This is a genomic window from Microlunatus sp. YIM B11417 (assembly GCF_059617205.1).
Genome location: NZ_JCAMPJ010000014.1, coordinates 1 through 110,971, shown reverse-complemented (window position 1 = coordinate 110,971; position 110,971 = coordinate 1). Strand labels below are relative to the sequence as shown.

Here is a 110,971-nt window from a genome sequence, read left to right as displayed (position 1 = left end):
CACCCGCTGAACCCGCCGGGAAAACCCCGGCCGAGCACCAAACCACGAACCACCCACAACACACCCCATCTAGGCCGTGTTGCACTCACCCCGAGATTCCGCCCGCCCAAACACCTGCTTTGGTGACCGGTCGGCGAGGGTTTATTCGAAGGCGCTGGCTCGGGCTCCGGGGAGCTGGAGCAGGAGTTCGCGGGCCTTGGCGGCGACCTTGTGCTCGCAGAGCACCTCGTACTTCGTCGCCACGGTCTGCGTCACCGAGGTGAAGTCGCGCTTGCCCTGGGAGAGCGCGTACCCGATCGACTGGAAGACGATGCTGATCGCGATGCCGATCGCGAGGGCGACCAGGAACAGCACCAGGATGTTCGGGACCGGCAGGAAGATCAACATCAGCAGGCCGACCAGCAGGCCGGTCGACACGCCCGACTGCAGGCCGTTGAGCAGCACGGTGCGCCAGGTCTTCCGGCCGAGCACCCGTTCCACGGATTTCAGCTCGGTGCCGACGATCGCGAGGTTCTGCACCTCGAACTTCTGATCGGACAGGAAGTCGACCGCCTTCTGGGCGTCGGCGTAACTGTTGTAGATCCCGACCGACTGCGGGAATTCGAGCTCGAAGATCGAGCCGACACCCTGCGACTGCGAGAACGCCATGATTCCTCCTGTACCCACTCGGAGGCCCAATCTACTCCGATGGACTGTGAGTTGGCTGTGTCCGCCGCGCGGCGCGACGGGATGCCCTCCGGCTAGGTCGCAGCGTTACTCTCAGCACGTGAACGGGACCTCGAATTCGATCTTCATCTCGCGGATTCGCGGCCTGCCGGTGCTCGACGGGTCGGGGGACCAGATCGGCAAGGTGCGCGACGTCGTCGTGCAGCGACGATCCGCGGGCCGGGCGCCACGAGTCAAGGGACTCATCGTCGAACTCTTCGCCAAACACCGGATCTTCCTGCCGATGGCCGGGGTCCGCGGCATCGACGCGGCTCAGGTGGTCATCTCCGGCGCGGTGAACCCGCGGCGCTTCGAACGCCGCGAGTCGGAGATGCTGGTGATCGACGACCTGTTCGACCTGCGGGTCACCCGGACCGACAGTCCGGCGCCGGCCACCGTGTTCGACGTCGCCATGCACGCGGTGCGCACACTGGAATGGGAACTGTCCCAGGTGGCGCTGCGCGAGGGACGGCCGCGCCGGTTCGGCCGTCGCGGCCACGTCACCATCGTGGACTGGTCGATCATCCGTGATCTTGGTGTCGACCACGAACAGGGTACGGAGCGACTGCTGGCCCAGATGGAGGACATGAAGGCGGCCGACATCGCGCGTGAGCTGCACGAGCTGCAGCCGGAGCGCCGGGCCGAGGTCGCCGCGGCGCTCGATGATCAGAAACTGGCCGACGCGCTCGAGGAGCTGCCGGAGGACGAGCAGGTCCGGCTGATCCAGGCCCTCGAGGTGGACCGGGCCGCCGACGTGCTGGCCGAGATGGAGCCGGACGACGCGGCCGACCTGATCGCCGATCTGTCCCCCGAGGTGGCCGAGGTGCTGCTGCAGCGGATGGAGCCCGACGAGGCCGACGACGTCCGCCGGCTGCTCAGCTACGCGGAGTTCACCGCTGGCGGCATGATGACCACCGAGCCGGTGATCATCTCGTCCGACGCGACCGTGGCCGACGCATTGGCGTTGGTCCGGGAACCCGAACTGAGTCCGTCGCTGGCCAGCATGGTCTACGTCTGCCGCGGCCCGCTGGAGACCCCGACCGGGAAGTTCGTCGGCGGCGTGCACATCCAGCGACTGCTCCGAGAACCGCCGTCGACACTGGCCTCGGCCTTGATCGACACCGAACTGGAGCCGCTCTCCCCCGAGGCGAACCTGCACAGCGTCAGCCGGTACTTCGCCACCTACGACCTGGTCAGCGCTCCGGTGGTCGACGATGATCATCGGCTGGTCGGCGCGGTGACCGTCGACGACGTCCTCGATCATGTCCTGCCGGCCGACTGGCGGGGCACCCAATTGGACCAACTCTCCTCTCAGGCGGTGAACCGTGGCCAGCAGTGATCGACAGTCCAGCCGGAGCCGTACCGCGGGCGACCGGGACCGCCTGAACACACCCGGCCGCGGCCGCCGGGTCCGGCTGCCCCGCCCCAGCATCGACCGGGACGCGTTCGGCCAGTTCGCCGAGGGCTTCGCCCGGTTCATGGGCACGGCCGGCTTCCTGGCTTGGATGACGGTCTTGATCATCGCCTGGATCCTCTGGAACGCGCCGATCGGACCGCCGCGGCCACGGATCGACGAGTACCCGTTCATCTTCCTGACCCTGATGCTGTCCCTGCAGGCCTCGTACGCGGCGCCGTTGATCTTGCTCGCGCAGAACCGGCAGGAGGCCCGGGACCGGGTCGGGCTTGAGCAGGACCGCGCCCAGGGTGCCCAGAACCGTGCCGACATGGACTTCCTGGCCCGCGAGATCGCCTCGCTGCGGATGTCGGTCGGCGAACTGGCCACCCGCGACTACGTACGGTCCGAACTGCGCACCGAGCTGCGGGCGATCCTCGCCGAGCTCGACGAGGAACGCTCGACCACCGCGCCCTGAGCCTGTCGAAGGGCCACGGCAGATCCGGGTGACCCTTCGACAAGCTCAGGGAGCGTTGGTCAGGTGATCTTGATCGTCGCGGTACGGGTGACGCCGTTGACGGTGACCGAAAGGGTCCCCGTTCCGGCCTTCAGGGCGGTGAGTCGGCCGGTCGCCGGGTCGAAGCGCAGGTTGGCCGAGGACCGCCAGTCCGCACTCACCGGATAGCTCACCGGCACGGTCCGGGAACCCTGCCGCAGTTCGGCTTTCGCGGTGCCGGTGCCGCCGGCCGGGAGGGTGGCCGGCGCGGTGAGGGTCAGCTCGTCGACATGCGGACGGAACTGCGCCGACAGCCAGTCCGGCCCGCCGAGGTACGGGAACCGACGGGCCCGCGCCTGGTCGGTCCGGGACACCGGATCGATCCCGTACAGGGACCAGCCGGTGAAGCCGCCCTCGCCCGGCGACGTCGCGGGGGCCTTGCCGGAGTTGCCGTTGATCACGTACGGGATGTTGTCGACCAGGGCCGCGTGGAAGGTGCCGACGTGGCCGCCGATGAAGGCCGCGCCCTTGCCGGTGCTGCGCTGGAAGTCGGCCAGCCAGTTCTCCAGCAGAGCCGCCTCGTGCCGATCGGCGAGCCGGCTGTTCTCGGCCGGCGTCGGGTCCCGCGGCGGATGGTGCTCGATGATCATGATCGAGTTGATCGACCGGTCCGTCGCCGCGTCGTCGAGTGCGGCCCGCAGCATCGCCAGTTGATCGAAGCCGCCGCCGCGCAGTGTGCCGGCCGACGAGTCGAGCGTGACGAACCGGGTGCCTTCATGATCGAAAGTCCGGTGCGCGGCGCCGAAGTACTGGGTGAAGTTCGTGATCGCCGAGCCCATGATCTCGTGGTTGCCCGGCACGTAGTGGTACGGGACCGCGTCGCCGATCTCCTCGTCCAGGATCCGCTGGGCCAGTTGGAAATCCGCCTCGGTCGCCTCGTCGACGAAATCGCCGGCGATGACGAAGAAGTCGGGCTTCGCGGCCTTGATCTCGCGCAGGGTGCGGCGGGCGGCTTGGACCAGCGGCGAGTCCGGGTCCCGGGCGACGAACTGCGCATCGGACATCACCGCGAACCGCCGGCTGCGGCCGTCGACGGCGGCCTGGGTCTGCACGATCGGTGCCCGAACCGCGGCCGGCGGCGGTACGTCGACGGCCGGCGCCGCGTTGACGTAGAGGTTGTCGATCAGGACCTCGCCGGTGTACTGCGCCGACGCCTTCGTCTCCAGCGTGTAGATCCGGCCGATCGTCACCGGTTGCGGCAGCCCGGCCGGCACCGCCAACTCGACGTTCTTCCAGCCGGTCCAGTCGATGTAGGGGCCGTAGACGGCGGTGAACTTGCCGGTGGCGTCGTACAGGCCGAAGGCGGTCCACTCGCCCTTCCCGTGCCCGTACAGCGAGACGCCGAACGAGCGGGCCTGGCCCTCGACGCCGAGCCGCTGCGGCGGGATCGCGTACGCGTTGCGGGTCAGTGTGGACTGGCTGAAGTCGTACGAGAGCTTGAGCGCCGCACCGTCCTCGCCGTCCGGGACCTTGCTCACCGCGGCCGTCGCCCGGGCGGTGCCGACCGTCCACGTGTCGGCGTCGTCGAAGCCGGCCAGCAGCTGTTTCTCGACGCCGACCGAGATGCCGAGCGTCGCGGTCAGGCCGCCGATCCTGGCCGTGACCAGGCCCGCCCCGGACTCCTGCTTCGGGGTGACCCGGAGCCGGCCGTCGGCGGTCGGCGCGATCTCGTACAGGCTCTCGTCGAAGTCGAGCTCCAGGTCGGCCGGATCGATCGGCGCCGAGGTGCCGAACGCGTCGTAGCCGAGGATCCCGAAGGTCGCGGTGACGTCCGCGGTCGGCACGTTGACCGTCTCGGCGGTCGCGGCCAGCCGGGCCACCGGGCCCAGCACCTCCAGGTCGAGCGTCCCCTGCGCCGCCCCCGAGGTCGCGGTGATCGTGGCCGGACCCGGGTCGGTGGCGCGGAACCTGCCGGCGGCGACCGTGCCGCGGGTGGCGGACCAGCGGATCGGAGCGGTCGTCTTCGCCGGGCCGTACGTCTCGTCGTGCGGGGTGGCGGTCAGGGTCCGGGACAGGCCGGCGAACACCCGGTCCGGCCGGGCCTTCCCGCCCACCGGGCTGTCGCTCGCGGCGGTCCGGCGATCGGCGGCGGTGTCGAGCCAGAGGCCGGCCGGCTTCCCGCTGCCGCGTGGGCCGAGGACGGCGAGCCCGTTCGGCACCGGCCGGACGGAGCCGTCGCCCGGAGTGTTGTCGACCCGGACCCGGTCCTCGCCGGGCCGCCGGCTGACCAGGGTGGTGGAGCCGCCGCCGTCCAGCTCGACGCCGACCCAGGCGCCGCGGGCCGCCAGCAGCCGGCCCAGTTCGGCCAGGGTGGCCCCGCGGCTGTGCGTCTGCCGGTCGCTGTCGACGCTGACGATGATGATCTTGGTGCCGTCCCGGGAGAAGCCGAGCCCGGTCCGTCCCGCGTACGTCTTGTCGTCGACCGGCCGGGCCTGACCGTCGGAGACGACGAGCTCGTGGACGCCGATCGCCGTCCGCACCGGCTTCCCGTCCGAGGGCCGCGGCCGGTGATCGACCTCGACCCGGTCTCCCACGCGCAGCGCCCGCAGGGCGTCGGCGCCGGCCTCGCGCCCCAGCAGGATCGTCGTGTCGGCAGGGATCCCGCCCGTTCCGGCTTGATCATCGACGGCGGTCACGACTCCGTTCCTGATCATCACCTCGACCACGTCGGCGACGCCCTGGACGGCGCGGCTCCGCGGATAGCCGCCCCAGAGCGAGGTGAATGCCTGCACCTCGTCCTTGCCGAGCAACGGGCTGTTCAGCCGGTCCAGTTCGACCGTCCCGGTCGGCAGCGTCGCCGTACCCTCGAACAACACCTCGAGCACCCGGCCCACCCCGCCGGCGTCGAAACCGACCGCCCGGTAGGGATCCTCCGAGGCCGACTTGATCAACTCGCCGTCGGCCACCACCGGACCCAGCGGGGCGCCGGAGTTGTTGATGTCGAAGAAGTCGCCGTTCACGGCGGCCACCGCGCCGGCCGCGTCGGCCTGCTCGGGGATCGGGGCCGGCTCGGTCAGCGCGCCGGTGCCCAGATAGCCGATCCGGGCGCCCTGGCTCAGGTCGATGGTCAGCGCATTGCCCTGCTGCCAGCCGCGTGCGTCCAAAGTCTCCACCTGTTCGGCGGTCACGCCCGGAGCGACCGGCCGGGACCGCCGATAGACCTCGAACGCACCGTCCTGCGCGGCGACCGCCGGTTCCTCGGCCACCGCCCGGGGCGGCCCGGCCAGCAGCAACGGCGTCAGTACGGCGAGAACGACCAGTAACACCCGGCCCCGTAGACGCGTCGGCACGAGCCACCTCCCCGAGTCAAGAATTGACATGAGCAGTCTGCACGCTTGGAATCAATGTGCACCAGCCCCGCGAGGTGAATGCTCACCGACCGTCCGGTGTCGGCCATCCCACAGTCTCGGCACCGGCTGCGGGTCGGGCCCGGCGCGCCGGCCCGTCTAGGCTGGGCGGCATGTCCGACCGTACGACCGACCATCCGCTCGAAGCCCCCATCCGGCAGGCGCTGACCGGGGTGAACGACCCCGAGATCCGCCGCCCGATCACCGAACTGGGGATGGTCCACTCGGTCGACGTCGACGACTCCGGAGCGGTCCGGGTCGAGGTGCTGCTCACGGTCGCCGGCTGCCCGCTCAAGGACACCCTGCGGCGCGACGTCACGGCCGCCGTGTCAGCGGTCACCGGCGTCACCGCGGTCGAGGTCGTCCTCGGCGTCATGTCGGACGAACAGCGGTCGGCGCTGCGGAACCAGTTGACCGGTGGCCAGGCCGAGCGCGACATCCCGTTCGCCCGGGCGGACTCGCTGACCCAGGTGATCGCGGTCGCCTCCGGCAAGGGCGGCGTCGGCAAGTCGTCGGTCACGGTCAACCTGGCGCTGGCCCTGGCGGCGAAGGGCCGGACCGTCGGTGTGCTGGACGCCGACATCTACGGCCACTCGGTCCCGGCCATGCTCGGCGTCGGCGACGCGCGCCCCACCTCGGTCGAGGACATGATCATGCCGGTCCCGGTCCAGGGCCTGAAGGTGATCTCGATCGGCATGCTGAAGCAGCGCCGCGACCAGGTGGTCGCCTGGCGCGGGCCGATCCTGGACCGCGCGCTGACCCAGATGCTGGCCGACGTCTACTGGGGCGACCTCGACTACCTGCTGATCGACCTGCCACCCGGCACCGGCGACGTGGCGATTTCGCTCGGCCAGAAGCTGCCGAACGCCGAGGTCCTGGTCGTCACCACCCCGCAGCAGGCCGCGGCCGAGGTCGCCGAGCGGGCCGGCACGATGGCGTCGATGATGAACCAGCGCGTGATCGGCGTCGTGGAGAACATGTCGTACTTCCTGGTGCCGGGCACCGGCGAGAAGCACCTCATCTTCGGCGAGGGCGGCGGCAAGGACGTGTCCGAGACGCTCGCCCAGCGGCTCGGCTACCCGGTGCCGCTGCTGGCTCAGGTGCCGCTGGATCCGAAGCTCCGCGAGGGTGGCGACGTGGGTACGCCGATCGTCGGGGCCGACCCGGGCCAGCCGGCCGCGGTCGCGCTGACCGGCCTGGCCGATCACCTGGCCGGCCGCGGCCGCGGCCTGGCCGGCAAGCAGTTGGGGCTGGCGCCGGTCGGCCGCTGAAACGCCTTCGGTCGACCGGCACCCACCGCTAGGGTCGGAACGGACCATGATCATCGTCGACCAGGAGGGCCAGCATGCGACTCGGGATCGGACTCCCCACCGCCGGAACTGAGAACGGGGCCGAGGCGATCGCCGCCGCGGCCGAAGGCGCGGAACGGATCGGGCTCGATTCGGTCTGGAGCTTCGAACGGCTGCTGTTGCCGACCAACGAGGCGTACGCCGGGCAACTGCCGGACGCGTACGCCTCCGTCTACTCACCGCTCGAGGTGCTGGCGTACGTGGCGGGCCGGACCAGTCGGGTCAGCCTCGGCACCAGCACCATGGTCGCGCTGCTGCACAACCCGGTCGACCTGGCCCGCCGGTTCGCCACTCTCGACCAGCTGAGCAACGGGCGGGCGGTGGTGGGCATCGGCCAGGGCTGGATGCCGGAGGAGTTCGAGGCGGCCGGGGTGCCGCTGAGCCGCCGCGGCGCCGGCTTCGCCGAGTTCGTCGAGGCGATGCGGGCGGCCTGGTCCGCGGATCCGGCCTCGTACGACGGACGTTTCTATCGCTTCGCCGAGTCCAAGATCGGGCCGAAGCCGGTGCAGACCGGCGGCCCGCCCATCGTCGTGGCCGCGATGGCACCGGCGGCCCTGCAGCGGACCGCGGCGGCCGGGCTCGGTCTCAACCCGATCTGGTTCGGCTGGGAGGCGCTGACCGAGACCGTCGGGGCGTTCCGGCAGGCGGCGTCGGCCGCCGGTCACGACCCTGCCGTACTGCCGATCGTGCTCCGGGTGAACGGGTCGCTCAGCGAGACCGCTCAGGGTGACGAGGCCACGGTGGTCGGATCGCCGGAGCAGGCCGCCGAGGCGATCCCGCGGCTGGCGGAACTCGGGGTGACCGAGATCCTGTGGTCGATGGACCTGCCGCTCGAGGAGCAGCTCGGACTGCTGGGTCAGCTCGTCGGCTGAGCCCGTGCCGGGCCCGGGCGACCGCTCAGGTGGCGTCCGGGTCGAACGGGGTCAGGATCCGGACCGGCACGCCGCCGGCACCGGCCAGGGCGCCGTTGACCGCGAGGTCGTCGCCGGACTTGGCGTTGTTCACGGTGTCGGTGAGGTCCTTGGCGAGGCCCTTGCCGGCCTCGGTGCCCGCGGTGAAGTCGGCCTTCACGTCGGCGACGATCGGCTCGACGTCGTCCAGCAGGTGCTTCTTGATGAACGCCTTGGGGTTCAGGTCGCGGAAGTCGACGTCCTCGAAGCCCGGACCCAGCTCCTTCTTCAACTGGTTCTGCGCGTTCCCGGCCATGGTCCGGACGTAGCGCACCAGGTGCGCCGCCTTGCGCGCGAACTGGGGCAGCCGTTCCGGTCCGAAGATGATCACGGCGACGACGACCAGCGCCAACAGCTCCGTGGGCCCGATGTCGAAGAACACAAGCGAATCCTACCCGTGCTCGGCGAATCCCGGGGCCCGGTCCACAACCCTCTTAGCCCTCGCGGGCGCCGAGCGTGACCTTGGCCTCCGCCTTCTTGCCGCCGCGCTCGTACGCGAGCACGATCTGGTCGCCCGGCCGGTGGGTCCGGATCGCGACGATCAGTTGCTCCAGCCCGGTCACCGGCTTGCCGTCGATGCTGGTCACCACGTCGCCGTCGGCCAGCCCGGCCGTGTCGGCGGGCCCGCCGCTCTCGACGCCGGACAGCTCGACGCCGGTGCCGTCCGGGGCGTCGCTGACGTTGGCGCCGATCACCGGGTAGGTGGCCTTGCCGTCCTTGATCAACATCGCGCCGATGTCCATTGCCTGGTTGATCGGGATGGCGAAGCCGAGGCCGATGCTGCCGGCCTGGCCCTGGGCCGAGCCGATGGTCAGGATCGCCGAGTTGACGCCGATCACCCGGCCGCCGGCATCGACCAGCGGGCCGCCGGAGTTGCCCGGGTTGATCGGGGCGTCGGTCTGCAGCGCGTTGATGTAGGCCGTGTTGGCGCCCGGGTCGGAGTCGTCGCCGACCACCACCGGGCGGTCCTTGGAGCTGATGATGCCCTGGGTCACCGTGTTGGCCAGGCCGAGCGGTGAACCGATCGCGATCGCGGCCTCGCCGACCTTCACGGCGTCGGAGTCGCCGATCTCCATCGGCACCAGCTTCTCCGAGGTCGGCACCTGGATCACGGCGAGGTCGTAGGTCGGGCTGCGGCCGAGGATGCGTGCGGTGGCCCGGGAGCCGTCGTTGTAGACCACGGTGATCCGGCCGCCGCTGGCGGCCTTCTCGACGACGTGGTTGTTGGTCATGATCCGGCCCTCGTCGTCCAGGATGAACCCGGACCCGCCGGTGCTGCCGACCCTGATCATCACGGTGCTGGGCAGCACCCGCTTCGCGACCTCGACCGTGTTCGCCTCGGGCGGCGCCGGCGGCAGCGGCTCCCGCGTCGTCGGCGGCGGCCCGCCGACGGGCGTCGCCTGGGTTCCGGTGCGGGGCACCAGCAGCCCGCCGCCGAAGCCGGCCAGGCCGCCGACCACGGCCGCGAGGATCACCGCCAGCAGCACGATCCCGACGCCACCGCCGCGCCGACGCTGCCGGCCGGGCTGAGCCTGCGGCTGGGGTGGCGGGTAGACCGGACCCGGCTGCAGCGGCGGTACGTTGCCGGGAGCCGGGAAGAGTTGGGTGGGTTCGGCGGACCGATAGCCGGGACCGACGCCCGGGATCGGCTGGGTCGGCTGATGGTCCTGGGACCGGCGCGGCTCGGGCGGCGGGCCGGCCGGGACACCGGCCGGACCGGGAGCGGCGAACGGGTGCGGTGCGGCCGCGGAGCCCGGCGACGACGTGCCGTGCGGGGGCTGACCTCCGTGGCCCTGATTCGGGCCCGGCGGCGGGACGGCAGCCGAGCCGGGACTCGGCCGCCCGGCGTCCTGGCCGCCGAAGCCATGACCCTGCGAGCCGCCGGGATTCTGCGCTCCACCGGGACGCTGCGCCCCACCGAAGTTCTGCGAGCTGCCGAAGTTCTGCGGATCAACTGAGCGCTGTGGATCACCCGGGTACTGCTGACCGCTCGGGTTCCGCGGCCCGGCGAAGTCCGGAGAGCCGCCCGGGTTACGCCCGCCGCCGAAGTCGGGTGAGCCACCGCTCCGCGGTCCGCCGAAGTCGCGTCCGGCACCGAAGTCCTGCGCCCCGCCGGGGCCGGGCGTCCCGCCGAGGTCCTGCGCTCCGCCGAAGTCCTGCGCGCCGCGCCGGCCCGGCGGGTTCGGCCCGCTGCCGGGTGCGGGCGTACCCCCGAAGGTCTGGGCGCTGCCCGGGCTCTGGCCGAGCGGCTGCTCGCTGCCGGTACCCTGACCGGCTGGGGCTTGACCGCCGCTCCCGCCCTGGCCGCCGGGACCACTGCTGCCGGGCCCGCCGGCCGAGGCCGGCGACGATCCGGGGGCGCCTTCGGGCGTGCCGAAAGGTCCGTAGTAGTGGAAGTCGTCGTCCCGACTGCCCCGCTCGGGGCGGTCGTCTCCTGCCATGTTCCGCCTACCCGACGAGGTCGTTGATGATGCGGGTCAGGCCCGCTTGGACGCGGCCCATCGTAGTTGGCTCAGGAGTCGTTTCGTGGGGCAGTTGATCGGCCACGTCGGCCAGCGCGGCCCGGTCGCCGTCCGTGATCACGGTGAAGACCTTGTCGCCGGACTGCCAGGTCGCGACCAGTGCCGTCCCGTTGCGTACGTAGGCGCCGACCTCCTCGTCCCAGGCCGATCCGGCGGGCGGGCCGGCGAGCCGGCCGTGCGCCTCGTACACCGCGACGGTGGTCAGGCCGTCGCTGTAGGTCATGTGCAGCGACTCCGGCTGCTCGCTGCCGTCGCTGCGCAGCCGGACCAGGGACAGCCCGGCCAGCTGGTCGTGGCAGGACCAGCCACGCTCCGACATGACGGGCGCGCTGGACAGGGTCAGCGTGGTGGCGTCGTCGGGCAGGTTGAGCGGTGCGGAGGCGTCCTCGGAACTGTGGCCGTTGTTCACCGCGACCGAGGTGAAGCCGGTCGAGAGCCGTACCTCACCGTCGTTGTCGAACCGCTGCTGCCAGAGCACCAGGCCGGTCTGCTCGTCGATCCACCAGCGTGCCGCCAGCCGCCCGGTCGCGTAGCTGACCGCGTCGACCATGACCGCCGAACGGCCGACCACCTTGGCCTGGGTCGCGCCGGTCAGCCGGTAGCCGGCGGTGATCATCCGGAAGATGTCGCCGTCGCCGACCGGGGTGCGCGGCGGCGCGGCCAGGAAGCCGTCGGCGAGTTCGTCGCCGTCCGGGCCGCGGACCACGACGTTGCTGCCCCGACCGGGGGTGAAGGCCACCTCCATCGACCCGGAGGTCCGGTCGGCTCCGAGCCCGGCCACCAGCTGCTGATTGCCGGTGTAGCCGACGGTGATCGCGGCCTCGAAGGCGCGGCGGAGCCAGTTGGTCGCGGCCACCAGCGAAAGTTCGGGCCCGCGCGCGGCGGCCGGGGCGTCGAGTTCGGCGTCGGGCGCCGACAGCGCGGCCTGGTCGACCAGGGCGGCGGCGCCGACCAGCGTGCTCGCGGTCGGGAGTTGGGCCAGCGCGGCCCCGAATTCGGTACGGACCTGAGGGGCGGGATCGGACAGCAGCGGGGCCTTGTCGGTCGGCGCCGCCGCGTACCCGATGCCGCCGACGGTCGCGGTCAGCAACGCCACCAGGGCCAGCACCGCAGCGGTCCGGCGCAGCGGGGCGTGCCGCTCCCGGGGCAGGTCGGCCCAGGTGCTCTGCTCGAACGGCCGGGACGACAGCGGGCGGCGGGCCCGCGGTCCGGCGATGGAGACCAGTCGGTCGGAGAGGGTGCCCGGGGCGGCCGGGCCGGCGGGCGCGCCCTGGGTCAGCAGCTGCCGCAGCCGGAACAGTCCTTCGACGTCCTCGCGGCAGTCAGCGCACCGGCTCAGGTGCTTGACCACCCGGTCTTCGTCGGCGCGCTGCAGCGCCCCGTCCACATATGCGGATCGGAGTTCGGCCAAATCGTGACAAGTGGTCCTCTTCACGCCGTCCTCGCGCCGAGCAAGCTCCGCAGCCCGCGCCGTCGCGGTTCGGCCGGCTCGGTGACTGCTACCTCATCTCCCTCAACGGGTACGCCGAGATAACGTTCCCGATCGGCGGTCGGACGGCGGTGCGCGAGGGCCTCCCGCAGTTGGGCGCGGCCACGGTGGATGCGGCTGCGGACCGTGCCGATCTTCACGTCGAGGACGCTGGCGATCTCCTCGTAGCTCATGCCTTCGATGTCGCAGAGCACCACGGCGGCGCGGAACTCGGGCGGCAGCGCGGCCAGGGCGGCGGCGACGTCGTGCTCCATGTCGGCGTCGGCCAGCTGGTCCGACGGGCTGGGCAGGCTGCTCTGCAGTCGTTCCGCGGTGCCGTCCGGCATCCCGTCGAAGCGGATCTTCTGCTTGCGCCGCGCGGCGTCGAGGAAGAGGTTGGTGGTGATCCGGTGCAGCCAGCCCTCGAAGGTGCCGGGCTGGAACCGGTGCAGCGAGCGGAACACCCGGACGAACACGTCCTGGGTCAGGTCCTCGGCGTCGTGCGGGTTCCCGGTCAGCCGGTACGCCAGCCGATAGACCCGGGCGCTGTGGTCACGGACGACCTGCTCCCAACTCGGCGGTTGCCACTCCGGCTCGGCCGGCGGCTGCCAGTCGTTGGGGTCGGGGGCCGGCCAGTTCTGCATGCCGTCCTCCCCCGTCCTCGTCCGTTGCTCCGGCTCACGCACCGTGCTCGTCATGGGCGTCATTGTTCCGGCCCAACCTGGCAATCTGCTAAGCGTTCCCTGTCAATCCGTGCCGTCGGCCTGTGATCGTGCCCATAGCGGCGCGACCCCTCCGGCTCCCTCAGAGTAGTCGATCCTGAGCGGTCACCGCATGCTCGGCCTCCAGCCGCAGCAGCACCTTCTTGCGATCCAGCCCGCCACCGTAGCCGACCAGCGTGCCGTTGGCGCCGATCACCCGGTGACAAGGGACGACCACCGGGATGGGGTTCGCCCCGTTGGCCAGGCCGACCGCCCGGCTGGCCGCCTGGGTGCGGCCGATCCGCAGCGCCAGCTCGCCGTAGCTGATCGTCTCCCCGTACCCGATCCGGCACAGTTCGGCCCAGACCTCGAGTTGGAACGGCGAGCCGGCCGGCGCCAGCGGCAGCTCGAAGTCGGTCCGCCGGCCCTCGAAGTACTCGGTCAGCTGCTCGATCGTGAGGGCCAGGATCGCGTCCGGCTCCCCGGCCGGCGTGGGGACCTCCTCCTCGCCGTCGAACCTGATCATGGTCAGGGCGCGCCCGTTCGACTCGAGGGTGAGCGGGCCGATCGGCGAGTCGATCACCGTCCGGACGGTTGTCGGGTTCATCGCTGCTCCTCCAGATTCCACAGATGCATCACCGCGTACGACCGCCAGGGCCGGCAGCGGTCCAGGTCGGCGGCCGGCGGGTCGGTCCCGAGCGCGGCCAGCCCGTACCGGACCCCGAGATCGGTGCCGAGCCAGATGTCCGGGTCGCCGAGCGCCCGCATCGCGATGTAGTCGGCGGTCCACGGCCCGATGCCGGGCAGCGCGAGCAGCGCCTGCCGCACCTCGGTCCGGTCCGTGCCGTAGTCGAGCGGCACCCGGCCGGAGGCGACCGCCTCGGCCAGGCCGATCAGGGCCCGGCCCCGGCTGCGCGGCATCGGCAGGTCCTCCGGGTCGGCGGCCGCCAACTGCTCCGGGGTCGGGAAGACGAGGTCGAGCCCGCCTTCCGGCGCCTGCAGGCGGTCCGGCAACGGGGTGCCGTACCGAGCGGCGATTCGGCCCAGCACCGTCCGGGCGCCGGCCACCGAGACCTGCTGGCCGACGATCGCCCGGACCGCGACCTCGAAGCCGTCGACGTGGCCCGGCACGCGCAGGCCGGGCCGGCGCCGGACCAGCGGTGCGAACACCGCCGTCTCGGCCAGCGTCTCGTCGATCAGCATCGGGTCGGCATCCAGGTCGAGCAGCCGGCGGGAGCGCTCGACAGCGGCGGCCAGGTCGCGCAGGTCGGTCAGGGCGAACTCGGCCCGGACCAGGTCCGCGGCCGGAGCCAGCCGGACCACGGCGGGGCCACCGGGCAGGGCGAGGGTCCGCCGGTAGCCCGCATCGTCGACCTGTTCCACCCGGTCGATCGCGCGGTCGGCCAGGAAGCGCAGCAGCCGGACGCCGTCGAACGGCCGCCGGACCGGGAGGTCGAGCACGATCCGCAGCGGCTCCGGCTGGTGCCGAACGCCCGCTGGGTCTGCCGATGTGCCAGGCCGGACCGGGGCTTGACCGTCGGCAGGCTCGGGGAACGTCCTCGCGGCCGCCCGGAGGTCACGCGGCGCGCGGTCGTACACCCCGCGGATGGTGTCGTTGAACTGCCGGACGCTCGCGAAGCCGGCGGCGAACGCGACGTCGGCGAACGGCATCGCGGTCTGCTCGATCAGCACCCGGGCCGTGTGCGCCCGCCGGGTCCGGGCCAGCGCCAGCGGGCCGGCGCCGAGCCGCTCGGACATCAGCCGGTTCAGCTGACGGGGGCTGTAGCCGGTCCGCGCGGCCAGGCCCGCAACGCCCTCCCGCTCGACCACGCCGTCGGCGATCAGCCGCATCGCCCGGCCGACCGCGTCGGCCCGGAAGTCCCACTCCGGCGAGCCGGGCGCCGCGTCGGGCCGGCACCGGCGGCAGGCCCGGTAGCCGGCCCGCTGGGCCGCCGTGGCCGACGGATAGAACGTCAGGTTGCCCCGCTTCGGCGTGGTTGCCGGGCAGGACGGGCGGCAGTAGATCCGGGTGGTCCGGACCGCGATGTAGAAGACGCCGTCGAACCGCGCGTCGCGGCTGTCCGCGGCGCGGTAACAGGTTTCATGATCAAGCTCGGCGACCGGCACAGCTGACATTCAACCCGCCGCCACTGACAGTTTCTGGCGGTTTCCGGTCACCTCGGTCGGATCAGTCGAGCAGGCCGGCGGCGCGGAGCTGCTCGCCGAACACCCGGCGCTGCTCGTCAGTGGCGGGCACCTGGGGCAGCCGCAGCCCGCCGACGCCGCGGCCCTGCAGCTCGAGGCCGGCCTTGACCATCGAGCAGCCCTGCGTGGCGAAGACGCCGGTGAAGACCGGCAGCAGTTCCCGGTGCAGCCGCAAGGCCTCGGCCGTGTCGCCCTTCGCGAACGCCTGGATGAGCTGCTTCATGCCGCGCCCGGTGAAGTGGGTCGAGGTGCCGACCACGCCGACGGCGCCGACCGCGAGCAGCGGCAGCGTCATCGCGTCGTCGCCGGAGTAGTAGGCCAGGTCGGTTCGGCTGAGCACGGTGGCCGAGGCGACCGGATCGCTCTTGGCGTCCTTGACCGCGACGATCCGCGGGTGCTCGGCGATCTTGATCATGGTCTCGGTCGCGATCGGGATCCCGGCGCGGTGCGGAATGTCGTACACGATGATCGGCAGGCCGGTGCCGTCGGCGACGGTCCGGAAGTGCTGCAGCAGGCCTTCCTGCGGCGGCTTGGAGTAGTAGGGCGTGACCACCAGGAGCCCGCTCGCGCCCGCAGCCTCGGCCTCGTGCGCGGTCTCGATCGTGTGCCGGGTGTCGAACGACCCGACGCCGGCGATCACCTTGGCCCGGTCGCCGACCGCTTCGACGACGGCGCGGAGCAGGGTGATCTTCTCCTCGGCGGTCGTGGTCGGGGACTCGCCCGTGGTCCCGCTGATCACCAGGGCGTCGTTGTCGAGGTCGTCCACCAGATGCCGGGCTAGTTCGGCGGCGCCGGCGGGGTCGAGCGAGCCGTCCTTCGCGAACGGGGTCACCATCGCGGTGATCAGATGTCCAAAGGGCGGTACGTCCGGCATGCGCGTCATTCTAGGGCCGCGACGTGACCGTGAAACCGGGTGTCGGCCCTGGTTGGCGCCCTTTCCCGGGCCTGGGCGAGAACATCGGCTTCCCTCCCCGTACGCGCGCGACGGTTTCTCCGCCGATCCGCGCCGACAACGCCACGAAAAATCAACGCAGCCGCGGTTTGGGGCGGTTCGTCGGATGGCCACCGGCGCACGCGGATAGGGTGAGCGGCATGGATGCCCTGTCGGAACAGGAAAGGACCGCTCCGTCGGCGGCCTCGTGGATGTTCGCCGAGGACTTCGCCACCGAGTCCGATGCCGCGACGAAGGCTCGGCAGGAGGCCGAGGACCTGGGTGTCAAGCCGGTCAGCCCCGGTACGGCCGGCGCCCTGACCCTGCTCGCCCGGATGGTCCGCGCCTCGCACGTCGTGGAGATCGGCACCGGGTCCGGCGTGTCCGGGCTGGCCCTCTACGCCGGCATGGTCCCGGACGGGATCCTGACCAGCGTCGACATCGAGCCGGAGCACCAGCGGATCGCGCGCCAGGCCTTCACCGAGGTCGGCATCGAGAGCCGCCGGATCCGGCTGATCGCGGGCGCCGCCCTCAGCGTGCTGCCGCGGCTCAGCGACGGCGCGTACGACCTCGTCTTCGTCGACGGCGACAAGCTCGAGTACCCCGACTACATCGAGCAGGCGCTGCGCCTGCTCCGGCCAGGCGGCGTGCTGGCGGTCGACAACGCGCTCTGGCACGACCGGGTCGCCGACCGGTCCAACGACGACGACGAGACTCTCGCCGTCCGGGAGACCCTGGACCGGATCCACGACGACGACGACCTGATCTCCTCGCTGCTGCCCTGCGGCGACGGTCTGCTGATCGCCGTCACCCCGGGTGCCTAGCCCGATCCACGGTGATGCCCTTGCCGACCACCGTGATGCCGCCCTCGGACACGGTGTAGCCGCGGGCCCGGTCGGCCTCCGGATCGACTCCGACCTCGGCGCCGGGCGGGACGATCACGTTCTTGTCCAGGATCGCGTTGCGGACCACGGCGCCCGGGGCGACCAGGGCCCCGTTCAGCAGCACCGAGCGGTCGACGACGGCGCGCTCCTCCACCCGGACGTTCGGCGACAGCACTGAACTGTCCACCGAACCGCCGGAGATGATGCAGCCCGGGCTGACGATCGAGTCCTCCGCGGTGCCCTCGAGGACGAACTTCGCGCCCGGCATCTGTACCTGGTACGTCCAGATCGGCCAGTCCAGGTTGTACAGGTTGAAGACCGGGTCCACCGAGACCAGGTCCATGTGCGCCTCGTGGTAGGCGTCGATGGTCCCGACGTCGCGCCAGTAGCTGGCGTCCCGGCTGGTCGCGCCCGGCACGGTGTTGGCCGTGAAGTCGTACACCCGGGCGTCACCGCCGGCCACGAAGGACGGGATGATGTCGCCACCCATGTCGTGCCGGGAGTCGGTGTTCTCGGCGTCGGTGGTGAGCATGTCCACCAGGGCCTCGGCGGAGAAGATGTAGTTGCCCATCGACGCGAAGCTGGACCCGGGATCGTCCGGCAGCCCCGGCGGCACGGCCGGCTTCTCCAGGAAGCTCTTGATCTTGCCGTCGACATCGGAGTCGATCACGCCGAACGAACTGGCCTGCTTGCGCGGCACCCGGATGCCGGCGATCGTGCAGCCGCTGCCGCCCTCGATGTGGGCGTCCAGCATCTGCTCGACGTCCATCCGGTAGATGTTGTCGGCACCGAACACGACGACGTGATCGGGCGCCTCGTCGATGATCAGGTTCATCGACTGGAAGATCGCGTCGGCGCTGCCCTGGTACCAGCGCGGGCCGAGCCGCTGCTGGGCCGGCACCGGCGTCACGTAGTTGCCGAGCATGGTCGACATCCGCCAGGTCAGCGAGATGTGCCGGTCCAGCGAGTGCGACTTGTACTGGGTCAGCACGGCGATCTGGCGCAGGTTCGCGTTGGCGAGGTTCGACAGCACGAAGTCGATCAAACGGTACGTCCCACCGAACGGCACCGCAGGTTTGGCACGGTCCATCGTCAACGGCATCAGGCGCTTGCCCTCGCCTCCCGCCAACACGATCGACAGCACCTTCGGACGCGTCGCCATGCCCGAAACCTAAGCTGATCAACGGGCTTCCGACAAGCCCTCCGACAAACGCGGCGGGTATGACACCATCGAGCCATGAGTGATCGTTTGGCGGTCGGGGTGCTGACACGGGAGTACCCGCCGATGATCTACGGCGGTGCCGGCGTGCACGTCGGACAGCTGGTGCCGCAGCTGCGCCGGTTGATCGACGTCGACGTGCACTGCATGGGCGAGCCGCGCGACGGGGCGACCGCACACGCCGAGGACCACCCGGCCGGGGCGAACGCCGCCTACCGCGTGTTCGGCGCCGATCTCGCCATGGCAGCCGCGATCGGGGACCTCGACCTGGTCCATTCGCACACCTGGTACGCCAACCTGGCCGGGCATCTGGCCGGCCTCTACCACGACATCCCCCACGTGGTCACCGCCCACTCGCTGGAACCGCACCGGCCCTGGAAGGCCGAGCAGCTCGGGGGCGGCTACCGGCTCTCGTCGTGGGCGGAGCGGACCGCGTTCGAGGCGGCCGACGCAGTGATCGCGGTCAGCGACGGCATGCGGGCCGACACCCTGGCCTCCTATCGTGATCTTGATCCGGCCAAGGTGCACGTGGTCCGCAACGGCATCGACACCGACGAGTTCGCGCCGGACCCCGGCACCGATCACCTGGCCGCGCTGGGCATCGACCCCGACCGGCCGACCGTGGTCTTCGTCGGCCGGATCACCCGGCAGAAGGGCCTGATCCACCTGGTCCGCGCCGCCGCCCACCTTGATCAGGAAGCCCAGCTGGTGCTGCTGGCGGGTGCCCCCGACACCCCCGAGATCGCCCGCGAGATCGGCGACGCGTTCAGCCGGTTGCGGGAGACCCGTGATCATGTGGTCTGGATCGAGCGGATGCTGCCCCGCGAGCAGGTCCGGCAGGTGCTGTCCCGGGCGACGATCTTCGCCTGCCCTTCGGTGTACGAGCCGCTCGGCATCGTCAACCTGGAGGCGATGGCCTGCGAAACGGCCGTCGTCGCCAGCGCGGTCGGCGGGATCCCGGAGGTCGTCGTCGACGGCGAGACCGGGCTGCTGGTGCCGTACTCCCCCGACCGGGCCGGCGACCCGGACTACGTCGCGGCCTTCGAGAACGACTTCGCGACCAAGATCAACTCGCTGCTGCGCGACCCTGACCTCGCCGCGCGGTTCGGCACGGCGGGGCGGCAACGCTGCATCGACGAATTCTCCTGGTCCAAGATCGCTGCCGAGACCGTCGACGTGTACCGGGCCGCCATCGCCCGGCATCAGCGTGCGTGATCAGATCACGTCGATCTCGGTGCCGCCGGTGAGCCGGAGCAGGTCCGGATAGCTCCAGGGCACCACGGCGTGCGGGATGCCGCCGCCGGTCCACAGGGTCTCGTACTGGGCCAGGTTGCGGTCCACCACGGTACGCAGCGGAGCCGGATGCCCGACCGGCGCGACACCGCCGATCGGCTGGCCGGTGTGCGCCCGGACGAAGTCGGCGTCCGCGCGCCGGAGCCGGCCGCCGACGGTCGCCGACACCTTCTCCACATCGACCCGGTACGCGCCGCTCGCCATCACCAGGATCGGCTGCCGGTCGCCGCCGTCGTCCGGCTGGACCGCGAAGATCAGCGAGTTGGCGATGGCGCCGACCGGGCAGCCCAGCTGATCGGCGGCGAGCTGCGCGGTGGTGGCGGCGTCGGGGAGCATCCGGATCCGGCCGGGCAGCCCCTCGGAGATCAGGATGGACTCCACGGCGACGCAGTTGGCATGGAGGGTGGTCAAGACGCGTCCTTCGGATCAGTCGATGGGCAGTACGGGTCGGCCCCGCAGTCCGAGCCGGACTGCGGGGCCGAAGCCGTCGGGTTCGGTCAGCCGACGACGGACTTCAGCTCGCTGGCCAGCTTGGCGGCCTCTTCCGCATTGAGCTCCACGACGAGCCGGCCACCTCCTTCGAGCGGCACCCGCATGACGATTCCGCGTCCTTCTTTGGTGACTTCCATCGGTCCATCACCGGTCCGCGGCTTCATGGCAGCCATCGCTCACCCTCAATCCCTTGTTGTCGACGATCTTCATCGGTTCGGCAGCTCTCGCTGCAATTATTCCGCATCTGGCTCGCGACCGCAGGTCGGGTCGCACGTGAGGGGCCGATTCAGCCGGTCTCGCAGGCGGCCAGATGGTCGTTGACCAAGCCGACCGCCTGCATCATCGCGTAGGCCGTCGTCGGGCCGAAGAATCGGATTCCCTCGCGCTTCAGCGCCTTCGAGAGGGCCACCGATTCGGGGGTCTGCGCCGGCACCGCGGCGTCGTCGGCGGGTCGCGGCCGGTCCGGCTGCGCATAGGACCAGATCAGCTCCGCGAACGACTCGCCCATCCGTTGCACGACGGCGGCGTTGGCGATCGCGGCGTCGATCTTGGCCCGGTTGCGGACGATGCCGGTGTCGGCCATCAGCCGTTCCACGTCGGCCGGCCCGAACTCGGCGACCCGCTCCGGGTCGAACCCGGCGAAGGCGGCGCGGAAGTTCTCCCGCTTGCGCAGGATGGTGATCCAGGCCAGGCCCGACTGGAACGCCTCCAGGGTGAGCCGCTCGTAGAGTCCGTCCACGGTCCGCACCGGGTGGCCCCACTCCTCGTCGTGGTACGCCACGTACTCCGGGGCGGACAGCGCCCAGGAACAGCGCAACCGGCCGTCCGGTCCCGGCAACGCGGTCACGGCAGGTCCCGGGAGAGCAGCCGGGCCAGCCGGCGCAGGCTGAACGACAGGCCGGCCCGCAGCAGCGGCAGGAACGGACGGACCAGCGGGGCCGCGACGGCGCCGCCGGGCGGCAGGAACGATTCGGTCACGGCGATGATGCTGCCACCGGGCACTGACAGCACCCGGATCGTGCCGACACCGGTGAAGCCGGGCCCGAGATGCAGCACCTCGACCTCGGCCGGGCCGCCGTCCGCGCCGGGTTCCCGCCAGCCGGTGACCACGAACCGGTCCAGCAGGCCGACCCGGAGCGGGCCGAGCCGCAGGCCGGAGAACGCCTCGACCCGGACCCCGAGGCCGGTGGCGTGGCCGGTCCGGACCCGTACCGTCGTGAGCGGGATCCAGCGGGCCTGGCCGGGCCAGTCGATCACCGCGCGCCAGGCGGCCGGCGCCGGCGCGTCCGTCCGCATGGAGGCGTCGACCAGCAGCACGGTCAGCGCAGTTCGTTGGCGGCGAGTTTCGCCCGGAGGTCGGCGATGGTCGCGTCCCGCTCGGCCAGCTCGCCGGCCAGCCGGTCCAGCACGTCGTCCACCTGGTCCATCGCGTACCCGCGCAGGGTGATGCCGAACTTGACGTCCGAGACGTCGGCCGAGGTCACCGGCTGGTCGTCCGGCCAGGGATTCTGGCGGTACACGTCGCGGTCGGGCTCCCGGCTCATGCCACCAAGCTTGCCCGATCCCGCAACGGCGACGACGCCGAGCGCGACGACGACCAGGGCCGCGATGAACCACTCCATGGGGTCGATCCTTTCACGGGTCCGGTCGTCAGAGCGCCGCCCGGAGCGTGGCGACCGCCTCGTCGACGTCGTCGGTGACGGTGACCAGGGACAGATCCGATTCGCTGATGAAGCCCTCGGCCAGCACCGTCTGCTCGGCCCAGTCCAGCAGGCCCTGCCAGTAGCTGCTGCCGAACAGCACGATCGGGAACCGGGTCACCTTCTTCGTCTGCACCAGGGTGAGCGCCTCGAACAGTTCGTCGAACGTGCCCAGCCCGCCGGGGAAGACGATGAAACCCTGGCTCGACTTGACGAAGCAGACCTTGCGGACGAAGAAGTAGCGGAAGTTGATCCCGAGGTTGACGTAGGAGTTGAGGCCCTGCTCGTGCGGCACCTCGATGCCCAGCCCGACCGACGTCCCGCCGGCCTCCAGGGCACCCTTGTTGGCGGCCGCCATGATGCCCGGCCCGCCGCCGGTGATCACCGTCAGCCCGGCCCGGGCCAGGTCGCCGCCGAGCCGTTCCGCCGCGACCGCCATCGGGTGGTCCGCCGCGGCCCGGGACGAGCCGAAGATCGCCACGGCCGGGCCCAGGTCGGCGAGGGCGTCGAAGCCGTCGATGAACTCCGCCTGGATCCGCAGCACCCGCCACGGATCGGTGTGCACCCAGTCGGCCGGCCCGCGGCTGTCCAGCAGGCGTTGATCATGGTTCTCGGCATGGCGTCGGACGATCTCGGTCACGCCGCCGACCCTAGTGGGTCAGCTCAGCCAGGTGAGGAAGCCGGTACGGCAGCGCTCCAGGTCGGCGGCGGGACAGAACTCGTCGTCGGTGTGCGCCTTGTTCGGGTCGCCCGGGCCGTAGTTGACCGCCGGTACGCCGAGCGTGGCGAACCGGGCCACGTCGGTCCAGCCGAACTTCGGTCCCGGGGTGCCGCCGACGGCCGCGGCGAAGTCGGCCGCGATCGGGCGGTCCAGGCCGGGCCGGGCGCCCGGCGCGGCGTCCACCACCTCGAGGTCGTACGGGGCGAGCACCTCGCGGACGTACGCCTCGGCGCCGGCGACGTCCTTGTCCGGTGCGAACCGGTAGTTGATCAGGACCCGGCAGCGGTCCGGGATCACGTTGCCGGCGATGCCGCCCTCGATCCGGACCGCGTTCAGGCCCTCCCGGTAGATCAGCCCGTCCACCTCGACCTCACGGGCCTGGTGATCGGCGAGCCGGGCCAGCAGTCCGTGCGCGTCGTGGATCGCGTTGTGGCCGCGCCAGGAGCGGGCCGAGTGCGCGGCCAGGCCGGTGAAGGTCACCGCGACCCGCATCGTGCCCTGGCAGCCGCCCTCGATCCCGGCGTTGGTCGGCTCGCCGAGCACCGCGAAGTCGGCGGCCAGCAACTCGGGCCGTTCCCGGGTGATCCGGAACAGCCCGTTGCGGTCGGCCTCGACCTCCTCGTTGTCGTAGAAGATCCAGGTCAGGTCGCGATTCGGCTCGGTCAGCGCAGCGGCCGCCGCCAGCTGCACCGCGACGCCGCCCTTCATGTCACAGGCACCGCGGCCGTGCACGAGCAGGTCGTCGCCCTCGCCGGTGATCGTGGCCGGCACGTTGTCCGCGATCGGGACCGTGTCCAGGTGCCCGCCGATCACCACCCGTTCCCGCCGGCCCAGCTCGGTCCGGGCGATCAGCACGTTGCCGTCCCTGATCACCTTCAGGTGCGGGTACGCACTCAGGGCGGTCTCCACCTCGTCGGTGATCCGTTGCTCGTTGCCGCTCACGGATTCGATGTCGATCAAGGAACGCAGCAGGCCGGGCAGGTCTCCCTCGAGGTTCAACACGCTCCAGACCCTAACCCCAGCCGTCGGGGGTCGCTGCGCACGGTCACTACAGTTGCCCCCATGACGGACAGCCCGAGTTCGCACGCGTCCGGTTGGGGCGTGGCGACGATCCACGACAGCGGCCAGGTGCTGGACACCTACTACCCCGCGCCGACCCTGGACCGCCTGCCGGCCGAACCGCCCGCCGAGCTGGCCGCCGCCGCGGCCGCGGACCCGGTGCGGCGGGTGCGGACCGAGCTGGTCGGGACCGAGATCGAGCTCGCGGCCGGCCCGGCCGACGCCGCCGACGCGTACCTGCGACTGCATCTGCTCAGCCACCGGCTGGTCCGCCCCTGGCAGGTCAACCTGGACGGGATCTTCGGCGCTCTGGCCAACGTCGTCTGGACCTCCGCCGGGCCGTGTGCGGTGGACGGCTTCGAAGAGGTACGGACTCGGTTGCGGACCGAGCGCGGCCACCTGACGGTGTTCGGCGTGGACAAGTTCCCGCGCATGATCGACTACGTGGTGCCGGCCGGGGTCCGGATCGCCGACGCGGACCGGGTCCGGCTCGGCGCGCACCTGGCCGAGGGCACCGTGGTGATGCACGAGGGCTTCGTCAACTACAACGCCGGCACCCTCGGCAAGGCGATGGTGGAGGGCCGGATCTCGGCCGGCGTGATCATCGGCAAGGACTCCGACGTCGGCGGCGGCGCGTCGATCATGGGCACCCTGTCCGGCGGCGGCAAGCAGGTGATCTCGATCGGCGAGCGTTGCCTGCTCGGCGCCAACTCCGGCCTCGGCATCCCGCTCGGCGACGACTGCGTGGTCGAGGCGGGCCTCTATGTCACGGAGGGGACCAAGATCACCCTGCCGGACGGCCGGGTGATCAAGGCGATCGAACTGGCCGGCCAGAGCGGGCTGCTGTTCATCCGCAACTCGGTCACCGGCAAGGTGGAGGTGCGCAACCGGCAGGGCAAGGCGGTCGAGTTGAACGCCGCCCTGCACGCGCATTGATCATGATCGGGAGACGTGCGGCCGGCCTGGCCGCCACGCTGGCCCTGGTCGTCGCGGCGCCGGCCTGCTCCGGCCTGACCGAAGGGGTCCGGCCGTCGATCTCGGACAGCTGCATGATCACCACCGGGGAGACGTCGGTGGTGGTCGACCTCGAGCAGTCCAAGTATGCCTCGATCATCGCCGGGCTGACCCTGAAGCGCTCACTGCCGGCGCGGGCCGCGTCGATCGCGCTGACCACGGCGTACCAGGAATCGGAGATCCGCAACATCGACTACGGCGATCGTGATTCGCTCGGGCTGTTCCAGCAGCGGCCGTCCCAGGACTGGGGCACGGCGAAGCAGATCATGGACCCGTACTACTCGACCGGCGCCTTCTACGACGCCCTGGTCAAGATCAGGAACTGGCAGAAGCGGGACATCACCGAGGTGGCCCAGGCGGTGCAGATCAGCGCCTACCCGGACGCCTATCGTGATCATGAATCGGACGGCCGGGCGTTGGCCAGCGCGCTGACCGGGCACTCCCCCGCCGCCATCGCCTGCCTGGACCGCAGCCCGGACGCCGGCGACGCGAAGGGCCTGGCTTCGGCACTGCAGAAGACGTTCGGGAAGCTCAAGCTCAGCCGCGAGGGCACGACCGTGACGATCACCGCGAAGTCGGACACCGCCGCGTGGGCGTACGGTCAATTCGCCGTCGCCAACCTCGAGGAGTACGGAGTCGCCGCGGTCACCGTCGGTGATCAACGCTGGCAGAGCGTCGTCGACGACCGGACCGGCTGGTCGACGGCCGAGGAGCCGGCCAAGACGCGTCAGGTGATCATCACGGTTCACTGACCCGGCCGGCGATCGGTCGGCGTGGCCCGCTGGCCGGCCGGTAGGCGGCGTGCAGGGCGAGGAAACTCGACGTGACGGCGGCGACGGTGCCGACGAGGAAGGGCGCTCGAGGCCCGGCCAGTCCGGCCACCGCGGCGGCGATCGGGCCGCCGGTCGCCGTACCGCCGAGCAGGACGGCCGCGAAGATCGCCATCACCCGGCCGGTCAGCGCCGGCTCGGCGGTCTGCAGGATCGCGGTCGCCGCCATGATGCAGACCGACCAGGCGAACCCGGTGGCGGTCAACGCGATCAGCAGCACCGGGACGGCCGGCGCGACGGCGGTCAGCAGCAGGGCCCCGCCGAGCGCCGCGGCGGCCGGCGCCAGTGACGGCGGCCCGGACCGGCGCCGGAGCGCGGTGGCGACCATCCCGGCCAGGCTGCCCGCGGTGCCGGCGGTGAAGGCGGCGCCGACCAGGTCGGGCCCGCCGGCGAAACCGACCCGGACCAGGATCGGCACCGACACCTGCACGGTGAACCCGAACGTGGCCAGGAGCGCGAAGGAGAGCGTGGTGGCCCGCAACACCGGGACCCGCCACAGATAGCCGAGCCCCTCACGCACCTGCCCGGCAGCCCGGGTCACCCGGGGCGACGGCCCGGTCCGGATCGTGGCCAGGGCGACCACGTCGGCGGCGAAGGAGAGCGCGTTGACGGCGAAGGCACCGGCCGCCCCGATGGTGCCGACCAGGATCCCGCCGAGAGCCGAGCCGGCGGTCATCCCGAGCAGCATCGCGGTCCCGGTCAGCGCCGAAGCGGCGGCGGCCAGCTCGGCCGGCACCAGCATCGGCACCAGGGCCCGCCGGGCCGGCGTGTCCAGCGCGTTGATCACGCCCCAGGCTGCGGCCAGCAGACAGATCACCGGCAGGGTCAGGGTGCCGGTGATCGCGGTCAGCGCATAGCCGGCGGCGACCGCGGCCAGCCCGGCTTCGGCGATCATCAGCACCCGGCGCCGGTCGTGCCGGTCGGCCAGCGCACCGAACCACGGCCCGATCACCAGTGTGGGCAGGAACTGCAGCATGATCACCAGACCGAGCGCCTGCGGGTCCTGCTGCACCACCAGCCAGGCGAGCGCGACCACCTGGGCCCAGGAACAGGTGACCGACGGCACCTGCCCGGCCAGGTAGCGGCGCAGCGCCGGCGACCGCAGAGCCGCGGCGGTGGGATGCGCGGTCACAGGCCGATCGGACATCAGAACGCGGTGATCGCCGCGGCGACGGCCAGGCCGACGCCGAACAGATAGGTGCCCATCGCGCCGATCATCCGCTTGGGATCCTCCGCGGCGAGGGTGCTCGCCGTCACCATCCCGTACGCGTGCAGCAGCCGGGCCACGGTGCCGCCGATGATCAACGGCAACGCCACCCAGACCGGGGCCAACGCCCCGACCAGCAGGAACAGCAGCATCAGCGTCGGGACGTACTCGATCGCGTTGCCGTGCGCCCGCATCGCGATCAACAGCGGGCTGGTCGGGTCGGTGGGAGCCTGCGAGCCGCCCTGCTGCGCCGTGACTCCGCGCAGCCGGGACACGTTGAAGCCGAGCAGGAAGATCAGCGCGGCCAGCACGGCGACGCAGACGATCGCCGTGATCAGGCCGAGGCCGAGGGAGTCGAGGTTGATGATCATGCTGATGTCCTTTCCAGGTTTGGTTTCAGGAGGTGGTCGAGCAGGTCGGCGCAGAGCGTCCAGCCGAGCAGAGCGTCCGCCTTGCGCAGTCCGCCGACGCTGGTCACGTTGCTCTCGATCAGGTACGGGCCGATCACGTCCAGCCCGGCCAGCCGGATGCCCATCCGGCGCAGGTCCGGGGCCAGCCGGGCGCAGATCTCCCGGTCCCGTGCGGTGATCGGCGCCTCGGCGGCAGGCTGGCCGATCCGGAAGTCGCCGGCGGCCGGGAAGCGGTGGACCGCGGCCACCGGTGCGCCGTCGATCACGAAGAGTCGCTTGTTGCCGGCGGCGACCTCCCGCAGATAGCGCTGCACCAGCACCGGCCGGGAGCCGAGGGCGGTACTGATCTCGATCAGCGACGTGAGGTTCGGGTCGTGCCGGTCCAGCCGGAGCACGCCGCGACCGGAGAACCCGTCCACCGGTTTGATCACCGCCGTGCCGTGCTCGGCCAGGAAGTCCCGGACGGTACGTTCGTCGGCGGTCACGACGGTCGGCGGGACAAGATCAGGAAAGCGGAGCGGGAACAGATGTTCGCTGCACTCCCGCAAGGACTGCGGCGCGTTCACCAGCACCGTCCGGCCCGGGTCGATCAGGTCCATGATCAACGTCGCGGCCGTGAAGACCTCGTCGACCGGTGGCTCGGTGCGCAGGAAGACGGCGGCGACGTCGTCCAGCCAGACCGGCCGAGCGTCCAGCACGGAGAACCACGGGTCCGGCACCCGCCAGCGGCAGCCACGGTCCGGGCGGGCCGGCGCCAGCTCGATCCGGCGCGCCGCCGCCCGCGCCCGGCCGTCGACCACCTCCAGCCGGGCCGCCTCGGTCACCCAGACCTCGGCACCGAGGTCCCGCGCCGCATGCATCAGGCCGACGCTCGTGTCGATGGCCGCGTCCAGCCGCTCCAGCGGGTCGGCGACGAACACGATCCTCATCGCGCACCGCCGGTGCCGACCACCGCGGTGCCGGCGATGGCCAGCAGCTCGGCCGCTTCGGGGGCGTGCCCGGCCGCCGCCTCGGCCCAGGCCCGGTCCTGCTCTCCGACCCGCGGCAGCAGCAGGTCGAGCGCTTCCCGCCGGGCGGCGGGATCGGTCAGCAGGGTGCCGACGGTCCGTACGGCGGCCTCGATCCGGTGCGCCGGCTGGGCGTCCAGGTAGCGCAGCTCGAGATAGCCGCCGCGAGGGCGTACCGGCGGGAAGAGGGTGGTCAGGTGATAGGCCGGGTCGGCGGTCTCCGGGATCGGCAACCGTGGCGCGGCCGCGGCGAAGGCCAGGTAGGCGCCGACCGGATCGGCCGGGTCGAGGTGTCGCCCGTCGTAGCCGGTCCGGACCGGGTCGAGGGCGCGCCAGATCCGGGTCCGTTCGCCGCCGGAGTTGTCGAACGCCACGGTCAGCGCCGGTCCGGCCAGGTTCGCGACCAGCCACTGCTCCCGGCCAGCGGGCCCGGGCAGCAGGTCCACGGCGAGTTGCAGGGAAGCGGTCAGCCGCATCATCCGGCGCCCGGCCGGCCCGGTCCGGTCGAAGAACGCCTGCATCGCCGTGTAGCGCGGCGTCGGCGTCCGCAGCGGCACCTCCGCGCAACCGTGGTACGGGTTCACGCCGGCCGCCACCAGCCGGACGCCGCGGGACCGCGCGATCGCTTCGGCGCGATCGATCAGCCGGCCCAGGTCGGCGACCAGTTCGGCCGGCCCGGGCCGTGGCGGAGGACTCAACTCCAGCTGCCCGCCCGGCTCGAAGCTGGGCCGGGCCGCGGCCACGAAGTCCGGGTCGAAACCGGCGGTCAGGGTGGCCGGGTCGACCGGACCCGGCCGGCTGGGGTCGCTGACCGGGATCAGCTCGACCTCGGCCCCGATCAGGCCCGGACGGTGCGCCGGGGCGAACAGCTGCCGTACCGCACGGCTCAGGTCTCTGGTCTGTCTCATGCGGTCAACGGTCGCCCCGCTACCGGTCCCGCAACATCAGTGGTGGCACGCAATCCGGTACTGCATACTGCGCCCATGGGGCCCGATCCGGGGACGGCCGACCCGCTCGTCGGGCGGCAGCAGGAGCTGGCTCTGTTGCGCCGTCGGCTGGCCGGGGCCCGGTCCGGCACCGGGCAGCTGGTCCTGGTCACCGGCCCGGCCGGCATCGGCAAGACCCGGCTGGTCGAGGAGCTGGTGGCCGAGGCTCCGGGGCCGGTCGGCTGGGGCACCGCCCTCGCCGATGCCGGGATGCCCGCCCTCTGGCCGTGGACCCGGGCACTGCGCGGTTGGCCCGGCCCGGCGGCCGCGGTCGGCGCACTGGCCGCGGGGGCCGGCGAACGCGGCCAGGCCTCCGTCGAGGACGCCGCCGCCGCGACGTTCGCCGCCGACACCGCGGTACTGGATGCGCTGGCCGAGTGCGCCGCCGGCGGGCCCGGGCTGCTGATCGTGCTGGACGACCTGCAATGGGCGGACCAGGCGACGCTGCGGCTGTTGGACCGGCTCGCCGCCGAGATCCGCCGGCTGCCCCTGCTCCTGGTCGGCACCCACCGGGAGTCGATCGGGGACTTCGCCGACTCACCTGCCCATCGGGCCAGCGAACTGATCGGGCTCGGGCCGCTGTCCCCCGCCGAGGCGGCCGCGATGCTGTCCGCGTCGGTCGCGCAGGCCGACGATGCCGCGGTACGGCACGCCACCCGGCTGTCCGGCGGCAGCCCGCTGCTGCTGCGGACGCTGGCCCGGGTCGCCGGCGGTCAGCTGCGCGGCCGGCGGGCCTGGGACGACACGGTCGGCGAACAGCCCGAACTGAGGCACCTGGTCGCCGTCGCGCTCCGTACCGCCGGGCCGGAGGCTGCGGCGCTGGTCGCCGGCCTCAGCGTGCTGGGTACGGAGGCCGAGGCAGACCTGCTGGCCGAGCTGGTCGGCGGTTCCGGTCCGGTGCTGGACCGGCTGCGGCCCGCCGTGCCAGCCGGGCTGCTGCAGCTGCCGACGTCCGGGACCCGGGTCCGGTTCGCGCACGGGCTGGTCCGGGACGCCGTCTACGCCTCGATCCCGGCCGCACGGCGAGCGCAACTGCACCGGGCCGCGGCGCTGCTGCTGGAACCGCCGGCCGTCAGCGGCGACGACCGGGCCGGCGCGGTCGCGACGCACTGGCACCGGGCGGGCGAACCGGCCCAGGCCGCAGTGTGGGCGATCCGGGCCGCCGACTCGGCCCGGGTCGCCGGCGGCTACGCGGAATCGGCCCGCTATCTGCAGTTGGCGCTGGACGCCGGCCCCGATGCCGCCGTGGACCGGGCCGAACTGCTGCTGGACCTGGCCCGGGTGCAGTACCTGAGCGGCCGGCTGGAGGACAGCATCGCCACCTGCCTGCAGGCGGCCGACGAGGGCGACCGGACCGACCGCGGCGAGGTGCTCTGCCGTGCCGCGCTGATCGTCCAGGGGCTGGCTCATCCGGCGATCAACCAGCAACTGCTCGGGCTGTGCCGCCGGGCGCTGGACCGGCTGAGCGAGGACGGGCCGCCGCGGCTGCGCGCCCGGGTGGAGGCGCAGCTGGCCTGCGTCCTGCTCGAGCTCGACCTGATCGCCGAGGCCGGCCCATGGTCACGGATCGCGTACGACCACGCGGTGGCGGCCGGCGACGCCGACGCCGAACTGGACGCGCTGCGCGCCCGGGTCTCACTGGAGTGGCGGCCCGGCCGCGACGCCGAGGCGATCGCGATCGGCCGCCGGGCGCTGGCCCTCGCGGAGCGTACCGGCCGGCCGCTGGCCGAGTTGTGGGCCCACATCTGGTGCTCGGACGGCGCGATGCACCTGGCCGATGCGGCGACGGCGCAGCGCGAGCTCGCCGCCATCGAGCTGCTGGCCGACCGGACCGGGCTGCCGTTGGTCCGCTGGCACCTGCTGCGCCGGCAGGCCACGCAGGCGGCGCTGGTCGGCGATTTCGTACGGTGTCGGCGGCGTGCCGCGGAAGCGGCCGAGATCGCGGCCGACTGGGGCGATCAGTCGGTGTACTTCACCCATTTCGGCCTGTCGATCTTCATGGCGGGGGTCCGGGGCGATCCCGCCGATCTCAGTCCGGGCTGGACCGAGCTGCTGCGGGATCTGAGCCAGTTCCCGTTGGTGGGCAAGGCGGCGCTGGCCCAGGCGCTGCTGCTGGTCGGCCGGCGGGAGGAGGCGGCGTCGCTCTACCGGGCCGCGTTGCCCGGCGTGGACGACCCGAACCGGGTGATGGCCACGGCGGTGTTGGCCTTCCTGTCGGAGCTGGCCGTCGCGCTCGGCGACACCGACACCTGCCGGTCACTGCGCCGGCTGATCGAGGAGAGCTTCGGCAGCACCGTGATCATGGGCTCGGGCACCGTCTACTACACCGGCGCGATCGCCCGGATCCTCGGCGGGCTGTCGCTCGCTCTCGGCGAGCCGGCGACGGCGATCGAGCAGTACGAGACCGGACTGCGGATCGACGAACGGATCGGCGCCCGGCCCTTCCTGGCCCACGGGCACCTCGGCCTGGCCCGCGCCCTGACCGCGAAGGATGACTACACCCGTGCCGCGGAGCACGCCCGGACGGCGGCCGAGCTGGCCCGCCGGCTGGACCTGCCGGGTCCGCTGCGGACGGCGGAGGCTCTGCTCGCCGCCCTGCTGCCGAGCGAACGGCCGGCCGACCCGCTGAGCAACCGGGAACGCGAGGTGCTCGCGCTCGTGGCCCAGGCGCTGACCAACCGGGAGATCGCGGCCCGCCTGGTCCTGTCCGAGCGCACCGTGGAGAGCCACGTCCGGCGCATCCTCGCCAAGACCGGTCTGACCACCCGGACCGAGCTGACCCGCTGGCACCTCGGTCTCTCGGAACCGGCCCGGTCCGGCCAGCCGGATCATCCCTAGCCGTGGATCCTTGATCAGCGGCGCGTCGACCACCCGAGGGTTCGTTCCTGCGCCGAGTGACAGTTCGACCTCGATCTGCCGCCGAGACGCGGTCCAGGTGTCCACTCGATGAGTGCGGTCGGGTCAGAGTTGGGCGCCTGAGGTGCGGGCGGCCGGCGGTGCCGACGGCCGGCTCGATGTCGCGACCCTCAGGCCTCGGCAGGCCGGTCAGTCGACGACGGCGGCGACCGCTTCGAGCTCGACGAGCTGGTCGGCATAACCCAGCACCGTCACCCCGAGCAGCGTGCTCGGCACGTCATGATCACCGAACGCGTCCCGGACCACCTGCCAGGCGGTCACCAGATCGGCCTGGTCGGACGAGGCCACCAGGACCCGGGTGCTGATCACGTCCTCGATCGTCGCCCCGGCGGCGGCCAGCGCACGGGTCATGGTCTCGACGCAGGCCGCTGCCTGGCCGGCGTAGTCGCCGACCGCGACGGTCGTCCCGTCCTCGTCCAGCGGGCAGGACCCGGCGAGGAAGATCAACCGAGCCTCGGCGGGGGCGGTGGCGGCGTAGGCGTACTCGGCGATGTCGGAGAGGTCGGCGGCGCGGATCAGGTGCACGGAACTCGGCATCCGCTCAGTCTGACAGGGCCGTACCGGACCAGGAGGCGAAGTCGGCCTCGCCCGGAATCGTCTTGCGCAGCTGGCGCCAGCCGACGAAGTTGCCGATCCTGGTGCCGGCCGGGTCGGGCGTGGCGACATGCTCCAGTGGCGACAGGTGCCCGCTCTCGACCAGTCGCCGGTAGAGCTTGAGATCCGCGTCGAGGTCACGCCGGCCGTCGTGGGTCAGGTAGCTGACCCGGGCGCAGCGCGCGGCGGACACCTGCCGGGCCTGCTCGGTGTGCTCGAAGCTGCCGTCGTACTCCTCCGGCTGCAGCAGCGGCAGGTGCCAGGACCCGTCCGGCACGTCGACCGGCGTCCCGGAGTCGTACACCTGACGCATCAGGGCGGCGACCCGGCCGATCTCCGGCTGCGCCTCGGGATTGGCCCGGAGCGCGAAGAAGTTGCTCCAGTCGGTCGCCGTGACGATCACCGTGTGCCAGAGGAACGGCTCCAGCAGCCGGTTCGCCAGCTGCTTGTGGATCTTCAGCTCCAGCAGCCGCTCGACCTGCTCGACCGCCCGGTCCCGGGCCGCCAGCCAGACCTCCCGGGCCTCGCCGGCGGCCGCCTCGTCGACCTCCCGTTCGGCCTGCATGCCGGCCTGGTTGCGCCCCCAGCCCTCGGGCACGAACGGCTCGTCCCGGACCCGGGCCAGCTGTGTCTTGACCGGGATCGCCCGGCTGGACGCGCTGTTCCGGGAGAACATCCGGTGCGTGTTGAACTCCGCCAGCACCAGCCGCGGAAACGTGACCTCCATCGTCACCAGCCGATGCCCGCCCGCCGAGACCGAGTCCGCAATGATCTTCGCTCCGAACACCACCCCATCCTCGCCGACCGGTCACCACAGCAGGGGTTTGGGCGGCGTGTCGCTGCGGAAGTGACCTCTCGGTAGAGGGTTGGGCGGGACGCGACCGGCTGGGCGCCACGTGCTCGGATCTGGGGTTCGACGCTGCTGGCTGCCTTGCCGTCGTGATCACTCCGTCACCCACCGCCCCGCCGACACGTCACTTCTGCAGCGACACGCCGACAGAACACCTGCTTTGGTGACCGGTCGGCGGAGTTTCTTGGGGAGGGGTCAGAGTCGGGCGGCGGCGGAGGCGATGCGTTCGTCGGTGGCGGTCAGGGCGATCCGGACGTGGCGTTCGGCGGCCTCGCCGTAGAAGTCGCCGGGGGCGGCCAGGATGCCGCGCTCGGCCAGGAAGTCGATCGTGGTGCGGCCCGGTTCGTCGCGGGTGGCCCAGAGGTAGATCGAGCCCTCGGAGTGCTCGATCCGGAACCCGGCGCGCTCCAGGGCCGGGCGGAGGGTGGCCCGCCGAGCGAGGTAGCTGTCCCGCTGCTCCCGTACGTGATCATCGTCGGCCAGCAGCGTGATCATGGCCTGCTGCACCGGCCGCGGAACGATCATGCCGGCGTGCTTGCGTACGGCCAGCAGGCGGGTCACCAGGTCCTGGTCGCCGCCGATGAAACCGGCCCGGTAGCCGGCCAGGTTGGACCGTTTGGACAGCGAGTGCACCGCCAGAAGTTGATCATGGGAGCCGCCGCTGATGTCCGGCGCCAGCACCGACACGGGCTCGGCCTCCCAGCCGAACTCGCCGTAGCACTCGTCCGAGGCCACCACGGCGCCGCGCTCGCGGGCCCAGGCGACCCGCCGGGCCAGCTCGTCACCGTCCAGGATCTGGCCGGTCGGGTTGGACGGCGAGTTCAGCCAGACCAGGCCGGGCCGAAGATCACCGAGCGTTTCAAGATCATCACAGGGCACCGGGGTGCAGCCGGCGATCAGGGCACCCACCGCATAGGTCGGGTACGCCATCGTCGGCACCACCACCGTGTCGCCGCGGCCGAGCCCGAGCAGCGTCGGCAGCCAGGCGACGAACTCCTTGGTCCCGATCACCGGCATCGTGGCCTCGGCGGCCAGGCCGGCGGCCGACCAGCGCCGGGACAGGTAGTCCGCAATCGCCGCCCGCAGCTCGGCGGTGCCCGAGGTCAGCGGATAACCGGGACTGTTCGCCGCCTCGGCCAGCGCCTGTTGCGCAATCGCCGGCACCGGGTCGACCGGCGTGCCGACGGAGAGATCGACCAGACCGTCCGGGTGCGCGGCGGCCAGCTTCCGGGCCCCGTCCAGGCTGTCCCAGGGGAAGTCGGGCAGTCCGGCGACGCCCGACGTCACGGTGTCCGTCACTCGTCGTGTTCTTGCGGCGGGAGGGCCGCGACCAGCGGGTGATCCTTGTCGATCGGACCGGTCTTGGCCGCGCCACCCGGCGAGCCCAGGTCGTCGAAGAAGTCGACGTTGGCCTGGTAGTAGTCCTTCCACTCCTCCGGGGTGTCGTCCTCGTAGAAGATCGCCTCGACCGGGCAGACCGGTTCGCAGGCGCCGCAGTCCACACATTCGTCGGGGTGGATGTAGAGCATCCGCTTGCCCTCGTAGATGCAGTCGACCGGGCACTCCTCGACACAGGCGAGGTCCTTCAGATCGACACAGGGCTGCGCAATGACGTACGTCACGGACTTCTCCTCGATATCGCTGCTGGCGGCGCGGACGGCGGGCCGGTGCGTCGCCTGGTGTCAGCTAGTATCTCGCCTTCCGACCGTAGGAGCGAAGGACCCCCACTCTGTGGACGCTGTCGCACTCATCACACCCCCGGCCGGTCCCGGTGACCGGCTGGTGATCCGGCACCGGCTGCCGGACGGCTCGGCCACCGACGTGCTCGGCGTGCTGGTCTCCGCCGACCCGACGACGGTGGTCGTACGGACCCGGGACGACCGCACCGTCGAGGTCGAGCGAGCCACCGTGATCCTGGCCAAACGGGTGCCGCTGATCTCGCGCGGCCCGGACCCGCTGCGGATCCCGGCCGAGGAGCTCGAGCAGGCCGCGGTGGCCGGCTGGGTCGCCCAGGCCGAGCCGCTGGGCGACTGGTGGCTGCGGTCCGGCGGCGGTTTCACCGGCCGGGCCAACTCCTGCCTCGCCGTCGGCGACCCGGGCCGTCCCTTCCCCGCCGCGGCCGAGCGCGTGATCGACTTCGCCCGCCGCGCCGGGATCCCGCCCATGGTCCAGGTGATCTCGGATTCCCAGCAGGAGCAGGGATTCCGGGAGTTGGGCTGGACCGAGACCTACCTGCCGACCGACGTCATGGTGCACCGGCTGTCCACCCTCGGCGAGCGGCCGGTCGATCCGCGGGTGATCATCGAGGAGACCCTCACCGAATCCTGGCTGGCCGCCTATCACGCGTACCGCCCGAACGACGCCGACCCGGAACTGCTGCGCACGCTGCTGCAGGGACGCCCACCGACCGGAATGGCCGGGATCGAGGACGGCGGACGGCTGGTCTGTGTCGGCCGCGGCCAGGTCAGCCGGGGCTGGCTCGGCATCTCCGGCCTCTGGACCCACCCCGACCACCGCCGTCAGGGTCTCGCGACCGCGGTGCTGATCGGCCTGGTCCACTGGGCCGGGGCGAAGGGCGCCCGGAACGCATACCTGCAGGTGGCGCAGGAGAACGCGTCAGCCCACGAGGCGTACCAGCGACTGGGCTTCCGGCTCCACCACAGTTACCGCTACCTGCGCCCCTGACCCGGCGATTCCACGACTTTTCCCCGGCAAAACTATGACTTTCAGCTGGCAAACCTACGAGTTTCCGACGGCAAATCTACGAGAAGTGATACGGTCCCTGCGTGGCCGAACTCAAGCGACGGGCCATCGAGCCCCTCTGCCGAGAGCTGCTCGCAGCCGTGCCGGCGATCTTCATCAACGGCGCGCGGCAGGTCGGCAAAAGTACGCTGACCAGCCAGCTTCTTGGAAACGGCGTCGGCTACACCCTTGACGACCAAGCCACCCGGGACGCCATCGCGGTGGATCCGTCGGCGTTCATCGTCGACGGCAACGAGCACCCCATCGCCATCGACGAGATTCAACGGCTGCCGGATCTGCTGCTGGCAGTCAAGGCCTCGATCGATCGCGATCGACGGCCGGGTCGATTCATCCTGACCGGATCCTCCGATGTCCTCCGGCACCGAGCCACCCGGGAGAGCCTGGCGGGTCGCTCGATCGGGGTCCGGTTGTACGGCTTCTCCGGCGCCGAAGCCGCAGGCACGCCGATCGACGCAGCAGCTCAACTGTTCGCCGCCTTCGCTGAGCCGGCCCCGCCGGCCTGTGTCGGCAGTGAGCGACGGAACTACCTCGACCGTATCGTCACGGGGAGCTACCCCCAGGCACAATCCGGCAGCGAACGGGTCCGCAACCTCTGGTTCGACAGCTACCTTGAGCAATTGCTGACGCGGGATGCGGCAGACCTCAGCCGAATCGAACCAGCTCGACTCCAATCGGTCTTGCGGCTGCTGGCCGCGAATCAGGCGGGCGAGCTGGTCAAGGCACGGCTGGCCTCCGCGGCGTCGCTGCCCGCCTCGACGATCACGCCCTACCTCGACCTGCTGCAGCAGCTCTACTTGATCGATGTGATCCGGCCGTTCACGCCGAACGCGACGACCCGCGAGATCGGCCGGCCGAAGATCGTCGTCTCCGACAGCGGTATCGCCGCCCGGTTGGCTGCCGTCACGACGACGACGCTGGGCGCCCTACCGCCGGCAGCACAGCTCGGCGGCCTCTTCGAGGGGCTGATCGCCACCGAGCTGCTCGCGCAATCGGCCTGGAGCCGGGCCGACTACAAGCTGTGGCATTTCCGCGACCGACACGGACTCGAAGTCGATCTTGTGCTCGAGCGGGCCGACGGGGCCGTGCTCGCGATCGAGGTGAAGAGTTCGAGCTCGTACCGGGGCGACCAGTTCACCAATCTGGCCAGGTTCGCCGACCGGATGGCTGGGCGTTTCGTCGGCGGACTGGTGCTCGGCATGGCGCCGAGCGCCTACCGGTACACCGACAAGCTGTGGGGTCTGCCGGCGTCGGTGCTGTGGACCGGCCTCGGCTGACCCCGCCGGTCAGCGGCCGGGGGCGGTGCAGGTGACCTTGTTGGTCGGGTTGTAGCGCCAGAAGAAGTCTTCCTTCTTGGCCACCTTCCCGTTCTTGTAGAAGAGCCGGGAATAGGTCGCGTCGAAGCCCTGGACCGGTTCGGACGGCTGGCAGTTCGGCGAGTCGTTCTCGACCTCGCGGCCCCAGGTGAAGTTGGACTTCTTCGGCTTGGTCGACGTGATCTTCTCCCAGGTCTTGGTCGACCACATCCTGACGGTGATCGAGCCCTTCTCGTCGTAGTTCTTCGACTTGTCCACGGTGGCCTGGACCAGCACGCCGTAGTCGGTGTTGTTGCGGAACCGGAGGTCGATCGAGCCCCAGGAGACGGTGGCCTCCCGGCCGGGTGGGTAGCGGCTGATGTAGAGGCCGTGCGGCTTGTGCTCGATGTCCTCGAGGCCGGCGAAGAACATGGCGTTGTACGTCGTCGTCGCGCTCTGCGAGACGCCGCCGCCCAACTCCTCCTTGAACACGCCGCCGGAGATCACGCTGCCCTCGGTGAACCCGTTCTCCCGGGTCCGCTCGCCGACGATGTCGTTCAGCGAGAACACCTCGCCGGGCTTCAGAACAGTGCCGTTGATCAATTCCGCGGCCCGGCCGATGTTGACGTTGCGGTAGTTCGCGTGCGGGTAGTAGGTGGTGAACTCGCCGGTCACCTCCTTGATCCCGAGCTTCTCGGCGTCCTTGGTGTCGAACTCGGCCTTGGCGCCGGTCAGCTCGACGTCCGCGGTCCGCTCGTCGCCCGACTTCGTGATCACCGACTCGACGGCCTTCTTGAGTTCCTCGTCGCCGACCTCGGTGCCGTTCACGGCCGGGATCACCTTCGGCTTGCCGTCGACGATCTTGACCGTGGCGTCCTTCGGCTTCTTCGCCTCGACCTTCTTGATCTCCTTGGCCGCTTCCTCGGCGAGCTTCTTGCCGTCGAGCACCGGGGTCAGCTCCCCGCCCTCGGTGGAGAACGTGATCGACTCGGCGAGCATCTCCGGCGTCACGGTGAACTCTCCGGCGGCACCGGCCTTGAGGGTGATCGGGCCGGAGACGGCCGGCTCGGCGTACTCCTCGGCGACCTGTTCGGCTTCCTCGGTGGTGATCTCCGGCGACGTCTCGCTGACCTGCAGCGCGACCGGGCCGGAGAGGTTGCCCCGCGACTCCGTGAAGGCCTGGCCGAGCTGTCCGGCCGCTTCGTCCAGGACCGCGATCCCGGACTGACCTGGCTTGAGGTCCACCTCGGCGTCGTCGTACGCCAGCTCGGCGTTCTTCGGCTCGCGGTTGTGCTCCTCGGCCAGCCCGGCCACGGCTGCCTTCAGCTTGTCCTGATCGACCAGAATGACCGGGTCGATCGCCGCGCCGCCGGTCAGCACCAGCCAGATCCGGCGCGGATCGAGGCTGCGGCCGACGCCGGCGTTGGTCACGCTCTGCTCGTAGTCGACGGTCAGTCCGGCCACGACGGGGTCGATTTCGTCCTGCACCGGCTCGTCGGAGGCCCCCAACGTCACCGGGATCGGGCGCTCGGCCACCGGAGCGAACTCCGTCCGCAGCTTCTCGGTCGCCTCGGCATGGGTCAGCCCGCCGATCGCCACCCCGGCGATCGACGCGTTGCGCGGCAGGTTGTCGCCGGCCATGAAGTAGCCGATCGCGTACAGAATGCCGGCGGCCACCACGATCGCACCGATCACGGCGCCGATCACCGCGGCCGGCCGGATCCGCTTCTTCGGTTTCTTCGTGGCGACGAGGGTGTCGTCGGGGCCGGTCGGAATGGTGCTGGTCAAGAGGTAAACCTCGCCTCGGGAGGTCGGGACTGGCCACAGCTGGCCCCCGAGAAGTCAGTACGGGCGGTCAGCATAGTACGGGACAGATCCTTTGCATCCTGGCGATTTCCGGGTCCCGGCGCCGAATCGAGACCAGCCCGCAACCGAAGCTAGGAGAGTCCGGCGAAGAGGTCGTCGGCCCAGCCCGTGCCCGGGAACGGTTTCCCCGCGGCGAGCCGGAAATGCTCGCGTGACCAGACCTCGCTGCCGAACGTGCCACCGAGCGTGAAGAACGGATCGTCCAGGTTGATCTGAGTCGCGTGCGCCTTCATGGCGGCATGCTTGCGGTCGACGTAGTCCGTGCCGTCGATCTCGACCGCGATCGCCTCGTCCGGGCTGACCATCTTGGGCGTCTCGGCGGTCTCGAACTCCTTCCAGGTCTCGGTGTCGCCGGCCGCCCGGAGCTGCGCGATCCGCTCCCGCATCCGGCGCGCGCTCATCGCCGACCAGAGCACCCGCTCCACCTGCCACGCCTCGCCGAGGTCCGGCCGGTAGCTGGGCACCCCCGCGAGAACGTACGCATACATGGCGACCCGGTGGGCCTGGACGTGGTCCGGATGCCCGTACCCGCCGAACTCGTCGTAGCAGACCAGCACCTGCGGCTTGCGGTCCCGGATGATCGGCACCAGCAGGTCCGCCGCCTCGAGCAGGTCGGCCGACCAGAAGATGCCGTCGCGCAACTCCGTCCGCGCGGTGGCGTGGCCGTTCTCGTCCCACAACATCCCCGAATCCCGGTAGTGCCCGTCGCCGCCGAGGCGCACGTAGTCGGTCACCCCGAGGGCCTCCATGGCGGCATCCAGCTCGCCGATCCGGTGCTCGCCGAGGCGGTCCTCCCGGCCGGCCGCGAGGTGCCCGAGCGAGTCGACCAGGACTTCGCCCTCCTCGCCGAGGGTGCAGGTCACCAGCGTGACCTTGGCCCCCTCAGCGGCGTACTTCGCCATGGTGACGCCGGTGCCCAGCGTCTCGTCGTCGGGATGGGCGTGAACCAGCAGCAGTCGTCGATCAGTCACGTTCACTAGTTTTGCAGAAGCGACTGACAGTCGGGCGGGGCGGCTACCGGGCGGCCCGCTTCTCCTTCGCTGCCTTCTCCTTCGCCGCCTTCTCGGTCGCCGGATCCTGCTGCGGTGGCTCGGCCGGCAGCCGGTCCAGCCAGACGGTCCAGGCGTCGGAGGTGACCAGGGCGATCGCCTCCTGGTCGGTCAGCGGCAGCGTCTCCCGGGTCACCGGCCCGTTGCCCTCGAAGGCGTTGCGCTGACCGAACCAGACCGCGGCGCCGTCGTCGCGGACGAAGGTGTACCAGGTCCCGTCGCCGACCTTCTCCTTGTCGCGACTGATCTGCACCTCGCCGCCCTCGACCTCGGTCACCGTGCAGCCCTGGGCCTCGGTGCAGGGCACCGGCCCGAACCAGTCCATCCGCTGCACGCCGGCGCCGGACCAGGCATAGCCGTCCTTGTCGCCGAGGTGGTACACGACCATGCCGTCCTCGCCGTCCGGCTTGCGCAGCGTCAGGCCCTCGGGCAGCTCGGCCTTGATCACCTTCTGTAGCTCGGCCGTGGTCGGCAGCCGGCCGGCGGCCTTGGTCGGTTCGATGCTGCGAGACGCGCTCGGGGTGCCGGCCGGGGCGACGGTGACGCCGCCGCCGGTACCACCCGGCAGGCTGAAGGCGACGACGGCGCCGGCGGCAACCAGGGTCGCACCGACCGCGCCGAGCGCGGTCAGCCGGCGGTCGCGGAGCCGGCGCCGGCCGCGCCGGACGCCCTCCTCCACCAGGCTGTCCACCGGGGCCGGCCGGTCGGTCCGGTCGGCGGCTCGCAGCAGGGTCTGCAGGTCTCGGGTTTCCATGATCGTTCTCCTCGGTCAGGCGAGCAGCGAGCTGGTCAGGGGGCTGGGGGCGGCCTGGATCCGGCGCAGTGCGCGGTGGCTGGTGGTGCGCACCCAGGACCGGGTGCGACCCAGCATCCGGGCGACCTCCTCCACACTGAGGTCGTCCAGATAGCGCGTGACCACGACGAACCGCTCCTGCGGACTGAGCGCGGCCAGGGTTCGGGCCAGGTCGAGTCGCAGGTCGTGATCGCGGTCCGGCTGCTGCTGCTCCGGTACGACATCGACGAGCGCCACCTCCGTCGGCCGGCGCCGCCGGTCCGAGACGAAGACGTGGAACAGGGTCCGCATCGCATACCCGGTCGCGTTCCGGTCCAGGTCCACCCGGGCCCAGCTGACGTACAGCTTGGCCAGGGTCTCCTGCACCAGGTCCTCGGCGCGGTGCCAGTCCCCGGTCAGCAGCAGGGCCCGCCGGAACAGCGGCGCCGTGTTCTCGGTCGCCCAGTCACCGAAGTCGCGTCTGCGTGCCATCGTTCTCCTCGCACCCGTTCCGCCCCGGCGGCCGGTCCGGCCGCCGTCACCCTCTCTACGCGGGCAGGCACGGCGGCGTTACAACCTCGCTCAGGAATCGGGCCAGCCGTGACCGCGCCGCCCGTCGACCGCCTCCCGGAGCAGGTCGACATGACCGAGATGGATCAGGTTCTCCTCGAGCAGGTCGACCAGGATCCGACGCCGGTTCCGCGACCAGGCCGGGTCCGGGTCGGCGACGATCACGTCCAGCCCGCCGTCGGCGGCCAGCTCGGCCCAGGCCGCGCGGGATCGGGCGACCGCTCCGTACCACAGCGCGTAGAGTTGGTCCGGCTCGTCGGTGATCGCCGACTGCCAGCCCCAGTCGTCGTTGGCCACCCAGTCCCGCTCGTCCCACGGCGGCGGCAGCGGACGGCCCTGCGCGGTCGCGGTGAACCCGTCCTCGACGAAGGCCAGATGCTTGATCAGCCCGGCCAGCGTCATCGTCGACGGCTGGTGCCGGTGCCGGAGCTGCGCGGCGTCCAGCCCGCCCGTCTTCCAGGCGAACTCCTTGCGGGCCCGGTCCAGCGCGAAACCCAGCATCTCGGCGTCGGTCCCCCGCAGACATTCGGTGACCGGCAGCTCCTCGTACCCCATGGTGGTCAGCCTGGCACGCCCCGCCGACAAGCGCGGCCACTAAGGTGAGCCCGGTGTTCGGAGCGACCGGCTACGGCGAACAGCAACCCCGCCGCGGCACCTGGACCGAGGCCGCCGCGGCGAGCACCCCGACCCAGCCGCTCCGGCTCTCCTTCGGCTACGGCTCGCCCCGGCCGCTGAGCGACCTGATCGACTCCGCCCGGCACGGCCTGATCGGCTGAAGGCGTGGCCGAGTCGTTGATCGCGCGCGGGTTCTGGGGCCCGCGGCCGGAGCCGCCGGAGCGGATCACCGGCCGGCTCCTCGCCTTCCTGACCGGTCTGGACGACGACCTCGAGGAACGCGTCCCGTGGTCCTCGCACGAACTCCCGGGCCGGTCGCTGGTGGAGTCGGGGACGCTCGGCTCGTTGATCGCCGACGCCTTCCGCCGCAACACCGATGCCCCGCACCTGGGGATCACCCAGGCCTACGACGCCGACAGCCGACGGTTCGGCCGGCTCTCGCTCACCATGAACGTCGGCGGTTCCTCCCCCTCGCCGAGGGTCCGGAACGGCTTCGTGCTCGGTTGGTACGGCGACGCTGCGGCCGCACCGGCCGGCCGGATCCTGCGCCGGCTCGTCTCGGCCTGGGAGCCGGACTGGGCGGCGGTGACCTCGCACCCGCTCCTGCGAGAGCTGGCCGACGTGCAGCCCGTGGGGACCCCGACGCCCAAGCTCGGCTACCTGAGCTACCTCTCCGCGGCGACGGCGGCCGGCCTGCCGGACGGGTTCGCAGCGCGCCTGCTCCCGCTCGCGGACGGCGGTGTCATGATCAACTCGGGCGAGGGCACCGGATTCCTGCCGGTACAGCGGATCCGCGAACTCGCCCGCCTTCTCAGCGGTCGCCCGGCGGCGGATCGGTAGGCTCGGCCGGCGCCGGCCCGTCCGACACGTACAGATCGATCGTGCTGAACTGTCGGGCTTGACCGCCGGTCTGGCTGAAGCCGATCACCTCACCCGCCGGTACGGTCTCGCTGTGCCGCCGGATCTGGCGGACGGTGAAGCCCGCCTCCTCGAGCCGCTCGACCGCCGCCGCGATGCTCAGCCCGGTGAGGTCGGGCAGGTCCACCAGGGCCCCGGCCTCGAGCTCCCGCGGCGGCGCCACGAAGTCCGTCTCCGGCTTGCCGTCCAGGTAGCGCTCCATCGTCGGCTTCCAGATCAGGCGGCCCGCGTCGCCGCCGCCGCTGCCCTCCAGCACCACCCCGGTGTCGGTCTCGTAGCCGAGCACGCCCTTGCTCCGGTACGGCTTCGCGCCCTTCCGGAACGGGACCTTCCGGTTGTCGATCGCGATCATGGCCACGCCGGCCGCCTCGGGCGTGTAGCCGGCGAAGGAGACCGTGTAGTTGTCGTCGGTGGTGCCGGTCTTGCCGGCCTGCGGACGACCGCCGTCCAGCCGGGCGGGCCGGCCGGTGCCGTCGCTCATCACGCCCGACAGCAGTTCGTTCATCGCGTCGGCGACCTCGGCCGGGAGCACCCGGCGGCAGTTGCCGTCCGGCACCGCCAGGTCCTTGCCGCCGGCGGTGGTCACCTGGCGGAGCACGATCGGGTCGCAGTGCACGCCCCGGGCCGCGAACGTCGCGTACGCCTCGGCGACCTTCATCGGAGCGACCTCGGCGGTGCCGAGCGTGAACGACGGCATCGTGTCGTAGGCACTGATCGGCAGGTCCTTGGTACTGCTCTCCATGCCGAGCTTCTCGGTCAGCTCGACGATGTCGCACATCCCGACCTGCAGCGCCAGTTGGACGAAGTACGTGTTCGTCGACTGCTCGGCGGCCCGCCGCATGTCCATCACGCCCTTGGCCGCGGTCGAGTTCTTCACCGGGAACCGGCCGGTCTCGACCGGCCCGGAACAGGAGTCGAAGCGGCGGCCGGTGAAGTCCATCCGCGGCTGCGCGTCGTACGTCTTGCTCAGCGGGATGCCCTGCGCCAGAGCGGCGGCCGCGGTGAACGCCTTGAAGGTGGATCCGGCCTGGAAACCTTCGGCGCCGCCCATGGCCGGGGTGGCCGAGTAGTTGTAGTAGGTCTCGCCCTGCTTGGTGTCGTCGCCCATCACCGGCCGGCTCTGCGCCATCGCCAAGATCAAACCGGTACCGGGCTGGATCATGTTCATCGTCGCGATCACCGAGTCCTTCGGCCCGACCACCTGCTCCAACTGGCGTTGGGCCAGGTCCTGGGTGCCCGGGTCGATCGCGGTCCTGATCGTCAGCCCGCCGCGGTTCAGGGTCTGCTCGCGCTCCTCGGGCGTCGCACCCAGGCTGGGCAGCTGCAGCAGCGTCCGCCGTACGTAGTCGCAGATGAACGGGTAGTCCGAGTCCTGGCAGCCGTTCCGGACCGGGCGGACGTCGCGCAGGTCGTAGCCCTGCTGCTTGGCGCGGTCGGCCGCGGCGGGCGTGATCATGCCCAGCTCGGCCATCCGGTTGATCACCACGTCGCGCCGCTGCAGGGCCGCGTCCTTGCTCTTGATCGGATTCAGCTGGTTCGGGTCGCGGACCAGCCCGGCCAGCAGCGCGGCCTGCGGCAGGGTCAGCTTCGCTGCCGTGGTGGAGAAGTAGTAGCTGGCCGCGGCCTCGACGCCGTACACGCCGTTGCCGAAGTAGGCGATGTTGAGATAGCGCTCCAGGATCTCGTCCTTGCTGAACTTCTGCTCCAGCGCGAGGGCGTACCGCAGCTCCTTGATCTTGCGCTGATAGCCCTCCGGGCCGTCCGATCTGATCACGTCGGCGATGCACTGTTGATCAAGGTCGCAGGCCTCGAGCAGCACCATCTTCACGTACTGCTGGCTGATCGAGGAGCCGCCCTGGGTGCTGCTGCCGGACGAGTTGCGCAGCAGGGCCCGCAGTGTGCCGGTCAAGTCCAGCGCGCCGTGCTCGTAGAACCGGTGGTCCTCGATCGCCAGCAGCGCGGTGATCATCTCCGGCGCCATGTCGTCCAGCTCGATGTAGATCCGGTTCTGGTCGTAGAAGTGGGTCAGCACCTCGCCGTTGCCCAGCAGCACGGTCGATCGCTGGGCCTGCGGCGGCGTCTCGAGTTCGGCCGGCAGGTCCTCCAACTGGCCGGCCGCAGCCTGGCCGGTCGCCCCGGACAACCCGGCCAGCGGGACGAACAGCCCGGCCACCAGGACTCCGGCGACCACGCTCACCACCGCGAACATCAGGAAGGACGAAACGATCTTGACGACGCGCAGAGGGCTCACCGGCATGGGCCAGAGTGTAAGCGGCCTTTCTGTCAGGCCAGGTCGGCGAGTCCGCGCAGACCGCGGCGCACCGACCGCGCGGCCCGCTCCGGGGTGTCGCCGTGCCCGGTGCAGAGCCCGATCATGCCTTCGGTCACCGTACGCCGGACCTGCTTGGGCCTGAGCATCCCCACCAGGGCGAGGCTGACGGCACCGTGCCAGAGGATCCAGAACTGGTACGCGACGCCGGTCACCGTCGGCTCGTCAAGATCATCGAGCCGCACCCCGACGCACCGCCCGACCGCCCCGACCAGCCGGTCCAGGGCCTCGTCGGCCAGCACGTCGGTGATCTCGCTCAGCCGCGGATCGGCGAACATCGCCCGGTAGAGTTCCGGCTCGGTCAGCCCGGCGCGCACGTACACCGCGCCGAACGCGGCCACGTCCGCCACCGGATCGGAGGTCACCCCAACCTCGTCGAACCCCGCGACCAGCCGCCGGCACCCCTCGGCCAGCACCTCCCGCCAGACCCCGTCCATCCCGCCGAAGTGGGTGTAGACCGCCATCGTCGACACCCCGGTCTCAGCCGCCAGCCGCCGAGCCGTCACCGCCGACTGCCCCTCCGCCGCCAGCACCGTCAGCGCCGACGCCAGCATCCGCTCGCGGATCGGCGGCGCGTCGATGGTCATCGCCCGATCATCCCACTTCCGTTGCGGGACGCGTCGGGTTGTCGACAACCCGACGCCGAGACCGACGATCTGCGTGGGCTTGTCGACAAACCCGACGGTTGGGGAGTGGGCCGCAGGGCGTCCGTCGCAATAGCCGTTGCCCCAGTGGTCGGCGTGGATCGCCGAGCCGACCTTCGCGGCCCGGACCCCCGCTGAACGCGAGCCTGACGAACGAACTCCACCAGCGGCGGACCGGACAGGGCCTCGACCGCAAGGTAGAACTCGGTCCGGGGCTCGTGCCTGGCGCGCTCGATGACGCCGGCGAGCATCGCCTCGGCCTGTTCCCGCGTCCTGCTGTCGAACGACAGGAACGTCGTCACGCGGTCGTCGCCGACGACGGCGACGACCGCGTCGAGGTCATCGGCGGCGAACTCGCACAGGCGAACACGCCGACCGGACAGGTCGAGCGGATGGGTCCCTGGCACCGTTCGGCCTAGACGACCTCGCGGACCTCGGCGAAGTGGCAGGCGGAGGCGTGTTCGCCGGCGCCGTCGGGGCGGAGCACCAGTTGCGGTTGCTCGACCGAGCAGCGGTCCTGGGCCCGCCAGCAGCGGGTGTGGAACCGGCAGCCGGCCGGCGGGTTGGCCGGGCTCGGGACGTCGCCGGTCAGCACGATCTGGTCGCGGCTGTTGCGCAGGGTCGGGTCCGGCACCGGGACCGCGGACAACAACGCCTGCGTGTACGGGTGCGTGGGCCGGGAGTAGATCTGATCCTCGTCGCCGAGCTCGGCCATGGTGCCGAGGTACATCACGCCGACCCGGTCCGAGATGTGCCGGACCACGGACAGGTCGTGGGCGATGAAGATGTAGGCCAGCCCGAGCTCGGACTGCAGCCGCTCCAGCAGGTTCACCACCTGCGCCTGCACCGAGACGTCCAGCGCCGACACCGGCTCGTCGCAGACCAGGATCTTCGGGTTCAGGGCGAGGCCGCGGGCGATCCCGATCCGCTGCCGCTGGCCGCCGGAGAACTGGTGCGGGTAGCGGTTGATGTGCTCCGGGTTGAGGCCGACCAGGTCGAGCAGCTCCTGCACCTTGGCTCGACGCTGCGAGGCCGGCACCACGTCGGGATGGATGTGGAACGGCTCGGCCACGATGTCGCCGACGGTCTTGCGCGGGTTCAGCGACGTGTACGGGTCCTGGAAGATCATCTGGATGTCGCGGCGGGCCCGTCGCCAAGCCGCGCCGGACAGCTTGGTGACGTCGACGTCGTCGTACAGCAGCCGGCCGGGGCTGGCCTTGCCGCTGCCCGGGTGGCTCCGGAACGGCTCCTCAAGACCGACCAGCAGCCGGGCCAGCGTCGACTTGCCGCAGCCGGACTCGCCGACGATGCCGAGGGTCTCGCCCTTGTGCAGCTCGAACGAGACGCCGTCCACGGCCTTCACGTAGCCGACCGTCCGGCGCAGCACGCCGGCCTTGATCGGATAGTGCTTGTAGAGCTCCTCGGCGCGCAGGATCACGTCGCTCAACGCAGTTCCCTCCCCTGCTGGGTGGTGTCGGCCAGCTCCTCGGTGGTCGGCTCGGCGACGGCCAGGTCTTCGGCGAAGTGGCAGGCGCTGAGCCGGCCCGGGACGCCCGGCCGTTGCCCGACGCCGACCAGTTCGCGCAGCGGCGGCGGCGGATCGGCACGGCAGATGTCCTGGGCGTACCGGCAGCGCGGGTTGAAGGCGCAGCCGGCCGGGATGTGCATCAGGTTGGGCGGCAGCCCGCCGATCGCGGCCAGGTCCTGGCCCTTCTGGTCCAGCCGCGGGATGGACTCCAACAGACCCTTCGTGTACGGGTGCCGCGGCGACGCGTACAGCTCGAACACCTCGGCCGACTCGACGATCTTGCCGGCGTACATCACCGCGATCCGGTCGGCCACGTCGGCCACCACACCAAGATCATGAGTGATCAGGATCAGGCCCATCTTGCGTTCTTCCTGCAGCTCGGCGAGCAGCTGCATGATCTGGGCCTGCACGGTGACGTCCAGCGCGGTGGTCGGCTCGTCGGCGATCAGGATCGCCGGGTCGAGCGCGATCGACATCGCGATCATGATCCGCTGCCGCATGCCGCCGGAGAACTGGTGCGGGAACGCCTTCACCCGTTGCCGGGCTCCCGGGATCTGCACCCGCTCCATCAGCCGGATCGCCTGCTGCAGCGAGTCGGCCCGGTTCATCCCGCGGTGCTTGCGGAACATCTCGGCGATCTGCCAGCCGACCGGGAAGACCGGGTTCAGCGCCGACAGCGCATCCTGGAAGACCATCGCGATCTCGGCCCCGCGGACGGACCGCCGAACCTCCTCGTCCTGGGTCAGCAGGTCGGTGCCGCAGTAGCGCACCTGACCGCCGGTGACGTAGCCGGGCGGCGAGTCCAGGATGCCCATGATCGCCTGCGCGGTCACCGACTTCCCGGAGCCGGACTCGCCGAGGATCGCCAGCGTCTCGCCCTCGCGGAGGTCGAACGAGACCCCGTTGATCGCCTTGGCGACGCCTTCCTTGGTCCGGAACTCCACCTGGAGTTGATCAACTTCGAGCAGCAGCCCGTCGGTCGGCACCCAACTCCGGGCCGCCTCGACCGCGCGGGTCTCCACAACGGATTCGGTCATCTCCCCCTCCTCAGCGGAGCTTCGGATCGAGAGCGTCCCGGACGGCGTCGCCGAGCATGATGAACGCCAGCACGGTGATCGACAGGAACAGGCTCGGGAACAGCAGCATGTGCGGCGCGGTCCGGATCAGGCCGATCCCGGACGCGTCGGAGATCGCCTGACCCCAGGAGATCGCCGGCGGCTGCAGGCCGATGCCGAGGAACGACAGCGTCCCCTCGGTGGCGATGAAGACGCCGAGGTTGATCGTCGCGACGACGATCACCGGTGCGGCCGCGTTCGGCAGGATGTGCTGGAAGATCAACCGGGCCGGGCTGGCACCCAGCGCGCGGGCCGCCTGGACGTAGTCGTTCGGTTTGACCTGGAGCACGCTGGAGCGCATCACCCGGGCCGTCTGCGGCCAGCTGATCAAGGTCATCACCAGGACCACCTTGCCGACCAGCTGCAGGTACGGATCTCCTGCGTGGTTGGGGAACTGGTAGAGGAACAGCAGGCCGCCCAAGATCAACGGGATGGCGAAGAAGATCTCCCCGATCCGGGACAGCACCGCATCCACCCAGCCGCCCAGGTAGGCGCCGAGAGTGCCCAGGCCGCCGCCGATGATCACGGTCAGCAGGGTGGTCAACAGGCCGACGATCAAGGACGAGCGCGCGCCGTGGATGGTCCGGGCGTAGACGTCGTACCCCTGTGAATCCATGCCGAACCAGGCCTTGTCGAACGACGGGGCCTCCCGGGCCCGGCGCAGGTCGGCGAAGTTCGGGTCGGTCTGGGTGAACAGCTGCGGCACGATCGCCATCAGCAGGATGATCACGATCAGGCCGGCCGAGATCCAGAAGATCGGGTTGCCGCGCAGTTCGCGCCAGGCGTCGGACCAGAGCGAACGAGCCTGCTGGCCGCCGCCGTCCGGCTTGCCGCCGACCTGCTCCGCCTGCTGCGGTGAGATCAACGGGATGGTCGTCGGTTCAGCCATGACCGATCCTCGGGTCGAGCACCCCGTACAGGATGTCCACGATCAGGTTCATCAGCAGGTACACCAGCACCAGCACCACCACCGCACCGACCACCGAGACGCCGTCCTTCTGGTTGACGCTGCGGAAGATGAAGCCGCCGATGCCGTTGATGTTGAAGATCCGCTCGGTGACCACCGCGCCGCCCATCAGGGTGCCGATGTCGGTGCCGACGAAGGTCACCACCGGGATCAGCGAGTTGCGCAGCGTGTGCACGCCGATCACGCGCCGGTTGGTCAGGCCCTTGGCCTTTCCGGTCCGGACGTAGTCGGAACGGAGGTTCTCCACCAGCGAGGCCCGGGTCAGCCGGGACACGAAGGCAACCGACAACGTGCCGAGCACGAAACCGGGTAACAGCAACTGGTACAGGGTTCCCTGGGTCGAGGTGACCGGGAAGATGCCGAGTCGGACGCCGAACACGAGCTGGGCCATCGTGCCGATCACGAACACCGGGACGGCGATCACGCAGAGGGTGCTGACCAGGACCAGGTTGTCCAGGAAGCGTCCCTTGCGGATGCCGGCCAGGACGCCGGCCGTGATGCCGATCAGGACCTCGCAGCTGATCGCGATCGCGGTCAGCGTGATCGTCGTCGGATACCGGATCGCCAACTCGTGCGCGACCTCGTTGCCGTAGAAGTTGGTGCCGAGGTCACCCTGCAGGAGCTTGCCGAGGTAGAGCACGTACTGGACCAGCAGCGGCTGGTCGAGGTTGTACTCCTCGGTGAACTTGGCGACGTAACCGGGCTGGCAGGGTCGCTCGCCGCAGCGGCCGGCGATGGGATCGCCGAGGCCGAAGACCGCAAGATAAAGAACGAAGATCGTGCCCAAGAAGACCGGGATCATCTGCAGTACCCGGCGCACGATGAAGGTTGCCATCCGCCCTTCCCTTCAGGAGATACGTCCCTTTTCAGGTGGACGTGACCTGAGCATGCCGAAACGGGTGAGCCCCGACAAGCTCAGGCCGCGTGGGCCACGGGAATCGGCCGAGGGGGGGGGGGTTCTCCACCCCCCCTCGGCCGTCCGTCACTGCTTGACTTCGATCTGGGCGTAGTCGATGACGCCGAAGGCGTTCGTCTCGACGTTGGTCACCCGGTCGGACCAGCCGATCACGGCGGCGTCGAACCAGGTCGGGAAGGCGGGCAGATCCTCGATCAGCTTCGCCTCGGCGTCCTGGTAGAACTTGTTCGCCTCGTCCGGAGTCTTCGCCGCGTTGCCCTTCTGCAGGTCGGCCTGGAACTCCGGGTTGTCGTACCGGACATCGTTGGACGACGCACCCTTGGCGTAGATCGGGGTGAGGAAGTTCTCGATGCTCGGGTAGTCCATCTGCCAGCCCTGCCGGAAGATGCCCTTGCGCTCCTTCTTGTTCAGCTGATCGCGCAGGGTCTTGAAGTCCGGCGTGATCTCGACGGCGCAGTCGATGCCGAGCGCGTTCTTCAGCGAGTTGCAGACCGCCTCGGCCATCGGCTTGTGGCCGCCGTCCTGGTTGACGCCGAAGGTCAGCGTGCCCTTGTAGCCACCGGCCTTGTCGTACAGCTCCTTGGCCTTGGCCGCGTCGAACTTGCACCACTCGCCACAGGCACCGGCCTTGTAGCCGTTCACCACCGGCGAGACGAAGCTGTCGGCCGGGATCCGGCTGCCGTTGTAGATCTGCTTGGTGATCAGGTCCCGGTCCACCGCCATCGAGATCGCGCGGCGCAGGTCCCGGTTCTTCAACTGCTCGTCGACCGGCGAGAAACCGATCGCCTGGATCACACCCTGCTCCTTGACCAGCCAGCGATCCGGCAGGTCCGACTTGTACAGGTCGTCCACCATCATGTCCGGCGGGATGATGTCGGTCGCGTCGAGGTTGCCGCCCTGCACGTCGCGGTACGCGGCGCCCGGGTCGTTGTAGATCCGGAAGGTGATCTGGTCCGGCTTGCCCTTGTACTCACCCGAGTAGTCGGCGAACTTCTTGAAGACGTACTGGGTGTCGTCGATCATCTCGGCCTGGTACGGGCCGGCGCCGATCGGCTTGGTCTTGAAGCTGTCCGGGTTCTCGAAGAACGCGTCCGGCTGCGGCGCGAAGGCGGAGTAACCCAGGCGGACGATCAGGTTCGAGACCGCGCTGGTGGTCTTGATCGTGAACGTGTAGTCGTCGACGACCTTCAGGCCGGAGAGCTTGTCGGTCTTCGGCTTCGGATCGCATTCCTCGTTCGAGCAGGCGACGTCTGCGTAACCCTCGATCGGCTCGAAGAAGTAGCTGCCCTGCTGGCCGTTGGCGCCGGCGGCGGTGTAGTTCCAGGCATCGACGAAGTTGTGAGCCTTCACCTCGGTGCCGTCGTGGAACTTGTACCCCTGCTTCAGCTTCACGGTGAAGTTGAGGTTGTCCGTCGTGTCGATGCTCTCGGCGATGTCGTACTCCGGCGTCGCATCCTTGAGCGTGTAGTGCATCAGCTTCGAGGTCAGCAGGTCGAGCATGTTGCCCCCACACACCTCGGCCGTGTTGCCTGCGACGAGCGGATTCTGCGGCGTGCAGCCGCGGACCGTGATCTCGCCCCCGGTGGTCGCGGCTCCGCTCTGGCCGGGGTCAGTGGGTGTTCCGCCGCCGCCACATGCCGACGCGATGAGCGCCAGGCTGCCGATCGCCGCGGCGATCGCTGCGCGAGCTCTTCCTCGCATGGAACGTCTCCTCCTCCAGATGGCGCCCGGATCGCGGGCGCGAAAGGACCGCGCCTCCTGACCGCGCGGCTTGACCATTTCTAGGCCATCGTCGTCCATCACCGCAAGGCGTGGTGCCGATCACGGTGGACGCGAAACAAGATTGTGACCACCGGCTCTGTTATCGATATCAGCCGAAGCGACGCCTGGCCGCGACTGCTCGCCGGAGCCGGTCCGTGCCGTCCACGAGGGCCCGCCGGAGCGGGTCTGCGAGCCCGTCACCGGCCAGGGTCTGCTCGGCCAGAGCGAGGGTTTCCTCGCTCACCGCCAGGTACGGATACGCCAGCTCGGCGGTCCGGCCGAGGGCCCAGCCGGTACGGAATCCGGCCGTCGCGCCGACCTCGGCGAAGTAGCGCCGCACGTAGCCGGCGGCCAGCTCCTCCTGGCCGGGCCGGAAGAATCCCTCCGCGGTCGCGTACACCTGATAGGCCGAGGCCGAGGACGCGCTCATCAGCAACGCCCAGGCCTGCTCCTTCGCCGCGGCGTCCGGCAGCGCGGCCCTGGCCCGGGCCGCGTGCTGCTCGGCCAGCGCCGACCGGTCGGCCGCCAGCCGCTCCTCGATCAGCGACGCGTCGCCGGTCAGCTCGCTCAGCCGGGACACCAGGGCCCAGCTCAGGTCAGGATCGAGCTCCAGCCCGGTCGGCAGCGCGGCGCCGGAGAGCCAGCCGCGGAGCAGTTCGGGATCGGTCGCCGTCGGGATCGCCGCCCGGAACGCCAGCAGTTGGCGGTCGGAACCGGCGGCGGCACCGGCCATCGCGGCCACGGCCACCCGGTGCAGATCCGCCTGCCGGGCGGCCCGCTCGGCCGGTGGGCAGTACGGCCCGATCAGCTCGGTCCGGGCGAACCGGGCCATCGCCTCCCAGACCACGTCCTCCGTCTCGGCGGGCAGCGCCGCCAGGATCAGCCGCAGCGCCTCGGCCGGGTCCAGCGCCGCGTCGCGAACCGCGTCCCGGGCGGCGTTGAGGACGACCAGCCGGATCGCCGGGTCGGTGATTCGGCCGATCACCGCGGTCAGCCGCGGCCAGTCCGCACCGTCGAAGGCGATCTTGGCCCAGGTCTCGTCGGACGCGTCGGGGACGACCAGGCCCTCCGACAGGCTCAGGGCACGAAGCGGGTGCGGTTCGGCGGCCAGCTGGATCCGGGTCCGTTCGGCCACCGCCCCCGCGTCGTCCAGGCGGGCCACCTCGATGGCGTGGGTCCGGTCGGCCGGATGATCGGCGGGGGCGATCCGGCGGACCGCGCCGTCGGCGACCGCGATCGTGTCCAGGCCGGAGGTACGCAGCCAGTTGGCGGCCCAGCTGTCCAGGTCGACCGCGCCGGCCCGGGTCCAGGCCGCGATCAGGTCGGCGAACTCGGCGTTGCCGTACGCGTGGCGGGCGAAGTAGTCCTTCAGCCCGCCCAGGAAGACGTCGTCGCCGAGGTAGGCGACCAGCTGCCGCAGCACCGCAGCACCCTTGGCGTAGGAGATCCCGTCGAAGTCCTGCAGCGCGGACTGGGCGTCGGCCGAACCGTTGCCGGCGACCGGGTGGGTGGAGGGTGCCTGGTCCGCGATCCGGCCCCAGTCCTTCCGGATGCCGAACTCCATCCAGAGCGGATAGTCGGTCGCCTCGGTGCAGCAGCGGTGCGCGACATACTCGGCGAACGACTCGTTCAGCCACAGGTCGTCCCACCAGGTCATCGTGACCAGGTCGCCGAACCACTGGTGGGCCATCTCGTGGGCGATCAGCCCGGCCCGGCCGGCCCGCTGGGCGGTGGTCGCCCGGGACCGGTAGATCAGCTGGTCGCGGATCGTGATGCAGCCGGGGTTCTCCATCGCACCCGCGTTGAAATCGGGCACGAAGGCCTGGTGGTACTCGCCGAACGGATAGCGGACACCGAACGTGCGGTGGTAGTAGTCGAACGCCTGGCTGGTCACCTCGATCAGGTCCGCCGCCTCGGCCTGCAGCTGTTCGCCGAGCGAGGCCCGGACGTGGAAGCCGAGTTCGATCCCGTCGTGCTGATGCCGTACGGACGCGTACGGGCCGGCGACCAGGGTGACGAAGTAGGTGGACAGCGGCCGGTCCTGGACGATCCGCCAGCGCCCGGGTGCCTCGGCGACCGCGGGCCCGTTGCCGATCACGGTCCAGTCCTCGGGCGCAGTCACCCCGAGTTCGTACGGCGCCTTCAGGTCGGGCTGGTCGAAGCAGGCGAACCAACGCGGCGCGGCATCCAGGAACGACATCGCATAGAGATAGGTATGCCCGTCGGCCGGATCGACGTGCCGGTGCAGGCCCTCGCCGTCGCTGGAGTAGGCCATCTCGCCCGCGACGACGACCGTGTTGGCCTCGGCCAGGCCGGTCAGCTCGATCCGGCCGTTCCGCCAGCTCGAGTCCGGCAGGGCGGTGCCGTTCAGGGTGGCCGCGATCAGCCGGCGGCCCTTGAAATCAAGGAAGGTCCGGTCACCCGGGGTGGCCCGGAACTCGATCGTCGCGGTGGAGGCGAAGACCTCGCCGGCCGGCCCGTCGAGGGTCGCGGCGGTGAGATCGAGGTCGACCCGCATCGACGTCACGGTGATCATGGACGCCCGCTGCTCGGCCTCGGACCGGAGCAGGCTGACGGGTTCGGTTTCGCTGGAGTCGGCGCGCACAGTCGAAACCTACCTTTCGACCGGCAACGGTCTCCTTTCGGGACGAATCGTTTCCGGCCCGGGGCGGGTTCAGTAGTGTTCGACCCATGGCGGAAACCCGGCGCATGTCGCCCATGGCCCTGTCCATGCGTAAGCGCAGCCTGCTGGTCTGGGGCATCGTCCTCATCGTCGTCTGGGCGGCGATCACCGTCCCGGTCACCCTGGCCTACGGTCAGGGCGACGCGCTCAGGCAGGTGGGCATGGTGATCGCGCTGCAGATCTTCATCGGCATCCTGGCCCTGCTCGGCGTCATCTTCCTGATCGTCGGGATCTCCGGCGAGATCAGATCGAAGAGCTTCAACCGGCGGGACTGGGCGCTGGCCGACGCACTGCACGAGTCGCTCGGCGAGTTGTGGCACGAGCCGTCCGAGCTGGCGTACCGGGTCGCCGAGGGTGACGCGACCATCAGCCAGGCCCGGCTGGTCGAGATCGAGCGGCACTTCGACTCCCAGACCGAGGGCGCGATCAACGGCACGATGAGCCATCAGTTGCGGATGTTCGGCACCTCCTTCTCCAGCTCGTACGGCACCGCCCGGGCGACCGGCCCGCGGACCGCGTCGATGAGCTCGTCCTCGGCCGGCGTCTTCTCCGGCTCGATCCGCGGCCTCAGCCAGGTCAACCTCAATGTCAGCACGACGACCAGGAACAACCTGATGGGCGACGCCCTCTTCGCCGTCTTCGAGGCGCCCGGCCCGGCGGGCCACCGCGACACGTACCGGGTGATCAGCATGTCCCAGCCCGGCGTGGTCGGCTGGCTCCGGGAACTGATCGGGTTCGCCGCCAATCAGGTCGGCGGCCCGCGGACCCACGCCGGCGGCACCGTGCTGAGCTGGTCGGACAACCTGACCAACCGCTTCGCCCCCGGCGACATCTCCTACGTCACCGACCGGCTGAAGGCGCTGCAGAGCCGGCCCGCCGAGGAACGCGAGACCGTCACCGTCTTCGGCAGCGCGTCCGGCCGGAACGCCGTGATCGCCACCGCACTCTCGATCGGCGGCACCCAGCAACTGAGCATGATGCCCGCCCGCTTCCCCGAGCTCTTCGGCCGGGCCCTCGCCATCGGCGTCGCCAACGGCGAGCAGCGGCTGGCGGGCCGGCCGGCGGTCCAGCAGAGCATCACCGACCGCGCCGGCTGACCCGACGCGTCCGCCGCGCGGCGGATCGGTTAGCTTCAGCGGGTGACCGTGACCGTGCGACCACTGACTTCCGAGGATGCCGAGGCGTCCCGACGGCTCGGCTGGGAGGCGTTCGGCGCGCCCAGCACACCGCCGACCGAACCCGCCTCGCTGGCCGGCGACGGCAAGGCCTGGTACGGGGCGTTCGTCACCGGTGCCGACGGGACCGAGCGGCTCGGGGCGCGGATGCTGGACCGGTTCTTCGAGTCCTGGTTCGGCGGGCGGCGGGTGGCGACGGCCGGGATCGCGGGTGTGACGACGGCGGCCGAGGACCGCGGGCAGGGGCTGCTCTCGCCGCTGTTCGCCGAGCTGCTGGCTGGCGCCCGGAAGCGCGGCGCGGTGATCTCGAGCCTGTTCCCGACCGCGCCGAAGATCTATCGGCGGTTCGGCTACGAGGTGGTCGGTGACCTGGTCGACGTCGAGGTTCCGGCGGTCTCGCTGGCCGGCGTGGAGGCTCCGGCCGGCGGATCGGTCCGCCGCGCGACGGCCGCTGATCTGCCGGCGATCTTCGAGTGCTACTCGGCCTGGGCCGCCGCGCAGCAGGGTCCGCTGACCCGCGACGGTGCCGCGTTCGCCGGCCAGGTGGAGCAACTGCTGTCCGAGTTCACCGGCGTCACGGTCGCGGAAGATGATCATGGAAAGCTCGTCGGGTACGCGCTCTGGGACCGCGGGCAGGGGTACGGGCCGGGCTCGATGATCACCGTGGACGAGCTGATCGCCACCACTCCGGACGGCTACCGCGGCCTGCTCCGCACGCTGGGCTCGTTCTCCTCGGTGACGCCGACGATCAAGCTCAGCAGCTCTGGCTTCGACGCGGTGCGGGCGATGCTGCCGGCGCTGGACTGGCAGGTGGTCAAGCGCAGTCCGTACATGATCAACGTGATCGACGTGGCCGGTGCGCTGTCCCGCCGCGGCTACCACTTCGGCTACGAGGCGGTGCTCGACTTCGCGGTCGCTGATCATTTCGTGGCCGGCAACAACGGCTCCTACCGGCTCCGGATCGCCGGCGGTCGCGGCCGCTGCGAACGGTCCCAGCCGGAGCCGGACCAGCGGGTGTTCACCGCCCGCGGGCTGGCCGCCCTGTTCGCCGGGGCGCTTCCGCTCGCCGAACTCCGGGCGACCGGCCTGCTGACCGGCGGCGACCCGGCCACGGACTCGGCCTGGGACGGCGCGTTCGGCGGGCCGTCTCTGCAGATCCGGGACTACTTCTGACGATCAGGAATCACAGCCGGTACGGGAGCCCGGCAGGGCGTTGATCAACAACTTCCGCGGCTTGCCGCCGACGGTCCACAGCCCGAACCGGTTGCGCAGCGACGCCTGGTAGACCTGCTCCGCCTCGGCGCCGCGCAGCTCACCGCACGCCGTGCCGCGGAACGACCTGGTCCGCTCGGTCAGGACCCGCTCCGGGTCGGGACCCGGCCACGGTTCGGCGGTGCCCTTCTCGCCACCGTGCCGGCGCTGCTCGTACACGAAGATCAACTCCGGCTGGTACGGCTGCCAGGGCGCGTCACCCGCGAGGGCCTCGGCGCTGTCGATCAAGGACCGCAGCAGATCCCGGCGACTCCGCAGCCAGGGCGAGAGGCCCTCCTCCATGGCGGGCCCGAACGCGTAGGGCCGGTGCCGTACCGGCTCGCCCGTTCCGTGCAGCAGCAGATCGAGCGAACCGACGTCGGTGATCTGGGGCGACCCGAAGTCGAGTTCGCGGTCCAGCCCCGCGGCCCGGGCCCGCTCGGCGAGCCCGGCCACCAGCTCCGGAGCGATCATGGTCTGCCGATAGCTGCGGTGCCAGCCGTCGGCGAAGTTCTGCTTCTCGGCCATGATCATCCGGCCGTCGCCGTACACCACCAGCCAGGGCGCCGTGGTCGCGTACAGCTCGGGCGGGGCCAGCCCGCCGGCACCGTAGGTGACCTCCAGGACGAGCTGTTCCGGCGGCAGCGGCTCGGCTCGCGCCGGGTCGTCCGGGAGTGCGGTCCGGCCGAACACCGAACACGCCCCGAGCAGCAGCGAGGCCAGCACCGCGGCCGCCGCGATCATCCTGATCAGATGCCTGGTCACGGCCCGATTATCCGCGGTCGAGGTCCGGATCAGCCGCTGATCGTGCCGACCAGTTCCTCCAGGATGTCCTCCAGCGCGACCAGACCCAGGGTCGCTCCGTCCGGGCCGGCCACCCGGGCCAGATGGACACCCTGCCCTTGCAGGGCACGCAGCGCACGGTGCAGCCGGGTGTCCGGCGCGACCGTGATCAAGGAACGGATCCGGTGCTCCGGCACCGGCCGGTCCGGCGCGTCGGCGCCGAGCACGTCCTTGACGTGCAGGTAGCCGACGACCTCACCGTCCCGGACCATCGGGTAGCGGGAGAAGCCGGTCTCGGCGCAGAGCCGCTCGATCTCGGCCGGCGTCGTCTCGGGCGAGACGGTGAGCAACCCGTCCAGCGGCAGCATCACCTGGCCGACCGTGTGCTGCTCGAACTCGAGCGCGCCCGAGACGAGGCCGTACTCGTCGGCGTCGAGGAGGCCCTCCCGGCGCGACTCGTCGACCAGGCCGGTCACCTCCTCGTGGGTGTACGTGGAGCCGACCTCGTCCTTCGGCTCGACCCCGAACAACCGGACCGCCGCGTTGGCGACGGCGTTCAGCGCGACCACGAACGGCCGGAGCAGGAAGATCACGACGAGCATGAACGGGCCCAGGACCAACGCGGCCCGGTCCGGCCCGGCCAGCGCGATGTTCTTCGGCACCATCTCGCCCAGCACGACGTGACACCAGACCACCAGCACGGTCGCCAGGACCAGCGCGATCGGGTGCACCAGGAACTCCGGGATGCCGACGGCCAGGAAGAGCGGCTCGATGGTGTGCGCGATGACCGGCTCGGACACCGCGCCGAGGCCGAGGGTGCACAGGGTGATGCCGAGCTGGGCGCCGGCCATCGCGAGGCTGACCTGTTCCATGGCCCGGATCGCCATCCGGGCCGACCAGCGGCCGCGTTCGGCGAGCGGCTCGATCGTGGCACGGCGGGCGGAGACGAGGGCGAACTCGGAGGCGACGAAGAGGGCGTTGCCGAACAGCAGCGCGACGGTGATCGCCAACCCGGCCCAGAAGTTCATCGCCGGCCCTCCCCCGCCGCCGGGTCGTCCAGGACGGTCAGCCGCAGCCGGTCGATCCGGCGCCGGACCACCTGCTCGACCCGCAGTTCGACCTCGACCGGCTCGGGGACGAACTCCTCGGACCGCTGGGCCCGTTCACCGCGGACCCGGACCGTGTCGCCGACGGCGGCGATCCGGCCGAGCCGGTGCAGCACCAGGCCGGCGATCGTCTCGTAGTCGGCGTGCTCGGGCAGCACGATGCCGGTCCGCTCGGTCACCTCGTCGGGCCGGAGCAGGCCGGACAGGGTCCAGTTGCCGCCACGGGCCCGGACCGAGGTGGCCAGCCGGTCGTGCTCGTCGGCGATCTCACCGACGATCTCCTCGACCAGATCCTCCAGCGTGACGATGCCGTCGGTGCCGCCGTACTCGTCGATGACCAGGGCGAACTGGTACGGAGCCGCGCGCAGTTCGGCCAGCAGCGGGTCCAGCTCGATGCTGTCGGGGACCCGGGCCACCGGCGTGACCAGCTCGCCGAGCCGTACCTGATCGCGGCGGCCGGCCTCGATCTGCAGTGCCTGGCGCAGATGGACCAGGCCGAGCACGTCGTCGGCGTCCCGGCCGATCACCGGGAACCGGGAGTGGCCCGATTCCCGGGTGGCCCGGATCAGGTCGGCCGCCGAGTCGCCGGCCTGCAGGAAGCGGACCCGCACGCGCGCGACCCGTACGTCCGCGGCGGTCCGGTCGCCGAACGCGATGCTCCGGTCCACCAGGTCGGCGGTCGGCCGGTCCAAGGCGCCTTCGGACGCCGACCGGCGGATCAGGTAGCGCAACTCGTTGGGCGACCGCGCCGAGCGCAACTCCTCCTGCGGCTCGATCCCGTTGAACCGCAGGATGCCGTTCGCGGCGCCGTTGAGCAACCGGATCGGCCAGGCCATCGCCTTGGTGAAGGCCCGCATCGGCAGCTGGGTCAGCACGGCGATCCGCATCGGCAACGCCAGCGCCAGGTTCTTCGGGATCAGCTCGCCGAGCAGCATCGTGACCACCGTGCTGCCGAACAGGGCGAGCGCCAGGGCGATGGCGCTGATCGCGGTCTCGTCAAGGCCCGCGATGCCGCCGAGCGGCCGCCGCAACAAGGTCGCGATCGCGGGTTCGGCCAGGTAGCCGATGGCGAGGTTGGTCAGGGTGATGCCCAGCTGCGCACCGCTGAGCTGGGTGGACAGCGTGCTGAGCGCTCGGCCGACACCGGCGGCGCCGCGTTCCCCTGCTTGCGTGGCCCGGTCGACGGTGGCCCGGTCGACCGTCACGAAGGCGAACTCGGCGGCGACGAACAGGCCGCAGGCCACCATCAACAGCAGGGAGACGGCCAGCAGAATCCATTCGGTCATCGCGGCTGGCTCGCGGTACGCAGTTCGTTCAAGGTCCCGCGATTCTAGCCGTTGGCCCGGCACGGACTCGAATGGCAGGCTGACCTGGTGAGTCTGTACGGGCGGGTACCGCGCCGGCCGGAGCTGGCCGCCATCGTGGAACGCCTCTGGTACGTCGAGAATCCGGGCCTCGACGGGCTGGAGGTGAAGCTGCCGACCGGCACCGCGCAGGTGTTGATCAACCTCGGCGGCGACCGGCTCAGCTGTGCCGCGGCGGACCGCAGACAGGCCGTCGGGCCGCTCGCCCTGGCCTCGATCAGTTGCGGCCCGGAAGTGCTCGACCGCTCCGAACAGCGCCGCCTGGTCGGTGTCGTGATCCGGCCCGAGGCCGTCGGCGCCCTGGCTCGGGTCCCGGCCGACCGGGTCGGTCCGCTGGTGGCTCTCGATCAACTCTGGGGCGCTTCGGCGGAACGGTTGCGCGACCTCGCCGAGCCGGTCGTCGGCGGGCCGGCCGTGCTGGACCGGGTCGAGGCGGAGCTGGCCGAGCTGGTCCGGGCGGGTGACGCCGTTGCCGGCGACACCACGGTCCGACAGGTGATCAGGAGGCTGCGCCGCAACGAACGGGTCGGCGACATCGGCGACGCGATCGGCCTGAGCCAGTCCACCTGGACCCGCCGGTTCCGGGCCGCTGTCGGGCTGACCCCGAAGCGCTATCAGCGGGTGCTGCGACTGGAGCGGGTGATCATGCTGGCCCGGCGCAGCGGAGCCGAGCAGGTGGATTGGGCCGGGCTGGCGATCAGCGCCGGCTACTACGACCAGGCGCACCTGATCGGCGACTTCACCGAGCTGACCGGCACCTCCCCCGCCCGCTGGTTCGCCGGCGACCCGGCGGCGGCGTTCCACGGGCCGCTGCCCGTACCGTGACGAATTTCTCCAAGACCCGGTGAGCCGGGCCGGGCAGGCTGTTGATCATGAACTTCACCAAGATCACGCCCTACCTGCGCTACCCGGACGGCGATGCCGCGGTCGAGTGGCTGACCCGGGTGCTCGGCTTCGGGCCGGCCCGGTGCGCCCGGGACGAGAACGGCGCCTGGTACGAGGGCGACCTCGTGGTGGGTGACGGCACGATCGCGATCAGCGGCGGCGGGGCCGCCGGGAGTGCGTACCTGATCATCTCCGTGCCCGACGCCGATGCCCAGTACCGCAAGATCGTCGAGGCCGGGGTGGAGATCGACGAACCGCAGGACAAGCCGTACGGGCCGCGGACCGTCAGCGTCACGGACCCGTGGGGCAACGTCTGGGACTTCTGGCAGGGCGAGGCCGAATTCTGATCAGCGGCGGCGCTCGTTGCCGCGCTTGTAGTTGCCGGTCGCCCGGGCCAGCAGTTGTTGATCTTGGTCCGGATCGGCGCCGAGCTTGCCGATCAGGGACGCCGCGGCGGTTCCGGCCACAACGGTCACCTGACGGCCGCCGCGGCTGATCAATACCCGGCCCTCCTTGGTGATCCGGTAGTCGAACGGGTCGTCCTCGAGTCCCACCCTCGCCCCTCTCGTCCTCGACCCAGCCAACCGGAGGACGGCGATCAACGCCAATTCCCTTAGGTTAGCCTTAGCAACATGCAATCCGCCCGCAGCCTCACTGTTCTGCTGCTCACCGTCCTCGCCCTGCTGGCCGTACCGGCCTGCGCCGCGACCACCGCCGGCCCCACCGACAGCGGCAGTGCGCCGGCGGCGAGCGATGACGGCGCCTTTCCGGTGACCATGACGCACAAGTTCGGCACCACGACGATCGAGGCCCGGCCGCAGCGCGTGGTGACGGTCGGGTTCAACGACCAGGACTTCGCCCTCGCGGTCGGCGTCGAGCCGGTCGGCGTGCGGGAGTTCCTGGGTTACCCGGCGCCCGATCGCCCGTGGGCCCCTGAGGGCGTCCGCGGTAAGAAGCTGCCCACGGTCGGCAGCCAGGATCTCGACCTGGAGGCGATCGCCAAGCTGGAGCCGGACCTGATCCTCGGCATCAATGCCTACATCGACGACGAGGCGTACGGCCTGCTCAGCGGCATCGCCCCGACCGTGGCACAGACCGCGGACCATCCCGAGGGGGCGACCCCGTGGGACGAGCAGACCGAGCAGACCGGCCGGGCCCTCGGCCGGTCCGAGCAGGCGACCAAGATCATCGCGGAGACCAGGGCGGTCTTCGAGGCGGCCAAGGCCGAGCATCCCGAATTCGCCGGGAAGCGCGCCGCGTTCCTGCTCGGCTCGAACGCCTCCGGGTTCTACAACCTCGGCACCGACGACTACCGCACCGGCTGGCTGACCGAGCTCGGTTTCGAGCTGGACGCGAAGGGTGGCGAGATCAGCTACGAGAAGCTGGACACGCTCGACCGCGACGTGCTGCTCGGCGAAGGAGTCGCCGAGGCCGACCTGAAGCGCGACCTGGTCCAGCAGCTGACCGTCGTCAAGGAGGGCCGCTACGTCGGCCTCGGTGCCTTCGACGACGACTTCGCCGCCGCGCTCGGCTTCAACTCCCCGATCAGCCTGCCGTTCCTGCTCGACATCGCCGTACCCCGGCTGGCCGCCGCGACGGACGGTGACCCGGCGACCGCGCCGGCCGGCTACCCCGAGTAGCGACCATGATCACCGGGCCGCGTAGCCGGTCACCCTGGTCGGCGTGACCCGGACGATCACCCGCACGAAGCCTTCCGGGTCGGGATCCTTCGGCTTGCCGTCGTACTTCCAGGACAGCTCGTTGTCGAAGGCGAAGCCGCCCTCCTCGGTGATCGTCGCGGTGCCGCGGATCTCGGCATAGTTCTCCGGATCGGCCAGATCGAAGATCGTGATGCTGACCCGCGGATCGCGGCGCAGGTTGCGGTCCTTCTGCCGGCCGGCGACCGTACAGAACAGCACGTCGTCGCCGTCCCGGCCGATCCACATCGGCGAGGTCTGGGGTGCGCCGTCCGGATTCACCGTAGCCAGCACGGCGTAGTTGCGCCCGTCGACCAGGGCGCGGACCTTTTCGTTCAGGGTCACGATCATCCGGCCAGGCTAAGGGCGCTAGGTTAATCGTGTGACACGCGATCCCCAGTCGATCATCACCGCGCTGTTGGACCTGCAGAGTTGGCAGGTCTTCGACATCGATCCCGAAGGCCGGATCCTGGCCGGCAACGACGCGCCGGGCAGTCTCCAGCTGGTGGAGCTGGCACCGGACGGGACCCAGACTCCGCTGACCGACCTGCCGTCCCGGTGCTCCGGGCGTTATCTGCCCGGCTCGTCGCCGCGGAAGGTGGTGGTCCAGCACGACACCGACGGCGACGAGCGGATGCAGCTGTCGCTGCTGACGATCGAGCCGGGCCGGGCTCCGTACACGCTGGCCGAGCTGACCCCGCTGGTCCGGGACTCGGCCTTCATGCACGTGTTGCAGGACGTCACCGACAGCTCGCTGATCTACTCGACGAACCGGGGCAACGGTGTCGACATGGACGTGATCGTCCGCGACCTGGCCGACGGCTCCGAAACGATCTTGTACGACGGCGGCGGCTACGTCGCCACCGTCGTCGCCTCCCATGATCAACGCAGCGTCGCCGTCAGCACGCTGTCCCGGCAGCCGGCCAGCACCGCCGTCTTCCTGGCGGGTGCGGAGTCGGGGCCGGTCACCGACCCGGACGAGCACGCCCACCACGGGCACCTGGCCTGGGCGGCCGGCGACGACGCCCTGATCATGAGCTCCAACCATGATCGCGAGTTCAACGCCGTGGTCCGGGTGTCCCTCGACGGCACTGAGTGGCGTCCGCTGGTTGCCGCCGATGATCATGATCTGTTGGTGGACGTCTCGCCGGACGGTACGGCGCTCGCGGTCGGGCATCTGGTCGACGGGGCCGTCACGATCAGCGTGCACGACGCCGACGGCACCCACCGGGCCGACGTGTCGACGCCGGAGGACGGCATCCCGACGATCGTCTGGGCGCCCGACTCCTCGGCGTTCGCGATGCAGGTCAGCTCGCCGACCGACCCCGGCTCGATCTTCCGGGTGGACGCCCGGACCGGCGCGACCACCTTGATCATCGACGGCCGGGCTCAGCTGCCCGCCGGCCTCGAGCTGTCCCCGCCGAGCGTGCACCGGGTGCCGACCGAGGACGGCGAGCAGGTGCCCTGCTTCGTCCACCGCCCGCCCGCCGGCGCGGATCCGAAGCTGGCCGGGGCGTCGGTGCTGCACATCCACGGCGGCCCGGAGAGCCTGGCCATGCGGATGTTCAGCCCGGTGATCCAGGCCCTGGCGGCGGTCGGCCTGACTGTGCTGGTGCCGAACGTGCGCGGCTCCGACGGTTACGGCAAGCGCTGGGTGAGCCTGGACGACGTCGAGCTGCGGCTGGACTCGGTGGCCGACCTGGGCGCCCTGCACGCCTGGCTGCCTGAACTCGGGCTCGACCAGGACCGCAGTGCCCTCTGGGGCGGCTCCTACGGCGGCTACATGGTGCTGGCCGGCGTGACGATGCAGCCGGGGCTGTGGGCGGCCGGCGTGGACATCGTCGGCATCTCGTCCTTGATCACGTTCCTGGAGAACACGTCGGACTACCGGCGGGCGTACCGGGAGCGCGAGTACGGCCGGCTGGACACCGACCGGGATTTCCTGATCAAGGCCTCGCCGATCACGTACCTTGATCAACTCACCAGTCCGCTGTTCATCATCCACGGCGCCAACGACCCGCGGGTCCCGTTGTCCGAGGCCGAGCAGATCGCGGCGGCGCTGGACGAGCGGGGCATCCGCAACGAGCTCAAGGTGTACGCCGACGAGGGGCACGGGCTGGCCAAGCGGGCCAACCGGCTCGACGCCTACCCGGCCGCGATCGCCTTCCTGTCCGAACTCCTGGCCCGCTGACGATCATGACGACCAAGGGTGCGCTGCCCTACCATGCGCTGATCTGGCTCGCCGTCGCGACCTTCTCGACCGGCATCGACGGCTACGTCCTGGCCGGGCTGCTGCCGACCATCGCCGGCGAACTGACCGTCACCGAGGCGCTGGCCGGCCAGCTGGTCTCGATCTTCGCCCTGACCTCCGCCCTCGCCGCACCGGTGCTCGGCGCCGCGACCAGTGGCTGGGAGCGACGGCGCACGATCGGACTGTCGTTGGCCGTCTTCGTGATCGGCAACCTGATCACCGCGATCGCGCCGAACTACCCGATCGCCCTGAGCGGCCGGGTGGTGGCCGCCCTCGGGGCGAGCCTGATGAACGCGGCGATCTCCGGCTACGTGATCCACCTGGTCCCGGAACGGCACCGCGGCAAGGCACTCTCGTTCGTGCTCGGCGGCTGGATGACGGCGACCGCGCTCGGCGTACCCGTCGGGCTGCTGCTCGGCCAGTCCAGCTGGCGGTTCCCGTTGATCATGGTCTCGGTGGTCGGCGCGATCGCGCTGGTCGGGATCCTGATCAAGCTGCCGCACCTGGACCTACCGCCCAGCACGCTGGCCCAGCGGTTGCGGCCGCTGCGACAGGTCCGGCTGGTCTCCGGGCTGCTGGTCAGCACCGGCATCCTGTGTGCGAGCTACACCTGCTTCACGTACGCGGTGCTGATCTTGGGACCGAGCCACCCGGCCGGCTGGATGATCATCCTGATCATGTTCGGCTACGGGCTGGCCAGCCTGCTCGGCAACACGTTCACCGGCCGGCTGGCGGACCGGTTCGGCGCGGTCCGGGTGCTCAGCATCATCCTGGCCGGCCTGTTCCTGAACAGTGTGCTGGGCGCCGTCACCTTCGCCTTCGCCCCGCTCGCCGTGGTCGCGGTGCTCGGCCTGGTCTGGTTCTTCCTGGCCGGCGTCGGCAACGGCGGCGCCGCGGTGCCGCAGCAGGCCCGGCTGGCCTCGATGGCCCCGGAATCGGCAGCGATCGTCATGGCCCTGAACGGCAGCGCGATCTCCCTCGGCTCCGCGCTCGGCGGCGGCCTCGGCGGTGTCGCCCTCACCGCCGGCGTCCAGCCCGGCGGGCTCCTGGTCGTCGCCGCAGCGGTGCTGGCGGCAACCTTGATCCTGCACACGCTCGTCACCCTGGCTCAGGCGCGCCACGCCTCCGTCTCGCCGGGGAACGCCGTCAGCCAGTAGTGCGGCAGCAATTCGCGCAGCGGCAACCAGCGGACCCGGGTCGCGTCGCCGGCATCGGCAACCGCGGCCAGCACCTCCGGCCCGTGCCCGGCCAGCCGTTCCCGGCAGATCCCGCACGGGCTGAGCACCACGAAGCCACGCTCCGGATCGCGGTGCAGGCAGACCGACGCCACGATCCGCTGGTCGAGCCGGTACGCCGCGCAGTACGGCTCCAGCTCGTGACAGACCTCAGTGCTCGGATTGACGAAGTCCGGGCTGGTCCCGGTCAGGACCGTCCCGTCGGCCAGCAACACGGCCGCCGCCCCTCGATGATCATCACCCGGAAACCGCCGCTCGATCAGCTCACGACAGGCCTCGACCGTCGCCTCCAGCGCGACCGGGTCCGGACCTTGATCAGCCACTACGGCACTCCTTCGGTGGGCAGGTTCACCACCGTAACCCCGCCCTCGAGTCCGGACTCGCCTGGCGGAACACCGTTCGGCCCCTGGCCGGATTTGACCGGGTTCGCCAAAAGGTTGGCCGGCGAACACAGGCGAAGCCTAGATTCGCGCGCATGCGGACCACATCTCCTTCACGTATCGCCAGGCTACGTTCCAGGTGCGTCCCCGCTGTCGTCGCGGCTCTCGCCCTGGCAACCGCGGCCGGCGTCAATGTCGTGGCAGCCACGCCCGCCGCCGCCGTGCCGACCAGCATCACCGGGGTCGTCGCTCAGGATGCCGACGGGCTGGTGATCAAGCGCGCGGCGCCGCACTCGAAGTATCACCGGATCGGCACCCTGACCGCCGGCACGCACGTCACGATCCTCTGCCAGACCGCGGGCGAGTTGCGCACCGGACCGCGCGGCACCAACGACATCTGGGACTTCACCTCGGGTGGTTACTGGCTGCCGGACGTGGAGGTCCGTACCGGTCAGGAACCCGGCTACGTCGTCGATCGCTGCGACGGGGTCGGCCCGTCGACTCGGGAGAATCCCTACACGGCGGACTGGGCGATCAGCCGGGCCTTCGAACTCCTGGGCAGCACTGCCTGGGAGGACCAGTGCCTCGTCTTCGTCCGTAACCGCTACGGCTGGCTGAACGGGTCCGGTTGGGCCACTGCCGAGATCGGTGGAGACTACTTCGCCTCGCGCGGGTTGCTGCACCAGGGCGTGCCACCTCGGGGCGCCCTGGTCTGGTACCACAATTCCCGCGGCTCCGGCCATGTCGCGATCAGCCTCGGCCAGGGCAAGGTGATCGGCACGTCAGTCAACGGCCGGGTCGGTGTCGCGAATTACACCGATCACAGCGAGCCGCGCGGTTGGTCGACGGCCGACTTCCCGTACGCGTCGTAATCCGGACCACTCTCTCGTTGCCACGTCGAACCCGCTGAGCTGAAGAGCTGTCGTGACATCCCCGCCGACGATCAAGCCTCCGTCGCGGCGAGCGCGCTGCGGTGCGAGTTGATCTTGCGGTTGATCAACTCAAGATCACGTTGCAGGTCGGCGATGTGGGCCTGGACGCGGTCGCGGTGTGCCTCCAGCAGGAGGGCGCGGTCGAGGTCGGTCGACGGGCCGGCGCGCAACAGTTCGGCGTACCGGCGCATCTCGGCCACCGGCATCCCGGTCGCCCGCAGCCTGATCAGCAGCACCAGCCGTTTCAGGTCCCGCCGGTCGAACCTTCGGCGCCCGGCGCTGTCCCGCGGCACCTGGTCGAGCAGGCCTTCGCGTTCGTACCAGCGCAGGGTGTCGATGGACAGCCCGGTCAGTTCGGACACCTGCCCGATGGCCAGGGGCCCGTCCGTCTCCGGTTCGAATTCCGGAACGCCACACGTCTCGTCCATCCCAGCAGCATGCCCCCTGGAGTGCACTCCAGGTCAAGCAGCGAGGTCTCACGGACGAGTAGCCGGAACTCGAACCGGACCGGACTTTCGTCGGTGATCATCCGGCTCCCTTGCGGGCCCGCTCGGCGGCCTCCGAGCACATCAGGAAGCTCACGGTGTTCACGGCGTCGTCGGTGAGTCGAGGGTAGGCACGGCGGACGGCACGCTCGACCTTCTCCTCGATCCGTTTCCACTCCCGCTTCTTCGCCAGGGTGTGCTCGCCGCCCAGCCACCCGGTGGAGAGCCGCATCCCGGCGCAGGCCCGTTCCGCGGTCGCGATCACCTGCATCACCTCAGGCAGCAGGTCCGGATCGACGGCCTCGGGTTCCCGGCTGGGAACCTTCCCGCCGTGCAGGTAACGGCCGGTGTACTTGAGCAGGGCGGTGTCGAGCGGAGTGAGCCGTACGCCGCGCCGGGCACGGTTCCGGTTCGCGGTGTACTCGTGCACCCGCTGCCAGTCCGAGTGCTCGGTCGCGGAACGGAGGGCGGCGAACAGCTCTCCCCGTTCGAGCAGCGCGATGTCCGCACCCTGGGCGACAAGTTGCTGCCGCTCCCAGCGGATGTCGCGGAACAGCGACTCGACCTCGGCGGGCGTACCGAAGAGAATCGGGTCCAGCAATCCCATTGCCGCGCGCTCGTCGAGCGGGCCACGGGTCCCGGCCGCGTCGCACAGCGGCAAGATCGCGGACCACAGCAGCAGGTGCCGGGTCAGGTCGTTCTTGATCACCTCGAGGTGGGCCGCCGTGATCGGGAAGCTGAACGTACGGGGATCATGGAGCGCATCGGCTCCCGCACCGAGCCGGATCCTGAGTTGATCACCCTCGCGGATGACTGCCGGGATCCAGCCGCTCCTGGCGAACACGACCTCACTCATGGGGTGAGCCTGCCACCTGGTGCGGGGCATGTCGGATCGAGGGTCTGGACCGCAAACTCGCCGTCGCGGGTTTCCGGCGAGCCGGGATCACCGTCACGGTCGGGCGTGGCGATTGGGGCTACGAGTTGATCGGCGCCGAGCTGGCCGAACTCCCGCTCACCATCGAGGCGCTGTATCGGCAGGGACAGGAGAACACCGACGCGGAACCGATCGACGACCAGATCGAGATTGATCAAGCCGTCCGCGCCCTGACCGGGCCGCTCGGTCCCGCACCGTACAGGATCGTCTTCGCCCTCCCGAACCGGCATCTGCTCGTGTACTCGGTCCTTGATCAAGAAGGCTGCCTGGAGTCCGCCGCCAGGGTCACCGAGGTCGCGTACGGCCTCTGCATCGACGACGGCCGGGAGAGGCCTTCGCGCGACCCCTTCCGCTCGGCGATCGCTGAGCGACATCAGGCATGGAGACCGTACGGTCAACGGTCGTCGGCTTCGGGCCAGTCCAGGTCGGCACCCAGCGCTGCGGCGAGCCGGCTGATCGTCCGGCGGCTGGCCTCGTCGCCGACGCGGTCCGGCAACCACGCGCAGGCGAGACAGGCCGCGACGACCTCGGCGGTGGCACAGGCCGCGGCCAAGCAGTCCTCGAGCTGAGCGAGGGACGGACCGGGGCCGGCCGGGAAACGTGCGCCTGGCACCTCCTCGGCCTCAAGGACATCGATGTCGAGGTGGAGATAGACCGGGACGTCACCGAGCCGACGGAGCGCGGCCGTGATCGCGGCGGGGTCGGCCGGGATGCGGCGAACCTGGCTGGCGGCCAGCGCGTCATCCTCGGCGGGGTCGAGGTCACGAGCATCGGCGAGCACGACACCGGCCTCGGAGACGGGCTGGAGACCGAGCGGGTCGTCGAAGAGAGCGGGCGTCCGACCGGTCAGCATCGCGAGCGCCATGCCGCCGACGTACCCGCTGGTCGAGATCGCGGGCGTATTGAAGTCACCATGGGCGTCCAGCCACAGCACGGCCAGGTCCCGATGGCGGCCCTGGATCCCAGCCACGACGGCCCGGGCCGTCGGGCAGTCGCCTGCAAGCACCAGCGGCCGGGCCGTCTGGGTGATGGCATCGCAGGCCGCCCGGTGCAGCACGCTCATCCGGGCGGGTACGGAGCCGGACGGGAGATCCGGCGGCACCACCGGAGTCGCCGTCGCCGGGATCGGGAAGCCCGGGATGGTTTCGTCGAGATGCCAAGGCGCGACGATCAGCTCCCAGGGGCCGTGATCAACCATGAAGTGGCTCCCTTCAACTCGGGCAAGGAAAGTTGCGCCCACCAGTGTCGGATCGTCCGCGAATCGTTCGTGGAGGGGTTGACGCGGCACCGCGCCGCTGAGACAAACGCTACTGACACGAGGAGCAGCCATGACCCAATACATCATCTACTTCAACCAGCAGTGGGTCGGCCACCACAGCGAGGAGTGGTTCGGCGACCGCGGCCCGCTCGCCAGAGCCGTCGTGGAGGAGATGAAGGCCGCCGGCGTCCACGTCTTCGCCGGCGGACTCGACGAGGACCTCGACAACGCCTTCAACGCCGATGCGACGAGCGGCACGCTCAAGATCACCGCCGGGCGCTACGGCACTTCCACGGAGTATCTCGGCGGCCTGACGGTCGTGGACGTCCCCGACGACGAGGCGGCGAAGCTGTGGGCCGGCAAGATCGCCGAGGCATGCGGCTGGCCCCAGGAGGTCCGCCGGATCGAGTGATCCTTGCCCGGAAACGTAGGTCGCGACGGCCGCTAGGGTTCTCACCTGAGCGGAAGGCATCGCCCTGACCACCATCCCTTCTCGCCCCCGCGATCTCCGATCATGCCGAGGAGATCGCAGCAGCGGGCCTCAAGGCGAACAAGACCGGCGTCACCTTCTCGCCGCACAAGCCGATCCCGGATGATCTTGTGACGCGGCTCGCCCAAGCATCGAGCAAGCACGTTGACGGCTGAGTGGCCTCGGCCGCGGATTCGTCCGTTGTCTCCCGGACCAAGGTGAGGCGCGACCATCCTCCGTGGATCGCTTTGCATGATCAGCGCAAGGCAAGCGTCTCCACCGACTGTCCCGTGATCTCGGCGATCAGATCGAAGTCCTTGTCCACGGCCAAAACCGTCAGCCCGGCCTTCTCCGCGGATGCGGCTATCAGGAGATCCGGGATGGATGGCGCACGATGTTGACCACGGTCGGCGAGCAACATCTGCACCTCGAAGGCGCGGTCCTCCATCGCGGGTGTCAGATGCTCGATCGGCATCAGCGACAGAGGCGGCAGCCCGAACGCTCCCCGCCCGGCATCGCCCGATCGGGCGGAGAAGCCGAGTTCGAGTCGTGTCACCGTCGAGAGTCGCACGAGACCTCGCTCGATGCGCGCGTTCCACTCCTCGCTGCGCGCTGCGCGTCCTGACTGCATCCGGGCGTACGCCGACTTGTCGATCAGCCAGCCGGTCACCGCCACGCGGCATCCATCACGTCGTCGTCCGCAAGATCGCCGAACGCCGCGGCGGAGCGGTCCCAGTCCGCAGCCGTCAGCGCGGTCTCGGGGTTTGCGCGAGTCGCCACCCCTTCAAGCTTCCGGCGCAGGAACTCGTTGCGGGACAGACCCAGGTGTGCCGCCTCTGCGTCGATGCGTTCGACCGCCGCGTCGCTGAGCCCTCGGATGAGCACGTTCGTCATGACGACCACCTCCAAGACGATGATATCGCGATATCACTCGTGCCTCCATCACGATGGCCGAAGCAAGCTGGACCACGGCTCCGCGTCCGCACGGGACGTGAACTCGAGGAAGTCGACCAGCGACGCGCTGCGTGGCGCCGCCCAGTTGCGGTCTTCCGAAGTGGAAGGTCGCTTGAGGAGTCGCGCCAGCGCCAAGTAGCGGTGATACCACAGCGCGTCGCGCTCGAGTGTGAGTTCGGGATCTCCCGCAGCCGCAGCTCCGAGCGCCGCACGATACCCGGAGACCACGTCGGGCAGTGATCGGATCCGAAGGCCCACGAGATCTCGGGCCGGATTGCCCCACTGGGCGCATCCCCAGTCCAGCAACGCCGTGACAGTCCCGTCGCCATCGACCATGACGTTCGTCTCGCTCACATCACGGTGAACGAGGACCGGGTCGGCCGACGACGGGCCGCCCGGCTGGAGGAACTCGAACGACTCGAGGAGCCAGTCGCGTTGTGAGGTTCCGATCTCACCCGCCTCCGAGAGGTCGCGGACCAACTCCGTTACGGAGAACGGGTACGGCTCCGGGAACGACTCGATCGGGCCAGTGCTCTTGCGATCGATCCGATGAAGGCCCGCCAGAACGCGCCCGAGTGACTCGTACGTACGCCGCAGGGCGACAGGATCAGAGGGTTGATCGGCCAGGGTTACTCCATGCGCCCGCTCACGAGTCGATTGTAAGCGAGCAAGCCGACTTGCCACGGGACCACGGGCACGGATCTGCCCCGTGACCTGCGGAGATGCACCAGATCACACGTTGAGGCGGAACTCGACTGGATTGAGTAGTGAACAACATGACGGAGCGAAGATGCGAACCTGTCGCGCAACGAGCCAGGGGCAAATAGAGCGCGCTGGTGCTATGTTCCTACCGATCTCGAACCACGCACGGAAGCAGGGGCCGCATGAAGAGTATCGCATTGTTCAACAACAAGGGCGGGGTGTCGAAGACAACTACGGCCTTCAACCTCGGCTGGATCCTCGCGGAAGCAGGACACCGAGTGCTACTTGTCGACGCCGATCCGCAGTGCAATTTGACGGGCATGGTGATGGGATTCAACAGCCACACTGATCTGGAAGACTTTTACGAGGCCGAACCAAAACGCAACCTCAAGGCCGCATTGCGCCCTGCATTTGAGTCCCAGCCCGTTCCTCTCGGACCCGTAGACTGCGTTGAAGTCGATGGCCGCGAGGGATTGTTCCTCCTGCCCGGCCATGTCGGACTCGCCGAGTACGAAGTGCAGATGGGTCTCGCCCAAGAACTGACAGGTAGCATCCAAGCACTGCAGAATCTACCAGGCTCCATACGCAGACTTTACGAGATCACAGCTACGCAACTCGACATCGAATTCGTCATCCTGGATCTCAGCCCAGGACTCGGTTCAATCAATCAGAACATCGTCATGACGGCCGACTATCTGATTATTCCAACGACCCCCGATGTGTTCAGCGTCATGGCGCTCGATTCCCTTTCCCGTGTCCTGCCGCGCTGGCATAACTGGCTCACTCGAGCTTCGGAGATGGAGATCTTCCAGGATGCTGCCTATCCGCTCCGTGCACCGGGCCTAAAATTCCTCGGCACCATCGTGCAAAGGTACCGCACACGGGCGGGGACGCCCGCAAAGGCCTTCCGCGCATACTTCGAGAAGATCGACACAATCATGCATGGAACGCTCATTCCTCAGCTCGGCGGCATGAATGCGCTGCTTGATACTGATACGTACAAGGCTAACTCGGACGAGGATGCCCTATATCGGATCGCCAGCATCTCCGATTTCAACGCACTTATCGCCAGCAGCCAAACCAACCAGACACCCGTGTTCGCACTAACACAGGAGCAGGTACAGAGAGGCGGGGCAGCATGGGACATCACGGAAGCGAACATCGCAAGCTTCCGCCTCGTCTTCGAGCAACTCGCTAGCCGTATCGTCGCACTCACAGCTAACGATGCGACCTGAGTTCGCGCAGGTCGAGGCGGTATTTGCATCCGAGATTGCAGGCTGTCGAAATGTGGTCGGAATTGCAGACAGCCTTGCGCCGTCCGCACCCGCACTTGACTTGCGTGACTTGTACCGACATAGTCTCGCTGGCGCAGTATCAGCTTTAGACACATGCATTCACTCGGTTGTGCGAACCGGAATTCTCTTGCAACTGAAAGGGGGCGGCCCGACCCTGAATGCCCAACTACCGGTCTCCGCCGACCTTTTTCGTCGCTGGTATAGCGGCGACCATGCAGCTCTGAGCGAGATTGAACTTGCCCTTCGAACCGCCCATGGTCGATGGACTATGCAGTTCTCCAAAGATATCGCGGAGGCCGTTCGGCTGGTATCGGATCGTCCCCTGTGGATCTCAATCGCAGCACAGGATCCAAATGTTGCCGCCCATTTGAAGACCTCACTTGACCTGGTTGTTCGCCGACGCAATCAGATTGCTCATGAATCAGATCTCGATCCGTCCACTGGGATGAAGTGGCCTATCGATTCCACAATTGCGACCGCAGCTATCGACCTGCTAAAGGAACGGGGGGAAGCGATCATCGCCCACGTCGCGGCGGAATACTGATCCCGACGAACCGACGCCCCAGTTGACCCGTGACTCGTGTTGGCGGTCACGCAGCTCACACGTTGAATCTGAACTCGACGACGTCGCCGTCGGCCATCACGTAGTCCTTGCCTTCGATCCGGACCTTGCCCTTCGAGCGGGCGGCGACCATGGAGCCGGCTTCGACGAGGTCGGCGAAGGAGATCACCTCGGCCTTGATGAAGCCCTTCTCGAAGTCGGTGTGGATCACGCCGGCGGCTTGGGGGGCGAGGGCTCCCTTGGGGATGGTCCAGGCGCGGGCTTCCTTGGGGCCGGCGGTGAGGTACGTCTGCAGGCCGAGGGTGTCGAAGCCGACGCGGGCGAGGTTGTCCAGGCCGGGTTCGTCGATGCCCATCTCGGCGAGGAACTCGGCGGCTTCGTCTGGTTCCATCTCGACGAGTTCGGATTCGATCTTGGCGTCCAGGAAGATCGCCTCGGCCGGGGCGACGATCTCGCGCAGCCGCTTCTTCAGGTCCTCGTCGGCGAGCTCGTCGGTGTCGCAGTTGAACACGTACAGGAAGGGCTTGGCGGTGAGCAGGAAGAGCTCGCGGAGCGGTTCGCGGTCGATCCCGGAGGCGTAGATCGTCTTGCCGGAGTCGAGCACCTGATGGGCCTGCTTGATCGCGGCGACGGCGGCCTGCTTGTCCTTGTTGATCCGGGCTTCCTTCTCCAGCCGGGGCAGCGCGCGCTCCACGGTGGCGAGGTCGGCCAAGATCAACTCAGTGGTGATCGTCTCGATGTCGGAGGCCGGGTTGACCTCGCCGTCGACATGGGTCACGTCGACGTCGCGGAAGGCCCGGGTCACCTGGCAGATCGCGTCCGCCTCGCGGATGTGGGCGAGGAACGCGTTGCCCATCCCCTCGCCCTGACTGGCGCCGCGGACGATGCCGGCGATGTCGACGAAGCTCACCGTGGCCGGCACCACCCGCTCGGACTGGAACAGCTTGGCCAGCTCACCGAGCCGCGGGTCCGGTACGCCGACGACGCCGACGTTGGGCTCGATCGTGGCGAACGGGTAGTTCGCCGCCAGGACGTTGTTACGGGTGAGCGCGTTGAACAGGGTCGACTTGCCCGCGTTCGGGAGCCCGACGATGCCGATGGTGAGTGCCACGGGCGCACGATACCCGGATCTGGACAAGGCCTCCCGATCGCGCCCGCCCCGACCATAGACTCATCTCGACATATCGTTAATAGTTTCGACTATTCGAAGGATAGACAGATGAGTGAGCTGTCGACGTCGACCCGCTTCCGCGCCACCGGACTCCGCAGCCGGACCCCGGCCGGTGGGATCAGATCAGCCCTGGTCGGCGGGAACACGATCGGCGGCTGGATCCGGGAGGCCGAGCCACGCGCCGACGGCTACCGGCACGTCGACACCCCGGCCATGATCAACAGGCTGCGCGAGCTCGGCGCGAACCACTACTTCTTCGGCATCTGGGACTCGCCGACCGATTTCGACGATCTGCGGTACGAGTTCGCGCCCGCCGCACAGGAGGCAGGCCTGCAGCTGCTGCCGTACATCGTGCCGCCGTCGGAGACGTTCAGCTGGGGCAAGTCGTCGAAGCCGTACCAGATGGACTACATCGCCTGGGCCGAGGCGTTCGCGCGCCTCGCCCTCGAGTATCCGGTGATCACCGCCTGGGCGATCGACGACTTCGACTGGGCCGAGAACCCCTCGGTCTTCACACCCGACTACCTGGCCCGGATCCGTACCGCACAGTTGGCGATCAACCCCGAGCTCGGCTTCTTCACCTGTGCCTACCGGCCGGCGGCGACGTCGGAGCGGTTCATGATCAAGTACGGGCCCTACATCGACGGCATCATCTTTCCCTTCCTGGACGGCGGCAACTTCAACACGATCCGGACCGGCCAGGTGAGCGCCGACATCGCGGCGGTCACCGCGGTGGCCGGCCGGCACGACGTCGAGGTGATCTTCCTCGGCTATGCGGGTCGGTGGCTGGCCGGGTTGCTGCCGCCGACCGCCGAGTACGCCGCCGGTTGCCTCGGTCCCGCCGTCGCCGCAGCCTCGTCCGGCCAGTTGCTCGGCGTCGTCGCGTACGGGCTCGAAATGGACGGCGCGCCGACGATCGCCAGCGAGCGGCGTTCGATGTACGGGGACGGCCGCGGGGTCCTGGTCTCGGGCCAGGTGCCGATCACCGCCGGCGAGTACGCCGAGCTGTCCACCAAGATCATCGTCGAGCCGGACAGCCAGCGCCACGAACTCGACTTCTGGCACTCGCGGGCGTTCGGGGCCGAGCATGCGCCGAAGCGGGGCGACTTCGGGATCGGCGTCTTCCTGGACGACGACGAGGTCTGGACCGGCGACGTCCACGACGCGACCTGGCAGCAGCTCTGGGTGCAGGGACACATACTGCAGGGCCCGGTCGACGTGTCGACCGCCCTGCGCGGGAAGACCGAGGCGAGGTTGCGGTTCCGGCTGACCGCGCTGCGCGACTTGGAGGCTTCGAGCGTCGATGTCGGGCTGGACAACCTCGGCACGATCGGTTTCACCGTGCCGGACCCCGGCTTCGAGGACCCCGCGGCCTGGCGGATCGACGGCACCGGCGGCCCGATCGTCGCCGCGATCGACGTCTTCGAGCCCGACCGCCCGGAACGGATCTTCGCGACCGTACGCGATCTCTACCGGGCTGGTTGATCAAGGTCGGTTCGGCGGCCGCACCGCGAGTTGCCGGCAGTCCTCCTCGAACCCGAGCCGCTCCGCGATCCGTCGCGAAGCCGCGTTGCCGACCAGGGCCCGCCACCGCGCGATCCCGTGCCGTTCGATCGCCGCGCCGCAGGCCACCGCGGCCACGGCGGTCGCGCTCCCCCGCCCGCGAGCAGCGAGCGCGGTCAGGACGCCGACGTCTGCCGCCATGCCGTTGAACGGAGTCAGATTGGCCGCCGCCACCGGACGCCGGTCCGGGTCGATCGCGGCCCAGGCCACGATCACGTCGTCGCCCGCGAACCCCGACTCGCCCCAGTCCTCCGCCGACACTGCGGCGCGCAGCCCGGCAAGATCATCCGGCGCCGCCTGCTTGATCAACAAGCCCTCGGCAGCGACTGCGACGGCCTCGTCGGCGAAGGCGTGCACGCTCGGCCCGAGCACCGTCCAGCCCGGCAAGTGATCACCCCACCAGCCCGGATCGAGCGCGTTCTCCGGGTCGATCCCGGCGTCGCGTACGGCCGTGATCATGGACTCCGGCACGGACACGGACACCTGCGAATTCCTGACCAGACAGTAGATTCCGCCGTACCCGGCCAAAGGGCCACGATGCTCGACCAGCCGCACCTCGTCGGTCGCATCCCCGAACAGTTGCTCCCAGACCCGGTCGATCCGCTCTCGCGTCGCGCTCCGCATTCGCCGAGTAGACCACACCAGGCGACATTCCGGCCCGGCCCTTCGACAGGCTCAGGGCACCGACGACTGTCGGCCGGAGGTGCCAGACTGTCGCCCATGAAGTACGTGCTGCTGATCTGCGACGACGAGACAGCCTCGCCCAGCAACGAGGAGATGGACGCGGACCCGGTGCATCAGGCCTGGGCGGCGGACCTGGAGCGCCGCGGCGTGGAGATCTTCGGGACCAGGTTGCGGCCGGTGGTCGACGCGACGACGGTACGGGTCCGGGACGGTGAGACGCTGGTCTCGGACGGGCCGTTCGCGGAGACCAAGGACTTCGTCGGCGGGTTCGTGGTCGTGGACTGCGCCGACCTCGACGAGGCGATCACGATCGCCAAGGGTCACCCGTACGCCCACTGGGGCAGCATCGAGATCCGACCGGTCTGGGAATGACCGAGACCGAGGTCCAGGACGCGGTCGCCGCGGCCTACCGGGACGAGTGGGGTCAGATCGTCGCGACGCTGATCGGAATGACCCGGGACTGGGACCTCGCCGAGGACTGTGCCCAGGAGGCGTTCGCGGCGGCGCTGACGGTGTGGCCGCGGGACGGGATCCCGCAGCGGCCGGGCGCCTGGCTGACCACGACGGCGCGCAACCGGGCCACCGACCGGCTGCGACGGGACACGGTCGGGAGGTCCAAGCTGCGCCAGCTGGCGGTGCTGTCCCGGGACCCGTCCGAGCCGTTCGAGATTCCCGACGAGCGGCTGCGGTTGATCTTCACCTGCTGCCATCCGGCGCTGCCCTTCGAGGCCCGCGTCGCACTCACGCTGCGGACGTTGACCGGGCTCAGCACGGCCGAGATCGCGAAGGCGTTCCTGACCGCCGAGTCGGCGATGGCGCAGCGCCTGGTCCGGGCCAAGCGCAAGATCACCGAGGCCGGGATCCCCTATCGGGTGCCGCCGGCCGACCTGCTCCCGGAACGGCTCACGGCCGTCCTCGCGGTCCTGTACCTGATCTTCAACCAGGGGTACGACGACGAGGACGGCAGCCGCGCCCTGACCGCGGAGGCGATCCACCTGGCCCGGGTCCTGACCGGCCTGATGCCCAATGAGCCCGAGCCGCTCGGCCTGCTGGCGTTGCTGTTGCTGCACGAGTCCCGCCGGGCGACCCGGACCGACGGCGGGGTGCTGATCACGCTCGAGGAGCAGGACCGCAGCCGGTGGGACCGGACCATGATCGACGAGGGGGTCGCGGTGCTCGACCGCGCCCTGCCGTTGCGCCGCCGCGGGCCGTACCAGCTGCAGGCCGCGATCGCCGCCTGCCATGCCACCGCGCCCGATCCGCAGAGCACGGACTGGCCGCAGATCGCCGCGCTGTACCGCGAACTGGCCCGGCTGGCACCGTCGCCGGTGGTCGAACTGAACCGCGCGGTCGCGGTCGCGATGGCCGACGGGATCCCGGCGGGGCTGGCGCTGGTCGACGAACTGGCGGCGTCCGGCACGCTGGACCGCTACCACCTGCTGCCGGCGACCAGGGCCGACCTGCTGCGCCGGGCCGGCCGGACGAGCGAGGCCGAGACGGCCTACCGCGAGGCACTGGACCTGGCCCCGACCGAGGCCGACCGCCGCTATCTGGCCGGCCGGCTCGACGCGCTCTGAGACCCCTCGGCGGCCGGCCGGCGTGCGACCTGGATCAGGAGGGTACGGGAGCGGTACGGGCGGCAGCCACCCGCTCGCGCCGACGGCCGACCAGCAGGTGGTCCAGGCTGTACCGGCCCGCGCCGGCCACGGCCAGGCCGAGGCTCAGCACGGCGAGCAGGCCGACGAACTCGTACCCGCCGTTGGCGGCGTAGAAGCCGTTCGGCGCGTGGACCAGTACCGCGGCGCCGATCATGGTCGCGGTGTTCGCCAGCGCGACCAGCGGGGTCAGCAGGCCGAGGATGATCGCCGCGCCGCCGAAGATCTCCAGCGCCGTCACGCCGGGTCCGGCCAGGTCGGCGAACGGCACGCCCATCTGCCGGAAGCCCGCCGTGGTGCCCTCGATCCCGTTCTGGGCGTACTTCTGCCAGCCGTGCGCGATCATCACGACGCCGAGCCCGATCCGGGCGATGAGCAGGCCGAGGTCGCTGCGTGCGGTCCGCTGTGCCGTCATACGTTTCCTCCAGGTAGTTGAAGCTGCAATCACCCGGACCAACTCATGACCTCCGGACCCTGTTCCCCAGGGGCCGGGATTCACAGACTCCGCACAGGTCGACCAGTCGGGTGGACGGCCCTTCGACAGGCTCAGGGCCCTGACTCACCTTCGACAGGCTCTGGGCACTGACTCACCCTTCGACAGGCTCAGGGTGCTGAATCAGCCGGCCAGGAAGGCCTGCATGGCCAGCGTCAGGCCGCGCAGGTCGGCCACTCCGGCCAGCTCGCGCGCCGAATGCATGGACAGGATCGGGGCGCCGACGTCGACCGTGGTGATCCCGATCCGGGTCGCGGTCAGCGGGCCGATGGTCGAGCCGCACGGCACGTCGTTGTTGGAGACGAACTCCTGGCCGGTGACGCCGGCGACCCGGCAGGCGGTCCGCCAGACGGCGGCGCCGCGAGCGTCGGTCGCGTAGCGCTGGTTGGCGTTGAGCTTGAGCAGCGGGCCACGGCCGAGCAGCGGGCGATTCACCGGGTCGTGCCGGCCCGGGTAGTTCGGGTGCACAGCGTGGCCGGTGTCGGCGGAGAGGCAGTACGACTCCGCCAGGGCCCGGTGCCGCTCGTCGGTGCCGGCCCCCAGCGCCGCCGAGATCCGGTCCAGCGCATCGGCCAGCAAGGGCCCGGCCGCACCGGACCGGGAACCACTGCCGATCTCCTCATGATCGAAAGCGGCCAGCATGGTGATCGTGTCGCCCGGCTCGGAGTTGATCAAGGCGGTGATCGACGCGTGCACGCTGCTCAGGTTGTCCAGCCGGCTCGCGGCCAGGAACTGATCATCGATGCCGAAGATCGCCGGCGCCGCGGTGTCGTAGGCCAGCACGTCGTAACCGGCGAGGTCGGCGGTCGCGACCCCGGTCAGCCCGGCCAGATGATCAAGGATCGACCGGCGTTCCCCGCCGACCAGCCAGACCGGCGCAGTGTGCTGCTGCTTGCCGAGCCGGACGCCCTCCTCGTTCACCGCCCGGTCCAGATGGATGGCCAACTGCGGGATCCGCATGATCGGGCCGGTCCGGACCAACCGCACGGTGCCGTCGGCCAGCACCAGCCGGCCGGCCAGACCGAGCTCGCGGTCCAGCCAGGAGTTGAGCAGCGGGCCGCCGTACACCTCGACGCCGACCTGGCCCCAGCCGTCGCTGGCGAAGTCGGGATTCGGCTTCAGCTTGAACGTGGTCGAGTCGGTGTGCGACCCGACGATCCGGTACGGGCTCGTCGGCCCGGCCGCCTCCGGCACCCGCCACGCCAGCAGCGCCCCGTCGCGGACCAGGAACCGGCCGCCGGGATCGTTGCGCCACGGCTCGGACTCCACCTGCCGGGTGAACCCGGCCGCCTCCAGCCGCCGCGCCCCCTCCTCGGCCGCGTGGAACGAGGACGGCGACGCCGCGATGAAGTCGGCCAGGTCGCGGGCATGATCAACAGCATCGAGCATGCCCGTCAATCTAATCGGCGTTGCCGCGGCGCGTCGGTCGGGCCCGATCCCCGCCGAGCCCGGCCGGCGCGGCCGCGATCATGCTCCCTGCGGCACCGGAACCTCCGCGGCCGCCGTACGGACTCCGTCGAGCAGGCCGTCCAGGGCCTCCCGGTCGAGCAGCCGGCCGCGGGTGACCACGGCCCGGATCGCTTGCGTGTTGGCGATCTCGGCCAGCGGGTCGGCGTCGAGCAGGACCAGGTCGGCGACCTTGCCCTCGTCGACACTGCCCTGCTGGTGGTCCCGGCCCAGGTAGCGGGCCGGCTCGATCGTCGCGGTCTGCAGGGCCCGGAGCGGGGTGAGTCCGGCGGCGACGAACAGACCGAGCTCGTCGTGCAGCGAGAAACCGGGGAAGACGTAACCGGTCATGGTGTCGGTGCCGGCCAGCAGCCGTACCCCGGCGGCCTCGAGGGACGCCACCACCTCGAGCCGCCACTGGAACAACACCCGGGCCTGGAAGCCCTCCTCCGGCGTGCGGTGCCCGGAGTAGAAGCCGTCCACGATGTATTCGTAGAACGACTTCAGCTCGCCCGGCAGGTAGTCCAGCCGCCGGTCCCGCGGATCCACCGTGTCCGGCCGTTCCAGCACCCGGTGCAGCACCACGGTCGGGCAGACTGCGGCCCCGGCGGCGGCCAGCCGGTCGAACAGCCGGGCCGCCCGGTGCGCACTGTGCGTGTTGGCGGCGTCCCATTCGATCCGGGCGACCTGCTGGAACCACGAGCTGTACTTCGGGCTCCAGTCCGGCTCCACCCGGGCCATCGCCGCGCGGAGTTCCTCGAAGCTGCGCGAGGTCTCCGGTCCGAACCGGTGCAGGTGTTCGAAGCTGCGCTGACCGAGGTCGATCGCGTCCTCCAGCGACACCGCATCCGGCAGGTGACCGGCGAACGGGATGTCGAGCCGCGCCGCCTCCGCGGCGATCGCCCGGTGCGTCTCCGGCGACAGCCGGGAGTAGACCTTGACGAAGTCGGCGCCGTCCTCCTTGGCCCGGCGGACCGCGGCGCGGGCCTCGTCCTCGGTGTCGGCCATCAGGAACTCCTGCTCGACCGGCGCGTCCTCCCAGAGCGACGGCCGGCCGTCGACGATCGGGCTGGCGATCACCCAGCGCGGACCGATCAGCTCGCCGGAGTCGGACCGCCGACGCCAGTCGTGCAGATAGGGGGTGCCCCACATCTGGCGCACGGTCGTGACGCCGTTGGCGATCAGCAGCGGCGGGTCGATCCGCTCGTCGCCGCTGTCATGCAGATGCATGTCGGCCAGGCCGGGGATCAGGTGTCGCCCGGTGCCGTCGACGACCTGAAATCCTTCCGGTACGGGGTTCCGGTCGGCCGGGCCGACCCGGTCGATCCGATCGCCGGTGATCAACACCGTGTGATCGGGCAGGGGCCGGCCGTTGATCACATCGACCACCGTGACGTGGGTGATCGCGAGGCGCTGGACAGAGTTGATCATGGACGTGGCTCCGTTCGGTTGGTGATCTTGGACGCGGATTCGCGCCACAGCGGGAACAGCTCGGGGCCGTCCGGCAGCCGGATCGGCGGCCCGTACGGCCGGAAGCCGTGCCGGGTGTAGAGGGCGGCGTTCCGCGGCGCCGACGCCTCGAGGTAGGCGGGCAGCCCGGCCGCATCGCATTCGGCCAGCCCCTCGGCCAGCAGGGCACCGCCGTAGCCGCGACCGCGGTCGTCCGGTGCGACGCCGATCACCCGGAGGTAGCGATGCTCCGTGTCCCCGGGATAGCGATCGTCGAGCAACCGGCCGAGTTCGGCCAGTCGTCCGAGGTACGGGATCAGCACCGGATCCGGCTGGTCGGGCGCCGGCACCTCGTGCTCCGCCGGGCTGCACCAGACCGCGACCGCCCGCGGCCGGCCCTCCTGCTCGAGGATGCGGAGCTGCCCGTTGCGCAGGAAGGCCGCCAGCACCAGGTTCAGGGCCGCCGGCCGGGTCTGTCGGTCCGGGAAGGCCCAGCTCAGCACCGGATCGTCGAGGAAGGCCGCGGACAGTACCCGTACGGCCGAATCGTGAGGTTCGCTGCTCGCCATGCCCGCAACTATACATACGTCTTAGACGTGCGTATAAAACGTTTGTCTAAGCGATCGCTAAACTGCAACCATGGGCCACAAGGAACAGTTGCTGGAGGGCGCGAAGCGCTGCCTCGCCGAGAAGGGGTACGCCCGGACCACGGCGCGCGACATCGTCGCCGCCTCCGGCACCAACCTCGCCTCGATCGGCTACCACTACGGCTCGAAAGAGGCCCTGCTCAACGCGGCGATGGTGGCCGTGGTCGGCGACTTCACCGAGCAGGTGCTGAGCCAGCATCCGCGACCGGAGGACGCGACGCCGGTCGAGGCGTTCCAGACGTTCTTCGCCGGTCTGCTGGCGTCGTTCCCGCACGCCCGCGAAGCCCTCAACAGCAGCATCGAGGCGTACAACGGCGCGGCCCACTCCCCCGAACTCCGGGCCCAGCTGGCCGAGGCCCACGAGCTGGCCCGGCGCGGGCTGGCGGCCGAGATCCTCGGCGTGCCCGAGGACCAGCTCGAGGACCGCCAGGTGCGCTCACTCGGGTCGCTGATGATGGCGCTCTACCCCGGCGTCATGGTGCAGTTCCTGGTCGACCCGGACCGGGCGCCGTCGGCCGAGGAACTGGTCGAGGGCCTGCGCCTTCTCTGCCGAAACTCCGCTTGATCAGGGTCCGAAAGCCCTGGTTTCGGACGACTTTCAGTGCACTAATTCCGATTTCATTGACCGGGGAGATCCGGCGGGCCTATACCTGAAGCCATGTCCACTCCCCGTAGTTTGGGCACTGCGCCCGTCGCGATCCTCGCGGCATTCCTCGTCCTGATCGGTGCCACCACGAGTGCAGCACCGACCGCCGCGGCCGCTCCGGTCGCCGGCACCCGAGCCACCTACGCCGGCGAGGTCACCGGCGCCGACGGTGGCATCGACAGCGCGGCCACGATCAACCGGGTGAAGGCGATGAACGCCAACACCTACGTCTACCTGGTCTGGAAGGCCCAGGAGTGGACCGACTTCGTCAACGAGTTCATGCCGGCCGCCCAGGCCGCCGGCATCAAGGTCTGGGTGTACGTCACCCCGCCGACCGAAGGCTCCCCGCCCCCGTACGGCAGCGACTACGTGGCCTGGGCCCGCGAGATCGCCACCGTGCGCACCTCGTACCCCAACCTCACCGCCTGGGCGATCGACGACTTCAACGCCAACACCTCCAAGTTCACGCCGACCTATCTGCAGCAGATGCGGGACGCGGCCAACGCGGTCAGCCCCGGCCTCGATCTGTACGCCACGGTCTACTACTCGGCACTGACAGCGGGCTTCGTGGACACGTACGGGCCCAAGCTGGACGGCTTCATCTTCCCGTTCCGCGACGAGCCGTACACGAACACGATGTGGACCGCGTCCGCGACCGCCCAGCTCAACACGGTGGTCACGAACGCCGCCCGGACCGGCGACAAGGTCTTCCTGATGCCGTACGCGTCCAAGCTCAGTTCGGCCGTCGTGCCGCCGGACGTCAACTACGTCAAGGCGGTCACCCAGGTCGGCATCACGTTCATGAACCAGGGCAAGATCCCCGGCATCGTCCAGTACAACCTGCCGCTCACCCCGGGCAAGGGCAACGGCGACACCAACCGGGCCCACACCGGCAGCGGCGCCCTGCGGTTCGAGGTCGAACCGAACACGGCGACCTCGGCCGGCAGCTACGCCGCGGCCAGCACGACGGTCACCCTGAACTCCGGCTCGTCCACCTGCTCGATCGTAGCGTTCAACACCGACACCGCGCCGGACGGCGGCACGGCCGGCTACCACTTCAAGCAGGCCCTGGCCAACGGCAACCTGCTCTGGGAGCGCGACGTGGCGACCGACGGGACCGGCTGGTACACCAACTCGCCGCGCGACATCACGCCCTACCTGGTCAACGGATCGGCCACGCTGACCCTTCGGCTGATGGATAAGAAGGGCGTCTCGAACTACGGCCTCGACGTGTCGTTCGACGACATCGCCCTGACCGGTTGCCACATCAGCAACAGCACCTTCGAATCACCGTCCGGCTGGACCTTCAGCCGGTCCGGCGGCTGGGTCTTCGGGTCCGTCCACCACTTCGACGCCGACTACTCCAGCGCGGTGCACGGCGCCGTGGCCGCGCTCTTCGCCTGACGATCGGGTCCGGCCCGGCGGTGCCTCCGACGGATTGTCGGTCCCGCCGGGCAGGATCGAAGGCATGGACGTAACGGCGGTCGTCGCGATGCTCTCCGGGCTGGTCATCGGACTGGCCATCGGGGTCGGCGTTGCGGTGGTCGTGCTGCGGTCGCGGCAGGAGACCACCGAGGCGCGGTACGAGAGCCAAGGCCGGGCCGAGCTGGCCCAGGCCCAGACCCTGGCCGCCGAGGCCCGCAGCGAGTCGTCCCAGGCTCGGGCCGAGCTGTCCCAGGCCCGCACCGACGTCGCCGAGGCTCGGGCGCTGGCCGCCGCCGCCCAGGCCGAGGCCGCCGAGGTGGGCGCCCAGGTGGCGAAGGCCAGCGCCGAACGGGACGCGGCGATCCGTCGGGCCGAGGAACTGGCGGCCGACCGGGAGTCGATGCTGAACCAGTTCAAGGTCCTCTCCGGCGAGACGATCGAGAAGCAGAGCAAGTTCGCCGAGGCCTCCGCCGACGCCCGGCTGAAGGCGACCGAGCAGTTGATGGCGCCGGTCCGGGACAGCCTGGAGCGGTTCAACGCCCGGCTGACCGAGGTCGAGAAGGAACGGGTCAAGCTGTCCGCAGACCTGCGCAACCAGGTCCAGTCGGTGCAGCTGACCGGCGAGCAGCTGCGCCGCGAGACGCACGCCCTGGCCACCGCGCTGCGCAAGCCGCACGTCCGCGGCGCCTGGGGCGAACTGCAGTTGAAGCGGGTCGCCGAGCTGGCCGGCATGATCGAGCACTGCGACTTCACCACCCAGCACACGACGACCAGCAACGACCGCGCGGTCCGGCCCGACATGCGGGTCGACCTGGCCGAGGGCAAGTGCGTCTTCGTCGACGCGAAGGTGCCGCTGAGCGCCTTCCTGGATGCCCACGAGACCGAGGACCCGGAGCGGCGCAGCCATGCGCTGGACCGGTTCGCCCAGCACGTCCGGACCCACATCGACCAGCTCAGCGGCAAGCGCTACTGGCAGGCCGACGCCGGCACGCCCGAGTTCGTGGTGCTGTTCCTGGCCAGCGAGGCTCTGGCCGCGGAGGCTTTCCGGCTGGCCCCGGACCTGCACGAGTACGCGGCCCGCCGCGATGTCGTGCTGGCCACTCCGACCACCCTGATCGCGATGCTCCGGGCGGTCGCGTACGGCTGGAAGCAGGCGAAGCTGGCCGAGAACGCGGCCGAGGTGCTGCAGCTGGGCCGGGACCTGCACGAGCGGCTCGGCACCATGGGCAACCGGCTGGACAAGCTCGGCCGCGCCCTCCGCACGTCGGTGACGGCCTACAACGACACGATCGCCACGGTCGAGGGACGGGTGCTGGTCAAGGCCCGTCAGTTCACCGAGCTCAAGGTGACCGACCAGGAGCTGTCCGCGCTGACCGGCGTCGACGACCCGGTCCGGCAGATCCAGGCCCCGGAGCTGGTCGAGGACGCCGCCCAGGTCGAGCCGCTGATCGGCCGCGGCCGGAAGCGGCGGTCGCGCCGCGATGACGTACCGGAGGCCGAGGAGCTGGTCCGCCCCGAGCCGGACCTGTTCGAGATGCTGCAGCCCGAGATCGAGCCGCCGAACCGGAACCGCGACACCGGGTCGTAGGTCAGCCCAGGTCGTACGGGAGGATGCGGAACGCCGACGCGCCCCACAACGGCTCGAGCGCCCTGAAGTGCCGCTGATCCAGGGTCAGCAGCGTGACGGTGCGAAACCGGTCGGCCAGCACGACGATCGAAGCGTCCGCAACCCCGACATAGTCCTTGCCGGCCCCGAAGCCCTGGACGACGCCCAGGGCGGCCGCGTGATCCTCGGCGGTCCATTCCGCGAGTTCGTAAGCGCCGATCACGATGTCCCGAGCGAAGCGTTGCGCCGCCTCCCCGCCGAGCCGAGAGGAGAGCATGTAGTCGGCCTCCGCCACGATGAACGGCGACACGATCGGAACGTACTCCCCCGAGGTGACCGACTTCGCAAGGGCGGCATGCTCGCCGTAGTCCTGGTCGAAGATGGCCAGGATCGCGCTCGTATCGACAATCGCGGTGTTCACTGCCCAAAGCCGTCGGCGAGCGCCTCGTCGATCTGCTCTGCGCTAAGAGGTCGCCCGCTGCGGAACCCGCCGACCGTGGGTGTCGGTCGCGGGGCGTTACGGTCCAGGAGCTTCTCGATCTCCTGCGCGAGCGTCAACCCGTCGGCGGCCGCGAGCCGGTGGAGCCGGTCCCGCGTCCCCTTCGGCACCTTGATCGTCGTCATGGTCATACCCGTGAGTATACCGCTCTAGTGCGCCGGTACGGAGACGCAGACCATCGTGGTGTCTTCGAGGGCCTCGACGTGGCCCGGTGCCTGCTCGGGGACGTGGACCAAGTCGCCTGCTCGCACCGTGACCGCCTGGCCGGGCTCGCCGACCCGCACCGCTCCGCTGAGCACTACCCAGAGTTCCGTGTACGGGGCGGGCAGGTCGGCCGTCGCGCCGGCGCGGAGGAAGGTCGTGTACGCGCTCAGCGGCAGGCCCTCGTCCTTGCCGATCGCGGGCGCGATCACGATGTCGTCGCTGAACCGGATGGCGTTCTCGCCGAGCTCCGTACCGAAGCGTCGGGCGGGTGAAGGCTGCGCGATCATGCACCAAGCTTGGGAGCTCAACCCGACTTGAGTTCAAGAGTGTCGTCAGAACTCCTCGAGTCGCGACCTAGAGCTCGTATACCGCTCCAGCGGCCGAGTTGAGGAGTTCTGACGACACCCGGTCGGGCTCAGTCGTTGATCGCGCCCTTCCGGAGGTCCTTGCGCAGCTCGGGCGGCAGCGCGAAGACGAGCGACTCCTCGGTCAACCGCTCCTCCTCAGCCGCCGGAAATCCCTTGTCCTGCAGGAAGTCCAGCACGCCGGTGACCAGGTCCTCCGGCACCGAGGCACCGCTGGTGACGCCGACGACGGAGACGCCTTCGAGCCAGGCGGGGTCGATCTCGGTCGCGTTGTCCACCCGGTAGGAGGCGGCGGCGCCGTTCTCCAGGGCGACCTCGACCAGCCGTACCGAGTTCGACGAGTTGGCCGAGCCGACGACGATCACCAGGTCGGCCTGCCGCGCGATCTGCTTCACCGCCAGCTGCCGGTTCTGCGTGGCGTAGCAGATGTCGTCGCTGGGCGGGTCCATCAGCAGCGGCAGCTTCTTGCGCAGCTTGCCGACGATCTCCATGGTCTCGTCGACGCTCAGCGTGGTCTGGCTCAGCCAGGCGACCTTGGTCGGATCCGGGATCTCCAGGGCGTCGACGTCCTCGGGCGACTGGACCAGCGTGATGTGGTCCGGCGCCTCGCCGGTGGTCCCCTCGACCTCCTCGTGACCGGCGTGACCGATCAGCAGCACCTGCAGGTCGTCCCGGGCGAACCGGCGCGCCTCGTGGTGCACCTTGGTGACCAACGGGCAGGTGGCGTCGATCGCCTTCAGCCCGCGGTCCTTGGCCTCGGTCTGCACGGCCGGCGAGACACCATGCGCGGAGAACACGACGGTGGCGCCGGGCGGCACCTCGTCCAGTTCCTCGACGAAGATCGCACCGCGCTGCTCCAGCGTCTCCACCACGTGCTTGTTGTGCACGATCTGTTTCCGGACATAGATCGGCGATCCGTAGAGGTCGAGGGCCTTCTCCACGGTGATCACCGCCCGGTCGACGCCGGCGCAGTAGCCGCGCGGAGCGGCGAGCAGCACCTTCTTCTCGAGCGTACGAGGCGTGGAACTCATGGTGCCGAGTGTATGGGCCGCCCCAGAACGTCGGTCTCGGCCGTTACGCTCGCGTCCATGCCGATGCAATCCTCGCCGGAGCAGCCGCTGCCGCTGTCCCGAGTGACCAGCGCGGTCCGCGGCTGGATCGACCGGCTCGGCGCGGTCTGGGTCGAGGCCCAGCTGATCGAGATCAACCGCCGCTCGGGCAGCCGGACGATCTTCCTGACCCTGCGGGACCGGCTGGCGAACGTGTCGGTCAGCGTCACCGCCTCGCCGACCACGATCGACTCGGCCGGCCCGCTGTCGGAGGGCGCGGCGATCGTGGCCCGGATCAAGCCGTCCTACTACGAGACCGCCGGCCGGCTCAGCTACTACTGCGACGCGATCACCCCGATCGGTGAGGGCAAGCTGCTGGCCCAGCTCGAGCAGCGGAAGCGGATGCTGCAGGCGGAGGGCCTGTTCGCCCGCGAACTGAAGAAAACGCTGCCGTTCCTGCCCCGCGAGGTCGGCCTGATCACCGGCGCCGGCAGTGCCGCCGAGCGGGACGTGATCGAGAACGCCCGGGTCCGCTGGCCGGCGGTGATGATCAAGACCGAGCACGCCCTGATGCAGGGGCCGCAGTCGGTCGAGCAGATGATCGACGCGCTGCGCCGGCTGGACGCCGATCCGGCGGTCGAGGTGATCATCATCGCCCGCGGTGGCGGCTCGCTGGAGGACCTGCTGCCCTTCTCGGACGAGGCGTTGATCAGGGCCGTGTTCGCCTGCCGTACGCCGGTCGTCAGCGCGATCGGGCACGAGACGGACAACCCGATCCTCGACCTGGTCGCCGATCACCGGGCCTCCACGCCCACCGGGGCGGCGAAGCGGGTGGTCCCGGACGTGGCCGAGGAACATGATCGACTTCGGCAGGCGCAGACCCGGCTCCGGCAGTCGATGACGGGGCTGATCCGGCGGCACCGCGAGTTCCTTGATCAACTCCGGTCCCGGCCCGTGCTGGCCGACCCGACGGCGAGCTTCGCGGTCCGCCGAGAACAGCTACAATCGCTGACCGACCGCGGGAATCGTGCCATCGTCACCTCGGTCCGGCACGAGAAGGCTGCGGTCGAGCACCTGCTGGCCAGGGTCCGGGCCCTGTCCCCCAAGGCGACGCTGGAACGCGGGTATTCGATCTTGGTCGACGGCACCGGTCACGCCGTCACGTCGGTGGCGGAGATCGACGTCGACGACGATCTGCTCGCCTATGTCGCGGACGGGCAGCTGACCGTGGCCGTACGAGACGTGGAGCAGGGAGGGATCGGCCGATGACCGAACCGGAACTCAGTTACGAGAAGGCCCGCGAGGAGCTGATTGCAGTGGTGCAGCGGCTGGAGTCGGGCGGTGCACCGCTGGACGAGTCGCTGAAGCTGTGGGAGCGCGGCGAGCAGCTGGCCAAGATCTGTCAGCAGTGGCTGGACGGCGCCGAGGCCAGGGTCGCCGCGGCGAGAGCCGATGCCGGTGCCGACGGCTCGGACGAACGCGCCTGACCGATGTTCGGCATCGGAGCGTTCGCATCGATGGGCCGGGTGTCGGTCCGGATGCTGCGGCACTACGACAAGGTCGGCCTGCTCCGGCCGGCCCGGGTGGACGAGTTCTCCGGCTACCGCTACTACGAGGCTGATCAACTGCGCCGGCTGAACCGGCTGCTCGCCTGCAAGGACCTCGGCTTCACCCTCGAGGAGGTGAAGTCGATCTTGGACGAGAGCGACGCCGACCTGGCCGGTTTGCTGCGCCGCCGCGAGGCCGAGCTGGTGGAGCAGATCACCGCGGACCAAGATCGTCTGACCCGGGTCCGGGCCCGGCTGGCGTTGATCAAGGCCGAGGGTGCCTCGCCGGCGGAGGCGGTGACGATCGAGCCGTTGCGGCCGGCTCACGTCGCCCTGCTGCGTGGGACGGCCGAGAGCTCCGACCACGAAGACGTCGGGCCGGTGATCCGAATCCTGTTCGGCGAGTTGATCAAGGCCATGGGTACGACCCCGCTGGCCGGACCGGCCATCGCCACCTATCGCCCGCTGGACGGTGGAGCCCTGGAGGTGCAGGCCTGCTTCCCGATCGGACCGGAGGCTCCGCCCGGCGTCGAGGTCGCCGAGTTGCCCGGGCATCCGGCGGCGGCGACCTACCTGCACCAGGGCACGATGGCCGACATCGGGCTGGCGTACCAGGTCCTCGCCGCCTGGGTCGAGGACGCCGGTCACAGCACCGACGGCACGGCCCGGGAGGTCTACCTGACCAGCCACCCGGAGCCGGAGGAGCGTTGGCGGACCGCGGTCCAGTTGCCGGTGACTTGACCCTGACACGGTGTCAGCCCGAATCGTGACGGCGACGAAAGTCCCCGTACGAGAGAGAGCACACCATGACCGAATCCACCGTCACCACCAAGACCGTCGACCCGATCCGGGTCGCCCGAGTCACCGGCCGCACGGTCGGCACCGACCACGAGGAGATCGGCCCGTTGACCCGGCAGCTGTTCGACCGACTGATGGGGCCGATCATGCGCCAGCAGGTCGCGATCGCCGGACCGCCCGTCGTCACCTATCAGCCGACCGCGGAGGGCGGCCTCACCGTCACCGCCTGCTGCCCGGTCGGCGCCGACACCGCGGCCGTCGACGGCCTCGAGTTCGGCGAGCTGCCGGGTCTGGAACGGGTCGCGGCCCTGCTGCACCGCGGTTCGATGGCCGGCGTCGGAGCGACGTACGGAGCCTTGGAGCGCTGGGTCGCCGAGCAGGGCCTGAACACCGACGGGACGGCCCGCGAGGTCTACCTGGTCAGCGTTCCGGAGCCCGAGGAGCGTTGGCAGACCGAGGTCCAGCTGCCGATCACCTGAGGTTCGGCGCCACGGCCAGCTGTGCCTTCACCTCGGCCAGCGCCGCCAGGTCGGAGGCCAGCCGGTCCCGGTCGGCGGCGGTCAGCCCGATCGCCTCGACGCGGCCGATCAGCTCGGCGGCGGCCGCCGGATCCTCGGTCCGCAGCCGCAGTTCGGCGAGGTAGACCAGGGCCGGCAGCTGCCGTACCTCCGGCTCGTCGGCGTGCCGGGCCAGTCCGTTCTCCAGCACCCGGATGGCCGCCGCCTCGTCGCCGTGTGAGTCCGCCTGGCGGGCCGCCGCGGCGACCACCCGGGCCAGCCGGTCGTCCTGATCCGGCTGGTCGCCGGGGTCGCCGAAGGCACTGATCCGGAGCCAGTTGCCGCCCGGGTCGACGACCGAGAAGCCGCCGGCGGTGCCCTGCTTGCGGCGCGGCCGGGTCATCCGCGGGATCCCGGAGACCGGCACCTTTCCGTACCTCTCACGCAGGCCGGCCGCGAACGCCCGGTGCAGGGCCTCGGTGTCGGGGACCAGCACCACCACGGTGCCCATCGAGTCGGCCGGTTCGAACTCGGGCACCGCGAAGAAGTGCAGGTCGATCCCGCCGCGCTGCACCGCCGCGAACGGGTTGGGGCGCTGCTGGCGGTAGGTCAGCTCGAAGCCCAGGGCCTCGTAGAACGGCACCACGTCATCGAGGTCTCGGCAGGGCAGGCCGGGAATCACGCGTTCGACAGGCATGCGAAACATCGTACAGTATCCGGAGTAATTCCTGGACTCATTCACCCACGGAAGTTAGGTGACCCTTACTATCACTGCGTGATCACTCGCCGCCGTGCCGTCGCCCTGCTGACGACCGCTCCCCTGCTCGCCGCCTGCTCCGGCACCGAGCCGGCCGCGTCGACCTCGGCCCCGAGCCGGTTCACCGGCGCCGCGGCAGCACCGCCACGGGAACTGGTCCGCTTCCGGGACGCAACCCTGGCCCAGGGCTACGGAGCCGACCAGACCGGCACGACCTTCCCGCGAACCGTCCGGCATGCCGGCGGCAGCACCGCGATCGAACGACCGCCGGCCCGGATCGCGATCCTCAGCGGCGGTCAGCTGGATGCCATGGTCAGCCTCGGCCTGGTCCCCGGCGCCGCGGCCCATGGCCAGGATGCGGCTCTGGTGCCGGACTACCTGCGCCGGGCGGCCCCGGACCGAGCCGGCGACCTGGACCGGATCCGCGATCTCGGCGCCCGCAACGCGCCCGATCTCGAGGCGATCGCTGCCGCCGAGCCGGACCTGATCCTCGGCAACCGCTCCGGCGTCGGCGACCTCGCGCCCCAGCTCGGCCGGATCGCGCCGCTGGTGCTGACCGACGGCGACCCGGTCAACTGGCGGTCCGACTACCTGCTGCTCGCCGCCGCCCTCGGGCTGGAGGACCAGGCGCGGCAGGTGCTGACTCGGCTCTCGGCCGACGTCGAGGCCTGGGCCGGTCGCCTGGCCGAGCGGCCGGTCGTCTCCCTGATCCGCTTCCAGGGCGACCGGATCCGCGCCCTCGGCACCGGGGCGACGGCCGGGATGGTGCTGGCCGAGGCCGGGCTGGCCCGGCCGGCGATCGCGCCGGCGGGCGAGGTGTCGGTCGATGTCGCGGCCGAGCAACTGACCGAGGTCGACGCCGACTGGATCCTGTACGGCACCCTGGGCGAAACTGCCGCCGCGGCACCGGAGCAGGTCGCGGGAGCGCTCTGGCCGACCCTGCTCGCCGTCCGCAACGGTCGGGCCCGCTCGGTCGACGACGCCGTCTGGTTCCAGAACGCCGGTCCGGTGGCCAGTCGCGCCGTCCTTGATCAACTGGCCGAGTTGATCAAGCCGTGAGCGGCTCCCGGTCCCGCTCCTCAGCAGCACAGTCCCGCAGCAGCTCGATGGCGCGGCGCATCGGCGGGGTCCCGGCGGTGGCCTTCTTGATCAACACCTGAATCACCCGGACCGGCGTCGGTTCGATCAGCGGTACGGCGACCAGGCCGGCCGGCAGGTCGCGACAGGCCAGCCGGGGCAGCACCGTGATCCCGAGCCCCTGCCGGACGAAGGCCAGGGCGGTCGCGAAGTCGTGCGTCTCGACCGCGAACCGCGGGCTGTACCCGGCCGCGGCGCAGGCCTCGAGCGGGATCTGCCGGCACGGCGCGAACGGCAGATCGTTGTCCACCCACGGCTCCTCGGCGAGCTCGGTGATCGGCACCGCCTCCGCCGCCGCGAGCCGGTGCCCGGCGTCCACGACGACCAGGTACGGGTCGTCCAGCAGCCGCTGCGCCGTGTAGCCGGCCGGCGGCGCCGGGTGGACCACCTCGACCGAGATGTCGAGATCCGGACTGACCGCCGGCCCTGCGTCCCGCAGCTCGGCATGCCGCAGTTCGACGGCGAGGTCGGCGAACTCGCGCTGCAGGGTCGCCGTCACGACCGGCACCCAGGTCGCGCCGGCCGAAGCGAAGTACCGCATCGTCAGCCGGCCGGAGCGACCGGACCGCAGGTCGTCGACGACACCGTCGATCCGGTTGATCGCACCGAGCACGTCACCGGCCTCGGCCGCCAGCCGCCGGCCCGCGTCGGTCGGTTGGATGCCGCGGCCGCTCCGCTCGACCAGGGCCAGGCCGGTCTCCCGGGTCAGCGCGGTCAGATGCTGGCTCACCGCCGACGGCGAGTAGCCGAGCAGCCGGGCGGCCCGGTGGACCGAGCCGGTGGCCACGACGGAGCGGAGGATCCGGAGCCGGTGCACGTCGATCATGATCGTCACGGTACGCCCGATCCTTCAGTCTTTGCGAACGTTTCGTCAGAAATAGTCGCTTGTCCTCAACGGTGGGTGCGGCCAGGCTTGCCCCGTGACCCTCCCGACGGCCGCCACGGCCACGCCCGCTCCGACCCGTACCGACGGCCGGCTCGCCCCGGTCGCCGCGCTCGGCGCCGTCGTGCTCTGGGCCTCGGCCTTCGTCGTGATCAGGACCGCCGGGCAGCACCTCTCCCCCGGCGCGATGACGCTCGGCCGGCTGGTCGCGGCGACGCTCGTGATCACCCCGTTCGTGCTCCGGTCCGGGCTCCGCGGCCGGCTGCCCCGGGGCCGGGACTGGCTGCTGGTCGCGGCATACGGCGTGCTCTGGTTCGCGGTCTACACGACCAGCGTCAACGCCGCCGAGCTGCACCTGGATGCCGGCACCACCGCGCTGCTGGTCAACTTCGCCCCGGTGATCATCACCGGGTACGCGACCCTGCGGATGGGTGAGCGGCTCTCGCTGCCGCTGGTGCTCGGCCTGGTCGTCGCCTTCACCGGCACGGCCCTGATCGCGGCGGGTCAGCAGGGCCACACCCGCAGCCTGCTCGGCGTCGTACTGGCCCTGCTCGCCGCCCTGCTGTACGCGATCGGCACGCTGACCCAGAAGGCGGCGCTGCGCCGGACCGACCCCCTCACCGTGACCTGGCTGGGCTGCGTGATCGGCACCGTCGCCTGCCTCCCGTTCCTGCCGATGGTGATCACCGAGCTGGCCGCCGCGCCGCCGTCGGCGATCCTCGGCGTCGGCTACCTGGGCGTCTTCCCGACGGCGCTCGGCTTCACCCTCTGGGCCTACGCGCTGACCCGGACGCCGGCCAGCCGGCTGAGCGTCAGCAGCTACCTGGTGCCCGCCGTCGCCGTCCTGCTCGGCTGGCTGTTCCTCGGCGAACTGCCCACCGTGCTCGCGCTGGTCGGCGGCGCCCTCTGCCTGGCCGGCCTCGGGCTGAGCCGGCTCAACCGCTCGCCGCGCTGATGTCGATCATGAAGCCCCGAACGGCGGTAGGCGGCGCAGCCTGACGAAGATCAACGCGGCGGCGCCGGCCAGGATCACGGCCCCGGTCAGCGCGACCATGATCAGTCCCGAGGTGTACGCCGAGCGCGCCGCAGCCAACAGCGCGCCGGCCTGCGGCTCCGGCAGGGCGGCGGCCGCGGCCGCCGCCCCGGCGAGACTGTCGCCGACCCCGGGTGTGCCGCGATAGACGACGGAGGCCAGGGTGCCGAACAGGGCGATGCCGAGCATGCCGCCGAACTCGCCGGCGATCTGGGCCATGGAACCGGCCAGGCCCAGCTGCGCCGGCGGCGCGGCACCGACCACCAGCGCGGTGCCCAGCCCGACGGCCGGGATGCCGAAGGCCGTGAGCGCGAACCCGATGATCAAGGAGACCGGGCCGACGTGCTGAATCAGGGCGAGGAGCACGGCGGCCTCCAGCCCCAGCCCGACCGCGATCACGGTGCCCGGCCGGAAGCGCGCGGCCAGCCTGGGCGCGACCTGGAAGCCCAGCGCCGCGGTGATCATGCCGGGCACCATGGCCAGCCCCGCCTGCAACGGCGTCCACCCGGCAACCAGCTGGAAGTAGACCACCAGCAGCAGATTGAAGGCTGCCCCGAAGCCGGCGACGGCCAGCTGGCCGATCAAGGCTGCGGTGATCACCGGGTTCCCGAACAGGCTCAGGTCCAGCATCGGACCGGCGGATCGTCGTTGCCGGCGTACGAACAGCGCACCGGAGATCAACCCGAGCAGCAGCGCAGCGAGCGGCTCCGGCGCCAGGCCCTGCCGGGCGAACTCCTTGATCGCATAGACGATCGGCAGCGCGGCCAGCAAGGACAGCCCGGCACTGATCAGATCGAGCCGACCCCGGCGTCGATCACCGTCCCGCGGCAGCAGCCACCGGGCCAGCAGCAGCGCCGCGATCATGACCGGGACGCCGAGCAGGAACACCGAGCCCCACCAGAACCGGGCCAGCAGCAGGCCTCCGATCACCGGCCCGACCAGCGCCCCGAGCGTATAGACGCCGCCCCACACGCCGACGGCCCGCGCCCGTCGGTCCGGATCGGCGAACAGAGCACCGATCAGGCCCAACGTGCTCGGCCCGATCGTGGCGCCGGCCAGACCGAGCAGGGCCCGCGCGGTGATCAACAACCACACACTGTCCGCGTACGCACACAGGATCGAGGCGACGGCGAACGCCGCCGTCCCGACGGTCAGCAGCCGGCGCCGCCCGATCCGGTCGGCCAGCGTGCCCATGGTGATCGTGAAGCCCGCCAGCATGAACCCGTAGACGTCGGTGATCCAGAGCTGGGCGACGCCGTCGGCACCAAGATCGACGCTGAGCTCGGGCAGGGCGAGCAGCAGCACGAACAGGTCGATCGCGACGACGAAGGTGGGCAGCGCGAGCACGGCGAGCCCCAGCCAGGAGCGCCGCGCGGAGAGGGTCCGGTCCATGCCGGTACAACCCGGACCGACCCCCGGAACTCATCGCTCCGGTTCGAGAAGTTCCGCCGGCAGGCCGTACGACTCCAGCTCGGGCAGCAGGAACGCGGTGATCGCCGTGATCCGGCCGTCCCTGACCGTGAGCACGTTGACCCCTTCGCCGACGAACCGGCCGCGCTCCTCGTACCAGCGGTAGCAGCCGAACGCCAGCTGCCCGTTCGCCCCGGTCGGGACCAGCCGCCACCGGTGGGTCAGCGGCTCCGCGGCCAGCGCGTCCCGGACCGCCGCCTTCCCGTCGTACCAGGCGAGCAGCGGCGGCATCGAGAGCCGTACGTCCTCGGCGAGCAGGGCCACCACTCCCCCGATGTCGGACGCCTCCCAGGCCGCGCGATAGCGGGCTGCCAGTTCGCGGGCCTCGACGCCCAGCGCGGCCAGTTCCCGCTGCTGGGAGCGGCCCGGCGTCCGCTCCCGGATCACCGCGCGGGCCCGTTGCAGCGCGCTGTTCACGGCCGGCACCGAGGTGCCGAGCAGCTCGGCCACCTCGCGGGCCGGGAACTCCAGCACCTCCCGCAGCACCAGGGCCGCCCGCTGCACGGGCGACAGCTGCTGCAGCGCCGCGACGAAGGCGAGCTCGACCCGCTCCCGGGCCAGATAGCCGGCCTCCGGCCCGAGCCGGGCGTCCGGATACGGCTCCAGCCACTCGGGTTCGGTTCCGGTGGCTTCCGGCGAGAGGTCGGTCGGCAGCTCCCGGCGCCGCGACGCCGCCAGCGCGGTCAGGCACCGGTTGGTCGCGATCTTGAAGAGCCATGGGCGCGGCGACGTGCCGTCGAAGCGGCCGATCGCCGACCAGGCCCGGACCAGGGTCTCCTGCACCGCGTCGTCGGCGTCGTGGACCGAGCCGAGCAGCCGGTAGCAGTGCTGGTGCAGTTCCCGGCGGAACGGCTCGACCAGGAGCCCGAAGGCCGCCTGGTCCCCGTCGCGGGCCGCCGCCAGCAGGTCCGGCCGGGGCTCGGCGGTCACCGGCGTGTGCCCTCGGCTGCGGTCCGGAAGGCCGCATAGGCCTGCTCGGCCGTGTCCAGCATCGCGGCGCCGGCGGCCGGATCGCCGCGCCGCGCGACGACGGCCGCGAAGCCGGTGTTGATCAAGGCCGTAGCCCAGGCGTGCTCCAGCACGGTCGGCGCCGGGACCGGGCCGGCGGCCGCCGTCCAGGCCGCCTGGTAGGCCCGGAAACGATCATCGCCCGCGAGGGCGCCGGCCATGGCGACGTCGAACATCGGCGGGCCGACCCGGGCCGTGTTCCAGTCGATGATCATCGGCCAGGGCCGCGCCGGAACCCGCTGCAGCACATTGAGGCCGTAGAGGTCACCGTGCAGCAGCGTCGCGCCGAACCGCTGCGGTGCGGTCAGGAACGCGTGATCATCGGCGAGCCGAGCTGCCCGGCGCACTGCCTGGTCGCCGACACCGGCGGCCTGCTTCGCTGTCTCCGGTACGAACTCGGTGAGCAGCCGGCGGCAGAAGCCGGCGTCGATCCGCTCCAGGGATCGGGGCAGGTCCGGCCGGTCCAGGTGCCGGGCGTGCACCCGGGCCATGGTGGCGAAGTCCGGCACTGGCGCCTGCCCCACGATCCCGACCGGCTCGCCGGGATAGAAGGGAGTGACGATCCAGCTGCCCCGGTCGTCCTCGCCGTCGGTGATCCGCTCCGGGACCGAAGGCTCGCCGAGTGGGGCCAGCAGCCGGAGCGCGGCCGCCTCGTTCGGGCCGGTCCGCTTGATCACGAGGCCGACCTCCGCCGCCGGATCACCGTCGACGACGAGCCGGACGTGGTCGATGCCGCCCTCGGACAGCCCGCCGGTGAGTGGGCGCTGCTCACCGGTCCTGAAGCCGACCGGCCGGCCGAGTGTGCGGCTCAGCCAGGCCTGCACCGGCTGGGCGGGAACCCGCACTCCGGTGGTGGCGCCGACGATCGGGGAGGTGGTCACCGGGCACACCGTACGCGCTCGACGCCGGGACCACCCCGATAGGCTGAGGCCGTGGATGGCGACGGGGACGACGAGACTCCGGTCCTGTCCTTCGGCGTCGTGGCCGACTGTCAGTACGCGGCAGAGAGTCGGAGCGACCCGCACCCGGTTCGGCACTATCCGCTCAGCCGGGCCAAGCTGGCCGAGGCGGTGGCCACCTTCAACGCCGATGATCTTGCCTTCGTGATCAGCCTCGGCGACCTGATCGACAGCTCGGCCGATGATCTCCGACCGGTGCTCGACGTGCTCGCCGAGTCCCGGGCCCCGGTGCACCACTGCCTCGGCAATCATGATCTGGCCGGCTTCGACGGCGATCTCGCGGCGGCCGTGGCGGCGTTCGGGATGCCCGGGCCCTACTACGGCTGGACCGTGCGCGGGCATCGGTTCGTGGTGCTGGACACCAACCGGCTCGGCGTGATCGATCTGCCGCCCGGCTCGCCCGCCTGGCACCGCGGCGTTGCCGAGCTCGGCCGTCGGCTGGCTGCCGGGGAGCCGAATGCGCAGCCCTGGAACGGTGGGGTCGACCGGGCGCAGCTGGCCTGGCTCGGTGATCAACTCGACGCCGCGGCCGCGGCCGGGGAGCCGGTCGTGATCTTCGCGCACCAGCCGGTGACTCCGGTCTACGACCACGCCGTGCTCAACGCCGCGGAGCTGGGCCGCGTCCTGACCCGGCCCGGCAGTCCGCTGCTGGCGTACTTCTGCGGTCATGATCATTCCGGCGGGCTGAGCCGTCTCGGAGCGAGACCGGCCGTGACCTTCGCCGGGATGGTGGACACCGAGCAGAACGCGTACGCCGTCGTCCGCCTGTACGAAGATCGACTGACCATCACCGGGTACGGACGCGAGGCGACCCGGACCTTTGGAGGAGAGCAGCGTTGACCGCACCGAACATCGTTCTGATCCACTGGCACGACCTGGGCACCCGGCTGGGCTGCTACGGCCACTCCGACGTCGAGAGTCCGCGGCTGGACGCGCTGGCCGAGGACGGGCTGCGGTTCGACGCGGCCTTCTGTGCCACCCCACTGTGCACCCCGGCCCGCGCCTCGCTGTTCACCGGCCTGTACCCGCCGCGGCACGGCCACCACGGCCTGGCCCACCGCGGATCCCGTTACCGGGAAGGGATCCGGACGCTGCCGATGCTGCTCGGTGAGCTCGGCTACCGGACCGCGCTGGCCGGGATGCAGCACGAGGCGGTCGACCCGAACTCGATCGGCTTCGACGAGGTGATGCAGACTCCGGGCGGCGGTCAGTTCTGCGGGCCGGTGACCGACCTCGCCGAGGACTGGCTGGCCCGGCAGCCGGCCGACAGCCCGTACTTCCTCACCGTCGGGTTCACCGAGGTGCACCGCGACTACGAGGTGCTCGGACCCGATCAGCGCGACGAGCAGCCGCCGAGCCAGGACGAGCTGGACCGGGTGATCGTGCCCGGTTTCCTGCCTGACAACGAACACACCCGGACCGACCTGGCCTGGATGGCCCGGTCGATCGCCCGCGCCGACGCCGCCACCGGGCGCGTGATCGACGCCGTCCGGGCTCGGCCGGACGCCGACAACACCTTGATCATCTTCACCACCGACCATGGGATGCCGTTCCCGCGGGCCAAGTCCACGCTCTACGACTCCGGGATCAGGATCGCGTTGATCATGGTGCCACCGCCGGCCTGGCAGGTCGGCCCGACCGTCGTCGACCAGTTGATCAGCCACGTCGACCTCACTCCCACCCTGGTCGACCTGGCCGGCGGCAGTTGCGACGTCGACGGCGTCAGCCAGGCCGGCCTGCTCCGCGGCGAGCCGGTCGAGCGGCGGTCGCAGATCCTGTCGATGAAGGACCTGCACGAGATCTACGACCCGATGCGGGCCCTGCGCACCGAGACGCACAAGTACATCCGCAACCTGCATCCCGGTCCGCGGCTGATCCTGCCGACCGACCTGGACGAGAGCCCGACCCGGGCCGGGATGGGCACCGACTACCGCCAGTTGCGCGAGCACGAGGAGCTGTACGACCTCCAGGCCGACCCGGACGAACTGCACTCCATCGCCGGCGACCCAGCGTCCGCCGAGCTGCTGGCCACCCTGCGTGATCAACTCACCCGGGAGCTGTCCGCGCTCGGTGACGCGGCCGTCGACGCCTGGAGCATCGTCGAGCAGCCCGAGTAGGCCACGACGCTCACTGAGGGCACGAACCAACGGGTCAGCCCTTGCCGCCGAGCTTGCCGTACATCTCGGTGGCGTTCTCCTTGGTGATCTGCTCGGTGCCGAGGGTGGTCGACTTCGGGACGTCCTTCTTGCAGTCGATCAGGATCTGCTTGGCCAGGTCGATCGCCTCGCGGCCGCCGGTGGCGTAGACGAAGGTGGCCTGCAGCCGGCCCTGTTCGACGGCCTTGATGCCGCCCGACGGGATCGGCAGCGCGTCGATCCCGGTGAACTTGATCTTGTCCGCGAGCTTCGCCTGGTCGGCGGCCAGGTAGGCGCCCTCGGCCATCGGATCGTTGTGGGCGTAGACGGCGTCGATGTCCGGGTTCGCCTTGAGCAGCGCGTCCATGACGGACTGGCCCTTCTCCCGCAGCCACTCGCCGGACTGGCTGGCCACGATCTCGATCTTGTCGTTGCCGGCGATCCCCTCCCGGAAACCCTGGGCCCGCTCGGCCGCCGGGGTCGAGCCGGCCAGGCCGCTGATCTCGACCACCTTGCCGCCGTCCGGCAGCAGGGTCTTGGCGTAGTACTCGCCGGCCGCCTTGCCGATCGCGACGTTGTCGCCGCCGATGAACGCCGTGTACGCATCGCCCTCGACCTTGCGGTCCAGCACGATCACCGGGATCCCCGCGTCGTAGGCCTTCTTGACGACGGCGGTGAGCGGCTTCGCCTCGTTCGGCGAGATGATCAGCAGATCGATCTGCTGGGTGATGAAGTTCTCCACCTGGGACACCTGCTTGCTGTTGTCCTGGGCGGCGTCGGCGACGGTCACCTTGAAGCCGGGCACCGCGGCCGCGGCGGTGGTGATGTCGGAGTTCATCACCTCCCGGTACGGTTCGGCGTTGTTGGCCTGGGACATGCCGATCGCGTATTCCCGGTCGGGCCCGCAGTTGCCCTCCTGCTGCTGCGGTCCGGAGCCCGGGTCCGCGGTCACGGTGCAGGCCGAGAACAGCGCCAGCGCCCCGGATGCCAGGCCGACGGCCAGCATCGTCCGGATCCTGCGGATGTCGAATGCGTTGATCATGCCGGGATACCTCCTGAGTTCGGTGTTGGTCAGCTGACCGAGGGGCGGAACCGCTGCAACGCCGCAGCGGCGATGATCACGAGCCCCTTGATCAGCAGCTGGATGTTGGCGTCGATGTTGTTCAGGCCGAGGATGTTGTTGAGGATGCCGAGCAGCAGCGCCCCGGCCAGCGTGCCGATCATGGTGCCGGAGCCACCGGCCAGGCTGGTGCCGCCGATGACGACGGCGGCGATGGCGTCGAGCTCGTACCCGAAACCGTCGTTCGGGCTGCCCTGATTGAGCTGGCCGGCATGGATGATGCCGGCCACCGCAGCGGTGAAGCCGCAGATCGCGAAGACGATGATCTTGACCCGGCGGACCGGGACGCCGGCCAGCCGGGCCGCCTTCTCGTTGCCGCCGATCGCGTACACGTGCCGGGCGAATGCCGTGTAGCGCAGCACGAGGATCGCGATCACGCCCAGCCCGGCGAAGATCACCGCCGGCACCGGCAGGATCCCGTTCAGTGAGCCGGACAGCACCGAGAACGCCGGCGGCGCCTCCAGCGGTCCGTCCCCGTACGCGATCGGGATGCCGACCCCACCGGACCAGATCCTGGCCAGGCCGCGCGCGACTTGTAACCCGGCCAGGGTGACGATGAACGCCTGGATGCCCAGCCGGGCCACCGCAAGCCCTTGCAGGACGCCGATCGCGGTGCCGATCAGCAGCACGATCAACACCGTCTCGGCGATCCCGAGGCCGTTGTTGACCAGCAGCGCCGCGGTGCCGACCGCGGACAGCCCGAGGATCGCGCCGACCGACAGGTCGATCCCGCCGATCAAGATCACGAAGGTCATCCCGATCGCGATGATGCCGATCTCCGACATCGCCCGGACGATGTTGCCGAGGTTGCCCGGGCTGAGGAAGACCAGGTCTCCGTTGCGCCGCGGTGAGGCGATGATCGCGACGACGAAGACCGCGACCAGCCCGAACAGGCTCTGGAACTGGAACACCCGGTCCAGCACCGCCGCTCCGCGGGACCGGACCACGTCGTTGCCGGGCTGCCCGCGCAGGGCGTCCGAGCCGGTCGCAGGGCTGATCATCGAGTCGCCTCCCGAGAGTTGTCGTCGCCCATGGCGAGCGCCAGGATCTGATCATGGTCCGCGTCGCCGGGCAGTTCGGCCGCGATCCGGCCCCGGCGGAGCACCAGGACCCGGTCGCAGACCCCGGTCAGCTCGGGCAGTTCCGACGAGGCCAGCAGGACCGCCGTGCCGTCCGCGGCGAGCCGGTGCAGCAGCCGGTAGATCTCCGCCTTGGCACCGATGTCGACGCCGCGGGTCGGCTCGTCCAGCAGCAGCACCCGCGGCCCGGTCAGCAACTGCCGCCCGAAGACCACCTTCTGCTGGTTGCCGCCGGACAGCGTGCCGACCGGCACCCGCGGGCTGGCGGCCCGGATCGCCAGGTCGCTCACCTGCCCGCGCACGGCAGCACGTTCCCGGCCGCCCAGCACCACGCCGAGCCGGGTCACCGAGGCGAGCGAAGCCAGGATCAGGTTGTGCTGCACGGAATGATCAAGGACCAGGCCCGAACCGCGCCGGTCCTCCGGCACGAAGGCGATCCGGTTCCGCAGCGCCCGGGCCGGTCGGCTCGGCCGATAGCGCCGGCCGGCCACGGTGATCATGCCCTCGACCCGGCCGCCGGCCGCCGCCCCGTACAGCGTCTCCAGCAGTTCGGTCCGGCCGGCGCCCATCAGGCCGGCCAGGCCGACGATCTCGCCGGGCCGTACGTCCAGGTCGATCCCGTCCGGGTCGGTCCGTCCCGGCACCGGCCAGCGCCGCCGGTAGCGCAGCCCGCTGACGCTCAGCACCGGCTCCGCCGTCGCGGTCGCGGCCGGCTGTGACTCGTCGCCGAACAGGGCGTCCGGCTTGCTGCCGACCATCAGCGTGATGATCGTCTCCCGGCTGGCCGCCGGCTCGGTGACCGAGCCGGCCACCGCGCCGTTGCGCAGCACGGTCGCCCGGTCCGCGATCTCCTCGATCTCCTCCATCCGGTGCGAGATGTAGACGATCCCGGCGCCCTCCCGGCGCAGCGCGTCGATCACCGCGAACAGCTGCCGTACCTCGGCGTCGGCGAGCGAGGCGGTCGGTTCGTCCATGATCAACACGGCGGCGTCGAGCAGCAGGGCCCGCGCGATCTCGACCAGCTGCCGCTCCCCGACCCGGAGCGAACGCACCGTGCGCCGGACGTCGATCGTGATGCCGAGCCGGCGCAGCTGTTCGGCGGCGGCCGCCCGCATCGACCGCAGATCGATGGTCCGCAACGGAGTCCGGAGCTCGCGGCCGAGGAACATGTTCTCGGCCACGGTGAGGTCGCCGACCAGGTCCAGCTCCTGATGGATGATCGCGATCCCGGCAGCCTGCGCGTCGGCCGGCCCGCCGAACCGGACCGGACGGCCGCGGACCAGCAGACTGCCGTCGAAGTCGGTGATCACGCCGGACAGGATGTTCATGCAGGTCGACTTTCCGGCGCCGTTCTCGCCGAGCAGCGCATGGACCTCGCCGGGCCGCACCTCGAGGTCGATCTCGCGACAGGCCAGCACGCCACCGAACCGCTTGCTGATCCCGCGCAGCTCCACCAGCGGCGCAGCAGGCTGCTCACCGGGCGCCGATTCGCCTCCGTGCGTCAATGCTCACCCCTGTGTGATCCGCAAATCCCGCTGCTCCACCCCGCCCGGTCCGCGGCTGTGCGGGCCAGGCGAAATCGATTTCAAACTAACGTCGGGCGAATCCGGTGTCAACCACCCGGCGGCGGCGAATTCAGGCGACGAAGCGACGCCGGTAGTCGGCGGGCGCCAGCCCGACCTGGCGCCGGAAATGATCACGCAGGACGACGGCCGAGTTGAACCCGACCCGCTCGGCGATCTGCTCGATCCCGAGATCGGACTCCTCCAGCAGGCTGCGCGCGGCCAGCACCCGCTGCTGGATGAGCCACTTGTGCGGCGTCGTGCCGACCTCGGCGGCGAACCGACGGGCGAAGGTCCGCTCGCTCATCATCGCCCGCTGGGCCAGCGACGCGGCCGTGTGGTTCCGGTCGAGATGGGCCGCCACCCAGGACAGCGTCGGGGCCAGACTGTCGGCCGAGTTCTCCGGTATCGGCAGGTCGATGAACTGCTGCTGGCCGCCGTCACGGATCGGCGGGACCACCATCCGGCGCGCGATCGTGTTGGCCACCTTGGTGCCGAGCTCGGCCCGGACCAGATGCAGCGAGGCGTCGATCCCGGCCGCGGTGCCGGCACTGGTGATCACCCGGCCGTCCTGGACGTAGAGCGCGGTGCGGTCGAGTTTGATCTTGGGGAAGGCCCGCTCCATGGTGTCGAAATACATCCAGTGGGTGGTGCAGGCCCGGCCGTCCAGCAGCCCGGCGGCCCCCAGCGCAAAGGATCCAGAGCACAGGCTGAGGATCGTGGCGCCCTCGTCATGGGCGTCCCGGAGGGTCTGCAGCAGGGCCGGCGAATAGCCGGTCGGGGTCCGCGGCAGGGTGGCCGACATGATCACCAGGTCACTGCCGGCCACGGCGTCGAGGCCGTCGGTCGCGGTGATGGTGAACGGCGACAGGGTCTTGGTCCGCAGGGGTTTGCCCGGACGTTCGGTGCAGACCCGGAAGTCGAGGGGTTCGATCCCGTTGTCGCGCCGGTCGAGACCGAACACCTCGGTCGCCAGCGCGAACTCGAACACCGACACCGGCTCGACCAGCAGGACGCTCACCGTACGCAGGACCATGGCCTCAGGATAGTGGCAGAAATCCTTCGCACAATGTCCAGACTGCCAATTGTGGCAGTAACTCTTCGGCAGAAGAATTATTGCCATGATCAGTCTTCTGGCCTTCGCGGTTCTGGTGGTGGCGATCATCGGCGTGCTGGAGTTCACGCGGCGCCGCCGTCCCAGCTTTCGTCCCGGGTACGACGAGCGCGGTGACCGGGACGCGCAACGACACGCGGCCGACCTCGCTGCCAGGGAGCCCATCGACGAGGATCCGGCACCCCGCCCCGAGGCCCGCTTTCAGCCCGCCTGCAGGGTTCCGGCGAACGCCTCCAGCGCGGCGTAGTCGGTGTCGCCGACGATCACCGTGCTGACCTGTCGGGTGATCAACACCAACGATCGGGTACGGCCGTCGGCGCTGGCCCGCCTTTCCCAGGCGGTGTCGCCGATCTTGCTCACGCCGTCCGGCACGCCGTCCCTCGTCTGCGGCCCGACGAGGGGGTCGGTGTCCGGGCTCTGATTCACCGCAAGATAGATCCGGTCCGGCGACAGATACCCGATCTGCCACAGCTGCCGGGGCGGTGCGCCGTCGTAACCGTCGGGCTCCCAGGCGACTCGGGTCGGCGTCCACCCGGCCGGCAGGTTCGCCGGCGCCAGCACTGGGTAGGGAGCCTCCGCCCGGGCCTGGGTCAACACCGGCACCGGGTCGACCGCCTCGACCGGATGATCATCGACGTTGCGGGTGAACAGGAACGAGATGATCACCAGCGGCACCAGGATGACCAGCAGCGAACGGATCATGTCGCCCGCGCTCGCCTGCCGCTTCTGCCGTGCCATGCACCCATCCTCACAGACGCGAGCCCGCGGCCCCAATCGCTTCACCCAGGAACGTGATCGCGCGTTCCAGCACCGGATCGGGCAGGTCGTGGCCGCAGTCCGGATGCAGCACCGTCAGCCGGTCCGCCGCCTCCGCGGCCACGTAGGCCGGCCGGGCCCGGTCGGCCATCCGGGCCGCGCTGCGCCAGCCGAAGTTGGTGTCCCCCAGCGGCGCGCTGACCAGGACGTCGCGCGGGGCCAGCGCGGCCAGCAGTTCGTCGAAGTCGAACGGTGGCAGCGCGTCCGGCGCCAGCAGCGGCAGATAGCGGTCCTGGCGCCAGCCGGCCAGGTCGCCGCCCATGTAGTCGGCGAACGAGTCGAAGCCGCAACTGCAGACCAGGGCCCGGAGCCGCGGCTCGAAGACCGCGGTGAAGATCGCATTGTGGCCGCCCAGGGAGTGCCCCATCACGCCGTAGCCGCCGGCCGCCACCTCGGGCAGTTGGTCCAGTAGGTCCAGGCCGCGAATGTTGTCCCAGATCGCCTTCATCGTGCCGCTGACGTACCCGAGCGCGGTCAGGTCGGGCTGATGATCGGCCATCAGCGGGTACGCCGGAGCGAGCACGACGAACCCGGCCTCGACCAACCGCCGGGCATAGTCGCGGTTCCTGGCGCCGAGCGGCTCCACCACGACCCGGTGGCCGATCGTGTGCTCGGTCGGGTGCAGCGCCAGCACCCCGGGGGCGGGCGGACCGCCGTCCAGCGTTGCCTTCGGCAGCAGCAGGTAGGCCGGCGTCCGGGCACCCGGTTCGGCGGAGTACGTGATCAAGCGGCGCAGGTGATCGCCGCGGTCGACCTCCTCGACCAGCTCGACGTCCAGCGGGACCCGCCGCTCCGCACCGGGCAGCGGTCCCATCAGCCGTTCCATCCGCTCGGTCAGCTCCTCGGCCATGCCCGCACCATAGTCGAGATGATCATGAACCGATGCGGCGGGCCTTGTCCAGCAGTCGGCGCAGCGACCGCCGGAGATCCTGCCGCTGGCGCGGGGTCCAGTCCTCGGTCAGCTCGGCGAAGACCTGCTCCTGCCAGCGATGGGCGCCCGCCAGCAGCTCCTCGCCGGCAGCCGTCACGGTGATCGTGCGCCGCCGCCCGTCCTCGGCCGACCGGACCAGGGCCAGGTAGCCGGCAGTCGTGGCGTCCTTGATCATCCGGGAGGCTCCGGACTGGTCGAGGCCGAGCTCGGCGGCGACCTCGTTGACGCCGACCGGCGGCCGGTCCGCGAGCGCCCGGACCGCCTCGGTAACCTGGACGTCGCGGCCGCGCCGAGCCAGTTCCCCGTCGCCGGTCCCCCGCCGGGCCCAGTAGCGGACGAACTCGAACATCGTCTGCCCGGGGCCGGGGCGGTCGGTCACGGCGTCTCGTCCAGCTCGGAACAGATCAGGGCCAGGTCGAGCGCGGACCGCAGGTCGGGCAGCCGGAGCGCCGCCGACACCCGGCCGCCGGTGGACCGGAAGACGGTGGCGACCCGGGTCGGGCCGTCGTCCGCGGGCCAGCGGGCGTCCTGCTCGACGACGAGGAACCGGTCGCCCACCGGATGCCAGGACCGGGCGGTCAGCGTGATGCCCGAGCGGTCGATCCAGTCGACGAAGTCGTCGGCGCCGATCCGGCCGGCGCCCTTCGGGCCGAGCACCACCACCGGATCGGTCACGGCGGCCCTGGCCTCGTCGGCCGACCGGCGGTTGACCGCCTCGTGCCAGCGGTTCACGGCCGCTTCCAGCGTTGCTGTCGTCATGCCAAAATTGTATGCGATTCGCATATACCTTGACGCGGCCCGGCCCCCGAACCGTTCCGGAGCGGCTGCGCCACAATGGCTGCATGACGACGACTTCCAGCGACCAGGACTTCCGGATCGAGCACGACACGATGGGCGAGGTGAAGGTCCCGGCCGCGGCGCTGTGGCGGGCCCAGACCCAGCGTGCGGTGGAGAACTTCCCGATCTCCGGTACGCCGATCGAGCCGGCCCTGATCGCTGCCCTGGCACGGATCAAGGGCGCCGCCGCCCAGACCAACGCCAAGCTCGGCGTGCTCGACGCAGCACTGGCCGACGCGATCATCGCAGCCGCCGCGGAGGTCGCCGACGGCAAGCACGATCGCGAGTTCCCGATCGACGTGTTCCAGACCGGCTCGGGTACGTCGAGCAACATGAACACCAACGAGGTGATCGCCTCGCTGGCCAGCCGCGGCGACGTCGACGTACACCCCAATGATCATGTGAACGCGTCCCAGTCCAGCAACGACGTCTTCCCCAGCGCGATCCACATCGCGGCCACCGACGGTGTGATCAACACGCTGACGCCGGCCCTGCGGCACCTCGAGGAATCCCTGGCCGGCAAGGCGAAGGAGTTCGCCGAGGTGGTCAAGAGCGGCCGTACCCATCTGATGGACGCGACGCCGGTGACGCTGGGCCAGGAGTTCGGCGGCTATGCCGCGCAGGTGCGGTACGGGGTCGAACGGCTCGAGGCGGCCCTGCCCCGGGTGGCCGAGCTGCCGCTCGGCGGCACCGCCGTCGGCACCGGGATCAACACGCCGGCCGGCTTCGCCCCGTCGGTGATCGCGATCATCGCGGAGCAGACCGGGCTGCCACTGACCGAGGCCCGTGATCATTTCGAGGCGCAGGGTGCCCGGGACGGCCTGGTCGAGCTGTCCGGCGCTCTGAAGACGATCGCGGTCGGGCTGACCAAGATCGCCAACGACCTGCGCTGGATGGGTTCCGGGCCGCGGGCCGGACTCGGCGAGATCGCGCTGCCGGACCTGCAGCCGGGCTCGTCGATCATGCCGGGCAAGGTCAATCCGGTGCTCTGCGAGGCGACGCTGATGGTCTGCGCGCAGGTGATCGGCAACGACGCCGCAGTGACCGTGTCCGGCGCGGCCGGCAACTTCGAGCTGAACGTGATGCTCCCGGTGATCGCCCGCAACGTGCTGGAGTCGATCCGCCTGCTGGCGAACGTGAGCCGCCTGCTGGCCGACCGCTGCGTCTCCGGCATCGTCGCCAACGCCGACCACTGCCGCACGCTGGCCGAGTCGTCGCCGTCGATCGTCACGCCACTGAACCGCTACATCGGGTACGAGAACGCCGCCGCCGTCGCCAAGCGCGCCCTGAAGGAGGGCCGCACCATCCGCGAGGTCGTGATCGACTCCGGCTTCGTCGCCGACGGCAAGCTGACCGAGGAGCAACTCGACCAGGCCCTCGACGTCCTCTCCATGACCCGCCCCCCGCAAGCCTGACGCACCACCCCCAAAAACCCCCGCCGACCGGTCACCAAAGCAGCGGTTTTGAAGCGTCACGGGTTTGGGGCCGGTCCTTTACGAGAGGATCGGTGTCATGCCGAAGCAGTATCCGAAGCAGGTCCGAGACCGTGCGGTCCGGATGGTTCAAGATCA

The 110,971-nt window shown here is 70.5% G+C and carries 115 protein-coding genes; 41 read left to right on the top strand and 74 right to left on the bottom strand.

Annotation, left to right across the window (positions count from 1 at the left end):
- Nucleotides 1-141: 141 nt before the first annotated feature.
- Nucleotides 142-648, bottom strand: a complete 507-nt coding sequence (locus AC6CCG_RS33515; protein ID WP_496659201.1) for a YflT domain-containing protein — start codon at nt 646-648, stop codon at nt 142-144.
- A gap of 118 nt (nt 649-766) precedes the next feature.
- Between AC6CCG_RS33515 and AC6CCG_RS33510 the strand changes: the two genes are divergently transcribed.
- Nucleotides 767-2,044 (top strand): magnesium transporter MgtE N-terminal domain-containing protein, encoded by a 1,278-nt coding sequence (locus tag AC6CCG_RS33510; RefSeq protein ID WP_496659200.1) that lies wholly within the window; start codon nt 767-769, stop codon nt 2,042-2,044.
- Complete coding sequence (locus tag AC6CCG_RS33505) at nt 2,031-2,576, top strand: DUF1003 domain-containing protein (RefSeq protein ID WP_496659199.1); 546 nt, start codon at nt 2,031-2,033, stop codon at nt 2,574-2,576. Before AC6CCG_RS33510 ends, AC6CCG_RS33505 begins: the two co-directional genes overlap by 14 nt.
- 59 nt (nt 2,577-2,635) lie before the next feature.
- Here AC6CCG_RS33505 and AC6CCG_RS33500 read toward each other — a convergent pair whose 3' ends face one another.
- Nucleotides 2,636-5,920, bottom strand: a complete 3,285-nt coding sequence (locus AC6CCG_RS33500; protein ID WP_496659198.1) for a phosphodiester glycosidase family protein — start codon at nt 5,918-5,920, stop codon at nt 2,636-2,638.
- A 194-nt stretch (nt 5,921-6,114) separates the two neighbouring features.
- Between AC6CCG_RS33500 and AC6CCG_RS33495 the strand changes: the two genes are divergently transcribed.
- Nucleotides 6,115-7,272, top strand: coding sequence for an Mrp/NBP35 family ATP-binding protein (locus tag AC6CCG_RS33495; protein WP_496659197.1), 1,158 nt, complete (start codon nt 6,115-6,117; stop codon nt 7,270-7,272).
- 74 nt (nt 7,273-7,346) lie between these two features.
- A complete protein-coding gene (locus AC6CCG_RS33490) occupies nt 7,347-8,222 on the top strand; it encodes an LLM class flavin-dependent oxidoreductase (protein ID WP_496659196.1) in 876 nt (291 codons plus the stop codon).
- A 25-nt stretch (nt 8,223-8,247) separates the two neighbouring features.
- On the opposite strand, the gene AC6CCG_RS33485 is transcribed toward AC6CCG_RS33490, so the two are convergent.
- From AC6CCG_RS33485 to dapA, 7 genes are all read right to left on the bottom strand, one after another.
- Complete coding sequence (locus tag AC6CCG_RS33485) at nt 8,248-8,682, bottom strand: sec-independent translocase (RefSeq protein ID WP_496659195.1); 435 nt, start codon at nt 8,680-8,682, stop codon at nt 8,248-8,250.
- A gap of 52 nt (nt 8,683-8,734) precedes the next feature.
- Nucleotides 8,735-10,741: a S1C family serine protease gene (locus AC6CCG_RS33480; RefSeq protein WP_496659194.1), complete on the bottom strand. Its 2,007-nt coding sequence runs from the start codon at nt 10,739-10,741 to the stop codon at nt 8,735-8,737.
- Between the two features lie 7 nt (nt 10,742-10,748).
- Nucleotides 10,749-12,257 carry a sigma-E factor regulatory protein RseB domain-containing protein gene (locus AC6CCG_RS33475; protein ID WP_496659193.1) on the bottom strand — a complete coding sequence of 503 codons (1,509 nt, stop codon included), beginning with the start codon at nt 12,255-12,257 and terminating at the stop codon, nt 10,749-10,751.
- Complete coding sequence (gene sigE / locus AC6CCG_RS33470) at nt 12,254-12,934, bottom strand: RNA polymerase sigma factor SigE (protein ID WP_496659205.1); 681 nt, start codon at nt 12,932-12,934, stop codon at nt 12,254-12,256. Before sigE ends, AC6CCG_RS33475 begins: the two co-directional genes overlap by 4 nt.
- A gap of 160 nt (nt 12,935-13,094) precedes the next feature.
- A complete protein-coding gene (locus tag AC6CCG_RS33465) occupies nt 13,095-13,598 on the bottom strand; it encodes a methylated-DNA--[protein]-cysteine S-methyltransferase (RefSeq protein WP_496659192.1) in 504 nt (167 codons plus the stop codon).
- Nucleotides 13,595-15,118: a DNA-3-methyladenine glycosylase 2 family protein gene (locus AC6CCG_RS33460; protein ID WP_496659191.1), complete on the bottom strand. Its 1,524-nt coding sequence runs from the start codon at nt 15,116-15,118 to the stop codon at nt 13,595-13,597. Before AC6CCG_RS33460 ends, AC6CCG_RS33465 begins: the two co-directional genes overlap by 4 nt.
- Before the next feature lie 61 nt (nt 15,119-15,179).
- The gene (dapA, locus tag AC6CCG_RS33455; protein ID WP_496659190.1) at nt 15,180-16,070 is read right to left on the bottom strand and encodes a 4-hydroxy-tetrahydrodipicolinate synthase; all 891 of its coding nucleotides are present in this window, start codon (nt 16,068-16,070) and stop codon (nt 15,180-15,182) included.
- A 218-nt stretch (nt 16,071-16,288) separates the two neighbouring features.
- On the opposite strand from dapA, the gene AC6CCG_RS33450 reads away from it, so the two are divergent.
- The gene (locus AC6CCG_RS33450) at nt 16,289-16,951 is read left to right on the top strand and encodes an O-methyltransferase (protein WP_496659189.1); all 663 of its coding nucleotides are present in this window, start codon (nt 16,289-16,291) and stop codon (nt 16,949-16,951) included.
- Here the strand turns inward: AC6CCG_RS33450 and glgC are convergent.
- On the bottom strand, nt 16,935-18,173 hold the full coding sequence (gene glgC / locus AC6CCG_RS33445; protein WP_496659188.1) for a glucose-1-phosphate adenylyltransferase: 1,239 nt from the start codon (nt 18,171-18,173) through the stop codon (nt 16,935-16,937). The two genes, AC6CCG_RS33450 and glgC, sit on opposite strands and share 17 nt — an antisense overlap.
- Nucleotides 18,174-18,260: 87 nt before the next feature.
- Here glgC and glgA point away from each other — a divergent pair, with 87 nt between their 5' ends.
- Nucleotides 18,261-19,445, top strand: coding sequence for a glycogen synthase (glgA, locus tag AC6CCG_RS33440; RefSeq protein ID WP_496659204.1), 1,185 nt, complete (start codon nt 18,261-18,263; stop codon nt 19,443-19,445).
- Here the strand turns inward: glgA and AC6CCG_RS33435 are convergent, their stop codons facing one another.
- The 7 genes from AC6CCG_RS33435 to dapE all read right to left on the bottom strand — a co-directional run bounded on the left by AC6CCG_RS33435 (nt 19,446) and on the right by dapE (nt 23,438).
- Nucleotides 19,446-19,934 carry a YbaK/EbsC family protein gene (locus AC6CCG_RS33435; protein WP_496659187.1) on the bottom strand — a complete coding sequence of 163 codons (489 nt, stop codon included), beginning with the start codon at nt 19,932-19,934 and terminating at the stop codon, nt 19,446-19,448.
- A gap of 86 nt (nt 19,935-20,020) precedes the next feature.
- Entirely contained in the window at nt 20,021-20,188 is a 168-nt protein-coding gene (locus tag AC6CCG_RS33430) for a DUF3117 domain-containing protein (protein ID WP_152360374.1), read from the bottom strand.
- Nucleotides 20,189-20,301: 113 nt separating this feature from the next.
- Entirely contained in the window at nt 20,302-20,862 is a 561-nt protein-coding gene (locus tag AC6CCG_RS33425) for a DNA-3-methyladenine glycosylase I (protein WP_496659186.1), read from the bottom strand.
- A complete protein-coding gene (locus AC6CCG_RS33420; RefSeq protein ID WP_496659185.1) occupies nt 20,859-21,332 on the bottom strand; it encodes an SRPBCC family protein in 474 nt (157 codons plus the stop codon). Before AC6CCG_RS33420 ends, AC6CCG_RS33425 begins: the two co-directional genes overlap by 4 nt.
- A gap of 2 nt (nt 21,333-21,334) precedes the next feature.
- Nucleotides 21,335-21,637 (bottom strand): DivIVA domain-containing protein, encoded by a 303-nt coding sequence (locus AC6CCG_RS33415; protein ID WP_496659184.1) that lies wholly within the window; start codon nt 21,635-21,637, stop codon nt 21,335-21,337.
- A 28-nt stretch (nt 21,638-21,665) separates the two neighbouring features.
- Complete coding sequence (locus AC6CCG_RS33410; RefSeq protein WP_496659183.1) at nt 21,666-22,355, bottom strand: LOG family protein; 690 nt, start codon at nt 22,353-22,355, stop codon at nt 21,666-21,668.
- Nucleotides 22,356-22,373: 18 nt separating this feature from the next.
- Nucleotides 22,374-23,438, bottom strand: a complete 1,065-nt coding sequence (gene dapE / locus AC6CCG_RS33405; protein WP_496659182.1) for a succinyl-diaminopimelate desuccinylase — start codon at nt 23,436-23,438, stop codon at nt 22,374-22,376.
- 60 nt (nt 23,439-23,498) lie between these two features.
- Between dapE and dapD the strand changes: the two genes are divergently transcribed.
- Both dapD and AC6CCG_RS33395 read left to right on the top strand, forming a co-directional pair.
- Nucleotides 23,499-24,431: a 2,3,4,5-tetrahydropyridine-2,6-dicarboxylate N-succinyltransferase gene (gene dapD / locus AC6CCG_RS33400; RefSeq protein ID WP_496659181.1), complete on the top strand. Its 933-nt coding sequence runs from the start codon at nt 23,499-23,501 to the stop codon at nt 24,429-24,431.
- 2 nt (nt 24,432-24,433) lie between these two features.
- Complete coding sequence (locus AC6CCG_RS33395; RefSeq protein WP_496659180.1) at nt 24,434-25,261, top strand: hypothetical protein; 828 nt, start codon at nt 24,434-24,436, stop codon at nt 25,259-25,261.
- Here the strand turns inward: AC6CCG_RS33395 and AC6CCG_RS33390 are convergent.
- The 4 genes from AC6CCG_RS33390 to AC6CCG_RS33375 are packed head-to-tail and all read right to left on the bottom strand — an operon-like array spanning nt 25,248 to nt 28,871.
- On the bottom strand, nt 25,248-26,471 hold the full coding sequence (locus AC6CCG_RS33390; RefSeq protein ID WP_496659179.1) for an MFS transporter: 1,224 nt from the start codon (nt 26,469-26,471) through the stop codon (nt 25,248-25,250). The genes AC6CCG_RS33395 and AC6CCG_RS33390 overlap by 14 nt on opposite strands.
- Before the next feature lie 14 nt (nt 26,472-26,485).
- Nucleotides 26,486-26,917, bottom strand: a complete 432-nt coding sequence (locus AC6CCG_RS33385) for an MAPEG family protein (RefSeq protein WP_496659178.1) — start codon at nt 26,915-26,917, stop codon at nt 26,486-26,488.
- Complete coding sequence (gene gshB, locus AC6CCG_RS33380; RefSeq protein ID WP_496659177.1) at nt 26,914-27,885, bottom strand: glutathione synthase; 972 nt, start codon at nt 27,883-27,885, stop codon at nt 26,914-26,916. The genes AC6CCG_RS33385 and gshB overlap by 4 nt, the downstream gene beginning before the upstream one ends.
- Entirely contained in the window at nt 27,882-28,871 is a 990-nt protein-coding gene (locus AC6CCG_RS33375; RefSeq protein ID WP_496659176.1) for a glutamate-cysteine ligase family protein, read from the bottom strand. The genes gshB and AC6CCG_RS33375 overlap by 4 nt, the downstream gene beginning before the upstream one ends.
- Nucleotides 28,872-28,946: 75 nt before the next feature.
- Between AC6CCG_RS33375 and AC6CCG_RS33370 the strand changes: the two genes are divergently transcribed.
- Nucleotides 28,947-31,787: an ATP-binding protein gene (locus AC6CCG_RS33370; protein ID WP_496659175.1), complete on the top strand. Its 2,841-nt coding sequence runs from the start codon at nt 28,947-28,949 to the stop codon at nt 31,785-31,787.
- A gap of 207 nt (nt 31,788-31,994) precedes the next feature.
- Here the strand turns inward: AC6CCG_RS33370 and AC6CCG_RS33365 are convergent, their stop codons facing one another.
- The 4 genes from AC6CCG_RS33365 to fdxA form a co-directional block, all read right to left on the bottom strand.
- Nucleotides 31,995-32,402, bottom strand: a complete 408-nt coding sequence (locus AC6CCG_RS33365) for a RidA family protein (RefSeq protein WP_496659174.1) — start codon at nt 32,400-32,402, stop codon at nt 31,995-31,997.
- A gap of 4 nt (nt 32,403-32,406) precedes the next feature.
- A complete protein-coding gene (locus AC6CCG_RS33360) occupies nt 32,407-33,246 on the bottom strand; it encodes an FAD-dependent thymidylate synthase (protein ID WP_496659173.1) in 840 nt (279 codons plus the stop codon).
- A gap of 258 nt (nt 33,247-33,504) precedes the next feature.
- On the bottom strand, nt 33,505-34,608 hold the full coding sequence (gene dapC, locus AC6CCG_RS33355) for a succinyldiaminopimelate transaminase (RefSeq protein ID WP_496659172.1): 1,104 nt from the start codon (nt 34,606-34,608) through the stop codon (nt 33,505-33,507).
- Complete coding sequence (gene fdxA / locus AC6CCG_RS33350; protein WP_496659171.1) at nt 34,605-34,931, bottom strand: ferredoxin; 327 nt, start codon at nt 34,929-34,931, stop codon at nt 34,605-34,607. The genes dapC and fdxA overlap by 4 nt, the downstream gene beginning before the upstream one ends.
- A 109-nt stretch (nt 34,932-35,040) precedes the next feature.
- On the opposite strand from fdxA, the gene AC6CCG_RS33345 reads away from it, so the two are divergent.
- Both AC6CCG_RS33345 and AC6CCG_RS33340 read left to right on the top strand, forming a co-directional pair.
- On the top strand, nt 35,041-35,994 hold the full coding sequence (locus tag AC6CCG_RS33345) for a GNAT family N-acetyltransferase (protein ID WP_496659170.1): 954 nt from the start codon (nt 35,041-35,043) through the stop codon (nt 35,992-35,994).
- Between the two features lie 101 nt (nt 35,995-36,095).
- Nucleotides 36,096-37,346 (top strand): ATP-binding protein, encoded by a 1,251-nt coding sequence (locus AC6CCG_RS33340; protein WP_496659169.1) that lies wholly within the window; start codon nt 36,096-36,098, stop codon nt 37,344-37,346.
- 9 nt (nt 37,347-37,355) lie between these two features.
- Here the strand turns inward: AC6CCG_RS33340 and AC6CCG_RS33335 are convergent, their stop codons facing one another.
- From AC6CCG_RS33335 to AC6CCG_RS33315, 5 genes are all read right to left on the bottom strand, one after another.
- The gene (locus AC6CCG_RS33335) at nt 37,356-39,152 is read right to left on the bottom strand and encodes a VanW family protein (RefSeq protein WP_496659168.1); all 1,797 of its coding nucleotides are present in this window, start codon (nt 39,150-39,152) and stop codon (nt 37,356-37,358) included.
- Between the two features lie 149 nt (nt 39,153-39,301).
- Nucleotides 39,302-40,201 (bottom strand): N-acetyl-1-D-myo-inositol-2-amino-2-deoxy-alpha-D-glucopyranoside deacetylase, encoded by a 900-nt coding sequence (mshB, locus tag AC6CCG_RS33330; protein ID WP_496659167.1) that lies wholly within the window; start codon nt 40,199-40,201, stop codon nt 39,302-39,304.
- Nucleotides 40,202-40,244: 43 nt separating this feature from the next.
- Entirely contained in the window at nt 40,245-41,033 is a 789-nt protein-coding gene (locus AC6CCG_RS33325) for a hypothetical protein (RefSeq protein ID WP_496659166.1), read from the bottom strand.
- A gap of 15 nt (nt 41,034-41,048) precedes the next feature.
- Nucleotides 41,049-41,543, bottom strand: a complete 495-nt coding sequence (locus tag AC6CCG_RS33320; RefSeq protein ID WP_496659165.1) for a sigma-70 family RNA polymerase sigma factor — start codon at nt 41,541-41,543, stop codon at nt 41,049-41,051.
- 90 nt (nt 41,544-41,633) lie between these two features.
- Nucleotides 41,634-42,176: a mycothiol transferase gene (locus tag AC6CCG_RS33315; RefSeq protein WP_496659164.1), complete on the bottom strand. Its 543-nt coding sequence runs from the start codon at nt 42,174-42,176 to the stop codon at nt 41,634-41,636.
- A 53-nt stretch (nt 42,177-42,229) separates the two neighbouring features.
- Here AC6CCG_RS33315 and AC6CCG_RS33310 point away from each other — a divergent pair, with 53 nt between their 5' ends.
- Nucleotides 42,230-42,397 (top strand): hypothetical protein, encoded by a 168-nt coding sequence (locus tag AC6CCG_RS33310; RefSeq protein ID WP_496659163.1) that lies wholly within the window; start codon nt 42,230-42,232, stop codon nt 42,395-42,397.
- A 4-nt stretch (nt 42,398-42,401) separates the two neighbouring features.
- Nucleotides 42,402-43,076, top strand: coding sequence for a hypothetical protein (locus tag AC6CCG_RS33305; protein ID WP_496659162.1), 675 nt, complete (start codon nt 42,402-42,404; stop codon nt 43,074-43,076).
- Here the strand turns inward: AC6CCG_RS33305 and AC6CCG_RS33300 are convergent.
- Together AC6CCG_RS33300 and AC6CCG_RS33295 are read right to left on the bottom strand one after the other, a co-directional pair.
- Nucleotides 43,048-45,411, bottom strand: coding sequence for a transglycosylase domain-containing protein (locus tag AC6CCG_RS33300; protein WP_496659161.1), 2,364 nt, complete (start codon nt 45,409-45,411; stop codon nt 43,048-43,050). The genes AC6CCG_RS33305 and AC6CCG_RS33300 overlap by 29 nt on opposite strands.
- Before the next feature lie 26 nt (nt 45,412-45,437).
- The gene (locus tag AC6CCG_RS33295; protein WP_496659160.1) at nt 45,438-46,070 is read right to left on the bottom strand and encodes a TetR/AcrR family transcriptional regulator; all 633 of its coding nucleotides are present in this window, start codon (nt 46,068-46,070) and stop codon (nt 45,438-45,440) included.
- A 275-nt stretch (nt 46,071-46,345) separates the two neighbouring features.
- Between AC6CCG_RS33295 and AC6CCG_RS33290 the strand changes: the two genes are divergently transcribed.
- A complete protein-coding gene (locus AC6CCG_RS33290) occupies nt 46,346-46,546 on the top strand; it encodes a hypothetical protein (RefSeq protein ID WP_496659159.1) in 201 nt (66 codons plus the stop codon).
- Here the strand turns inward: AC6CCG_RS33290 and AC6CCG_RS33285 are convergent.
- The 6 genes from AC6CCG_RS33285 to pepN form a co-directional block, all read right to left on the bottom strand.
- Entirely contained in the window at nt 46,543-47,574 is a 1,032-nt protein-coding gene (locus AC6CCG_RS33285; protein ID WP_496659158.1) for an ABC transporter ATP-binding protein, read from the bottom strand. The genes AC6CCG_RS33290 and AC6CCG_RS33285 overlap by 4 nt on opposite strands.
- Entirely contained in the window at nt 47,571-48,692 is a 1,122-nt protein-coding gene (locus AC6CCG_RS33280) for an ABC transporter ATP-binding protein (RefSeq protein ID WP_496659157.1), read from the bottom strand. Before AC6CCG_RS33280 ends, AC6CCG_RS33285 begins: the two co-directional genes overlap by 4 nt.
- 10 nt (nt 48,693-48,702) lie before the next feature.
- Nucleotides 48,703-49,659: an ABC transporter permease gene (locus AC6CCG_RS33275; RefSeq protein ID WP_496659156.1), complete on the bottom strand. Its 957-nt coding sequence runs from the start codon at nt 49,657-49,659 to the stop codon at nt 48,703-48,705.
- Nucleotides 49,652-50,572 carry an ABC transporter permease gene (locus AC6CCG_RS33270; RefSeq protein ID WP_496659155.1) on the bottom strand — a complete coding sequence of 307 codons (921 nt, stop codon included), beginning with the start codon at nt 50,570-50,572 and terminating at the stop codon, nt 49,652-49,654. The genes AC6CCG_RS33275 and AC6CCG_RS33270 overlap by 8 nt, the downstream gene beginning before the upstream one ends.
- 147 nt (nt 50,573-50,719) lie before the next feature.
- On the bottom strand, nt 50,720-52,354 hold the full coding sequence (locus tag AC6CCG_RS33265) for a peptide ABC transporter substrate-binding protein (protein ID WP_496659203.1): 1,635 nt from the start codon (nt 52,352-52,354) through the stop codon (nt 50,720-50,722).
- 169 nt (nt 52,355-52,523) lie between these two features.
- Nucleotides 52,524-55,019 (bottom strand): aminopeptidase N, encoded by a 2,496-nt coding sequence (pepN, locus tag AC6CCG_RS33260; RefSeq protein WP_496659154.1) that lies wholly within the window; start codon nt 55,017-55,019, stop codon nt 52,524-52,526.
- 86 nt (nt 55,020-55,105) lie between these two features.
- Here pepN and AC6CCG_RS33255 point away from each other — a divergent pair, with 86 nt between their 5' ends.
- Nucleotides 55,106-56,194, top strand: coding sequence for a hypothetical protein (locus AC6CCG_RS33255; protein ID WP_496659153.1), 1,089 nt, complete (start codon nt 55,106-55,108; stop codon nt 56,192-56,194).
- Nucleotides 56,195-56,236: 42 nt separating this feature from the next.
- The gene (locus AC6CCG_RS33250) at nt 56,237-57,445 is read left to right on the top strand and encodes a GNAT family N-acetyltransferase (protein WP_496659152.1); all 1,209 of its coding nucleotides are present in this window, start codon (nt 56,237-56,239) and stop codon (nt 57,443-57,445) included.
- A gap of 3 nt (nt 57,446-57,448) precedes the next feature.
- On the opposite strand, the gene AC6CCG_RS33245 is transcribed toward AC6CCG_RS33250, so the two are convergent.
- Genes AC6CCG_RS33245 through AC6CCG_RS33235 form a run of 3 tightly spaced genes read right to left on the bottom strand, consistent with a single transcriptional unit; the run spans nt 57,449 to nt 60,698 of the window.
- Entirely contained in the window at nt 57,449-58,288 is an 840-nt protein-coding gene (locus AC6CCG_RS33245) for a hypothetical protein (protein WP_496659151.1), read from the bottom strand.
- 29 nt (nt 58,289-58,317) lie between these two features.
- Entirely contained in the window at nt 58,318-59,334 is a 1,017-nt protein-coding gene (locus tag AC6CCG_RS33240; protein WP_496659150.1) for a hemolysin family protein, read from the bottom strand.
- A complete protein-coding gene (locus AC6CCG_RS33235; protein ID WP_496659149.1) occupies nt 59,331-60,698 on the bottom strand; it encodes a hemolysin family protein in 1,368 nt (455 codons plus the stop codon). Before AC6CCG_RS33235 ends, AC6CCG_RS33240 begins: the two co-directional genes overlap by 4 nt.
- 87 nt (nt 60,699-60,785) lie before the next feature.
- Here AC6CCG_RS33235 and AC6CCG_RS33230 point away from each other — a divergent pair, with 87 nt between their 5' ends.
- A complete protein-coding gene (locus AC6CCG_RS33230; protein ID WP_496659148.1) occupies nt 60,786-61,601 on the top strand; it encodes a helix-turn-helix domain-containing protein in 816 nt (271 codons plus the stop codon).
- Between the two features lie 47 nt (nt 61,602-61,648).
- Nucleotides 61,649-62,008 (top strand): VOC family protein, encoded by a 360-nt coding sequence (locus tag AC6CCG_RS33225; RefSeq protein WP_496659147.1) that lies wholly within the window; start codon nt 61,649-61,651, stop codon nt 62,006-62,008.
- On the opposite strand, the gene AC6CCG_RS33220 is transcribed toward AC6CCG_RS33225, so the two are convergent.
- Entirely contained in the window at nt 62,009-62,215 is a 207-nt protein-coding gene (locus AC6CCG_RS33220; protein ID WP_496659146.1) for a hypothetical protein, read from the bottom strand.
- A 78-nt stretch (nt 62,216-62,293) separates the two neighbouring features.
- Between AC6CCG_RS33220 and AC6CCG_RS33215 the strand changes: the two genes are divergently transcribed.
- Nucleotides 62,294-63,301, top strand: a complete 1,008-nt coding sequence (locus tag AC6CCG_RS33215) for an iron-siderophore ABC transporter substrate-binding protein (RefSeq protein ID WP_496659145.1) — start codon at nt 62,294-62,296, stop codon at nt 63,299-63,301.
- A gap of 9 nt (nt 63,302-63,310) precedes the next feature.
- Here AC6CCG_RS33215 and AC6CCG_RS33210 read toward each other — a convergent pair whose 3' ends face one another.
- Entirely contained in the window at nt 63,311-63,709 is a 399-nt protein-coding gene (locus AC6CCG_RS33210) for a PPOX class F420-dependent oxidoreductase (RefSeq protein ID WP_496659144.1), read from the bottom strand.
- Between the two features lie 31 nt (nt 63,710-63,740).
- Between AC6CCG_RS33210 and AC6CCG_RS33205 the strand changes: the two genes are divergently transcribed.
- Both AC6CCG_RS33205 and AC6CCG_RS33200 read left to right on the top strand, forming a co-directional pair.
- Entirely contained in the window at nt 63,741-65,549 is a 1,809-nt protein-coding gene (locus AC6CCG_RS33205; RefSeq protein WP_496659143.1) for a S9 family peptidase, read from the top strand.
- Between the two features lie 5 nt (nt 65,550-65,554).
- Nucleotides 65,555-66,766: an MFS transporter gene (locus AC6CCG_RS33200; protein WP_496659142.1), complete on the top strand. Its 1,212-nt coding sequence runs from the start codon at nt 65,555-65,557 to the stop codon at nt 66,764-66,766.
- On the opposite strand, the gene AC6CCG_RS33195 is transcribed toward AC6CCG_RS33200, so the two are convergent.
- Nucleotides 66,718-67,167 (bottom strand): cytidine deaminase, encoded by a 450-nt coding sequence (locus AC6CCG_RS33195; RefSeq protein WP_496659141.1) that lies wholly within the window; start codon nt 67,165-67,167, stop codon nt 66,718-66,720. The two genes, AC6CCG_RS33200 and AC6CCG_RS33195, sit on opposite strands and share 49 nt — an antisense overlap.
- Before the next feature lie 254 nt (nt 67,168-67,421).
- On the opposite strand from AC6CCG_RS33195, the gene AC6CCG_RS33190 reads away from it, so the two are divergent.
- Nucleotides 67,422-68,096, top strand: a complete 675-nt coding sequence (locus AC6CCG_RS33190; RefSeq protein ID WP_496659140.1) for a hypothetical protein — start codon at nt 67,422-67,424, stop codon at nt 68,094-68,096.
- 71 nt (nt 68,097-68,167) lie between these two features.
- Here AC6CCG_RS33190 and AC6CCG_RS33185 read toward each other — a convergent pair whose 3' ends face one another.
- The 4 genes from AC6CCG_RS33185 to AC6CCG_RS33170 form a co-directional block, all read right to left on the bottom strand.
- Nucleotides 68,168-68,584, bottom strand: a complete 417-nt coding sequence (locus tag AC6CCG_RS33185; protein WP_496659139.1) for a MerR family transcriptional regulator — start codon at nt 68,582-68,584, stop codon at nt 68,168-68,170.
- A gap of 97 nt (nt 68,585-68,681) precedes the next feature.
- Nucleotides 68,682-69,497, bottom strand: coding sequence for a DUF6357 family protein (locus tag AC6CCG_RS33180; protein ID WP_496659138.1), 816 nt, complete (start codon nt 69,495-69,497; stop codon nt 68,682-68,684).
- Nucleotides 69,494-69,832 carry a hypothetical protein gene (locus AC6CCG_RS33175; protein ID WP_496659137.1) on the bottom strand — a complete coding sequence of 113 codons (339 nt, stop codon included), beginning with the start codon at nt 69,830-69,832 and terminating at the stop codon, nt 69,494-69,496. Before AC6CCG_RS33175 ends, AC6CCG_RS33180 begins: the two co-directional genes overlap by 4 nt.
- A gap of 137 nt (nt 69,833-69,969) precedes the next feature.
- Nucleotides 69,970-70,773 (bottom strand): arginase family protein, encoded by an 804-nt coding sequence (locus AC6CCG_RS33170; protein WP_496659136.1) that lies wholly within the window; start codon nt 70,771-70,773, stop codon nt 69,970-69,972.
- A gap of 130 nt (nt 70,774-70,903) precedes the next feature.
- Between AC6CCG_RS33170 and AC6CCG_RS33165 the strand changes: the two genes are divergently transcribed.
- Entirely contained in the window at nt 70,904-71,245 is a 342-nt protein-coding gene (locus AC6CCG_RS33165) for a YciI family protein (RefSeq protein WP_496659135.1), read from the top strand.
- A 313-nt stretch (nt 71,246-71,558) separates the two neighbouring features.
- On the opposite strand, the gene AC6CCG_RS33160 is transcribed toward AC6CCG_RS33165, so the two are convergent.
- Genes AC6CCG_RS33160 through AC6CCG_RS33150 form a run of 3 tightly spaced genes read right to left on the bottom strand, consistent with a single transcriptional unit; the run spans nt 71,559 to nt 72,940 of the window.
- Complete coding sequence (locus AC6CCG_RS33160; protein ID WP_496659134.1) at nt 71,559-71,978, bottom strand: PIN domain nuclease; 420 nt, start codon at nt 71,976-71,978, stop codon at nt 71,559-71,561.
- Nucleotides 71,969-72,196, bottom strand: a complete 228-nt coding sequence (gene vapB / locus AC6CCG_RS33155; protein ID WP_496659133.1) for a type II toxin-antitoxin system VapB family antitoxin — start codon at nt 72,194-72,196, stop codon at nt 71,969-71,971. Before vapB ends, AC6CCG_RS33160 begins: the two co-directional genes overlap by 10 nt.
- A gap of 48 nt (nt 72,197-72,244) precedes the next feature.
- The gene (locus AC6CCG_RS33150) at nt 72,245-72,940 is read right to left on the bottom strand and encodes a phosphotransferase family protein (RefSeq protein ID WP_496659132.1); all 696 of its coding nucleotides are present in this window, start codon (nt 72,938-72,940) and stop codon (nt 72,245-72,247) included.
- A 200-nt stretch (nt 72,941-73,140) separates the two neighbouring features.
- On the opposite strand from AC6CCG_RS33150, the gene AC6CCG_RS33145 reads away from it, so the two are divergent.
- The gene (locus tag AC6CCG_RS33145; RefSeq protein WP_496659131.1) at nt 73,141-74,193 is read left to right on the top strand and encodes a ParA family protein; all 1,053 of its coding nucleotides are present in this window, start codon (nt 73,141-73,143) and stop codon (nt 74,191-74,193) included.
- Nucleotides 74,183-74,797 (top strand): hypothetical protein, encoded by a 615-nt coding sequence (locus AC6CCG_RS33140; protein WP_496659130.1) that lies wholly within the window; start codon nt 74,183-74,185, stop codon nt 74,795-74,797. Before AC6CCG_RS33145 ends, AC6CCG_RS33140 begins: the two co-directional genes overlap by 11 nt.
- Nucleotides 74,798-74,852: 55 nt before the next feature.
- Here AC6CCG_RS33140 and ychF read toward each other — a convergent pair whose 3' ends face one another.
- On the bottom strand, nt 74,853-75,926 hold the full coding sequence (ychF, locus tag AC6CCG_RS33135) for a redox-regulated ATPase YchF (RefSeq protein ID WP_496659129.1): 1,074 nt from the start codon (nt 75,924-75,926) through the stop codon (nt 74,853-74,855).
- A gap of 108 nt (nt 75,927-76,034) precedes the next feature.
- Between ychF and AC6CCG_RS33130 the strand changes: the two genes are divergently transcribed.
- On the top strand, nt 76,035-77,471 hold the full coding sequence (locus AC6CCG_RS33130; RefSeq protein ID WP_496659128.1) for a hypothetical protein: 1,437 nt from the start codon (nt 76,035-76,037) through the stop codon (nt 77,469-77,471).
- On the opposite strand, the gene AC6CCG_RS33125 is transcribed toward AC6CCG_RS33130, so the two are convergent.
- Complete coding sequence (locus AC6CCG_RS33125; RefSeq protein ID WP_496659127.1) at nt 77,472-78,173, bottom strand: GNAT family N-acetyltransferase; 702 nt, start codon at nt 78,171-78,173, stop codon at nt 77,472-77,474. It lies immediately after the preceding gene.
- Nucleotides 78,174-78,269: 96 nt separating this feature from the next.
- Between AC6CCG_RS33125 and AC6CCG_RS33120 the strand changes: the two genes are divergently transcribed.
- Both AC6CCG_RS33120 and AC6CCG_RS33115 read left to right on the top strand, forming a co-directional pair.
- A complete protein-coding gene (locus tag AC6CCG_RS33120; protein ID WP_496659126.1) occupies nt 78,270-78,605 on the top strand; it encodes a YciI family protein in 336 nt (111 codons plus the stop codon).
- Nucleotides 78,602-79,810: an RNA polymerase sigma factor gene (locus AC6CCG_RS33115; protein WP_496659125.1), complete on the top strand. Its 1,209-nt coding sequence runs from the start codon at nt 78,602-78,604 to the stop codon at nt 79,808-79,810. Before AC6CCG_RS33120 ends, AC6CCG_RS33115 begins: the two co-directional genes overlap by 4 nt.
- A gap of 34 nt (nt 79,811-79,844) precedes the next feature.
- Here the strand turns inward: AC6CCG_RS33115 and AC6CCG_RS33110 are convergent, their stop codons facing one another.
- From AC6CCG_RS33110 to AC6CCG_RS33095, 4 genes are all read right to left on the bottom strand, one after another.
- On the bottom strand, nt 79,845-80,303 hold the full coding sequence (locus AC6CCG_RS33110; RefSeq protein WP_496659124.1) for a DoxX family protein: 459 nt from the start codon (nt 80,301-80,303) through the stop codon (nt 79,845-79,847).
- 201 nt (nt 80,304-80,504) lie between these two features.
- The gene (locus AC6CCG_RS33105) at nt 80,505-81,770 is read right to left on the bottom strand and encodes a M18 family aminopeptidase (RefSeq protein ID WP_496659123.1); all 1,266 of its coding nucleotides are present in this window, start codon (nt 81,768-81,770) and stop codon (nt 80,505-80,507) included.
- Nucleotides 81,771-81,848: 78 nt separating this feature from the next.
- The gene (locus AC6CCG_RS33100; RefSeq protein WP_496659122.1) at nt 81,849-83,258 is read right to left on the bottom strand and encodes an amidohydrolase family protein; all 1,410 of its coding nucleotides are present in this window, start codon (nt 83,256-83,258) and stop codon (nt 81,849-81,851) included.
- The gene (locus AC6CCG_RS33095; protein WP_496659121.1) at nt 83,255-83,845 is read right to left on the bottom strand and encodes a GNAT family N-acetyltransferase; all 591 of its coding nucleotides are present in this window, start codon (nt 83,843-83,845) and stop codon (nt 83,255-83,257) included. Before AC6CCG_RS33095 ends, AC6CCG_RS33100 begins: the two co-directional genes overlap by 4 nt.
- Before the next feature lie 70 nt (nt 83,846-83,915).
- Between AC6CCG_RS33095 and AC6CCG_RS33090 the strand changes: the two genes are divergently transcribed.
- The 3 genes from AC6CCG_RS33090 (at nt 83,916) to AC6CCG_RS33080 (ending at nt 87,582) form a co-directional block, all read left to right on the top strand.
- Nucleotides 83,916-84,488: a TetR/AcrR family transcriptional regulator gene (locus AC6CCG_RS33090; protein WP_496659120.1), complete on the top strand. Its 573-nt coding sequence runs from the start codon at nt 83,916-83,918 to the stop codon at nt 84,486-84,488.
- A 93-nt stretch (nt 84,489-84,581) separates the two neighbouring features.
- The gene (locus AC6CCG_RS33085; RefSeq protein ID WP_496659119.1) at nt 84,582-85,973 is read left to right on the top strand and encodes a hypothetical protein; all 1,392 of its coding nucleotides are present in this window, start codon (nt 84,582-84,584) and stop codon (nt 85,971-85,973) included.
- A 64-nt stretch (nt 85,974-86,037) separates the two neighbouring features.
- Complete coding sequence (locus tag AC6CCG_RS33080; RefSeq protein WP_496659118.1) at nt 86,038-87,582, top strand: DNA recombination protein RmuC; 1,545 nt, start codon at nt 86,038-86,040, stop codon at nt 87,580-87,582.
- Nucleotide 87,583: 1 nt separating this feature from the next.
- On the opposite strand, the gene AC6CCG_RS33075 is transcribed toward AC6CCG_RS33080, so the two are convergent.
- The 4 genes from AC6CCG_RS33075 to AC6CCG_RS33060 all read right to left on the bottom strand — a co-directional run bounded on the left by AC6CCG_RS33075 (nt 87,584) and on the right by AC6CCG_RS33060 (nt 89,699).
- Nucleotides 87,584-88,021, bottom strand: coding sequence for a PIN domain-containing protein (locus tag AC6CCG_RS33075; protein ID WP_496659117.1), 438 nt, complete (start codon nt 88,019-88,021; stop codon nt 87,584-87,586).
- A complete protein-coding gene (locus tag AC6CCG_RS33070) occupies nt 88,018-88,230 on the bottom strand; it encodes a hypothetical protein (protein WP_496659116.1) in 213 nt (70 codons plus the stop codon). The genes AC6CCG_RS33075 and AC6CCG_RS33070 overlap by 4 nt, the downstream gene beginning before the upstream one ends.
- A gap of 18 nt (nt 88,231-88,248) precedes the next feature.
- On the bottom strand, nt 88,249-88,590 hold the full coding sequence (locus AC6CCG_RS33065) for a cupin domain-containing protein (protein ID WP_496659115.1): 342 nt from the start codon (nt 88,588-88,590) through the stop codon (nt 88,249-88,251).
- 128 nt (nt 88,591-88,718) lie between these two features.
- Nucleotides 88,719-89,699 (bottom strand): 4-hydroxy-3-methylbut-2-enyl diphosphate reductase, encoded by a 981-nt coding sequence (locus AC6CCG_RS33060; RefSeq protein WP_496659114.1) that lies wholly within the window; start codon nt 89,697-89,699, stop codon nt 88,719-88,721.
- 57 nt (nt 89,700-89,756) lie between these two features.
- Between AC6CCG_RS33060 and xseA the strand changes: the two genes are divergently transcribed.
- The 4 genes from xseA (at nt 89,757) to AC6CCG_RS33040 (ending at nt 92,541) form a co-directional block, all read left to right on the top strand.
- Entirely contained in the window at nt 89,757-90,986 is a 1,230-nt protein-coding gene (gene xseA, locus AC6CCG_RS33055; protein ID WP_496659113.1) for an exodeoxyribonuclease VII large subunit, read from the top strand.
- Complete coding sequence (locus AC6CCG_RS33050) at nt 90,983-91,204, top strand: exodeoxyribonuclease VII small subunit (protein WP_496659112.1); 222 nt, start codon at nt 90,983-90,985, stop codon at nt 91,202-91,204. The genes xseA and AC6CCG_RS33050 overlap by 4 nt, the downstream gene beginning before the upstream one ends.
- 3 nt (nt 91,205-91,207) lie before the next feature.
- Nucleotides 91,208-92,005, top strand: a complete 798-nt coding sequence (locus AC6CCG_RS33045; protein WP_496659111.1) for a MerR family transcriptional regulator — start codon at nt 91,208-91,210, stop codon at nt 92,003-92,005.
- 65 nt (nt 92,006-92,070) lie between these two features.
- Nucleotides 92,071-92,541, top strand: coding sequence for a GyrI-like domain-containing protein (locus AC6CCG_RS33040; RefSeq protein WP_496659110.1), 471 nt, complete (start codon nt 92,071-92,073; stop codon nt 92,539-92,541).
- Here AC6CCG_RS33040 and AC6CCG_RS33035 read toward each other — a convergent pair.
- Nucleotides 92,534-93,256 carry a bleomycin resistance protein gene (locus tag AC6CCG_RS33035; RefSeq protein ID WP_496659109.1) on the bottom strand — a complete coding sequence of 241 codons (723 nt, stop codon included), beginning with the start codon at nt 93,254-93,256 and terminating at the stop codon, nt 92,534-92,536. The two genes, AC6CCG_RS33040 and AC6CCG_RS33035, sit on opposite strands and share 8 nt — an antisense overlap.
- Nucleotides 93,257-93,334: 78 nt before the next feature.
- On the opposite strand from AC6CCG_RS33035, the gene AC6CCG_RS33030 reads away from it, so the two are divergent.
- A complete protein-coding gene (locus tag AC6CCG_RS33030) occupies nt 93,335-94,375 on the top strand; it encodes an ABC transporter substrate-binding protein (RefSeq protein WP_496659108.1) in 1,041 nt (346 codons plus the stop codon).
- Here AC6CCG_RS33030 and AC6CCG_RS33025 read toward each other — a convergent pair.
- Nucleotides 94,365-95,279, bottom strand: coding sequence for a LysR family transcriptional regulator (locus tag AC6CCG_RS33025; RefSeq protein WP_496659202.1), 915 nt, complete (start codon nt 95,277-95,279; stop codon nt 94,365-94,367). The two genes, AC6CCG_RS33030 and AC6CCG_RS33025, sit on opposite strands and share 11 nt — an antisense overlap.
- A 94-nt stretch (nt 95,280-95,373) precedes the next feature.
- On the opposite strand from AC6CCG_RS33025, the gene AC6CCG_RS33020 reads away from it, so the two are divergent.
- Entirely contained in the window at nt 95,374-96,291 is a 918-nt protein-coding gene (locus AC6CCG_RS33020; RefSeq protein ID WP_496659107.1) for a DMT family transporter, read from the top strand.
- A 6-nt stretch (nt 96,292-96,297) separates the two neighbouring features.
- Here AC6CCG_RS33020 and AC6CCG_RS33015 read toward each other — a convergent pair whose 3' ends face one another.
- The 3 genes from AC6CCG_RS33015 to AC6CCG_RS33005 are packed head-to-tail and all read right to left on the bottom strand — an operon-like array spanning nt 96,298 to nt 99,728.
- Entirely contained in the window at nt 96,298-97,761 is a 1,464-nt protein-coding gene (locus tag AC6CCG_RS33015) for an MFS transporter (protein ID WP_496659106.1), read from the bottom strand.
- 30 nt (nt 97,762-97,791) lie between these two features.
- Nucleotides 97,792-98,769: an RNA polymerase subunit sigma-70 gene (locus AC6CCG_RS33010; RefSeq protein ID WP_496659105.1), complete on the bottom strand. Its 978-nt coding sequence runs from the start codon at nt 98,767-98,769 to the stop codon at nt 97,792-97,794.
- Nucleotides 98,766-99,728, bottom strand: coding sequence for a phosphotransferase (locus tag AC6CCG_RS33005; protein WP_496659104.1), 963 nt, complete (start codon nt 99,726-99,728; stop codon nt 98,766-98,768). The genes AC6CCG_RS33010 and AC6CCG_RS33005 overlap by 4 nt, the downstream gene beginning before the upstream one ends.
- Nucleotides 99,729-99,779: 51 nt before the next feature.
- On the opposite strand from AC6CCG_RS33005, the gene AC6CCG_RS33000 reads away from it, so the two are divergent.
- Together AC6CCG_RS33000 and AC6CCG_RS32995 are read left to right on the top strand one after the other, a co-directional pair.
- Nucleotides 99,780-100,646: a metallophosphoesterase gene (locus tag AC6CCG_RS33000; RefSeq protein ID WP_496659103.1), complete on the top strand. Its 867-nt coding sequence runs from the start codon at nt 99,780-99,782 to the stop codon at nt 100,644-100,646.
- Complete coding sequence (locus AC6CCG_RS32995; protein WP_496659102.1) at nt 100,643-101,923, top strand: sulfatase family protein; 1,281 nt, start codon at nt 100,643-100,645, stop codon at nt 101,921-101,923. The genes AC6CCG_RS33000 and AC6CCG_RS32995 overlap by 4 nt, the downstream gene beginning before the upstream one ends.
- A gap of 34 nt (nt 101,924-101,957) precedes the next feature.
- Here AC6CCG_RS32995 and AC6CCG_RS32990 read toward each other — a convergent pair whose 3' ends face one another.
- From AC6CCG_RS32990 to AC6CCG_RS32975, 4 genes are all read right to left on the bottom strand, one after another.
- A complete protein-coding gene (locus tag AC6CCG_RS32990) occupies nt 101,958-102,983 on the bottom strand; it encodes a substrate-binding domain-containing protein (protein WP_496659101.1) in 1,026 nt (341 codons plus the stop codon).
- 29 nt (nt 102,984-103,012) lie between these two features.
- Nucleotides 103,013-104,062: an ABC transporter permease gene (locus tag AC6CCG_RS32985; protein ID WP_496659100.1), complete on the bottom strand. Its 1,050-nt coding sequence runs from the start codon at nt 104,060-104,062 to the stop codon at nt 103,013-103,015.
- Nucleotides 104,059-105,645, bottom strand: coding sequence for a sugar ABC transporter ATP-binding protein (locus tag AC6CCG_RS32980; RefSeq protein WP_496659099.1), 1,587 nt, complete (start codon nt 105,643-105,645; stop codon nt 104,059-104,061). The genes AC6CCG_RS32985 and AC6CCG_RS32980 overlap by 4 nt, the downstream gene beginning before the upstream one ends.
- A 130-nt stretch (nt 105,646-105,775) precedes the next feature.
- Entirely contained in the window at nt 105,776-106,738 is a 963-nt protein-coding gene (locus tag AC6CCG_RS32975) for a GlxA family transcriptional regulator (RefSeq protein WP_496659098.1), read from the bottom strand.
- Between the two features lie 85 nt (nt 106,739-106,823).
- On the opposite strand from AC6CCG_RS32975, the gene AC6CCG_RS32970 reads away from it, so the two are divergent.
- Nucleotides 106,824-107,063: a hypothetical protein gene (locus tag AC6CCG_RS32970; protein ID WP_496659097.1), complete on the top strand. Its 240-nt coding sequence runs from the start codon at nt 106,824-106,826 to the stop codon at nt 107,061-107,063.
- Here AC6CCG_RS32970 and AC6CCG_RS32965 read toward each other — a convergent pair.
- The 4 genes from AC6CCG_RS32965 to AC6CCG_RS32950 are packed head-to-tail and all read right to left on the bottom strand — an operon-like array spanning nt 107,018 to nt 109,322.
- Nucleotides 107,018-107,554 carry a DUF4245 domain-containing protein gene (locus AC6CCG_RS32965; RefSeq protein ID WP_496659096.1) on the bottom strand — a complete coding sequence of 179 codons (537 nt, stop codon included), beginning with the start codon at nt 107,552-107,554 and terminating at the stop codon, nt 107,018-107,020. The genes AC6CCG_RS32970 and AC6CCG_RS32965 overlap by 46 nt on opposite strands.
- A gap of 10 nt (nt 107,555-107,564) precedes the next feature.
- Nucleotides 107,565-108,482 (bottom strand): alpha/beta hydrolase family protein, encoded by a 918-nt coding sequence (locus AC6CCG_RS32960; protein WP_496659095.1) that lies wholly within the window; start codon nt 108,480-108,482, stop codon nt 107,565-107,567.
- Between the two features lie 22 nt (nt 108,483-108,504).
- A complete protein-coding gene (locus tag AC6CCG_RS32955) occupies nt 108,505-108,942 on the bottom strand; it encodes a MarR family winged helix-turn-helix transcriptional regulator (RefSeq protein ID WP_496659094.1) in 438 nt (145 codons plus the stop codon).
- The gene (locus AC6CCG_RS32950) at nt 108,939-109,322 is read right to left on the bottom strand and encodes a hypothetical protein (protein WP_496659093.1); all 384 of its coding nucleotides are present in this window, start codon (nt 109,320-109,322) and stop codon (nt 108,939-108,941) included. The genes AC6CCG_RS32955 and AC6CCG_RS32950 overlap by 4 nt, the downstream gene beginning before the upstream one ends.
- An 83-nt stretch (nt 109,323-109,405) precedes the next feature.
- On the opposite strand from AC6CCG_RS32950, the gene AC6CCG_RS32945 reads away from it, so the two are divergent.
- Complete coding sequence (locus AC6CCG_RS32945; protein WP_496659092.1) at nt 109,406-110,815, top strand: class II fumarate hydratase; 1,410 nt, start codon at nt 109,406-109,408, stop codon at nt 110,813-110,815.
- Nucleotides 110,816-110,971: the final 156 nt, after the last annotated feature.

Bases quoted from the DNA above. Each gene is read 5' to 3' on its own strand.
- AC6CCG_RS33300 (WP_496659161.1), bottom strand. From the start codon at position 45,411: ATGCCGGTGAGCCCTCTGCGCGTCGTCAAGATCGTTTCGTCCTTCCTG.
- AC6CCG_RS33265 (WP_496659203.1), bottom strand. From the start codon at position 52,354: ATGCGAGGAAGAGCTCGCGCAGCGATCGCCGCGGCGATCGGCAGCCTG.
- AC6CCG_RS33085 (WP_496659119.1), top strand. From the start codon at position 84,582: ATGTCCACTCCCCGTAGTTTGGGCACTGCGCCCGTCGCGATCCTCGCG.
- glgC (WP_496659188.1), bottom strand. From the start codon at position 18,173: ATGGCGACGCGTCCGAAGGTGCTGTCGATCGTGTTGGCGGGAGGCGAG.
- AC6CCG_RS33215 (WP_496659145.1), top strand. From the start codon at position 62,294: ATGCAATCCGCCCGCAGCCTCACTGTTCTGCTGCTCACCGTCCTCGCC.
- AC6CCG_RS33395 (WP_496659180.1), top strand. From the start codon at position 24,434: ATGATCGGGAGACGTGCGGCCGGCCTGGCCGCCACGCTGGCCCTGGTC.
- AC6CCG_RS32945 (WP_496659092.1), top strand. From the start codon at position 109,406: ATGACGACGACTTCCAGCGACCAGGACTTCCGGATCGAGCACGACACG.
- AC6CCG_RS33185 (WP_496659139.1), bottom strand. From the start codon at position 68,584: ATGGACGAGACGTGTGGCGTTCCGGAATTCGAACCGGAGACGGACGGG.
- AC6CCG_RS33270 (WP_496659155.1), bottom strand. From the start codon at position 50,572: ATGGCAACCTTCATCGTGCGCCGGGTACTGCAGATGATCCCGGTCTTC.
- AC6CCG_RS33375 (WP_496659176.1), bottom strand. From the start codon at position 28,871: ATGAGACAGACCAGAGACCTGAGCCGTGCGGTACGGCAGCTGTTCGCC.
- AC6CCG_RS33200 (WP_496659142.1), top strand. From the start codon at position 65,555: ATGACGACCAAGGGTGCGCTGCCCTACCATGCGCTGATCTGGCTCGCC.
- AC6CCG_RS33065 (WP_496659115.1), bottom strand. From the start codon at position 88,590: ATGATCGCGCAGCCTTCACCCGCCCGACGCTTCGGTACGGAGCTCGGC.
- AC6CCG_RS33060 (WP_496659114.1), bottom strand. From the start codon at position 89,699: ATGAGTTCCACGCCTCGTACGCTCGAGAAGAAGGTGCTGCTCGCCGCT.
- AC6CCG_RS33490 (WP_496659196.1), top strand. From the start codon at position 7,347: ATGCGACTCGGGATCGGACTCCCCACCGCCGGAACTGAGAACGGGGCC.
- AC6CCG_RS33480 (WP_496659194.1), bottom strand. From the start codon at position 10,741: ATGGCAGGAGACGACCGCCCCGAGCGGGGCAGTCGGGACGACGACTTC.
- AC6CCG_RS32960 (WP_496659095.1), bottom strand. From the start codon at position 108,482: ATGGCCGAGGAGCTGACCGAGCGGATGGAACGGCTGATGGGACCGCTG.
- AC6CCG_RS33120 (WP_496659126.1), top strand. From the start codon at position 78,270: ATGAAGTACGTGCTGCTGATCTGCGACGACGAGACAGCCTCGCCCAGC.
- AC6CCG_RS33035 (WP_496659109.1), bottom strand. From the start codon at position 93,256: ATGCCTGTCGAACGCGTGATTCCCGGCCTGCCCTGCCGAGACCTCGAT.
- AC6CCG_RS33385 (WP_496659178.1), bottom strand. From the start codon at position 26,917: ATGATCATCAACCTCGACTCCCTCGGCCTCGGCCTGATCACGGCGATC.
- AC6CCG_RS33495 (WP_496659197.1), top strand. From the start codon at position 6,115: ATGTCCGACCGTACGACCGACCATCCGCTCGAAGCCCCCATCCGGCAG.
- AC6CCG_RS33110 (WP_496659124.1), bottom strand. From the start codon at position 80,303: ATGACGGCACAGCGGACCGCACGCAGCGACCTCGGCCTGCTCATCGCC.
- AC6CCG_RS33515 (WP_496659201.1), bottom strand. From the start codon at position 648: ATGGCGTTCTCGCAGTCGCAGGGTGTCGGCTCGATCTTCGAGCTCGAA.
- AC6CCG_RS33050 (WP_496659112.1), top strand. From the start codon at position 90,983: ATGACCGAACCGGAACTCAGTTACGAGAAGGCCCGCGAGGAGCTGATT.
- AC6CCG_RS33240 (WP_496659150.1), bottom strand. From the start codon at position 59,334: ATGAACTTCTGGGCCGGGTTGGCGATCACCGTCGCGCTGCTGTTCGGC.
- AC6CCG_RS33130 (WP_496659128.1), top strand. From the start codon at position 76,035: ATGAGTGAGCTGTCGACGTCGACCCGCTTCCGCGCCACCGGACTCCGC.
- AC6CCG_RS33280 (WP_496659157.1), bottom strand. From the start codon at position 48,692: ATGACCGAATCCGTTGTGGAGACCCGCGCGGTCGAGGCGGCCCGGAGT.
- AC6CCG_RS33140 (WP_496659130.1), top strand. From the start codon at position 74,183: ATGCGACCTGAGTTCGCGCAGGTCGAGGCGGTATTTGCATCCGAGATT.
- AC6CCG_RS32990 (WP_496659101.1), bottom strand. From the start codon at position 102,983: ATGATCAACGCATTCGACATCCGCAGGATCCGGACGATGCTGGCCGTC.
- AC6CCG_RS33025 (WP_496659202.1), bottom strand. From the start codon at position 95,279: ATGATCGACGTGCACCGGCTCCGGATCCTCCGCTCCGTCGTGGCCACC.
- AC6CCG_RS33320 (WP_496659165.1), bottom strand. From the start codon at position 41,543: ATGGCACGCAGACGCGACTTCGGTGACTGGGCGACCGAGAACACGGCG.
- AC6CCG_RS32985 (WP_496659100.1), bottom strand. From the start codon at position 104,062: ATGATCAGCCCTGCGACCGGCTCGGACGCCCTGCGCGGGCAGCCCGGC.
- AC6CCG_RS33125 (WP_496659127.1), bottom strand. From the start codon at position 78,173: ATGCGGAGCGCGACGCGAGAGCGGATCGACCGGGTCTGGGAGCAACTG.
- AC6CCG_RS33295 (WP_496659160.1), bottom strand. From the start codon at position 46,070: ATGACCATCGACGCGCCGCCGATCCGCGAGCGGATGCTGGCGTCGGCG.
- AC6CCG_RS33450 (WP_496659189.1), top strand. From the start codon at position 16,289: ATGGATGCCCTGTCGGAACAGGAAAGGACCGCTCCGTCGGCGGCCTCG.
- AC6CCG_RS33100 (WP_496659122.1), bottom strand. From the start codon at position 83,258: ATGATCAACTCTGTCCAGCGCCTCGCGATCACCCACGTCACGGTGGTC.
- AC6CCG_RS33115 (WP_496659125.1), top strand. From the start codon at position 78,602: ATGACCGAGACCGAGGTCCAGGACGCGGTCGCCGCGGCCTACCGGGAC.
- AC6CCG_RS33370 (WP_496659175.1), top strand. From the start codon at position 28,947: ATGGGGCCCGATCCGGGGACGGCCGACCCGCTCGTCGGGCGGCAGCAG.
- AC6CCG_RS33210 (WP_496659144.1), bottom strand. From the start codon at position 63,709: ATGATCGTGACCCTGAACGAAAAGGTCCGCGCCCTGGTCGACGGGCGC.
- sigE (WP_496659205.1), bottom strand. From the start codon at position 12,934: ATGCAGAACTGGCCGGCCCCCGACCCCAACGACTGGCAGCCGCCGGCC.
- AC6CCG_RS33165 (WP_496659135.1), top strand. From the start codon at position 70,904: ATGACCCAATACATCATCTACTTCAACCAGCAGTGGGTCGGCCACCAC.
- AC6CCG_RS33430 (WP_152360374.1), bottom strand. From the start codon at position 20,188: ATGGCTGCCATGAAGCCGCGGACCGGTGATGGACCGATGGAAGTCACC.
- AC6CCG_RS33275 (WP_496659156.1), bottom strand. From the start codon at position 49,659: ATGGCTGAACCGACGACCATCCCGTTGATCTCACCGCAGCAGGCGGAG.
- AC6CCG_RS32970 (WP_496659097.1), top strand. From the start codon at position 106,824: ATGATCAGTCTTCTGGCCTTCGCGGTTCTGGTGGTGGCGATCATCGGC.
- AC6CCG_RS33170 (WP_496659136.1), bottom strand. From the start codon at position 70,773: ATGGTTGATCACGGCCCCTGGGAGCTGATCGTCGCGCCTTGGCATCTC.
- gshB (WP_496659177.1), bottom strand. From the start codon at position 27,885: ATGAGGATCGTGTTCGTCGCCGACCCGCTGGAGCGGCTGGACGCGGCC.
- AC6CCG_RS32975 (WP_496659098.1), bottom strand. From the start codon at position 106,738: ATGGTCCTGCGTACGGTGAGCGTCCTGCTGGTCGAGCCGGTGTCGGTG.
- AC6CCG_RS33235 (WP_496659149.1), bottom strand. From the start codon at position 60,698: ATGACCGAATGGATTCTGCTGGCCGTCTCCCTGCTGTTGATGGTGGCC.
- AC6CCG_RS33040 (WP_496659110.1), top strand. From the start codon at position 92,071: ATGACCGAATCCACCGTCACCACCAAGACCGTCGACCCGATCCGGGTC.
- AC6CCG_RS33090 (WP_496659120.1), top strand. From the start codon at position 83,916: ATGGGCCACAAGGAACAGTTGCTGGAGGGCGCGAAGCGCTGCCTCGCC.
- AC6CCG_RS33255 (WP_496659153.1), top strand. From the start codon at position 55,106: ATGGCGGAAACCCGGCGCATGTCGCCCATGGCCCTGTCCATGCGTAAG.
- dapD (WP_496659181.1), top strand. From the start codon at position 23,499: ATGACGGACAGCCCGAGTTCGCACGCGTCCGGTTGGGGCGTGGCGACG.
- AC6CCG_RS32950 (WP_496659093.1), bottom strand. From the start codon at position 109,322: ATGACGACAGCAACGCTGGAAGCGGCCGTGAACCGCTGGCACGAGGCG.
- AC6CCG_RS33315 (WP_496659164.1), bottom strand. From the start codon at position 42,176: ATGGGGTACGAGGAGCTGCCGGTCACCGAATGTCTGCGGGGGACCGAC.
- AC6CCG_RS33070 (WP_496659116.1), bottom strand. From the start codon at position 88,230: ATGACCATGACGACGATCAAGGTGCCGAAGGGGACGCGGGACCGGCTC.
- AC6CCG_RS33105 (WP_496659123.1), bottom strand. From the start codon at position 81,770: ATGCTCGATGCTGTTGATCATGCCCGCGACCTGGCCGACTTCATCGCG.
- AC6CCG_RS33015 (WP_496659106.1), bottom strand. From the start codon at position 97,761: ATGGACCGGACCCTCTCCGCGCGGCGCTCCTGGCTGGGGCTCGCCGTG.
- AC6CCG_RS33095 (WP_496659121.1), bottom strand. From the start codon at position 83,845: ATGGCGAGCAGCGAACCTCACGATTCGGCCGTACGGGTACTGTCCGCG.
- dapA (WP_496659190.1), bottom strand. From the start codon at position 16,070: ATGCCGGACGTACCGCCCTTTGGACATCTGATCACCGCGATGGTGACC.
- AC6CCG_RS33180 (WP_496659138.1), bottom strand. From the start codon at position 69,497: ATGAGTGAGGTCGTGTTCGCCAGGAGCGGCTGGATCCCGGCAGTCATC.
- vapB (WP_496659133.1), bottom strand. From the start codon at position 72,196: ATGACGAACGTGCTCATCCGAGGGCTCAGCGACGCGGCGGTCGAACGC.
- AC6CCG_RS33080 (WP_496659118.1), top strand. From the start codon at position 86,038: ATGGACGTAACGGCGGTCGTCGCGATGCTCTCCGGGCTGGTCATCGGA.
- AC6CCG_RS33145 (WP_496659131.1), top strand. From the start codon at position 73,141: ATGAAGAGTATCGCATTGTTCAACAACAAGGGCGGGGTGTCGAAGACA.
- AC6CCG_RS33325 (WP_496659166.1), bottom strand. From the start codon at position 41,033: ATGGAAACCCGAGACCTGCAGACCCTGCTGCGAGCCGCCGACCGGACC.
- AC6CCG_RS33365 (WP_496659174.1), bottom strand. From the start codon at position 32,402: ATGCCGAGTTCCGTGCACCTGATCCGCGCCGCCGACCTCTCCGACATC.
- xseA (WP_496659113.1), top strand. From the start codon at position 89,757: ATGCCGATGCAATCCTCGCCGGAGCAGCCGCTGCCGCTGTCCCGAGTG.
- AC6CCG_RS32965 (WP_496659096.1), bottom strand. From the start codon at position 107,554: ATGGCACGGCAGAAGCGGCAGGCGAGCGCGGGCGACATGATCCGTTCG.
- AC6CCG_RS33415 (WP_496659184.1), bottom strand. From the start codon at position 21,637: ATGGAGTGGTTCATCGCGGCCCTGGTCGTCGTCGCGCTCGGCGTCGTC.
- AC6CCG_RS33465 (WP_496659192.1), bottom strand. From the start codon at position 13,598: ATGAACCCGACAACCGTCCGGACGGTGATCGACTCGCCGATCGGCCCG.
- AC6CCG_RS33045 (WP_496659111.1), top strand. From the start codon at position 91,208: ATGTTCGGCATCGGAGCGTTCGCATCGATGGGCCGGGTGTCGGTCCGG.
- AC6CCG_RS33225 (WP_496659147.1), top strand. From the start codon at position 61,649: ATGAACTTCACCAAGATCACGCCCTACCTGCGCTACCCGGACGGCGAT.